Source organism: Halomonas sp. DP5Y7-2, assembly GCF_019802025.1.
GTDB lineage: Bacteria > Pseudomonadota > Gammaproteobacteria > Pseudomonadales > Halomonadaceae > Halomonas > Halomonas litopenaei_A.
The window spans coordinates 57,064-170,658 of record NZ_JAHVHY010000008.1 but is presented as its reverse complement, the minus strand read 5'-3'; the positions used below and the strand labels follow the sequence as shown (position 1 = coordinate 170,658).

General features: G+C 63.4%; 103 protein-coding genes and 1 tRNA gene (2 of these 104 cut by a window edge). 57 read left to right on the top strand and 47 right to left on the bottom strand.

The annotated features are described in order from the left end of the window. Both KUW18_RS16225 and KUW18_RS16220 read left to right on the top strand, forming a co-directional pair. Positions 1 to 1,618, top strand: partial view of a pilus assembly protein TadG-related protein gene (locus tag KUW18_RS16225; RefSeq protein WP_222561868.1) — the 3' portion only. It extends 50 nt beyond the left edge of the window; only the last 1,618 of its 1,668 coding nucleotides appear in the window; its start codon lies off the left edge, out of view; the stop codon is at positions 1,616 to 1,618. Between the two features lie 31 nt (positions 1,619 to 1,649). Next, positions 1,650 to 2,084 (top strand): TadE/TadG family type IV pilus assembly protein, encoded by a 435-nt coding sequence (locus tag KUW18_RS16220; RefSeq protein WP_206940611.1) that lies wholly within the window; start codon positions 1,650 to 1,652, stop codon positions 2,082 to 2,084. A 119-nt stretch (positions 2,085 to 2,203) separates the two neighbouring features. Here the strand turns inward: KUW18_RS16220 and KUW18_RS16215 are convergent, their stop codons facing one another. From KUW18_RS16215 to KUW18_RS16205, 3 genes are all read right to left on the bottom strand, one after another. Further along, positions 2,204 to 2,452, bottom strand: coding sequence for a YfhL family 4Fe-4S dicluster ferredoxin (locus KUW18_RS16215; RefSeq protein ID WP_206940609.1), 249 nt, complete (start codon positions 2,450 to 2,452; stop codon positions 2,204 to 2,206). Between the two features lie 185 nt (positions 2,453 to 2,637). Then, the gene (coaD, locus tag KUW18_RS16210) at positions 2,638 to 3,117 is read right to left on the bottom strand and encodes a pantetheine-phosphate adenylyltransferase (RefSeq protein ID WP_206940607.1); all 480 of its coding nucleotides are present in this window, start codon (positions 3,115 to 3,117) and stop codon (positions 2,638 to 2,640) included. Then, entirely contained in the window at positions 3,117 to 5,024 is a 1,908-nt protein-coding gene (locus KUW18_RS16205; protein WP_222561962.1) for a beta-ketoacyl synthase, read from the bottom strand. Before KUW18_RS16205 ends, coaD begins: the two co-directional genes overlap by 1 nt. A 547-nt stretch (positions 5,025 to 5,571) precedes the next feature. On the opposite strand from KUW18_RS16205, the gene KUW18_RS16200 reads away from it, so the two are divergent. Then, complete coding sequence (locus KUW18_RS16200) at positions 5,572 to 6,261, top strand: tRNA (guanine(46)-N(7))-methyltransferase TrmB (protein WP_206940605.1); 690 nt, start codon at positions 5,572 to 5,574, stop codon at positions 6,259 to 6,261. Between the two features lie 9 nt (positions 6,262 to 6,270). On the opposite strand, the gene KUW18_RS16195 is transcribed toward KUW18_RS16200, so the two are convergent. After that, positions 6,271 to 7,200 carry a LysR family transcriptional regulator gene (locus KUW18_RS16195; protein ID WP_206940603.1) on the bottom strand — a complete coding sequence of 310 codons (930 nt, stop codon included), beginning with the start codon at positions 7,198 to 7,200 and terminating at the stop codon, positions 6,271 to 6,273. 115 nt (positions 7,201 to 7,315) lie between these two features. On the opposite strand from KUW18_RS16195, the gene KUW18_RS16190 reads away from it, so the two are divergent. The 5 genes from KUW18_RS16190 (at position 7,316) to glnE (ending at position 13,242) form a co-directional block, all read left to right on the top strand. After that, on the top strand, positions 7,316 to 7,732 hold the full coding sequence (locus KUW18_RS16190; RefSeq protein ID WP_222163957.1) for a PACE efflux transporter: 417 nt from the start codon (positions 7,316 to 7,318) through the stop codon (positions 7,730 to 7,732). Beyond that, on the top strand, positions 7,729 to 8,058 hold the full coding sequence (locus KUW18_RS16185; protein WP_206940600.1) for a DMT family transporter: 330 nt from the start codon (positions 7,729 to 7,731) through the stop codon (positions 8,056 to 8,058). Before KUW18_RS16190 ends, KUW18_RS16185 begins: the two co-directional genes overlap by 4 nt. Before the next feature lie 200 nt (positions 8,059 to 8,258). Beyond that, positions 8,259 to 9,737 carry a D-alanyl-D-alanine carboxypeptidase/D-alanyl-D-alanine-endopeptidase gene (gene dacB, locus KUW18_RS16180; RefSeq protein WP_242520708.1) on the top strand — a complete coding sequence of 493 codons (1,479 nt, stop codon included), beginning with the start codon at positions 8,259 to 8,261 and terminating at the stop codon, positions 9,735 to 9,737. Between the two features lie 38 nt (positions 9,738 to 9,775). Next, entirely contained in the window at positions 9,776 to 10,150 is a 375-nt protein-coding gene (locus KUW18_RS16175) for a diacylglycerol kinase (RefSeq protein WP_206940597.1), read from the top strand. A gap of 122 nt (positions 10,151 to 10,272) precedes the next feature. Beyond that, positions 10,273 to 13,242 carry a bifunctional [glutamate--ammonia ligase]-adenylyl-L-tyrosine phosphorylase/[glutamate--ammonia-ligase] adenylyltransferase gene (glnE, locus tag KUW18_RS16170; RefSeq protein WP_222561867.1) on the top strand — a complete coding sequence of 990 codons (2,970 nt, stop codon included), beginning with the start codon at positions 10,273 to 10,275 and terminating at the stop codon, positions 13,240 to 13,242. Between the two features lie 41 nt (positions 13,243 to 13,283). Here the strand turns inward: glnE and KUW18_RS16165 are convergent, their stop codons facing one another. Then, a complete protein-coding gene (locus tag KUW18_RS16165; protein ID WP_222561866.1) occupies positions 13,284 to 14,258 on the bottom strand; it encodes a LysR family transcriptional regulator in 975 nt (324 codons plus the stop codon). Positions 14,259 to 14,541: 283 nt separating this feature from the next. Here KUW18_RS16165 and KUW18_RS16160 point away from each other — a divergent pair, with 283 nt between their 5' ends. The 3 genes from KUW18_RS16160 to KUW18_RS16150 all read left to right on the top strand — a co-directional run bounded on the left by KUW18_RS16160 (position 14,542) and on the right by KUW18_RS16150 (position 18,440). Further along, positions 14,542 to 15,444: a dihydrodipicolinate synthase family protein gene (locus KUW18_RS16160; RefSeq protein WP_222561865.1), complete on the top strand. Its 903-nt coding sequence runs from the start codon at positions 14,542 to 14,544 to the stop codon at positions 15,442 to 15,444. A 64-nt stretch (positions 15,445 to 15,508) separates the two neighbouring features. Continuing rightward, a complete protein-coding gene (locus KUW18_RS16155; protein WP_222561864.1) occupies positions 15,509 to 16,882 on the top strand; it encodes an NAD(P)/FAD-dependent oxidoreductase in 1,374 nt (457 codons plus the stop codon). A gap of 49 nt (positions 16,883 to 16,931) precedes the next feature. After that, positions 16,932 to 18,440 (top strand): aldehyde dehydrogenase, encoded by a 1,509-nt coding sequence (locus KUW18_RS16150; RefSeq protein WP_222561863.1) that lies wholly within the window; start codon positions 16,932 to 16,934, stop codon positions 18,438 to 18,440. Positions 18,441 to 18,968: 528 nt separating this feature from the next. Here KUW18_RS16150 and KUW18_RS16145 read toward each other — a convergent pair. From KUW18_RS16145 to KUW18_RS16115, 7 genes are all read right to left on the bottom strand, one after another. Then, positions 18,969 to 20,267, bottom strand: a complete 1,299-nt coding sequence (locus tag KUW18_RS16145) for a TRAP transporter large permease (RefSeq protein ID WP_222238830.1) — start codon at positions 20,265 to 20,267, stop codon at positions 18,969 to 18,971. Between the two features lie 27 nt (positions 20,268 to 20,294). After that, positions 20,295 to 20,879 carry a TRAP transporter small permease gene (locus KUW18_RS16140; RefSeq protein WP_222561862.1) on the bottom strand — a complete coding sequence of 195 codons (585 nt, stop codon included), beginning with the start codon at positions 20,877 to 20,879 and terminating at the stop codon, positions 20,295 to 20,297. Between the two features lie 34 nt (positions 20,880 to 20,913). After that, entirely contained in the window at positions 20,914 to 21,999 is a 1,086-nt protein-coding gene (gene dctP, locus KUW18_RS16135) for a TRAP transporter substrate-binding protein DctP (protein ID WP_261396740.1), read from the bottom strand. Between the two features lie 361 nt (positions 22,000 to 22,360). Then, on the bottom strand, positions 22,361 to 23,014 hold the full coding sequence (locus KUW18_RS16130) for an HAD family hydrolase (protein WP_222561861.1): 654 nt from the start codon (positions 23,012 to 23,014) through the stop codon (positions 22,361 to 22,363). A gap of 74 nt (positions 23,015 to 23,088) precedes the next feature. Continuing rightward, complete coding sequence (locus tag KUW18_RS16125) at positions 23,089 to 24,594, bottom strand: tripartite tricarboxylate transporter permease (RefSeq protein WP_222163961.1); 1,506 nt, start codon at positions 24,592 to 24,594, stop codon at positions 23,089 to 23,091. Between the two features lie 13 nt (positions 24,595 to 24,607). Next, positions 24,608 to 25,105 (bottom strand): tripartite tricarboxylate transporter TctB family protein, encoded by a 498-nt coding sequence (locus KUW18_RS16120; protein WP_222163962.1) that lies wholly within the window; start codon positions 25,103 to 25,105, stop codon positions 24,608 to 24,610. Positions 25,106 to 25,255: 150 nt separating this feature from the next. After that, a complete protein-coding gene (locus KUW18_RS16115) occupies positions 25,256 to 26,284 on the bottom strand; it encodes a tripartite tricarboxylate transporter substrate binding protein (RefSeq protein ID WP_222561860.1) in 1,029 nt (342 codons plus the stop codon). A 793-nt stretch (positions 26,285 to 27,077) separates the two neighbouring features. Here KUW18_RS16115 and KUW18_RS16110 point away from each other — a divergent pair. From KUW18_RS16110 to KUW18_RS16090, 5 genes are all read left to right on the top strand, one after another. Beyond that, positions 27,078 to 28,922 (top strand): bifunctional sugar phosphate isomerase/epimerase/4-hydroxyphenylpyruvate dioxygenase family protein, encoded by a 1,845-nt coding sequence (locus KUW18_RS16110; protein WP_222561859.1) that lies wholly within the window; start codon positions 27,078 to 27,080, stop codon positions 28,920 to 28,922. Between the two features lie 114 nt (positions 28,923 to 29,036). After that, on the top strand, positions 29,037 to 29,900 hold the full coding sequence (locus KUW18_RS16105; protein ID WP_222561858.1) for a shikimate dehydrogenase family protein: 864 nt from the start codon (positions 29,037 to 29,039) through the stop codon (positions 29,898 to 29,900). Next, positions 29,897 to 30,337 (top strand): type II 3-dehydroquinate dehydratase, encoded by a 441-nt coding sequence (gene aroQ, locus KUW18_RS16100; protein ID WP_206940858.1) that lies wholly within the window; start codon positions 29,897 to 29,899, stop codon positions 30,335 to 30,337. The genes KUW18_RS16105 and aroQ overlap by 4 nt, the downstream gene beginning before the upstream one ends. Before the next feature lie 178 nt (positions 30,338 to 30,515). Next, complete coding sequence (locus tag KUW18_RS16095; protein WP_222561857.1) at positions 30,516 to 31,301, top strand: IclR family transcriptional regulator; 786 nt, start codon at positions 30,516 to 30,518, stop codon at positions 31,299 to 31,301. A 228-nt stretch (positions 31,302 to 31,529) separates the two neighbouring features. After that, entirely contained in the window at positions 31,530 to 32,579 is a 1,050-nt protein-coding gene (locus tag KUW18_RS16090; RefSeq protein WP_222561856.1) for a Gfo/Idh/MocA family protein, read from the top strand. A gap of 47 nt (positions 32,580 to 32,626) precedes the next feature. Here the strand turns inward: KUW18_RS16090 and KUW18_RS16085 are convergent, their stop codons facing one another. The 6 genes from KUW18_RS16085 to KUW18_RS16060 form a co-directional block, all read right to left on the bottom strand. Further along, on the bottom strand, positions 32,627 to 33,517 hold the full coding sequence (locus KUW18_RS16085; RefSeq protein WP_315900681.1) for a DMT family transporter: 891 nt from the start codon (positions 33,515 to 33,517) through the stop codon (positions 32,627 to 32,629). A gap of 372 nt (positions 33,518 to 33,889) precedes the next feature. Beyond that, positions 33,890 to 34,759 (bottom strand): sugar phosphate isomerase/epimerase family protein, encoded by an 870-nt coding sequence (locus KUW18_RS16080; protein WP_222561854.1) that lies wholly within the window; start codon positions 34,757 to 34,759, stop codon positions 33,890 to 33,892. A gap of 115 nt (positions 34,760 to 34,874) precedes the next feature. Further along, positions 34,875 to 36,578, bottom strand: a complete 1,704-nt coding sequence (locus KUW18_RS16075; RefSeq protein ID WP_222561853.1) for an FAD-dependent oxidoreductase — start codon at positions 36,576 to 36,578, stop codon at positions 34,875 to 34,877. A 324-nt stretch (positions 36,579 to 36,902) separates the two neighbouring features. Beyond that, a complete protein-coding gene (locus KUW18_RS16070) occupies positions 36,903 to 37,868 on the bottom strand; it encodes an AEC family transporter (protein WP_222561852.1) in 966 nt (321 codons plus the stop codon). 51 nt (positions 37,869 to 37,919) lie between these two features. Next, entirely contained in the window at positions 37,920 to 38,711 is a 792-nt protein-coding gene (locus KUW18_RS16065) for an IclR family transcriptional regulator C-terminal domain-containing protein (RefSeq protein WP_222561851.1), read from the bottom strand. Between the two features lie 268 nt (positions 38,712 to 38,979). Next, on the bottom strand, positions 38,980 to 39,831 hold the full coding sequence (locus KUW18_RS16060) for a hypothetical protein (RefSeq protein ID WP_222561850.1): 852 nt from the start codon (positions 39,829 to 39,831) through the stop codon (positions 38,980 to 38,982). Between the two features lie 597 nt (positions 39,832 to 40,428). Between KUW18_RS16060 and KUW18_RS16055 the strand changes: the two genes are divergently transcribed. The 7 genes from KUW18_RS16055 (at position 40,429) to pcaQ (ending at position 47,891) form a co-directional block, all read left to right on the top strand. Beyond that, positions 40,429 to 41,838 carry an adenylosuccinate lyase family protein gene (locus KUW18_RS16055; protein WP_222561849.1) on the top strand — a complete coding sequence of 470 codons (1,410 nt, stop codon included), beginning with the start codon at positions 40,429 to 40,431 and terminating at the stop codon, positions 41,836 to 41,838. Between the two features lie 247 nt (positions 41,839 to 42,085). Then, a complete protein-coding gene (locus tag KUW18_RS16050; protein WP_206940583.1) occupies positions 42,086 to 42,904 on the top strand; it encodes a CoA transferase subunit A in 819 nt (272 codons plus the stop codon). Beyond that, positions 42,904 to 43,683 carry a CoA-transferase subunit beta gene (locus KUW18_RS16045; RefSeq protein WP_206940581.1) on the top strand — a complete coding sequence of 260 codons (780 nt, stop codon included), beginning with the start codon at positions 42,904 to 42,906 and terminating at the stop codon, positions 43,681 to 43,683. Before KUW18_RS16050 ends, KUW18_RS16045 begins: the two co-directional genes overlap by 1 nt. Before the next feature lie 67 nt (positions 43,684 to 43,750). Continuing rightward, positions 43,751 to 44,956 carry a 3-oxoadipyl-CoA thiolase gene (pcaF, locus tag KUW18_RS16040; RefSeq protein WP_222561848.1) on the top strand — a complete coding sequence of 402 codons (1,206 nt, stop codon included), beginning with the start codon at positions 43,751 to 43,753 and terminating at the stop codon, positions 44,954 to 44,956. Between the two features lie 20 nt (positions 44,957 to 44,976). Next, complete coding sequence (locus KUW18_RS16035) at positions 44,977 to 46,188, top strand: alpha/beta fold hydrolase (RefSeq protein WP_222561847.1); 1,212 nt, start codon at positions 44,977 to 44,979, stop codon at positions 46,186 to 46,188. A gap of 280 nt (positions 46,189 to 46,468) precedes the next feature. Continuing rightward, positions 46,469 to 46,906 (top strand): hypothetical protein, encoded by a 438-nt coding sequence (locus KUW18_RS16030; RefSeq protein ID WP_222163977.1) that lies wholly within the window; start codon positions 46,469 to 46,471, stop codon positions 46,904 to 46,906. A 61-nt stretch (positions 46,907 to 46,967) separates the two neighbouring features. Then, entirely contained in the window at positions 46,968 to 47,891 is a 924-nt protein-coding gene (gene pcaQ, locus KUW18_RS16025) for a pca operon transcription factor PcaQ (protein ID WP_222561846.1), read from the top strand. 43 nt (positions 47,892 to 47,934) lie between these two features. Here pcaQ and KUW18_RS16020 read toward each other — a convergent pair whose 3' ends face one another. From KUW18_RS16020 to KUW18_RS16005, 4 genes are all read right to left on the bottom strand, one after another. Next, positions 47,935 to 49,458 (bottom strand): sulfatase-like hydrolase/transferase, encoded by a 1,524-nt coding sequence (locus KUW18_RS16020; RefSeq protein WP_222561845.1) that lies wholly within the window; start codon positions 49,456 to 49,458, stop codon positions 47,935 to 47,937. Between the two features lie 104 nt (positions 49,459 to 49,562). After that, positions 49,563 to 50,588: a TRAP transporter substrate-binding protein gene (locus KUW18_RS16015; protein ID WP_222561844.1), complete on the bottom strand. Its 1,026-nt coding sequence runs from the start codon at positions 50,586 to 50,588 to the stop codon at positions 49,563 to 49,565. 109 nt (positions 50,589 to 50,697) lie between these two features. Continuing rightward, on the bottom strand, positions 50,698 to 51,984 hold the full coding sequence (locus KUW18_RS16010) for a TRAP transporter large permease (protein ID WP_222561843.1): 1,287 nt from the start codon (positions 51,982 to 51,984) through the stop codon (positions 50,698 to 50,700). Continuing rightward, on the bottom strand, positions 51,977 to 52,552 hold the full coding sequence (locus KUW18_RS16005; protein ID WP_222561842.1) for a TRAP transporter small permease: 576 nt from the start codon (positions 52,550 to 52,552) through the stop codon (positions 51,977 to 51,979). The genes KUW18_RS16010 and KUW18_RS16005 overlap by 8 nt, the downstream gene beginning before the upstream one ends. A 230-nt stretch (positions 52,553 to 52,782) precedes the next feature. Between KUW18_RS16005 and KUW18_RS16000 the strand changes: the two genes are divergently transcribed. From KUW18_RS16000 to KUW18_RS15985, 4 genes are all read left to right on the top strand, one after another. Further along, positions 52,783 to 53,718 carry a LysR substrate-binding domain-containing protein gene (locus KUW18_RS16000; RefSeq protein ID WP_222238852.1) on the top strand — a complete coding sequence of 312 codons (936 nt, stop codon included), beginning with the start codon at positions 52,783 to 52,785 and terminating at the stop codon, positions 53,716 to 53,718. Between the two features lie 133 nt (positions 53,719 to 53,851). Further along, positions 53,852 to 54,577, top strand: a complete 726-nt coding sequence (pcaH, locus tag KUW18_RS15995) for a protocatechuate 3,4-dioxygenase subunit beta (protein ID WP_206940569.1) — start codon at positions 53,852 to 53,854, stop codon at positions 54,575 to 54,577. Positions 54,578 to 54,662: 85 nt separating this feature from the next. After that, a complete protein-coding gene (gene pcaG, locus KUW18_RS15990) occupies positions 54,663 to 55,298 on the top strand; it encodes a protocatechuate 3,4-dioxygenase subunit alpha (protein ID WP_222561841.1) in 636 nt (211 codons plus the stop codon). 131 nt (positions 55,299 to 55,429) lie between these two features. Then, positions 55,430 to 55,792 carry a RidA family protein gene (locus KUW18_RS15985; protein WP_222561840.1) on the top strand — a complete coding sequence of 121 codons (363 nt, stop codon included), beginning with the start codon at positions 55,430 to 55,432 and terminating at the stop codon, positions 55,790 to 55,792. A gap of 61 nt (positions 55,793 to 55,853) precedes the next feature. Here KUW18_RS15985 and KUW18_RS15980 read toward each other — a convergent pair whose 3' ends face one another. Continuing rightward, complete coding sequence (locus KUW18_RS15980; RefSeq protein WP_222561839.1) at positions 55,854 to 56,756, bottom strand: LysR family transcriptional regulator; 903 nt, start codon at positions 56,754 to 56,756, stop codon at positions 55,854 to 55,856. Positions 56,757 to 56,964: 208 nt separating this feature from the next. On the opposite strand from KUW18_RS15980, the gene KUW18_RS15975 reads away from it, so the two are divergent. The 14 genes from KUW18_RS15975 to KUW18_RS15910 all read left to right on the top strand — a co-directional run bounded on the left by KUW18_RS15975 (position 56,965) and on the right by KUW18_RS15910 (position 70,313). After that, positions 56,965 to 58,083 carry a muconate cycloisomerase family protein gene (locus KUW18_RS15975; protein WP_206940561.1) on the top strand — a complete coding sequence of 373 codons (1,119 nt, stop codon included), beginning with the start codon at positions 56,965 to 56,967 and terminating at the stop codon, positions 58,081 to 58,083. A gap of 35 nt (positions 58,084 to 58,118) precedes the next feature. Then, positions 58,119 to 58,409, top strand: a complete 291-nt coding sequence (catC, locus tag KUW18_RS15970; protein WP_206940560.1) for a muconolactone Delta-isomerase — start codon at positions 58,119 to 58,121, stop codon at positions 58,407 to 58,409. A gap of 164 nt (positions 58,410 to 58,573) precedes the next feature. After that, complete coding sequence (gene catA, locus KUW18_RS15965; protein WP_206940558.1) at positions 58,574 to 59,530, top strand: catechol 1,2-dioxygenase; 957 nt, start codon at positions 58,574 to 58,576, stop codon at positions 59,528 to 59,530. A gap of 172 nt (positions 59,531 to 59,702) precedes the next feature. Then, entirely contained in the window at positions 59,703 to 61,076 is a 1,374-nt protein-coding gene (locus tag KUW18_RS15960) for a Rieske 2Fe-2S domain-containing protein (protein WP_206940556.1), read from the top strand. A gap of 23 nt (positions 61,077 to 61,099) precedes the next feature. Then, positions 61,100 to 61,588: a benzoate 1,2-dioxygenase small subunit gene (gene benB / locus KUW18_RS15955; protein ID WP_206940548.1), complete on the top strand. Its 489-nt coding sequence runs from the start codon at positions 61,100 to 61,102 to the stop codon at positions 61,586 to 61,588. 20 nt (positions 61,589 to 61,608) lie between these two features. After that, positions 61,609 to 62,628 (top strand): benzoate 1,2-dioxygenase electron transfer component BenC, encoded by a 1,020-nt coding sequence (benC, locus tag KUW18_RS15950; protein ID WP_222238858.1) that lies wholly within the window; start codon positions 61,609 to 61,611, stop codon positions 62,626 to 62,628. Between the two features lie 83 nt (positions 62,629 to 62,711). Then, positions 62,712 to 63,929, top strand: coding sequence for an ABC transporter substrate-binding protein (locus tag KUW18_RS15945; RefSeq protein ID WP_222561838.1), 1,218 nt, complete (start codon positions 62,712 to 62,714; stop codon positions 63,927 to 63,929). A 70-nt stretch (positions 63,930 to 63,999) separates the two neighbouring features. After that, positions 64,000 to 64,860, top strand: coding sequence for a branched-chain amino acid ABC transporter permease (locus tag KUW18_RS15940; RefSeq protein WP_222238860.1), 861 nt, complete (start codon positions 64,000 to 64,002; stop codon positions 64,858 to 64,860). 58 nt (positions 64,861 to 64,918) lie between these two features. After that, complete coding sequence (locus tag KUW18_RS15935; protein WP_222561837.1) at positions 64,919 to 66,001, top strand: branched-chain amino acid ABC transporter permease; 1,083 nt, start codon at positions 64,919 to 64,921, stop codon at positions 65,999 to 66,001. Next, on the top strand, positions 65,998 to 66,807 hold the full coding sequence (locus KUW18_RS15930; protein WP_222238862.1) for an ABC transporter ATP-binding protein: 810 nt from the start codon (positions 65,998 to 66,000) through the stop codon (positions 66,805 to 66,807). Before KUW18_RS15935 ends, KUW18_RS15930 begins: the two co-directional genes overlap by 4 nt. Then, complete coding sequence (locus KUW18_RS15925) at positions 66,804 to 67,586, top strand: ABC transporter ATP-binding protein (RefSeq protein WP_261317510.1); 783 nt, start codon at positions 66,804 to 66,806, stop codon at positions 67,584 to 67,586. Before KUW18_RS15930 ends, KUW18_RS15925 begins: the two co-directional genes overlap by 4 nt. An 81-nt stretch (positions 67,587 to 67,667) precedes the next feature. Next, positions 67,668 to 68,441: a benzoate diol dehydrogenase BenD gene (benD, locus tag KUW18_RS15920; protein ID WP_222561836.1), complete on the top strand. Its 774-nt coding sequence runs from the start codon at positions 67,668 to 67,670 to the stop codon at positions 68,439 to 68,441. 15 nt (positions 68,442 to 68,456) lie between these two features. Next, positions 68,457 to 69,683: a benzoate/H(+) symporter BenE family transporter gene (locus tag KUW18_RS15915; RefSeq protein ID WP_222561835.1), complete on the top strand. Its 1,227-nt coding sequence runs from the start codon at positions 68,457 to 68,459 to the stop codon at positions 69,681 to 69,683. Between the two features lie 168 nt (positions 69,684 to 69,851). Continuing rightward, the gene (locus KUW18_RS15910; protein ID WP_222561834.1) at positions 69,852 to 70,313 is read left to right on the top strand and encodes a hypothetical protein; all 462 of its coding nucleotides are present in this window, start codon (positions 69,852 to 69,854) and stop codon (positions 70,311 to 70,313) included. 11 nt (positions 70,314 to 70,324) lie between these two features. Here the strand turns inward: KUW18_RS15910 and KUW18_RS15905 are convergent, their stop codons facing one another. The 7 genes from KUW18_RS15905 to KUW18_RS15875 all read right to left on the bottom strand — a co-directional run bounded on the left by KUW18_RS15905 (position 70,325) and on the right by KUW18_RS15875 (position 78,546). Further along, positions 70,325 to 71,350, bottom strand: a complete 1,026-nt coding sequence (locus KUW18_RS15905; protein ID WP_222561833.1) for a LacI family DNA-binding transcriptional regulator — start codon at positions 71,348 to 71,350, stop codon at positions 70,325 to 70,327. 140 nt (positions 71,351 to 71,490) lie between these two features. Next, complete coding sequence (locus KUW18_RS15900) at positions 71,491 to 72,237, bottom strand: SDR family oxidoreductase (RefSeq protein WP_222561832.1); 747 nt, start codon at positions 72,235 to 72,237, stop codon at positions 71,491 to 71,493. Next, a complete protein-coding gene (locus KUW18_RS15895) occupies positions 72,234 to 73,778 on the bottom strand; it encodes an FGGY-family carbohydrate kinase (RefSeq protein WP_222561831.1) in 1,545 nt (514 codons plus the stop codon). The genes KUW18_RS15900 and KUW18_RS15895 overlap by 4 nt, the downstream gene beginning before the upstream one ends. A gap of 78 nt (positions 73,779 to 73,856) precedes the next feature. After that, positions 73,857 to 74,945 (bottom strand): zinc-binding dehydrogenase, encoded by a 1,089-nt coding sequence (locus tag KUW18_RS15890; protein WP_261396727.1) that lies wholly within the window; start codon positions 74,943 to 74,945, stop codon positions 73,857 to 73,859. A gap of 53 nt (positions 74,946 to 74,998) precedes the next feature. Beyond that, positions 74,999 to 75,979 carry an ABC transporter permease gene (locus KUW18_RS15885; RefSeq protein WP_222561830.1) on the bottom strand — a complete coding sequence of 327 codons (981 nt, stop codon included), beginning with the start codon at positions 75,977 to 75,979 and terminating at the stop codon, positions 74,999 to 75,001. After that, positions 75,976 to 77,478 (bottom strand): sugar ABC transporter ATP-binding protein, encoded by a 1,503-nt coding sequence (locus KUW18_RS15880; RefSeq protein ID WP_222561829.1) that lies wholly within the window; start codon positions 77,476 to 77,478, stop codon positions 75,976 to 75,978. Before KUW18_RS15880 ends, KUW18_RS15885 begins: the two co-directional genes overlap by 4 nt. A 141-nt stretch (positions 77,479 to 77,619) precedes the next feature. Further along, entirely contained in the window at positions 77,620 to 78,546 is a 927-nt protein-coding gene (locus KUW18_RS15875) for an ABC transporter substrate-binding protein (protein ID WP_222238873.1), read from the bottom strand. A gap of 730 nt (positions 78,547 to 79,276) precedes the next feature. Here KUW18_RS15875 and KUW18_RS15870 point away from each other — a divergent pair. Further along, positions 79,277 to 80,545: a glucarate dehydratase family protein gene (locus tag KUW18_RS15870; RefSeq protein WP_222561828.1), complete on the top strand. Its 1,269-nt coding sequence runs from the start codon at positions 79,277 to 79,279 to the stop codon at positions 80,543 to 80,545. 257 nt (positions 80,546 to 80,802) lie between these two features. Here KUW18_RS15870 and adhE read toward each other — a convergent pair whose 3' ends face one another. Continuing rightward, positions 80,803 to 83,547 (bottom strand): bifunctional acetaldehyde-CoA/alcohol dehydrogenase, encoded by a 2,745-nt coding sequence (adhE, locus tag KUW18_RS15865; RefSeq protein ID WP_222561827.1) that lies wholly within the window; start codon positions 83,545 to 83,547, stop codon positions 80,803 to 80,805. Positions 83,548 to 84,049: 502 nt separating this feature from the next. Between adhE and KUW18_RS15860 the strand changes: the two genes are divergently transcribed. The 4 genes from KUW18_RS15860 to KUW18_RS15845 all read left to right on the top strand — a co-directional run bounded on the left by KUW18_RS15860 (position 84,050) and on the right by KUW18_RS15845 (position 87,536). Then, a complete protein-coding gene (locus tag KUW18_RS15860; protein WP_222561826.1) occupies positions 84,050 to 85,513 on the top strand; it encodes an aldehyde dehydrogenase family protein in 1,464 nt (487 codons plus the stop codon). A gap of 149 nt (positions 85,514 to 85,662) precedes the next feature. Continuing rightward, positions 85,663 to 85,860: a hypothetical protein gene (locus tag KUW18_RS15855; RefSeq protein WP_206940522.1), complete on the top strand. Its 198-nt coding sequence runs from the start codon at positions 85,663 to 85,665 to the stop codon at positions 85,858 to 85,860. Positions 85,861 to 86,095: 235 nt separating this feature from the next. After that, a complete protein-coding gene (locus tag KUW18_RS15850) occupies positions 86,096 to 86,839 on the top strand; it encodes a carbonic anhydrase (RefSeq protein WP_222561825.1) in 744 nt (247 codons plus the stop codon). Between the two features lie 175 nt (positions 86,840 to 87,014). After that, positions 87,015 to 87,536, top strand: coding sequence for a hypothetical protein (locus KUW18_RS15845; RefSeq protein WP_222561824.1), 522 nt, complete (start codon positions 87,015 to 87,017; stop codon positions 87,534 to 87,536). 228 nt (positions 87,537 to 87,764) lie between these two features. Here KUW18_RS15845 and KUW18_RS15840 read toward each other — a convergent pair whose 3' ends face one another. Further along, positions 87,765 to 88,595, bottom strand: a complete 831-nt coding sequence (locus KUW18_RS15840) for a Tim44 domain-containing protein (protein ID WP_222164003.1) — start codon at positions 88,593 to 88,595, stop codon at positions 87,765 to 87,767. Between the two features lie 137 nt (positions 88,596 to 88,732). Between KUW18_RS15840 and KUW18_RS15835 the strand changes: the two genes are divergently transcribed. Beyond that, complete coding sequence (locus tag KUW18_RS15835) at positions 88,733 to 89,314, top strand: isochorismatase family protein (RefSeq protein WP_222561823.1); 582 nt, start codon at positions 88,733 to 88,735, stop codon at positions 89,312 to 89,314. A gap of 188 nt (positions 89,315 to 89,502) precedes the next feature. Here the strand turns inward: KUW18_RS15835 and yaaA are convergent, their stop codons facing one another. Together yaaA and KUW18_RS15825 are read right to left on the bottom strand one after the other, a co-directional pair. Next, complete coding sequence (gene yaaA / locus KUW18_RS15830; RefSeq protein ID WP_222561822.1) at positions 89,503 to 90,279, bottom strand: peroxide stress protein YaaA; 777 nt, start codon at positions 90,277 to 90,279, stop codon at positions 89,503 to 89,505. Between the two features lie 205 nt (positions 90,280 to 90,484). Beyond that, positions 90,485 to 91,516, bottom strand: coding sequence for an NADP(H)-dependent aldo-keto reductase (locus KUW18_RS15825; RefSeq protein WP_222561821.1), 1,032 nt, complete (start codon positions 91,514 to 91,516; stop codon positions 90,485 to 90,487). A gap of 248 nt (positions 91,517 to 91,764) precedes the next feature. Here KUW18_RS15825 and KUW18_RS15820 point away from each other — a divergent pair, with 248 nt between their 5' ends. Further along, positions 91,765 to 92,310, top strand: coding sequence for a tetratricopeptide repeat protein (locus tag KUW18_RS15820; protein ID WP_224852123.1), 546 nt, complete (start codon positions 91,765 to 91,767; stop codon positions 92,308 to 92,310). Between the two features lie 170 nt (positions 92,311 to 92,480). Further along, complete coding sequence (locus tag KUW18_RS15815; protein WP_206940507.1) at positions 92,481 to 92,981, top strand: hypothetical protein; 501 nt, start codon at positions 92,481 to 92,483, stop codon at positions 92,979 to 92,981. A 68-nt stretch (positions 92,982 to 93,049) separates the two neighbouring features. Here the strand turns inward: KUW18_RS15815 and KUW18_RS15810 are convergent, their stop codons facing one another. From KUW18_RS15810 to KUW18_RS15780, 7 genes are all read right to left on the bottom strand, one after another. Beyond that, the gene (locus tag KUW18_RS15810) at positions 93,050 to 94,018 is read right to left on the bottom strand and encodes an NAD(P)H-quinone oxidoreductase (protein WP_206940505.1); all 969 of its coding nucleotides are present in this window, start codon (positions 94,016 to 94,018) and stop codon (positions 93,050 to 93,052) included. A 61-nt stretch (positions 94,019 to 94,079) separates the two neighbouring features. Next, positions 94,080 to 94,637, bottom strand: a complete 558-nt coding sequence (locus KUW18_RS15805; RefSeq protein WP_206940503.1) for a TIGR00730 family Rossman fold protein — start codon at positions 94,635 to 94,637, stop codon at positions 94,080 to 94,082. Positions 94,638 to 94,703: 66 nt separating this feature from the next. Beyond that, positions 94,704 to 95,225: a DUF501 domain-containing protein gene (locus KUW18_RS15800; protein ID WP_206940501.1), complete on the bottom strand. Its 522-nt coding sequence runs from the start codon at positions 95,223 to 95,225 to the stop codon at positions 94,704 to 94,706. Continuing rightward, a complete protein-coding gene (locus tag KUW18_RS15795; RefSeq protein ID WP_222238883.1) occupies positions 95,209 to 95,523 on the bottom strand; it encodes a hypothetical protein in 315 nt (104 codons plus the stop codon). Before KUW18_RS15795 ends, KUW18_RS15800 begins: the two co-directional genes overlap by 17 nt. A 221-nt stretch (positions 95,524 to 95,744) precedes the next feature. Next, positions 95,745 to 96,212, bottom strand: coding sequence for a Cys-tRNA(Pro) deacylase (gene ybaK, locus KUW18_RS15790; RefSeq protein WP_222561820.1), 468 nt, complete (start codon positions 96,210 to 96,212; stop codon positions 95,745 to 95,747). 110 nt (positions 96,213 to 96,322) lie between these two features. Continuing rightward, positions 96,323 to 96,733: an acyl-CoA thioesterase gene (locus KUW18_RS15785; protein WP_206940486.1), complete on the bottom strand. Its 411-nt coding sequence runs from the start codon at positions 96,731 to 96,733 to the stop codon at positions 96,323 to 96,325. A 73-nt stretch (positions 96,734 to 96,806) separates the two neighbouring features. Continuing rightward, positions 96,807 to 97,628: a hypothetical protein gene (locus tag KUW18_RS15780; protein ID WP_222561819.1), complete on the bottom strand. Its 822-nt coding sequence runs from the start codon at positions 97,626 to 97,628 to the stop codon at positions 96,807 to 96,809. A gap of 58 nt (positions 97,629 to 97,686) precedes the next feature. Here KUW18_RS15780 and KUW18_RS15775 point away from each other — a divergent pair, with 58 nt between their 5' ends. Further along, positions 97,687 to 98,022 (top strand): hypothetical protein, encoded by a 336-nt coding sequence (locus KUW18_RS15775; RefSeq protein ID WP_206940481.1) that lies wholly within the window; start codon positions 97,687 to 97,689, stop codon positions 98,020 to 98,022. Between the two features lie 27 nt (positions 98,023 to 98,049). Here KUW18_RS15775 and KUW18_RS15770 read toward each other — a convergent pair whose 3' ends face one another. Beyond that, entirely contained in the window at positions 98,050 to 98,484 is a 435-nt protein-coding gene (locus KUW18_RS15770; protein ID WP_206940852.1) for a hypothetical protein, read from the bottom strand. An 83-nt stretch (positions 98,485 to 98,567) separates the two neighbouring features. On the opposite strand from KUW18_RS15770, the gene KUW18_RS15765 reads away from it, so the two are divergent. After that, positions 98,568 to 99,752, top strand: coding sequence for a MalY/PatB family protein (locus KUW18_RS15765; RefSeq protein WP_222561818.1), 1,185 nt, complete (start codon positions 98,568 to 98,570; stop codon positions 99,750 to 99,752). 105 nt (positions 99,753 to 99,857) lie between these two features. Here KUW18_RS15765 and KUW18_RS15760 read toward each other — a convergent pair whose 3' ends face one another. Beyond that, complete coding sequence (locus tag KUW18_RS15760; protein WP_222561817.1) at positions 99,858 to 100,802, bottom strand: thioredoxin family protein; 945 nt, start codon at positions 100,800 to 100,802, stop codon at positions 99,858 to 99,860. A 307-nt stretch (positions 100,803 to 101,109) separates the two neighbouring features. Then, positions 101,110 to 101,186, bottom strand: a tRNA-Met gene (locus KUW18_RS15755). Positions 101,187 to 101,565: 379 nt separating this feature from the next. On the opposite strand from KUW18_RS15755, the gene phbB reads away from it, so the two are divergent. Continuing rightward, on the top strand, positions 101,566 to 102,312 hold the full coding sequence (gene phbB, locus KUW18_RS15750) for an acetoacetyl-CoA reductase (protein WP_206940469.1): 747 nt from the start codon (positions 101,566 to 101,568) through the stop codon (positions 102,310 to 102,312). A 193-nt stretch (positions 102,313 to 102,505) separates the two neighbouring features. Here phbB and KUW18_RS15745 read toward each other — a convergent pair whose 3' ends face one another. Further along, positions 102,506 to 105,280, bottom strand: coding sequence for a DUF349 domain-containing protein (locus KUW18_RS15745; protein WP_222561816.1), 2,775 nt, complete (start codon positions 105,278 to 105,280; stop codon positions 102,506 to 102,508). A 275-nt stretch (positions 105,281 to 105,555) separates the two neighbouring features. On the opposite strand from KUW18_RS15745, the gene minC reads away from it, so the two are divergent. From minC to sbcB, 4 genes are all read left to right on the top strand, one after another. After that, a complete protein-coding gene (minC, locus tag KUW18_RS15740) occupies positions 105,556 to 106,320 on the top strand; it encodes a septum site-determining protein MinC (protein ID WP_222164011.1) in 765 nt (254 codons plus the stop codon). Between the two features lie 85 nt (positions 106,321 to 106,405). Then, entirely contained in the window at positions 106,406 to 107,227 is an 822-nt protein-coding gene (gene minD, locus KUW18_RS15735) for a septum site-determining protein MinD (protein ID WP_206940463.1), read from the top strand. After that, complete coding sequence (gene minE / locus KUW18_RS15730) at positions 107,224 to 107,475, top strand: cell division topological specificity factor MinE (RefSeq protein WP_206940461.1); 252 nt, start codon at positions 107,224 to 107,226, stop codon at positions 107,473 to 107,475. The genes minD and minE overlap by 4 nt, the downstream gene beginning before the upstream one ends. A 209-nt stretch (positions 107,476 to 107,684) precedes the next feature. After that, positions 107,685 to 109,175: an exodeoxyribonuclease I gene (gene sbcB / locus KUW18_RS15725; protein ID WP_222561815.1), complete on the top strand. Its 1,491-nt coding sequence runs from the start codon at positions 107,685 to 107,687 to the stop codon at positions 109,173 to 109,175. Between the two features lie 149 nt (positions 109,176 to 109,324). Here sbcB and KUW18_RS15720 read toward each other — a convergent pair whose 3' ends face one another. Then, on the bottom strand, positions 109,325 to 112,261 hold the full coding sequence (locus KUW18_RS15720; RefSeq protein ID WP_261396723.1) for an insulinase family protein: 2,937 nt from the start codon (positions 112,259 to 112,261) through the stop codon (positions 109,325 to 109,327). Positions 112,262 to 112,269: 8 nt separating this feature from the next. Continuing rightward, positions 112,270 to 112,944, bottom strand: a complete 675-nt coding sequence (locus KUW18_RS15715; RefSeq protein ID WP_206940457.1) for an SOS response-associated peptidase — start codon at positions 112,942 to 112,944, stop codon at positions 112,270 to 112,272. Between the two features lie 189 nt (positions 112,945 to 113,133). Here KUW18_RS15715 and KUW18_RS15710 point away from each other — a divergent pair, with 189 nt between their 5' ends. After that, on the top strand, positions 113,134 to 113,595 hold the 5' portion of the coding sequence (locus tag KUW18_RS15710; protein WP_206940455.1) for a TetR/AcrR family transcriptional regulator. It continues 159 nt past the right edge of the window; the window shows 462 of its 621 coding nt (coding positions 1-462); the start codon lies at positions 113,134 to 113,136; its stop codon lies beyond the right edge, outside the window.

Sequence of the window (113,595 nt, the reverse complement as noted above, 5' to 3'; positions counted from 1 at the left end):
GACCGCCTTCCTGCTGGTCTGGCTGGTCGCCCTGGTGACCCTGGCCCTGGATGCCGGGCGCCTGTATCTGGAGCAGCGTCGCCTGCAGCAGGCGGCGGACCTGGCGGCAGTATCCGCGGCGGCAAGTTGCCAGGCGCTGTTTCAGGGGGATGCCTGTGGCCATGCCAGCCTGCGCCTGTGGGCCATCGATGCCGTGCAGGAAAATGGCATCGATGTGGACGCGGGGGACGCCACCATGACCCTGACCCAGGGCGCGGTTGACGACGGTGGCAGGTTCCTCACGGAGTCAGGGCTCGCCAACAGCGTCGAGGTCAGACTTCAGCGCGAGGTGCCCAGCAGCCTGCTGGCCAACCTGGGTGAGCTGATCGGCGGCGAGGTGGACGACAACACCCGGCTGACCGCTACCGGGGTGGCAAGGCGCGCCTCGATGGTAACGCTGAGCGCCGGGACCAGCCTGCTTGAGGTCGATACCAGCGAATCGGCAGTACTGGCGCTGCTGCTCGATCGGCTGATCGGTGCTCGGCTCGACCTGACGGTGCTGGGGGCGTATGACGGCGTTGGGCTCGAGCTCAGCCTGGGCGAGCTGCTGGGGGTCGAGTCGCTGGACGTGGACCTTGAAGAGCAACTCGCCCAATCGCTGGATCTCGAGGCACTGGGCCAGCGTATCCGTGAGGCACTGGACTCAGTAAGCGCCAATCCGGTGCGTCCGGGGGCGCCTGGCGAGCGCTTCACCCTGGCCGAGCTGCTGGCGATCGACCCACAGGGAGAGGTCGCGGTGCGCGATATTCTCACCGCTCGAGTGCCGGTTCGCGAGCTGCTGGAAGGCGCGCTGTTGCTCGACGCCAGCAAGCAGGGCGGAGTCCGTCTCGGGCTGGCGGACCTTTCCTCGATCGCCGTCGGGCTGGGGTTGGCCGACCTGTCGCTGGCACTCGAGGTCATCTCTCCTCCGACCATCGCCGTGGGACCTCCGGGCCCCGCTGGTGCAAGTCTGGCCAGCGACTGTTCATCGTCCTGCTATCGCAGCGTCGCCCGCAATGCGCAGCTCGAGCTGTCGTTGGAGCTTGGGCTTGGGCTGGCCGGACTGCTGAATGTGGAGGTAAGCACCCGGGTGACCGGGGCTGAAGGGCGCGCGGCGGTCGACGCCATGGCGGCGCTGGATGACGGGCTCGAGCTTAGCGTCGTGGCCCAGCGTTCGCTAGTGCAGATCGAGCAGGAGGTCAGGTTGCTGGGGCTTTTCTCCAATGACGAAGGTGCCACCGCGGGCAGCGCCCAGGGCGCCAAGGAGCAACGACGACTGGTCTGGCCAGGCCAGTCCCGGGCGGTCTTTGATGGCCAAGGTGGGGCCCAGGTGACCCAGGTGCTGGACGGACTGGTCACGAGTGTGGTCAACCAGCTGGGCTTGCTTGGTGGGCTGGTATCCACTTTTGGTGTGCCCTCCCTGCTGTCGGCGACGCTGTCTGACGTCAACGCGACCTTGCTGGAGCCGGCACTCGAGGGCTTGGGCATCGGCGTCAACACCCTGGATGTACGGGTGCTGGCGGTGGATGCAGGGGGCGTTGAGTCGCTGACGGGGTGCGCCACCAGCTGGGCAGGCTGTCAGGACGGCGAGTCGCCCTGATACGACAACCGAATGACTCGGTGGAGGAGCGATGAACAGACACCGCAGGGGAGTGCAGGGCCAGCGAGGGGCGGTGGCCATCGAGTTCGCCGTCGTGCTGCCGATTTTCCTGCTGCTGCTGTACGCCTTGATCAGCTACTCGGTGGCCATGGTGCAGCAGCACCAGTTGACCCAGGTGGCCAGCGAAGCGGCGAGGTCTGCCGCGGTGGTCGCCAGTGCCCCGTGGCTCGCCGAGGAAGACGTCGAGTCTGACGCCGCGCAGCGGGTACTCGACAGTATCAGCGCCATGGGCTGGAGCGCCGAGCAGACTCCAGGATGCGCCGATGGTGCCAGAGTGCGTCTTGAGGGCGACAGCCTGATCGTGTGCCTTGAGCGCCGGCCCGCGATCACGCCGCTCACCCTGCTGGGGATCAGCGTGCCTGACCTACCGGAGGCCCTGAGTGGGCGTGCAGTGGTCAAGCTGTAAACGCCAGGAGCCGCCCTGGGGCGGCTCCTTCTAGCGTGAACGGTCAGCATGAACTATCAGCATAGACATGCCGGCCTCAGCACGTCAGCGTCAGCATGGTCGGCGATGGCCGGAGGTGATCAGGCCGCCGTGATGATGTGGTACTTCTCCATCAACGTCTCGTGGCTTTCGACACGCTCGGGGTCCAGCGGTATGCAGTCCACCGGACACACCTGCTGACACTGAGGCTCGTCGTAGTGACCGACGCACTCCGTGCACAGGTTGGGGTCGATGACGTAGATCTCCTCGCCGGGAGAAATGGCGCCATTGGGGCATTCCGGTTCGCAGACGTCGCAGTTGATGCACTCGTCGGTGATCATCAGTGACATTGAGGGTCCTCACGCAGAGTCGCGGCCCTGGGGCCGGGGCTTCCGGTCAGGCGCGTCGCACAGCGACGGGGGTTGGCCTGGCGGGCAGCCCGGGGAAACGGCATTGCCGGTCCCGGTGTTCGGGATCAACGGGATTGGTCCTGCAGCGCAAGAGGCATCCGCAGCGTCAAATCCCAGTGTGATGGTCAGGTATTGTAATGGCTACGCAGGGTTTGTGCGACCTTGGGGTGCACGTGCTTGCTGATGTCTCCACCGAGGCGAGAAATCTCTCGTACCAGGGTGGAAGAAATGTAGGAATTCTCGACCTCTGGCGTCAGAAAGACGGTTTCCAGATCAGGCATCTGCGCGCGATTCATGTTGGCGAGCTGAAGCTCGTACTCGAAGTCGGATACCGCCCGCAACCCTCGCAGCAGTACCCGCGCATTCTGGGCTTGCATGAAGTCGGTCATCAGCCCGCTGAAGCCGACAACCTCGACGTTGCCCAGGGGGGCGACCACGTCTCGGGTCAACTCGAGTCGGGTATCCAGGTCCAGCGCGGGCCCTTTGCCGGGGCTCGCCGCGATGGCGACCACGACTTTCTCGAACAGGCGTGACGCCCGTTCGATCAGGTCGTAGTGACCGTTGGTGATCGGATCGAAGGTGCCGGGATAGACGGCCGTCGTCATCACCTTTGCTCCTGTCTCTCGTCGTCGTTGTCGGCAAGCTGGCCAAAGGGGTTGTCCACCGCCAGCGATACCGGCTGGGCGTAGCCCGGGATATGGATGCTGTCGTGCTGCACCTCGAGCTCCGGTCCTTCGAGCACGCCTTCACCGAAACGATAGCGCACGGCGAAGTGCCCCGCATCCGCCTGCTGGTGATAGGCACGGGCCTGGGCCCGTGTGACCTCGCGGCGCTTACGCCAGGCATCCATCGCCTGGGCTCCGTGGCGCTGGGTCAGCAGCCGCTCGGTGGCATTCGGCGAAATCAGCACGCCGGTGGCATTGTTGCCGCCAAAGCCTTTGGCATTGATCAGGCTCGCATCTGCGACGAAGGATTGGGTCTCACGGAAGAACCGAAGGCGTTCGGCGTGGACATCGTCTGCAACCTTGTCCAGGGTGCAGATCCCCGGCAGCAGGCCATGGGCGAAGCTGCCCAGAGCGCTGGTGAGCTGATCACCGGCGGCGCTGCCCTGGGAATGTCCCAGGAAGGCCTTGATGGCCACCACTGGCCACTCGGTGATGCCGTTGGCCTTGGCCACCGCGTCAAAGACGTGGGACTCGGTGGTGCGGTTCTTCGGTGTCGAGGTACCGTGGGCATGCAGGAAGGAGCGCTCGCGCAGGCTCTTTTCTCCAAGCATGTCGCGGATCAAGGCGCAGGCCTTGCCCAGGGTCACGTAGTTGCCGATACCGGGCGCCGAGATCGAGCGCTTCCAGCCGTCGGCGTTGACGAAGACCTCCGGTGCAGCAGCCAGGATATCCGCGCCTGTTTCCAACGCCAGGGCGTCGTCCATCAGCATCACGAATTGGCTGGACTCGCCCATGGTAAAGCCGCAGTTGCGGGCGAAGGGGCGGCTGGCGCGCTGGTAGTCGGCGTCGGTCAGCAGCTCCAGGGCGTCCAAGGCCTTCAGGCTATCATCGTCGGCAAGGGCCCCCATGGTGCGGAAGCCCTCGATGATCTCGGGAGTGATGGGCGCATCGGCGGTGCCCACCATGACGATTCTGCGACGGCCGCTGCGGATGTCGTCGATCCCCAGGCGCAGGTTGTACAGAAAGCTGGCGCAGGCCCCCAGCGCCGCGCCCGTGGCGCCGACGCTGCCCAGTACATAGGCGTTGAGGAAGTCGGCAGGCATCTGCCCGTAGCCCAGCGGCATCTGCTTTGAGGTGGCGCGTTTGCCGGATACAAAGCTCTTGAGCAGGCCGCCCCAGCCTTCGTCATCCAGCTGGCCGATCGAGTTGCCGGCGTAGACGGCGATCGCATCCGGGTCGAGCCGGTCGCGCAGCGTGTCCCAGTCGAGGCCGCTGTCGCCCAGGCAATCGCTGGCAGCGAACACCGCCATGGACAGACCGCGGGGGTGGTGCACGCTGCGATACAGCTGGCTGGGATCAAAGCCGCTGGGTAGCTGGCCGGCGGCGCGCACCTGAGCAGGGCGTGTCTCGGGCAGCATGACGTCCATCTGCCCCGCTGGCACGGTAACTTCCAGGTGATGCCGGTCGACCTCACGCACCTGCCAGGTAGGCGGCAGGTCGTCGGGTAGCTGGCGTCGACGCAGGCGGAAGGTGATCGGCGATTCCAGTGCCAGGTTGGCGCGACGATTGGCCGGCAGGCCTTCGTCGTTGAAACGCGGATCTTCGATGCGACGAATCAGGGTATGGCTAAGTACCTGGTCACGGGTTTCGAGCGCCAGTTGGGCGGCATCGAGCTCCTGGCCCTGGGCATTGTGCCAGTGCTGGTCAGCATCGCAGTGGGCCAGGCGCATCATGGCGGCCAGACCGAGCAGGGTGGAGGTCTGCTCGTCGTCGGAAAGGGCGTCGAGCACGGTGCGACGGAAGGCCTGATGGCCCGAGGTACGGCCGGCCGGGTTGACGCCGCCCATGCCCACGATCACCGGTAAGTGTGACAAGCCGGAGTCCTCGTATTGAAGCGGGTGAAAGGCTCGCTCTGGGAGCGCAGAAAACGGCGCTGATGAAGACCCGGGCAGATCAGCACGTCAGTGCTGCCCTTGGTCGAGGTGACGCCAACAGGCCAGAAGCGGGAATCCGAGGATTCGGCGGTCTGGCTTCAGCGCTGCTGGTGTTTATGCCTCGATGCCAAGGTGGCGAGGAGTCGTGCCTCGCGCGATGCTGCCCGTGTCCCAAGCAAAACGCCGTTCGATATTGCCACGGGATAGGATTTCAGGCCAGCGATGTTAGCACCTGGTCGGTCCTTCGTCATGCGCGAGCAGGGCGACAGTGCTGCTGCGACAGCGTGCACCAGGTGTGTTGCAAGGTGTTGCACATGGTGAGAGTGGCGCCGTTGCCCTTGCGCTGGCGAGCATTGGGCTGAGGCGTCTGTACCTGCTCACTTACCGGGGCTTTGGTACACTGGCTGTGCTATTCACGGCAGCATGTCGCTGTTGCCGCTTTCCCCGCTCGAGACCGCATATGTCTGATGTTCCCCGTATCGTGACCTCCGCCCAGACCGGCCCTCACGAGGACCTGCTGCGCAGGGTCACTCGTGGCCTGTCCCATGTCTGGCGCAAGCCTTTGGCTCAGCACACCCGAGACGCCTTTGACGATGCCGAGGCCTGGCGTCGCTCCCAGGGTGAGCGAGGGCTTATTCTCGATGCCTGCTGTGGTGTCGGTCTGTCGACACGCAGGCTGGCCGAGCAGTTTCCCGAGCACAGCGTAATCGGCGTCGACCGCAGCGCCGACCGCCTGTCCAGGGACCATGGGCCGCTGCCGGACAATGCCTTGCTGGTGCGTGCTGACCTGGTGGATTTCTGGCGTCTGGCCCTGGCGACGGGCTGGCAGCCCGAGCGGCACTATCTGCTGTACCCCAATCCCTACCCGAAGTCGGTCCAGCTGAAGCATCGCTGGCACGGGCACCCGGTGTTCCCGGCCATTGTGGGGTTGGGCGGGAGGCTTGAGGTGCGCTCCAACTGGCGGGTCTACGTCGAGGAGTTTGCCGCCGCGGTGGCTCTGGCCACTGGAGTGTCGGCGCCGGTCGAGGCCCACGACCCCGGCGCAGCACCGATGACCCATTTCGAGCGCAAGTACCACGAGCACCACCAACCTCTGTGGCGCCTGGTCGCCACGCTCGATCATCGCCCCCAGCTGATGCCAACCCCCTAGCGGACGGGGTCAGCGGGCGCCGGGGGCGGTCAGGCTATGGCTGACGGCGCGGAAGTTCTCGCCCAGGGTGGCGACCAGCCAGCGGGCGATAGGGCCCTTGGCGGCATCGCGGCGAATGACCGTTTCGACCTCGATGCTCGGGGGCTCGCCAAGGCCCGGTCCTGTCAGCGTCTGCAGCTTGTCGCGAAAAGGCGGATAGTCTGCCACGTGCTCCGGTACCAGCGACCAGCCGAGTCCGCGGGCAGTCAGCTCCGCCATGGAGTAGAAGCTATTGAGGCGCCAGTGCATGGGACTCAGGCAAGGCTCGGTGTGGGGCGGTGCCGTCGCCTCGCTATGGCGTGACGCCATCATCAGCTGTCGATAGCTGGCCAAGGCCGACGGCGTTACCGCTGCCTGCTGGGCCAGGGGGTGAGTGCTTCCTACCACCCAGCGCTGCTTCAAATGGGCGATGCGACTGCCCTCAAGGGGGCCTGCCGCATGCACCTGACTGAGCAGAATGCCCAGGTGGGCGGTGCCCTGCTCAACCCATTCGGCGACGTCCCCCTGGGCGCCGTACAGCAGGGTCAGCGACAGTGCGGGGTAATGCTCGGCAAGGGCCTCCAGCGTCGCGTCCACCGGGGGCATCTCGATCAAGGCTTCATGCATGGCCACCACCAGCTGGGCCTCTTCGCCCTGTGCCAGGGTCGCCGCACGGGCGTTGAGTCGTTCGCACTGCGCTTGTACGGCTCTGGCTTCCGGCAGTAGCGCATGGCCCGCTGCGGTCAGGGTGGGGGAGCGCGAACGGCGATCGAACAGCTCGCAGTCAAGGTCCAGCTCAAGATGGGAAATGCCGGTACTTACCGCCGATTGCGCACGCCCAAGATGACGCGCGGCGGCCGAGAACGAGCCCTGCTCGGCGCAGGCGATGAACAGCTGAATCTGGTCCAGGGTCCAATGCATGGTGGAAGGCCTACCTATCTGTTTACCTGATAGTAGCTAGCTGGAATCCATCGGCCAAGGGCCTAGAATAGGCGGCATCGTCAAGCGACAACGCCCTCGGGCGGGAGTGAACGTGATGCGGTCCTTGAAGGAACGTCTGGTACATATGGTGTCATTTGAGCTGGGTGGGCTGGTGATCGTCACGCCGCTGGCCAGCATGCTCAGCGGTCACGGCCTCGCCGAAATGGGAGTGCTGGCGGCCGGGCTCGCCACCGCCGCCATGCTGTGGAACCTGGTGTGGAACTGGATGTTCGATCGCTGGGTCCCCAGTCGCCGGCGCACCTTGCAGCAGCGTCTGGCCCAGGCCTTTGGTTTCGAGCTCGGGCTACTGGTCATGACGCTTCCTGCGGTGGCCTGGTGGATGAACATCGGTCTGGTGGAAGCGTTCTGGCTGGACGCCGGCTTTATGCTGTTCTTCCTGATCTATGCCATGGTTTTCAATTCGCTGTTCGACCGGATCGTCGAACGTCGTCTTCAGGGAGCAAGCGGATGAGTTATCTGTATCTGGCACTGGCCATCGTCGCCGAGGTCATTGCCACCTCGGCGCTCAAAGCCTCCAACGAATTCACCCGGCTGTGGCCCAGCGTAGTGGTGGTGGTGGGCTACCTGGCGGCCTTCTACCTGCTGTCGCTGGTACTGCGCAGCGTACCGGTGGGGATCGCCTACGCCTTCTGGGCGGGGCTTGGCATCGTGCTGGTGACCCTGGTCGGCATCATCGTCTACGGCGAGAAGCCCGACCTGCCTGCCCTGGTGGGGCTCGCCATGATCATTGGCGGGGTCTGCGTGATCCAGCTGTTTTCTTCTACGGCGTCCCACTGACGGTTCTCGGCGTCCCTGTGACGGGTTCTCGGCGTCCCTGTGACGGTTTGTCGGCGTCCCTATGAGCGTGACGGGTAGCAATAAGCGCTGCGGCGTGGTCATGTCATCGACCCGCAGTCGAATCCTGTCGCGCCAGGCGGTAGACTCGGCCCTCGTTGCGTCGAAACGGCGTGACGTCCGTCCACCCCAGGGAAGTCTTCATGTCGTCGCGCTCTTCATCCGCCATATCCGCCTTGATGACCACAGCGTTGCTGACGCTGGCTACCGTCATGGTGCCTGCCGCCAGCGTGCAGGCGGCGGGCTTCTCGAATCTTGCCGAATTGACGAATCAGGGCTTCCAGGTCAGTGCCGAGGCACGCTTGCTCGAAATGGGCGCCGCGCCAGCAGAAACCCTGGGTAGCCTGGAACCGGGCCGCTTGTTGACGCCGGCATCGGTCACCAAGGTCTACACCGCCGCAGCGTCGTTGGATGCCTGGGGGCCACAGCATCGCTTTACCACCGATGTGGTCAGCACCGCTCGTCCGGATGCCGGCGGGACCGTGGCGGGCGACCTGGTGCTGGTGGGCGGCGGCGACCCCAGTTTGACCAGCGAAGACCTGTGGCGCCTGGGTCAGCGGCTGCACCAGGCGGGCGTACGGCGTGTCTCCGGCAGGCTGGTCGTCAGCCAGTGGCGCTTTGGTCCGGTGACCTGCCGTACCATCGACCGCTGCACCGCCCGTGAGCGTTCCGACAATGCCTACAGTGCGCTGCTGACCTCGGCCGGCGTCAACTACGGCAGCTGGTGCGTGCAGGTGGCCCCTGGCGCCGTGGGTGGCCCTGCGCGGATCACCGGCTGCAACAGCCAGGCGCCGCTGTTCGCGGTCAACAATCAGGTCACCACTCAGGGCGCCAATGCCGGTACCAGCCTGCAGGCCACCCGAGTCACTGGTAGCACCGGCGAGACCTTGACGGTCAGTGGACAGATTTCCTCCAACGCCTTGCCCCGTGAGGTCTACCGTGCCAGCGCTGATCCCGCGGCGCAGACGGCTGCCACCTTCCAGGCCATGCTGGCGAGCATGGGAATCACGGTGGAAGGGGGCGTGGCCACGACCAGCGAGCCGCCGCCGGCCTCCGCACGGCGCCTGGCAGCGGTGGATGGCAAGCCGCTGCAGGAAATTCTGCTGCGTATGCTCAACTACTCCAACAACTACATGGCCGACGTGCTGGCGCTGAATCTGGTCGATCAGCCGAGGGCGGAGCTCGACCAGGCCGGGACGGCACTGGAAACCTTTATTGCCCAGGTGCCAGGTCATGGCGCAGCGACCATGGAAAGCGGCAGTGGCCTGACCACGGGCAACAAGATATCCGCCATGGGGGGTAACGCCCTGCTGGAGTACATGTTCCAGCGAGCCGACCTGTTCCCGGTGTTCAACGCAGGACTGCAGGCGCCCACCAATGGCCCGATGCGCTTCATTCGACGGGGGTCGTCGACCTTCCAGAGCCACGTCACGGTGAAGACCGGCACGCTTAACCAGCCGGTGGCGGTGCGTGCCGTGACCGGTTACTTCCGTACCGCAAGCCATCGCTTCGGGGTATTCACGGTGCTGGTCAACGGCACCTCCTCCACGCCCTATATCAGCTGGTCCAGGGTGCTTGACCTGGTATCTCTCGATCTGGATCGCATGATTGCCAACCACTGAGGGACGCAGGAACGCGTCCCGCTGCACGAGGAAGTCTCATGAAGCCCGGACACACCGGCTGGCGCCACCTGATTCACTCGACGCGTTACTCATTGAAGGGATTGCGAGCGGCCTTTCGTCATGAATCGGCCTTCCGCCAGGAGCTGGGGCTGTGCATGGTGCTGGTACCGCTGGCCTGGTGGATTGGCGATACCCCGGTGGAGTGGATTCTGCTGGTGGGCAGCTGCTTCATGGTGCTGATCGTGGAGCTGGTCAACAGCGCCATCGAGAGCGTGGTCGATCGCATCGGGCCCGAGCGCCATGTGCTGTCCGGGCGAGCCAAGGATATTGGTTCCGCCGCAGTGATGCTGGCGCTGTTCATGGCGGGATTGACCTGGGCGTTGCTGGCCGCCGAGAAGTTCTTGATGGGCTGACGGCCATCTTGCACCTGCGGAGGGTGTCGGGACCGCCGCGCTTGTTTATGCTCAGGGTATGAACCGAGGCATAAACCGCCGGCTGAAGCGCACGGCGACGATGACGAACAAGGAGAGCCGCCATGGAACAGAGCCCGGACTTTCTTCCCCGCGATGATATTCCGGCTGCCTTGCACGGTGCTCTGGACAAGGCATGGGGACGCCTGGCCGCGCGTATCGATCAGGCGGACAACATCGCCGAGATGAGCGGCAGCGAGCCCCCCGGTGAGCTGTATCAGGCGCTCGAAACCCATCGACGGGTCGAACTTGCCCGAGTGCTGGCGATCTCCGAGTTTGCCGCCGAGACGCTGGTGCGCTATCCCCAATGGCTGGGCTGGTTGGACTCCAGCGGCGAGCTGGATCGTGCGCTGAGCCTTGCAGAGCTCCAGGAGCTGTTGGATGAGGTCCTGGCGTCGGCCGACGACGAGGCTGCCATGCAGGCAGCCGTACGCCGCTTTCGTGCCGCGCGCATGCTGGGGATCGTGTGGCGTGATATCAATCGCCCTGAGGGCATCGATGCCTGGGCCACTGGTGCCGCGGTGTCGCGCCTGGCCGAGGTCTGCCTGGAAGGTGCGCTTGGCTGGCTCGAGCGCTTTGTCGAGGCCCGCTGGGGACGCCCCGCGCCCCGCGGGGACGGCAGCGAGCAGCGCCTGGTGGTGCTCGGCATGGGCAAGCTGGGCGCCGGCGAGCTGAACCTGTCGTCGGATATCGACCTGATCTTAGCCTATCCCGAGAAGGGCGAGACCCAGGGCGGGCGCAAGGCGCTGGACCACGTCGAGTACTTCACCAAGCTCGGGCAGAAGCTCATTTCGGCCCTGGACCCGGTGACCGCCGACGGCTTCGTCTTTCGCGTCGACATGCGCCTGCGGCCGCTGGGGGACGGCGGGCCACTGGTCGGCAGCTTTGCCTCACTGGCAGGCTACTACCAGGATCAGGGCCGCGAGTGGGAGCGCTACGCCATGCTCAAGGCGCGCCCGGTGGCCGGCGATATCGATGCCGGCTACGAGCTGCTGTCGAGTATTCGCCCCTTCGTCTATCGCAAGTACCTGGACTTCGGTGCCATCGAGTCGCTGAGGGAGCTCAAGGCGATGATCAATCGCGAGGTCCGGCGCAAGGGCATGCAGGGCAACATCAAGCTGGGCCCCGGCGGCATCCGCGAGGTCGAGTTTATCGTTCAGGCCTTTCAGCTGATTCGCGGTGGGCGTGATACCGAGCTTCAGGTCACCTCGTTGAAGACCGCCATGCAGCGTCTGCCGGAGCTCGGCCTGTTGCCCCAGGGCGTGGTCGACGAGCTGCTGCCGGATTACGCCTTCCTGCGTGATCTGGAGCACGCCATCCAGGCGCTGGAGGATCGCCAGACCCAGGCCCTGCCCGATGACGAGCTCGACCGCGAGCGAGTGGCGCTGGCCATGGACGCCAAGGACTGGCCGGCGCTGATGGCGCAGCTGGATGAGGTGCGCGCACGGGTCCGCCAGCACTTCGATGCGGTGATCAGCGATCCCGAAGACGAGGTCGAAGAGGACCCGGAGGAGGGCGCCAACCTCGAAACCTGGCGCCAGCTGTGGCGCGGCGAGCCGGACGACGAGGAGGCCGAGGCCACGCTGGCGCGGGCTGGCTTCGAAGACGCCGCCACCGCGCTCAAGCGGATCAAGGGCCTGGCGGGATCGCGCCAGGTTCAGGCCATGCAGCGGGTGGGCTTTGAGCGCCTTGACGCGCTGATGCCGATGCTGCTGGACGCGCTGGCCGACAGCGAAGCACCCGATGCGTCACTCGAGCGAGTGCTGCCGCTGATCGAGGCGGTGCTCAGGCGCACCGCCTACCTGGCCCTGCTGCGGGAGAACCCGGACGCCCTGGGCCACCTGATGAAGCTGTGTGGCGCGAGTCCCTGGATCGCCGAGCAGATCGCCCGTTATCCGATCCTGTTGGATGAGCTGCTGACGCCTGACACCCTCTATACCCCGGCCGACAAGCAGCGTCTGGCCGATGAGCTGCGCCAGACCCTGGCGCGGATCCCCGAGGATGATGAAGAGGCCCAGCTGGAAGCCCTGCGGGTGTTCAAGCACGCCCAGGTGCTGCATGTGGCGGCCTCCGACATCGCCGGCACCCGTCACCTGATGAAGGTCAGCGATTATCTCACCTACATCGCCGAGGTGATTCTCGACGCGGTGCTGGTGATGGCCTGGAAGACCCTGACCCGCAAGCATGGCTTTCCGCTTGGCAAGGATGGCGAGCGGGTGGGCGAGTCCCCGGCGTTTCTGGTCGTCGGCTACGGCAAGCTCGGCGGCATTGAGCTGGGCTATGGCTCGGACCTCGACCTGGTGTTTCTGCATGACTGCGCGTCCCAGGGCGAGACCGACGGCAAGCGCCCGATCGACAACACCGTCTTTTTCACCCGCCTGGGACAGCGCATCATCCACCTGCTGTCGGCGGTGACGCCAGCCGGGTCGCTCTACGAGGTCGACATGCGACTGCGCCCCTCTGGCAATGCCGGTCTGCTGGTCAGTCCCCTGAGCGCCTTTGCCGACTATCAGCGCGAGCAGGCCTGGACCTGGGAGCACCAGGCGCTGGTGCGCTCCCGTGTGGTGGCCGGCAGTGCCGAGCTGACCGAGGCCTTCGAGCAGGTACGCCGCGATATTCTCGGCAGCGAGCGCGAGCAAGACGCCCTGCGCGATGAAGTGGTCAAGATGCGCCACAAGATGCGTGACCACCTGGGGTCAAAGGGCAGTGACGACACCTTTGACCTCAAGCACGACCCCGGAGGCATGGTCGATATCGAGTTCCTGTGTCAGTACGCGGTGCTGGCACTGTCCCATCAGACGCCGGAGCTCATGCGCTTCAGCGACAACATGCGGATTCTCGAGACCCTGGAAGAGACCGGTCACCTGGCCCCCGACGAGGCCCAGGCCCTGCGTGATGCCTACCTGGCCGCGCGCAGCGCCAACCACCGTGCAGCGCTGACCCGGGAGACCGCCCGCGGCGATGTGGTCGAGTTCAAGGCCCATCGGCAGGTGGTCATCGACGCCTGGCGGCGCTGGCTGGAGCCCGAGGCCTAGGGCCTTTATCAAGGCTCTCGGAGCGCTGGTGCCAGGCCGGATCAGGCCACCTGGCGCTCCGGGAACTGCGCGGTAAACCAGCGCTTGAATCTTTCGAATGCCTCGTCGTTCTCGCACTCTTCCCGGTAGAGCAGGTAGTGGTGAGTGTCGTTCAGCACGATCTGCTCGTTGACCGGGCGCACCAACCGCCCCTGGCGCAGCAGATGCTCCACCAGATGGCCCCAGCCCAGCGCCACCCCCTGGTCGCTCAACACCATCTCGATCAACAGGTTGTAGTCATTGGCATTGAACACGTGGGGAGCGTCTGCCGGGCGCTGGTCCAGCGACATGCCGTGCATCGACAGCCATACGCTCCAGTCCACGTGCTCGGCAACCTGGGAACGACCGTAGGGCGTCAGGTTCAGCAAAGTGCCGTCACGCATGGTGTCCAGCGACGCCACCTCCGGGTGGTCGCGTAGATAGCGCGGCGTGCAGATGGGGAAGATCTCATCGTGAAACAGCGCCACGCTCAGATAGCCCTCCCGCAACCGTGACATCTTGGTGATGAAGAGATCTGGCTTCAGCCCGGGGTCCAGTGACAGGAAGTTCTGGGTAGTGACCAAGTTGAGGTCGATGTCCGGATTGGCACTGAAGAAGCTGGGCAGGCGGCTGGCCATCCATAGCGCCGAAAATGCCGGCGAACAGCACACCGTCAACTGTCGTCGCGCCGGGCGTGCCTGCTCACGCCGAATGCGATCTGCCGCCTGGGCAATGTTCAGAAACGAGAGCTGTGCTGCGTCGAAGAAGATCGAGCCGGCCGGGGTTAATTCCACGGAGCGGCCAGTACGGGTGAACAGTGGTGTTCCAAGATGATCTTCGAGCTCGCGAATCTGGCGGCTGATGGCCGCCTGCGTCACACAGAGCGACTCGGCGGCTCGGGTGAAGTTCAAGTACTTGGCCGCTGCCACGAAGGATCTGACCGCGCGCAGGGAAGGCATCCTGATGAGCGTCTGGTCCGGGGCAGTGGGAATCGTCATGGGCACGGCTCGCTTTGGTATTGAGGGGGCGGCGACCCCTCCAGCATATGCGATCTGCCGGCCGCTGACATGTCACGCAAGCGCCGTTCTATTGCGCTTGCTCAACCATGACCTGAGGTCATGACTTCTCGGCAGTAAAGGTTGATTCCGCCCCGCCAGCACCCTTCATAAGCTGATCCGTGGCAGCGAACCATTCCCCGGCTCACTGTCGGCTCGTCTCCTGCTGGTGCTGGCCGAAGCGCCGTCGCAGGACACCGTAACCACACAACAACGAGGACCTGGCATGAATTTCGATGGTATCTGGGTGCCCATCGTCACCCCTTTCGATGACGCCAACCGTATCGATTATCCGGCGCTGACAGGGCTGGTCGACCTGCTGGTGGAGCAAGGGGTGCATGGCCTGATCGTGGGCGGCACCACCGGTGAATACTATGCGCTGGATCATGCCGAGCGGCTGGCCACTATCTCTGCCGTGGTCGACCATCTGGCCACCTTGGGGCAGCGTTCCATCCCGGTCATTGCCGGCATCAACAGCACGACCACCGACGAGAGCCTGGCGCTGGGCAAGGCCGCCAGGGACGCAGGCGTCGATGGCATTCTGGTGGCGGCACCCTTTTACAGTCACCCGACTCAGGATGAGTTGCGCGCCCACATCGAGCGCATCGATGACGCCGTCGACCTGCCGATCATGCTCTACAACTTTCCCGACCGCACCGGCGTGCCCATGAGCCTCGAGCTGCTCGACGCACTGCGCGCGCGTCCCAATGTCCAGGCGATCAAGGAGAGCACCGGTTCCATCGAGCGCCTGCACGCGTTGGCCACCGAGCATGCCGACCATCTGCAGCTGTGCTGCGGCATGGACGATCAGGTGCTGGAGTTCTTTGTCTGGGGCGCGCGCAGCTGGGTCTGCGGTGCCGGCAATTTTCTGGCTCCCGAGCACGTGGCGCTGTATCGCAGCTGCGTGGAGGAGAAGAACTTCATCGCCGGTCGTGAACTGGCGACCCGGCTGCTGCCGATGCTCAACCTGTTGGAGCAGGGCGGCAAGTTCTGTCAGTCCATCAAGGCGGGGTGTGAGCTGGTCGGACATCCGGTGGGCCCCACGCGGGCGCCGTTGCTCGCGCTTGCCGAGGACGAACGTCGTGAACTGGCGGCCATCATCGAAATGCTTAGGCGCCACGATCGCTAGGGCTCAGCCACTAAGGTGACGACTTCAACGACTTGCCAATGACGACTAGCCAATGACGACTGTGATGTCTTTTGAGCGTGACCCATTGAGTCACGCAGGTGCCGTCGGCAGGCGGCAGCTGGGTCTGCCGAGCCCGCACTCCGATGGATGCAATGCCTGGTACGAGATGCTGCCTTTACCCCCGGCAAGCACTGTCCTGATGGGACAGCAGTGTGCCGACTGGGTCGTGCTGGGCGCGGGGCTAGCTGGCCTGGCCGCCGCCCGGCGGCTGGCCGAGTTGCATCCGCAGTCTTCCATCGCCCTGGTCGAGGCCTCGCGGGTCGGCTTCGGGACGGCCGGCCGCAACTCTGGCTTCATGATCGACCTGCCCCATGACCTGAGGTCGCACAGCTATACCGGTGACTGCCAGGTGGATCGAGATCAGATTCGCCTGAATCGCGTCGCCATCGACTGGCTGCGCCAGATCGTCAGGAAGCATGACATCGCCTGCGATTGGCAGGAGCGAGGCAAGCTCCACGGTGCTGCCGAGCCACAGGGACTCGCGGATCTGGAGGATTTCGCCCTGGGGCTCGACGCCCTGGGCGAACCCTACACCGCCCTCGATGGTCGTGATATGGCTCGAATCACCGGCAGCCCCTTCTACTGCGGCGGCCTGCATGCGCCTGGTTGTGTGCTGGTGCAGCCCGCTGCGCTGGTACGCGGGCTGGGGGCGAGCCTGCCGGAGAACGTCAGGCTGTTCGAGGAAAGTCCGATCCAGACCCTGGAGATCGGATCGCCCCATCGATTGATCACACGCCAGGGGGCGCTGACCACGCCGCGCTTGATCCTGGCGACCAACGCCTACGCGTCCAGGCTGCCTGGGCTCGGGCTCAGTGGACGGATGCTGCCGATCTACACCTTCGCCAGCATGACGCGTCCACTGGACGCTGGCGAAGCCATCCGGCTAGGCGGTGATCCCTGCTGGGGGCTGGTCCCGGCGGACCCCATGGGTACCACCGTCAGGCGCCTGGGCAATGGCCGGATCTGCATTCGCAACTCTTTCCGCTATCGGCCCTCGCTCAAGGCCGATGCGGCGGTACTGAGGCGTGTCCGTGAGATCCACCAGCGATCGTTCCGACGACGCTTCCCGATGTTCGACAACGTCGAGATGACCCATACCTGGGGAGGCGCACTGTGTCTGTCGCGCAATGGCGGCGCGCCTTTCGGCGAGCTGGCACCGGGACTCTACAGCGCGCTGTGTCAGAACGGTCTTGGCCTGACCAGGGGCACCCTGGCCGGCAAGTCCATCGCCGAGTTTGCCAGTGGCGTCGACAGCGACGTGCTGGCGCTAATGTTGAAGCAGCCCAGGCCCTGCCGCAATCCGCCCGAGCCGTGGCTGGGTCTGGGCGTGCGCTCGACCTTGGCGTGGAAGGAGTGGCAGGCCGGCATCGAGCGCTGAGCCGAGCCTGCCTGCTGCCCATGATCGGGATACCAAGAGGATAATCACAATGACCGATAGTCTGGATCGCGGCGCCATTGAGGCCGCCATCGATACCTTGAAGCTTCCGCACCAGGCCTTTATCGACGGCCGCTTTGTCGATGCCTTGAGTGGTGAGACGTTCACCACCCTCAACCCCGCCACCGGCGAGGCGCTGACCCAGGTGGCCGCCTGTGACGAGGCCGACGTGGACGCTGCCGTGACGGCAGCGCGGCGGGTCTTCGATGCCGGTGACTGGTCGCGGCGCCCACCGGCGGAGCGCAAGGCGGTGCTCTTGCGGTTTGCCGACCTGATAGAAGACCACTGCCTGGAGCTTGCGCTGCTCGAGAGCCTGGAAGCAGGCAAGCCCATCGGCGAGTGCTACAACGTCGATATCCCCGACACCGCCAACACGCTGCGCTGGCACGCCGAGGCCATCGACAAGATCTACGATGCCCTGTCGCCGGCAGGGGATGACGTGGTGTCGATGATCACGCGGGAGCCGATTGGCGTGGTGGGTGCGGTATTGCCCTGGAACTTTCCGGCCATGATGGCTGGCTGGAAGCTGGGTCCGGCGCTGGCTGCGGGTAACAGCGTCGTGCTCAAGCCCGCGGAGCTGACCTCGCTGAGTACGCTGCGCCTGGCAGAGCTGGGGCGTGAGGCGGGCCTGCCCGATGGCGTGCTCAATGTCGTGACGGGGCTTGGTCATGTGACCGGCAAGGCCATTGGCCTGCATCCGGATATCGACCTGGCCGCCTTTACCGGCTCCACCGAGATCGGACGCCGCTTCCTCGAGTATTCGGCGGCCAGCAATCTCAAGCGTGTCGTGCTCGAATGTGGCGGCAAGAACCCGCAGATCGTGATGGACGATGCCGGTGACCTGGCCTCGGTGGCGAGCAACGTGCTGGCCTCGGCGTTCTGGAACATGGGGGAAAACTGCTCGGCGGGCTCGCGGCTGATCGTTCAGCGTGGCGTCAAGGACGCCCTGCTCAAGGAACTTACCACCCAGCTCGAGCGTGACTGGCGGCTCGGCGACCCCCTCGATCCTGAGGTGCAGTTGGGGGCGCTGATCGAGCGAGATCACCTGGACAAGGTGCTGTCTCACATCGAGGCGGGGCGCCGCGAGGGGCTCAAGCTGGTCACCGGAGGGGAGCGCCTCGGCGAGCGTGGCTACTTTGTCGCGCCCACCATCTTCGATGAGGTGCCGCCGACGTCGTCACTGGCGGTGGACGAGATCTTCGGGCCGGTACTGGCGATTATCGTGGTGGACAGTGAAGACGAGGCCGTGGCGGTGGCCAATGATACCTGCTACGGCCTGGCCGCCTCGCTGTATACCGAGAACCTGAGCCGAGCACACCGCATGGCGAGGGCGATCCGCGCAGGTACTGTCTCGGTCAACTGCTTCTCGGAAGGCGATATCACCACTCCCTTTGGTGGCTTCAAGCAGTCTGGCTTCGGCGGGCGTGACAAGTCGATCTATGCCCACGACCAGTACTGCGAAATGAAGACGACCTGGATTCAGCTTTCCGGACAGCAGTGATGCATCTTCGCGTCATCCGCTGGCGCTGATACCGCTGATGTTGATGCCGCTGGCGCTGAGATCGAGAGAGGGGCGAAGGCCCATGGCCCGTCCCTGTGGATGAGCCCCTCTCACCTTTCTCTCACCTTTCTCTCACCTCTCTCACACCTCTCTTCCGTCTGTATCCCTGCTGTCTTTCCGCCACGGCCCCGGTCCTGGCGGTTTTTTTGGCTGGTGTGGTCGCTGGCGGCCGTGCTTCTCGCCGCGCACCGCTCGGCCCTCCGTGTATCGGTAGTGCAATCCTCTCCAGGCAGGTCTCTTGCACAAGCGCAGACCCTGCGACGGTGGCGGAGCAAGATATGGGGGGATGTCCGCCGGGAGGCACGCAGGTCACGCTGAGAAGTGACCGCTGGGTCCTGGCCGATGTCGCCTGAAGAAGGTGAGTAAAGAAAGCGCTGGAGGGGGCGTCCAGAAAAACGCAGGCACCAGGCGATGAGGATATCGTCTGGCGCCTGCGTCAGGACTTGGCTGGTGTGTAGAGCTCGCCGATCAGTTGATGTAGCCCAGCAGGCGAGGCAGGAACAGCGACAGCGACGGCCAGTAGGTGGTGACCAGCATGACCGGCAGGGCGGCGGTGGCCATGAAGAACAGCGCCGGTCGCATCACCTGAGACATTCCGACCTCGCCGATTCGACAGCTCATGAACAATATCGGTGCCATGGGTGGGCTGTTGCAGCCAATGACCACGCTGGTGCCGACAATGGCAGCGAAGTGCACCGGATGGATGCCGATGCTTTCCATCACCGGCAGCAGCAGCGGGCTGAGAATCGCGACGACGCTGACGTCATCCATGATCATGCCCATCAGGATCAGGAAGACGTTGACCATCAGCAGGATCAGCAGCTTGTTCTCGAAGACTTCCAGCAACACCGTGGTCAGCTGCTGCGGCACTCTCTCATAGGTGAAGATACGGCTGGCGACGAAGGAGAAGACCAGGATGATCATGATGACGCCAGTGGTGGAGGCGGCCCTGATCAGGCAGCGCCCGAGCTCTTTCACATCCAGCTGACGATAGACGAAGAAGCCAACCGGAATCGCATACACCAGCGCCACCGCAGCGGCTTCTGTGGGCGTGAAGATGCCGCCATAGATGCCACCCAGGATGATCACCGGCAGCATCAGCGCGGGGAACGCCTGCCAGCCGGAACGGCCGATCTCGGCAAAGCGCTGACCCCATTCGGTCCGCGTCGATGTATAGCGAGGGTGCTTGTGGGTGCGCAGGGCATTGATGATGCACAGCAGGATCATCAGCAGGATGCCAGGGCCGATGGTGGCCAGAAATACCGCAGCGACCGACTGGCGCGTCACCACCGCGTACAGAATCATGGTGATACTGGGGGGGATCAACAGCCCGAGCAACGATGAGATACCCACCAGGGCGGTGGAGTACTGGCGACGATAGCCGTGCTTCTCCATGGGACCGATCATGATGGTGCCGATGGAGGCCACGGCGGCAGAGGCGGTGCCGGAAATCGCCCCGAAGATGCCGCAGGAGACCACCATGGCCGAGCCCATGCCGCTGCGAGACTTGCCCACCACCGACTCGGCGAAGGTGATAAGGCGGGCGGCGATGCCGCCGGATTGCATCAGGTAGCCGGTCATGATGAATAGCGGCAAGGCCAGCAGAATGATCGAATTGATGGACCAGTAACCGGTGGTCATGAGCGCCGAGATGTCGATGTCGTAGAGAAATGACAGGATCAAGGTCATGGCGGCGAAGGAAAAGACCACCGGAACGCCGATGATCATCAGGATGATGACGGCAATGATGGCAATGATGGCTCCCATGGCGAGCCCTCCTGTTGATAGGGTGTCTTATGGGTTGTTGTGAGACGGCTGTTCGGGGCGGGGACTGACCGGTTGACGGAAGGCGTCAATATCCAGCACCAGGTCGCGGACCAGGTACACCAGCATCAGCAGACTGGCGACCACAAAGCTGGCCTGTGGCACGTAGAGCGGGATGCCGAAGACCGGTGTGATCTGTCCCCGCTCAATGGCCCACAGCACCAGGCTCATGCTCCAGGTGAAGAAGCAGGCACAGATCCCGAGTGAGATGGCGGTGCTCAAGATCTTCACGCCGCGCCGAAAACGCCGATTCTTTGCAAATGCCTTCACGAAGTCGGCGCTGAGGTGAGAACGCTCGTGGGAGGCCAGGACCGCGCCCAGCATGTAGAACCACATGGCCGCCATCAGTACCAGCTCTTCCAGGCCGAACAGAGGAGCATCGAAGAGCACTCGAAAGGCAATGCCAAGGGCCATGCTGACGGCGAGAAAGAGCCCAAGAATGATGACCAGTACGTTGAGGCAGGACACCACCATCCGGTCGACGGCGTGTGCGGGTCGGGAGTTGGCCGCGGAGGAAGTGTCTTGAGGTGGTGTGGTGCTGCTGCTGTTGTTCATGTCCAATCTCCTGTCGCTGGAGGCCGCGAGGGCATCACAAGCGGGGCTCTTGGGTGGCAAGCCCCTGCCGGTGGGCGGTCATGGCCGCCTCATCGGAGGTGCCGACCGGCGTCACACGAGACCTGACTTCCTGCATGACCTGCTCGCCGAGAATGTCCTCGGCCTCATCCCAGACGCTGTCTCTGACGCGTTCGACCCAGTTGGCCAGCTCTTCATCGCTGGGCTGGATGTACTCCATGCCATCGGCCTGGGCCGCGGCAATCCACTTCTCATCCTCTGCCCTGGCGCTGGCAAACTGTTCTTCCACCACGGTATCGACGGCGCTGGAGATGATCTTGCGATCCTCGGCGTCCATCTCATCCCATTCCTGCTGATTGATCAGGAACGTATAGAAAGAAAAGTTGTGCCGGGTGTGGACGAAGTAGTCCAGAAGCTCGCCGAAGTAGACATAGTCCCAGTAGATGACGTTGCTGGAGTCGCCATCGACCACACCGGTCTGGATCGAGGTGTAGACCTCGGACCAGTCAATCGGCACCGCCTGGAAACCCAGCGCCTGTATGGTCTTCGGCAGCGGGAATATCGGCTGGGAGCGGACCTTGATCTTGCGTGCCTGCTCATAGGTGGTGGCATAGCTGCCGCGGGTGGCAACGCCGCCGAAACCCTCGGGGAAGGGGCCGAGGTAGTGCAGACCCATGTCGGAAAAGATGGGATCGGCGACCTGGGTCAGCCATCCATCACGGCCATAGGTGGAGAGCGCTTCTTCCCAGCTGGTGCTGAGGTAGGGCAGGTGCAGAACGCTGAGCCGCTCATCGTAGGAGGTGTGCGGCCAGGTCAGCATCATGTCGACATTGCCTCGCAGCAGCTGGTCAAACAGCTCCTGGGGCCCGCCAATCTCACCCTGGTAAAACTCGTTGACCCGGATTCTGCCGCCGCTGGCGTCTTCCACCAGTGCCGCCACCCGGTGTATGGCCTTGCCGTGGGGAGATTCTCGGTCACCTGATTCGGTGGCCAGGATGAGCCTGAAGGCCCTGTCACTGGCATCGGCACTATCAGATGCTGTCAGCAAGGGCACCGACAGGACCGCGGCCGCCATGACCATCGAAGATAGAGTTGGATTCATAGTGTGTTGCCATTTGTCCTTGTTATGACGTGCGTGATCGGCCCCTTATGGGCGATGTATCACGCCGTGTCTTGCCCAGGCATGGTGCTCTCGATGGTGCTCGAGATGATGCTCGCGATGAGCACAATGCCATGCATGACACGCTATGAAATGGCGGGGGAACGGGGAAATGACATTTACTGACCCTAAGCCCGTACTTTTCGTCATGGTTGACCGGTGGTGGACAATAACGTCTTTTGCATCAATAAGTTGCTGTGCATCTCGCGCTGACTCCCGAGACGTGTAGCGGACGTCTTCGGGCATGAGCGCTGTGCGGATGGGCGATTGGCGGTAGTGGGCGGGGCGAGAAAAAGTGAGCGCTCTACACCGCAAAGAGCGTTTGAAGGGCCTGGTCCAACCCGCGCAGATCGTCGATCAGCGGGGTGTCCGAGGGAAAGGGAGAGGGCTCGTCCCTGGTGCCCACTCCGATAAAGGCGGTGGCATTGGAGCGAGCGGCGCGATAGTCATTGTAGGAGTCACCGACCATCACGGTGGTGCCGGCTGACCAGCCGCGCCTCAGCAGCAGGCCAGCGAGGGCGGTGACCTTGTCCGGCGGTGCACCGATGACCTCGTCGAACTGGGCGGCCAGCCCTCGCCGCAGAACCACGTCCTCGAGCTCGCGCTGTGGCGTGGCGGACAGCAGGACCAGCGGGCAGCGGCCACGCCACTGGGTCAGGGCCTGCATGGCCCCGGCAATCATCGGCGCACTGTCCATCAAGGCCTGCATGCGCAGACGAAACTGCTCGCACAGCGCATCGATACGGGCCTGGCTGGGTGTGCGTCCCAGGATCTGTCCCTCGATGTGTCGGAACTTTACTTCCCGCGGCTGTCCGCCTCGTCGTCCCAGGTAGGCCGCCACCGCGGCGCGTACCGCCGCAGGATGATCGTCGTAGAGTGCGGCAAAGGCTCCGCGCTTGAGGCGGGCCGAGTCGAGAATTACACCGTCGCAGTCGAACACCAGGGCGGTCGGAATCATCCGGAAACTTCCTTGTGAATGGCGCTCGCGCGGCCTGCTGGCCGCGCGAGCGAATGCAGATCACCACTCACGGCTCAGGACTGACGCTTGAGCTTGCCGTGGACCCATGCCTTGGCCGGGGTCTGCCCCAGCAGCACCAGTGCGATGACCGTGGTCAGCACCAGCGACAGCGGGTTGGTCAAAAGCGCCAGCAGGAACTGACCGCCGCTGTCGCCCACCGAGGCCATGGCCTGGCGATAGGTTTCATCCAGCAGCGGCCCGAGGATGACGCCGAGAATGATCGGGCCCATCTGGAAGTTGAAGACCTTGAGCCAGTACCCGAGGATGCCGAAGCCGAGCATCCAGTACACCTCGGTCATATTGCTGTTGATGGAGTAGGTGCCGACCACGCAGAGCACCAGAATCAGCGGGATCAGAATGGCCTTGGGAACCTCGACCACCTTGGAGAAGATCTTGATGCCGGTGAGGCCGAAGATCAGCAGGAAGATATTGGCCAGGGCCAGATTGCCCACGGTGAACCAGAAGATGTGCGGCGTTTCGATCATCAGCATGGGACCGGGATTGAGGCCGTGGATCACCAGCGCACCGATGATCACCGCGGTGACCGCGTCGCCGGGCATGCCCAGAGTCAGCATTGGCACGTAGGCCCCACCGACTGCCGCGTTGTTGGCGGTCTCCGGCGCCACCAGGCCCTCGTAGGCGCCTTCGCCGAAGGGCACCTTGGGGTTCTTGACGGTGCGCTTGGCATGGTCGTAGGCAAACAGCGAGGCGATGTCGCCACCGGTGCCGGGCAGCGCGCCGACCACCACACCGATGATCGCGGTGCGCACCGAGAGCGGCAGAAACTTCAGCACCATGTTGAGGGGCGGAACGATCTTGTCGACCTTCTGCTTGATCGGCACCTTCTTCAGGTTGTGGAGCTGGTAGAACGCTTCGGCCACGCCGAACAGGCCGATCATCACCACCACGTAGTGAATGCCCCCCATCAGCTGCATATTGCCCATGGTCAGGCGTGGCGTGGCGGTGACCATGTCCAGGCCGACCAGGCCGATGGCGGCGCCGAGTGCGACCGAGAAGATGCCCCTGGCCAAGGACTTGCCCGACAGCGTGCTGACCAAGAGCAGGCCCAGCACGGCGATCAGAAAGTAATCCCTGGGGGCGAACTGCAGTGCCATATCTGCCAGGTAAGGGGCCGTGCCAGCCAGCACCAGGGTGCCGAGCAGGCCGCCGATCACCGACATGACGGTGCTCAGGCCGATGGCACGTCCTGCCTCGCCCTTCTGGGCCAGAGGATAGCCGTCGAAGGCGGTGGTGACCGCCGAGGGAGCGCCGGGGATGTTCAGCAGAATGGCCGTGCGTGAGCCGCCGTAGACGCCGCCGACATAGATGCCGACCATCAGCGCCAGGGCATTGTTGATGTCCCAGGTAAAGGTGAAGGAGATCAGGATGGACACGGCCATGGTCACCGACAGGCCGGGAATGGCGCCGATGTAGATGCCACCCAGGGTGCCGAGCGCGGTCAGCAGCAGCAGGGACGGGTCAAACCAGGCCATGGTGAAGTAGGCGAAGGTATCGTTCATGTGTCCTCCGGACTCACGGCAGGTAGACGCGGAACACCAGGGTGAACAGCGCATAGATGATGGCGATGGAAACGCCTGCGATGACCAGCGAGCTCACCACCTTGCCGCCGCGGTAATAGATGAACATCGCGGACAGGAACAGGAAGGTGCTGATATAGAAGTGGATACCGTCGATCGCTATCAGGTAGACGACCGAGATGACCGAGAAGACCACGATGTGAGGCTTGAAGTGCTCAGCGAGAAAGGCCTTGAACTCCTGGAGGCTGCTGGTCAGCTCAGGGGCGCGGCGCTTGCGTCGATGGCTAATCAGGATCACCACCGACGAGGCCAGCATGATCAGGCCCAGACCGATAGGGAAGGAGCCGGGTGAATTCAGCGACGGAATGCCGTCGATCTGGTAGGCCTCGTAGAGAAAGGCCAGGCTGAAGATCAGCAGCAGCCAGTCGAAGCATTTTTCGCCGGGCTTGACGATCTCGACGGGGGATTCGTCAGCAGAAGGCTTGTCATTCATGGCAGGACTCCATCAGACCTCCGCCACGACAGCAGCGTGGGGTCTGGACACCTGTATGGCAGTCGCCGTGCACCGGTCAGCGCACGGCAACGCAAGCGAGTTGAGGCGCCGCAGGTGCGGCGCCCGATGTCACCGAGGCGCAGCGCGCCACTATTGGGTGGCGGCCTGATCACCGGGACGGGCGATGCCCAGCTCCTCAGGCGAGGTCTCGACGCTGCCTGCCTCAAACATTGACCAGGCGGTGACTGACTGCCAGTTGCTCAGGTACTGTTCGGCCTCGTCGCCGGTGAGGTTCAGAGGTTCGGCACCGAAGTTCGCCAGAAAGGTCTGGAAATCGTCATTGGCCACGGCCTGCTGGTAAGCGTCCTCGAGGATGGCCTTCACATCGTCCGGGGTTTCTTCGCGCACGAATACCCCCCAGAACGGTCCCCAGGGCAGGAAGCTGTCGATCTCGGGGAGGGCATTGGTGATCGGCGGTACGCCAGGCAGCGAATCGATTTCCTCGCTGGTCACGACGGCCAGTCCCTTCAGCTTGCCACTGCGAATCTGTTCGCCAGCGGCGGCCAGACTCAGGGGCATGAAGTCGATATGGTCGCCGAGCATGGCGGTGATGCCAGGGCCGTCGCCACCGAAGGTCACGGTGCGCACATCCAGCTCATCCACCGCATTGATCATGGCGTAGACCGTGCTGGGCAGACCGCCGGCACCGGTACCGCCCATGCGCAGCTCGCCCGGATGCTCCTTGGCATGGGCCAGCAGGTCGGCGAAGGTATCGAAGGGACTGTCGGCCGGCGCTGCAATCACCACCAGTCCCTGACCGATGATGTTGACGGTATGCATATCGGCGTAGCTGAAGTCGGCCAGACCCATCAGCGGATAAAGCTGTGGATTCTCGGCGCCGTAGAGCAGGTTGTAGCCGTCCGGGCGCTGGGTCATGACGTAATTCATGCCAATGACTCCGGTACCGCCAGGACGATTGGTCAGCACCACGCTGGCGTCCAGCACTTCCTCTACATGGGGGGTCAGGCTGCGTGCCACGTTGTCGGTGGCGCCACCGGCTCCCCACTGGATGGTGCCGGTCAGGTTGCGCTCCGGGTAGTCCGCCTGGGCACCGCCGGCGGCGGCAAGGGTGCCAAGGGTGATGGCGAGTGTCAGGGTCTTCAGTGCAGGGGTAGGCATGGTGTCCTCCAGTCTTGTTTGTTGGCGGCGTGCTATCGCCCGAGCTATGGCATTCGGGCTATGACATCTGAGCGACGGCATTCCGCCTGGCCCTGTCGGCGCTTGCTGCTTCTGGTTGTCTTGCTTGGGCCTAGGGTAAATGTGAGTCATGGTGCTCGATGATGCGCGGCGTTTCGTACCGTGACTTTATACTGTTCGTTCGCATCACGAACCAAAGTCCTTTATGCGAACACTAGGAGCAGTCTTGAAGAGAGTCAATGCACCTGGCGCGCATCTACGACCATGGTGGAAGGAGTGGAACGGTGGAATGGTGTCTGAAGCAAGGGGAGGCCGACCAAAGCATAAGACGCCAGTACGTCGCTGAGGGCTGACCAAACGTTGGCAGAAACAGCTAGTGCGTCCCCAGGCGCAGGCGGCATGACGGAAATGGTGGGCCTCTCGACAGCGGCGGACGGGACTGGGTCTTGAAAGGGTAATGGGCGTTGCAACTTAGACCTTTGATGTAGTCGATAGGCTTGCCAAAGGGGAGTCGCCTTCGTGCATAATGCGAACACAAGATCGCTATGCGAACTTTTCGTGAGATAAGGCGTTGCTCATCACCTTGAATGTCAGGAAGGTAAACGTCGCTGTCAGGACAGCCATCCCAGGGTGTCAGATGTGTCGGACGTCTGGATAGCCCGTCATTAGGGAAAGCCAGCGTCTCGAGCAGGTCGGTCTCACGGAGGAGTTCCTGGTGAACCCCGAGATTTGTCAACGCGCCGTCTTTGTCTAAGGGGGCGCCCCGGAGGACAGCATGCGTGCCATTGCCACGGTATGTCTCAGCGGTGACCTTCGCTCCAAGCTGGAAGCCATTGCCCGCGCCGGTTTCGCCGGCGTCGAGATTTTCGAGAACGATCTGATTTCCTTCGATGGCTCGCCGGCCGAGGTGCGCCAGCTATGCCAGCGCCTGGGGCTTACCATCGTGGCGTTCCAGCCATTCCGTGACTTTGAGGGCATGCCGGAGCCCGCGCGCTCGCGCAATCTGCAGCGCGCTGAGCGCAAGTTTGATGTGATGGAGGAGCTGGGCACCGACTTCATGCTGGTGTGTTCCAACGTCTCGCCCCAGTCGCTGCCTGACCACGAGCGTATCGTCGCAGACCTGCGGGAGCTGGCGGATCGCGCCGAGGCGAGAGGGTTACGCATCGGCTACGAGGCGCTGGCCTGGGGCCGCCACGTGTCCGACTATCGCGACGCCTGGGAGCTGGTGCGTCAGGCCGACCATCCGGCGCTGGGCATCGTGCTGGACAGCTTTCATATTCTGTCGCGGGGCCATGATCCCGCCGGTATCGCCAATATTCCGCGGGACAAGATCTTCTTCGTGCAGGTAGCGGACGCCCCCTTGCTGGACATGGATGTGCTGCAGTGGAGCCGGCATTTTCGCTGCTTTCCGGGCCAAGGACGTCTACCCCTGGCGTCCTTTATGCAGGCGCTGGCCAAGACCGGCTACGACGGGCCGCTGTCCCACGAGATCTTCTCGGATGCCTTCCGTGCCGCGCCCACCGATGTCACCGCCATGGATGGCATGCGTTCGCTGATCTACCTGGAGAACCTGGTGCCAGAGGGCCCCTGGGCGAGCGATATTCCTGCGTCCAGCGGCTATCAGGGGGTGCATTTCATCGAATTTACCCTGGACGAGGATAGCGCCGCGCCATTGGGCGAGTTCATCGGTGCCCTGGGGTTTCGCCATGTGGGTCGCCACCGCTCCAAGAATGTCGAGCTGTGGAAGCAAGGTGACATCCATCTGGTGCTGAATTTCGAGACGGACAGCTTTGCTCATACGTTCCGCCTGCTGCATGGCACCTCGGTCTGCGCGGTGGGTTTTCGTGTGGCGGACGTGGGGCAGGCGCTGGATCGGGCCAAGGCGTTCAAGGCGCCGCTGTATCGCGGCCAGGTCGGAGAAGGGGAGATGGAAATACCGGCCCTGCGCGGCGTCGAGGGTAGCCTGATCTATCTGGTGGATGAGCAGGCCGCGCTGGACCGTCAGTGGCAGACGGACTTTGAGTTGTTCGACCAGGACAGCCGCGACGAGGCGGGGCTTGTGCGCATCGATCACCTCTCCTACGTCTTGCCAGCCCCGCAATTGCTGGGATGGCAGCTCTACTACCACACCGTGCTCGGGTTCGAGGCCGATACCGAGAACGAGATTGTCGATCCCCACGGCATGATGGTCTCTCAAGCCGTCAACAGCCCGGATGGCAGCATTCGTGTGCCACTGACGGTATCCCAGGCCCAGGGCACTCTGCCAGGGCGTTTTTTGAGCGAGTTTCGTGGTGGCGTGCAGCAGATCGCCTTCGCCAGTCACAACATTCTGGCAAGCGTCGATGAGCTAAAGGCGCGGGGCCTGCCGCTGTTGCGCATTCCCCCCAACTACTACGACGACTTGGAAACCCGCTTCGACCTGGAGCCTGAGTTTGTCGAGGCGCTGCGCAGCCGCAATATCCTGTTCGATCGCAACGACGGCGGCGACTTCCTCCACGCCTATACCGACACCTTTGCCGGCCGCTTCTTCTTCGAGATTGTCGAGCGTCGCGATGACTACCAGCGCTACGGTGAGGCCAACGCCGGAGTGCGGTTGGCGGCGCAGTCTGCCCAGGCATAAGCCAGGACGCACCGTCAGCAGCCCAGCTCAGCCCAAACCAGCTCATCGCGCTTGATGTGCTACCCACGTGTCACGTACCCGCTATCGGCTCTCCGCCCCTGAGGAGTGAATATCATGAAGTTAGGCCTTATCGGCAAGGGTATCGCCAACTCCAGTTCGCCGGACCTGCATGCCCGGCTGGGGTCGCTGGCCGGTATCGACGTAAGCTACGACCTGTTTGATGTTGATGCGCGGCCGATCGCCTCCCTGGAGGACAAGGTAAGGGCGCTGATCGACGAAGGCTATCGGGGCGTCAACGTGACCTACCCGTTCAAGGAACAGGCGTTGGCACTGGCCGATGACATAAGCGTTGGCGCCCGCCGCGTCGGGGCGACCAACACCCTGGTTTTCGAAGGTGGTCGCATCATTGCCGACAACACCGACTTTTCGGGTTTCATGAGCGGCTATCGGGCGACCCTGGGGGAGCGCCCACCTGGGCGGGTACTGCTGGTCGGTACCGGAGGCGTCGGCAAGGCCGCGGCCTTTGCGGTGGCCGAGCTCGGCGCAACGGACGTAAGGCTGGCTGACCTGGACGCCGCCCGGGCCGAGGCGTTGGCCAGCGAACTTCGCCATGCTGGCTTCACCGCGCAGGCGGTAGATGCCGCGACGCTAGGCGAGCAGGCGGCGCAGTGTGATGGCTTGATCAACTGCACCCCCATCGGCCACGAGAAGAGTCCGGGCTGTCCGCTGGACCCTTCAGTGCTGCGTCCCGACCACTGGATCTTTGATGCCGTCTACGTGCCGGCGGTCACCGAGTTCGTCGCCGCTGCCAGGCAGGCCGGTGCCGGAGTGATGAGTGGCGTCAGCCTGTTCGTGTTCCAGGGCGTGGACGCCTTCAAGCGGTTCTGTGAGGATGAGCATCAGCGTGCTGCCGCCGATGAGCAAGCCGCATCCCTGTTCGCCCACTACCGGCGAGAACTGTTGAAGGAGAATCTCTGATGAGTGGCAAGGTGCTGGTTCTGCATGGTCCCAATCTCAACCTGTTGGGCACCCGTGAGCCCGATATCTACGGTCACGAAACCCTGGCGGACATCGACAATGGGCTGCGCGAGCATGCGCTGCTCGCGGGATGGGAGCTGAGTAGCCGGCAGAGCAATCATGAAGGCGAGCTGATCGACGCCATTCATGCCGCTCGCGTGGACGGCACGGTGGCCATCATCATCAATCCTGCCGCCTTCACCCACACCTCGGTGGCCATCCTGGATGCACTGAACGCCTTCGATGGCAGCGTGATCGAGGTCCACCTGTCCAACGTGCATAAGCGCGAGAGCTTCCGTCACCACTCCTACGTGTCGTTGCGGGCCGACGGCGTTATCGCGGGGCTCGGCAGCCAAGGCTATCACGCCGCCCTGGAGGCGCTGATCAAGAAGGGCTGATCAAGAAGGGCTGACGTGTCTCCAGGTCATGGCGAATGACCACCCGTAAAAAACAGGAATGGCGTTCCAAAATTTCTGGCGTTTGACTATCCTCCTGGCGAATGGGCCTTTTACGCGGGTGTGCTGTCCCGTGGTCATGAAAGGCGTTGCAGATAACGTTGGCAGAGAGGAAACGGTGATGGCCGGTGTCATGGAACGCACCCTGGGAATACTGGAGTTGCTTGCCAAGGAGGCCGAAGGGCTTCCCCTGGCAGCCATAGCCGAACGCCTTGGTATGCCCAAGAGCGCAGCACACCGCCTGCTGCACGATCTCATGCGCTATGGCTATGTGCGTCAGGCCAAAGAGCAGGGTGACTATCTGCTGACCACTCGGCTGACCTCATTGGGCCTCGGTTTTCTCAGCGCGTCGGGTATTGTCGATGCCGCCCAGCCATTGCTCGATCGACTGGCACACAGCAGTGGCGAACTGGTGCGTCTTTCGGTGGTGGATGGCAACAGCTTGACCTGGGTCGCCAAGGCCCAGGGCGCGCGGGGAGGCCTGCGCTATGACCCGGACATGGGCGCGGTGGCTCGGCTGTCCTGCAGCGCCTCGGGGCTTGCCTGGCTCAGCACGCTGAGTGATGAGCAGGCGCTGGGCCTGGTGGAGGAACAGGGCTTCGGTCAGCCAGAGGACTACGGTCCCAATGCCGTGACCACCGCCCAGGGCCTGGTCGAGGCCCTGGCCCTGACCCGGCAGCAAGGCATCGCCATGGTCATGGAGACCTTTGCGCCCGGCATGCACGCCATGGCAGCCCCGATCCTGCGCAGTGGACATTGTGCCAGCGGCGTCATCAGTATCGCGGGTCCCGGCTTCCGCTTGACCCAGGAACACATGCACTCGCTCCGCGAGCCGCTGCTGGACGTGGCGGAGGAGCTGGCAGCGTCGACGGCGGCATCCGGAATGTTACGTCGAGCGCACTACTGAGCAAACGCTACCTACATGCCGGCGCCGTCGATTCGCTGCGTTAAGCGCTGCTCGAACCCCTCACCTATACCGCATAGGCTCCGGGTTCTGCGCTGCGGGCGCCTGGCGCCTCATGCCGCTCGGCTGATGACTTCAGCGCTTCCCTAATTCGTGCGCGCCTTTCGCAGCCATCGCTGTGGACAATGCCCTGACAACGACAAAGACAACGACAACGACAAGGAGAACAGCATGCGACCTCTACGCATCGGTGTGATGGGGGCCGGCATCATCGGCCGTGAACACGTGGCGTTGGTACAGGCGTCGGCAGACGCTACCTTGGCGGCTATCGCCGATGTGACGGACGCCGGTCGTGCCTTCGCCGACGGGTTGGGCGTGCCCTGCTATACCGACTACCTCCAGATGCTCGATCAGGTCGAGCTCGATGCGGTGATTGTGGCGCTGCCCAATGCCCTGCACGTGGAGGCCGGCCTAGCCTGTATCGAGCGGGGGCTGCCGACGCTGATGGAGAAGCCGATTGCCGACTCTCTGGCGGGAGGGCTGCGGCTGGCCGACGCCAGCGAGGCGGCGGGGGTACCCATGCTGGTGGGCCATCACCGTCGCCACAGTCCCGACATGGTCGAATCGTTGCGGGCCATCCAGGCGGGAGAACTGGGTCAGCTGGTCACCGTCAGCGGGATGTGGCTGTGTCGCAAGGACGAGCCCTATTTCAATCAGGCATGGCGGCGGGAAGCGGGTGGGGGTCCCATCCTGATCAACCTGATTCATGAGATCGACTGCCTGCGTTTTCTGTGCGGTGAGATCGAGAGCGTGCAGGCGGTGACCGCCAACAAGGCGCGGGGCTTCGAGGTGGAAGACAGCTTTGCGCTCATCCTGTCATTTGCCAACGGCATGATTGGCTCCTTTGTCGGCAGCGATGCGGTGCCCTCACCCTATATCTGGGACGTCGCTTCTGGTCAGTCCCCCAATTTTCTGCATGAGCCGGGAGATTGCTACGTGATTGGCGGCACCCGCGGTAGCCTCAGCGTGCCGGGTATGGCGCTGTGGCGTCATGCCGGCCAAGGTCACTGGCGTGAGCCGCTGATGCGAGAGCGTCTGCAGCCTCCGCGCAGCCACTGCTATCCCGAGCAGCTGCGTCACTTCATCGCCGTGGTGAGAAAAGAGGCCGAGCCGCGTGTCAGCGCAAGGGAAGGGGCGATGACCCTGGCCGCGACTCTGGCGGTGGACAAGGCTGCTCGCCAGGGCGGCCGGGTGCTGGTCAGCGAGATGCTGACGTCGTGACGCCGCTGTCGTGACGTGGATCGCGACATGAATGGCGGCGCACTGGCTCAGCTACTTTTCCTCCGACTGGTGGCCAGGACGATGCCGCCAACGGTAATCAGGGCAGCGCCGATCCAGGTTTCGGGGCGGGGAACATCGCCAAAGAAGACGAAGCCGAACAGCGCCGCCCAGATGATCTGCAGATAGAGAAAAGGCGACACCAGCGAGGCGGGCGCGTAGCGCATGGCCAGGATCAGACTGAGCTGGCTGGCCGCCCCCATCAGTCCGACAAACACAAACAGAGGCAGGTGGACAGGATCCACCGGTGACCAGAAGCCGGGGACCACCAGCGAGCTGACCACCGCCCCGGCCAGGCCCGCGTAGAACAGCGATGTCAGCGGATGATCGGCTCGCCCGAAGCGCCGAGTCGTCAGCTGGTACAGGGCGAAGCACAGCGTCATGCCGAAGGGCAGCATGATGGCGGGGTTGGCTCTCCAGTCCAGCGGCCCCACGCAGATCACTACCCCGATGAAACCGATGATGATGGCCAGCCACTGGGGAGCGCTGACGCGCTCCTTGAGCAGTGGAATCGCCATCAGCGTGACCAGCAGCGGAGAGCTGAAGTTCACCACATAGACCTGCAGCAGCGGCAGGCTGCGAAAGGCCAGGTAGGCGAAGGTGCTGGCGCCCAGCAGCAACAGCCCCCGCAGGCACTGACCGCGCAGCGAGGTGGTCTTGAGCATGGCCATGCCTGGCCCACGTCCCAGCCACAGGAAGTAGCCCACCAGTACCAGCACATGGCCAACGTAGCGCGCCCACACCACCTGCACCGGTGAATAGTCCTGAGCCAGGGTTTTCACTCCGGTATCCAGCATCGTGAACAGCAGGCCCGCCGCCAGCATGAAGCCTATCCCCTTCAACGGCCGGTCCCGGCTGAGCGCCTCTGGCGGTGTCAGCACGGCGGTGTCTAGGGCAGCAACGGCGTCCTGGCCGTCCGACCTCGGCGCAGCAGGTGAAGACGACGAAGGTGAAGAGGATGAGGGAGACGATGGAGAAGAAGGCGATGTCGGAGAGGGCGGCATAGGAATCCAAAAGAGTGTCGGTCAATAAAACGCTGGCCGCGTGGCCTCGGAAAGACACTGCATACATGCCTGCGCCGACGATTCGCTGCGTTGCGCGCTGTTCGAACTCTTCACCTCTACTGCATAGGCTCCGGGTTCTGTGCGGCGCGCGCCTTGCTCCTCATGCCGCTCGGCTGATGCCTTCAGCGCTTCCCTGATGGTGGATGAAATATAGCAGGCTAAGCGACCGCCTGCGTCGTCCAGCTCACATCATGTTTCCTCTGACTGTCCCTGTGTCCGTGCCAGGACCGCCATCGCCGTGTCATGAGCCCTGCGGGCGCGCTCGAGTGCTGGTACTCCCTGGCGCTGCAGGGCTGGCGTTGGCACTTCGATGCTAAGCGGAAGGTCATCTGCCAGCTGGCGTAACAGCCCCGACAGGTTGGCCTGGCCCTCGCCGGGAAAGGCGCGCTCCTTCCTGGCCTGGCGAAGGATGTCCTGCATGCACTCAGGGACTGGCCCTGGCACATCACAGAGTTGGGCATAGCGCATCCAGTCAGGTGGGACCGTGGCCAGCTCCTCAAGCGTGCTGCGGGATCGGTCGAAGTGAAAGGCATCCACCAACAGACAGGCATTGGCATGCTGTCGGCGGACCTGGGCAACGATATGGCGGGCTTCTGTCAGGTTCCTGACCGCCGTCCATGGCATGAACTCCAGGTGCGGGAACAGGCCTGCCGGAGCGGCCAGCTCGCACAGCTCGGCAAAGTTGTCGATCAGTCGATCCGGTGTATCGTCATTGCCGGCCACGAGAATATCGCTGGCACCGAGTTCGGCTGCCACCTCGATAAAGCGCTCGACGTCCTGTTTCACTCGTGTTGTCGGCGTCAGCCGCAGGATCTCGACATCGCCAACCTGAATACCGGTCTCCCGAAGTCGCTGCTTGGTGGCTCGCAGCAACCCTGGGTCCGTGAGAATGGGGTGGCTGAGCTCTTCCGGCGTGGCCGGAATCAAGCGCAGTCCTGCTCGGTCAAAGCCCGCACGAGCCGCTATTTCCACCATCTCGGGAGGCGACAGGTCGAGTACGGTCAACGCCGCCAGCGACAGCGGGCGGCGATGGTTCGGTGAAGAGATCTCTTTGTGCATGTGGGGCCTCAACATGTGGACTGGCAAGACGGGAAGGAAAGCGAGGGGCTGACGACAAAGAAGCGACCATAGACGGGGCGAAGGAAGGCGTGGCGACAACCGGTCAGCATCAGAGTCACTGACGCGCGGCGTGACGACCGGCGATATAGCCAAAGGTCATGGCCGGACCAAGGTTGATGCCTCCGGCCGGGTAGAAGCCTCCCATGATGCTGGCCATATCGGTGCCCGCCACGTACAGCCCCGGGATGGGCTGGTTTTCGCGATCAAGGACGCGAGCATGCGGGTCGGCCTTGAGCCCTGCGAAGGTGCCAAAGCAGCCGGGGAGCACCTTGACCGCGTAGTAGGGACCACGCTCGATGGGGGCAACGCAGGGGTTGGGGGTGACCGCAGGATCGCCCTGCTTGCGATTGTAGGGCGTGGTGCCGCGCTGGAAGTCTGGATCCTCGCCCCGTCGTGCGGCCGCGTTGTAGCGGGCCAAGGTGTCGACCAGGCCATCGCTGTCGATTCCGCAGGCCTGGGCCAGGGCCTGCGGGGTGTCGCCGCAGGCGAGATAGCCCCTGGATATCCAGTGGCGCATCGGCAGCGGGAAGGGGCGGCTGATACCCAGCCCGTAGCGTCGTTGAAAGCGATGATCGCAGATCAGCCACGAGCACACCTCTTCACCTTCCGGCACCGCCTTGAGCATGGCATCGACGTAGTCGTAATAGCCGCCCGCCTCATTGACGAAACGCTGGCCATTGGCCAGGACGCCGATGACGCCTGGCTTGCCGCGATCGATGATATGAGGGAAGTGGCCGGTACTGCCATCCGGCCAGGGCACCAGTGATACCGGAGCCCAGGCCACAGGGCTGTGCAGGCTGGTGTCCACCTGCCCGCCCATGGATTCACCCAGGGACAGGCCATCACCGCTGACACTTGTCGGAGGCAGCGGCCAGTGTTCCCTACCGCTGGGAGTGCGCGGAAACAGCGCCTTGCGCCGCTCGGTGTGCCAGGCAAATCCGCCTGCCGCCAACACAATGCCGCGGCGAGCCTGGAGCGTCACCAGGCCATCCGGTGTATCGATATCGACAGCGGCCACTCTGTCATTGTGTCGCAGCAGGCGGCGAGCCGCTGAAGACGTCCAGCACTCCACGCCCAGATCGTCGGCGGACTTGACCAGGCGTGCGATCAGGGCGACGCCGTTGACCAGTTGCATGGCCCGGCCATGGCGAGCGAGATCCACGCCGTGGCGCACCAGGCGTTTGGCCACGTGAACAAATGCCGTTAACGAGCGGGTGGCTGACAAGAACGCGGACAGGTCTGAGCCGGCCTGAATGGGCATACCGGCCAGGGCGGTTTCGCGCATGGTGGTGCGCAGCTTCGCCAGGGTGGCCGGCGCCAGCTGTCTGGCGTCGAAAGGGGCGGCGATGAGCGAGCGACCGCCGGTGCCCGCACCAGGTGACGCAGCGTGAATGTCGGGAATCGTGTTACCCGCCTCGAAGGTCAGCGCGGTCTGCTCGTGAAAGAACCTGGCCATCTCGGGGGCTGCGTCGAGAAAGGCGTCGATGCGGGTTCCGTCGAAGTGGTCACCCAGTTCGTGCTCCAGATAGCGTCTTACCGTCTCACGGGATTCGTTGATGCCCGCCGCCTGGGCCAGATGATGGCGGGGCACCCACATCCAGCCCCCTGACCAGGCGCTGGCTCCACCCATGACGGCGGATTTTTCCAGCACCACCACAGACAGGCCCTCGTGGGCTGCGGTGACGGCCGCGCTGAGTCCGGCGGCACCAGAGCCGATGACAACAAGATCCACCTGTCGTGTAAGGGAGGCGTTGGGCATAAGAGGACCTGTAGGGAAGAGATTCGGGCGTGAATACTGGCGTCGTCAGTAGCGAAGCCAGTGGTGAAGGTCAGTGGCGCAGGTAAGTGGCGAAGTAAGTGGTGAAGATAAGTGACGTAGAGAGGAAGTGTGAAAACCTGAACACCGTTCCACAAATAAAATAGAACGTCGTTCAAGTTTTTTCAATGGGTCGGTTGCCCGCTCGATAGGTGGCACTAGTCAGCGCATACGACGAGAGCAGGCAAGGACAGCAGGCAAGAGCAGCAGAAAGGCGGGACAGCACAGCAGCCGTGAGCCGGATAAGGTGGCGGCTCTCGGGCGACCCTAGAAGGTCATCATTCCGCTGTGCCCCAGTCCCCAGATCACCAGGCTCAGAGTAACGAAACTGGCCACGGTGCTGGCCATCAGGGCGGCCGCCCCGACCCCTTCCATGCCAAAGCGCTGGGCGATCAAGGGATAGATGCTGATCATCGGGCAGGCGGCGAAGATCATGGCGCCGGCAAACAGGTGGGGTGGCAGCGGTCCCGTCACCGTCTCCAGGGCCAGCAGCAGGCCCAGCACCAGCAGCGGGTGCAGCAACAGCTTGCCTGCCATGATCTGCCCCATGTCCTTGAGCATGCCGCGAATCTTCAAGCCATACAGGGTGCCGCCGATGACGAACAGCGCGGCGGGCCCGGCGGCGCCTGCCAGCAGCTCGATGGTCCGCGTGAGGGTATCGGGCAGGCGAAACCCGCTGGCCGCGATGGCAAGTCCTGCCGTCAGCGAGATCAGGATCGGATTGCGGGTAAGGCGCTGACAGGTCTGACGCAAGGCAGCGCCCGCCTTGGCATCCGCCTGCTGGCCGATTTCCGCCAGTACCAGCGCGCCGGGGATGACCAGCAGCACCTCGACCATCATGGTATGCACCAGGATGACACCCGCCGCCGCCTGGCCCAGCGCCAGAGCCGCGATGGGGTAAGCGATAAAGCCACTGTTGGAGGCCGACATGCCCAGCGCCTGGATGGCACGCTCCGTGGCGGTCTTGCGGCGGCGATTGCGCGGCAGCCACAGGCACGCCACAAAGGTGGCCACCGAGCCCAGTGCGTAGGCAAGCAGCAGCGGCAGGCTGATGACCTCTCCCAGGGAATTGCGTGTGAGCGCACCGACAATCAGCGCCGGCAGCGCGGCGTACAGCACGAAGTTGGCGACGCCGGACAGCTGGACCGGCGATACCAGGTTCCAGCGCCTAGCCACAAAGCCCACGCCAATCAGCAGAAAGATCGGCGTAGTGATGGAGAGTATGGCGAGCATTCAGGCCTCCCTGCCGGCGTCAGCTCAAGCGTGGTCGAACAGGTGGCGAGATCAGCTGACGTTGGCGCGGATCTGGCGTGCCTTCTCCTGCAGCAGCGGAAGGTAGCGCTCGAGCAGCGTGTCATGGTCGACCCGAGCGGCATTGGTGCTGATGTTGATGGCGCCGATCAGCTCACCGTGGGCATCGTAGGCAGGCACTGCCAGGGAGCGCAGGCCGGAATCGAGCTCCTGGTCCACGATCGCATAGCCCAGCTCGCGGGCGCTCAGGATGGCTGCCTTCAACGCGCTGCGGTCGGTGATGGTCGTGTCGGTGAAGGGTTCCAGGGTGACGCGCTCGAGAAAGGCGTCCAGCGCCTGGTCATCGAGTTGGGCCAGCAGCATGCGCCCCATCGAGGTGTAGGCGGCCGGCAGCCGAGTGCCCACGGCCAGCGTGATTGCCATCAGTCGCTGGCGCGAGGCCGAGCGGGCGACATAGGTGACCTCGTCGCCGTCCAGTACGCCAAGCGATGAGGATTCACCGCTCTCGGCGGTGATGCCCTCGAGCACCTGTTGAATCAGGTGACGATAATTGTTGGCGGACAGGAAGGCATAGCCAAGCTGCAGCACCCTGGGGGCCAATTCAAAATGGCGCTGGTCCTTGCGCACATAGCCGAGTGCATGCAACGTCAGCAGGAAGCGTCGGGCACGGGCGCGGTTCATGCTGGTACGTGCAGCCACCTCGCTCAGCGTCATGCGTGGGTGGGCCTCATCAAAGGCCAGAATGACATCGAGGCCGCTGGCGAGAGCGGTGACAAAGTCGCGATCGTCCGGGCTCAGGGCGGCGTCCGTCGGTGCCGTATCCATCGAGGTGTCCTTTCGGAAAGATAAAGCGTGGATGATACCAGTGCGGCAATGGTCTGAGGGCGTGTCGACACACTGCTTAGCGAGTGCCGTACCTCCCGTCCATGTGGTTAACCTAGCATATATGTTCGACTTGCGAACACTTGTACGACTATTGGCGACTGCTGCTATCGCTATCCCATCAAGATGCCGTTGTCCGAATGGTTGTGTTAGCGCCGAAGACGTCGGCTACCGGCGCCCGCCGGCCACAACGCCCCTCGACCGCACGATGTCATTCCCGCTCCGACGCCAAGATCGCATCGTAGGAATGTGCGATAAGACAGTCTCTGGCAAACACTGGGTTTGCACGGTCCCCGTCCTTGGTGACCATCAGGCTTCGTCGAAACGTCGGGTTGGCGCGCGCTCGATCTGGGCCAGATGGCAATAGCTTGCCATTTGTGTCGAATAAGTCGTAGCGGTAGGACGCGATGTAGCTGTAGGGGCCGCTGGTAAAGCGGATTTCACCAAATCGACTCTGTCCATTGTCATCCTCTGTCACCACTTGGACCTGTTCAAGCGGCTGCTCCAGAGCCAGCTCGACACTGTCAGTGCCGATTCTTCCATACTCGTATTTCATCCCACCTGGAACTCGAGAGATGGTGACAATATGAGTGTTATCGTCGAGGCGACAATAAAATAGGGTGTCTGTCGGTACCCTATCTGTTTCAACCGCTCGCTCCAGGAGCTCAATATTGCGGGGTTCGCGGTCTATTGGCGGTTCCAGGATGCAGTAGTCACTGAGCCATTCAACGTCTTCAGGTGTTGCGCCTTTTCTTTCGTTCTCACTGCCTACTTCGCTACTGACAGCACTGATGTCACAGGTAAACTCACGGCCTGGGGGAGGCGAGCCGGGGGCATAGGGATTGATCTCAAACTGAAACGTGAAGTCCTGGTTTTCAATAGTAAAGAAACGCAATATCTGGCCTGGGCCGTTACGAGATATGGCAATGACGTAGTCATCTATATCTCGTTCCAATGTATGGCCTGACAGTGGCTGAGCATGCGTAAATGTCCCATGGGATGGCTCATAGAAGAAGATATCGAAGACGCCATTGACCTGACCTACTGGCGTGAACGTCAGCATGTCGTGCCAGCCGTCCTGGTCGACATCAATGAGTTGGGGTAAATGGGAAGATGTCAGTACTGTTTTATTCAAGGTGTGTTGAAGCTTGGCAGACTCACCATCCCCTCTATTCTCGCGCCATGTGACAGTCCTTAGCTGATTGTGGTCGATCCAGCTGATTGTGCACTTATGATTGTTTAGGGGAGGGGGGACTCTTTTTAGCTCCGTCTCTGTGCAGTCATTTTGAGCATAAGTCGGCACGGCGAGGGCTGATAGGATCAATGCTATCAGCATTCGAAGCAAGTGCTGTGGAGGGAATATCATGGGGCTGTCGACCTTGAATCGTTGACTGGAACGCCAACCTGCCCATCAGCGTAGCATGTCGACGAATGTGCCCGGCGCACTCCTGTGCAGCGGCATATCATCGGTGGCGGGGGAGTTTGCTGCCCAGTATTGAGTCATCTAGCATAGTCGTTCGATTCGCGAACATCTGTGCGATAAGCAGTGTTGGCGCGCCAGCTTGATGGAGCGCTTCCACTGTCTGCCCCGTCCCTGCGTTCTCCAAGCCAGGCACAGCCGATGTGCCAAGCCTCACGCCCCTTTCACGAGGAACATGCCATGACTGCCGCCCTGCTGAGCCACCCCTGCATGAGCCAAGATGCGCTCAAGGACTGCCGTGATGCGGACTTTATCGCCTCAATGCTGGCCTTCGAGCTGGCCCTGGTGCGCGCGCAGGAGCGTATCGGGGCGGTGCCGCCCGGTACCGCCGCAGACATGGCCGAGCGGCTGGAGCATCACGCGTTCGATGTGGCCGAACTGGCCCGTGGTGTTGCCAGTGGCGGTAATCCGGCCATTCCCTTCGTCAAGGCAGGCCGTGGCGCGCTGCCGGATCATCTCAAGCGCTACTGGCACCAGGGGGCCACCAGTCAGGATGTGGTGGACTCGGCCTTGATGCATCTGCTGACACCTCGGCTGGGGGCCATCGATGGACTGCTTGAGCGGTGCCGGACCGCAGGCATGGCGTTGATGCAGGCACATGCCGATACGCCCATGGTCGGTCGTACGCTGATGCAGCAAGCCTTGCCGATCACCTTCGGCGCCAAGGTCGCCCAGTGGACGGTGGGGCTCGAACAAGCCAGGCGACGGCTGGGTGAGGTGGCGGATCAAGGGCTGCCGGTACAGTTTGGCGGTGCGGTAGGCGTGCACTCGGGATGGGGCGATGAGGGCATGGCCCTGATGCAGGCGATAGCCCAGGAGCTGGGGCTGAGCTGCCCGGTATTGCCCTGGCACACCAATCGCCAGCCGATCCATACCCTGCAGACGGCCCTGGATGCCGTGGCCGGGGCGGTGGAGAACCTGGCGCTCGACGTCTCCCTGCTGACCCAGACCGAAGTTGGTGAAGTCAGTGAACCCAGCGCCCCCGGCATGGGCGAGTCTTCGTCGATGCCGCACAAGCGCAACCCGGTGCGCTGTGCGCTGATACGCTCGGCGGCTCGTCGGCTGCATGGACACACCAGCGTGGTGCTGGGCGCCGTGGCGCAGCCGCTGGAGCGCGGACTGGGGGAATGGCATGCCGAGTGGGTGCCCCTGACGGAATCGGTGCTGTTGGTGGAGGGCGCCCTGGAGCAGGCGGCGGTGTTGCTCGAAGGCCTGGAGGTCCACCCCGAGCGCATGGCGGCCAACCTTGCGGTGACCGGGGGCGCCATCATGGCCGAGCCGGTGGCGCGTCTGCTGACCCCGTCCCTGGGGCACGAGCGCGCCAAGGCGCTGGCGGCAGACGCCGCCGAACAGGCCAGGCAGCAGGGGCGCCGTTACGCTGACGTGCTGGTGTCGCTGGTGCTGGAAGGTGGTGACGCGGTAAACAGCGACGCCGGCGCCGGCGTCAGCACCGCTGCCAGCAGCCAAGCCAGCCCTCATGACAGCACACTGCCCAGTGCCGAAGCGATACGAGCGGCCACCGATCCCGCCTTATACATTGGTAGCAGCAAACACCAGGTCCGTGCCGCGCTTGAGTGGCTGCAGCGCTGATAACCCTCTGAAGCAAAAGACAACCCCCAGTAAAGGCGAGCGCAGAGTCGATCTGCGCTCGCCTTTTTTGCATTTGACGATCGAGGGATTCGACAGTAGGTTTGTTCGTATAACAAACCTACGTTCACATAGCGAACAAAAGGGATGCATGGTCCAGGCAACAGCGTCCTGGGCTATTCATCAAGAGCTCAACATCAAGAGCACAGCATTCAGCACACCCCTCCAGAACACACATGAGGCAATCCACATGGCCGAGATCCTGAGCCTGAGTGATGCGGTGAAGCGCTACGTCGAGGATGGCGCCACCGTTGCCATGGAAGGCTTTACCCATCTGATCCCGTTTGCCGCCGGGCATGAAGTCATTCGCCAGCGCAAGCGTGATCTCACCTTGATCCGCATGACTCCGGACCTGGTCTACGATCAGCTGATCGGTGCGGGTTGCGTCAAGAAGGTGATCTTTTCCTGGGGGGGCAACCCCGGCGTGGGGTCGCTGCACCGACTGCGCGATGCGGTGGAGAAGGGCTGGCCCCATCAGATCGAGATTCTCGAGCATAGCCATGCGGCCATGGCCTGCGCCTTCGAAGCAGGGGCCGCAGGGCTACCGCTGGCGGTGTTGCGAGGCTATGTGGGCAGCGAGCTGCCCAACGTCAACGAGCAGATCAAGTTCATCGAGTGTCCCTTTACCGGTGAGCGCCTGGCCGCCGTTCCATCGGTACGCCCGGATGTGTCCATCGTGCATGCCCAGAAGGCGGATCGGGCCGGCAATGTGCTGGTCGAGGGCATCATCGGCGTGCAGAAGGAAGCGGTGCTGGCGGCCAAGCACGCCATCGTCACCGTCGAGGAAATCGTCGACGACCTGGGAGCCCACCCCAATGCCTGCGTGATTCCAGGCTGGGCCATCGACGCCATCGCCGTGGCGGAAAAGGGCTCGCTGCCGTCCTACGCCCACGGTTACTACCCCCGGGACAACCGCTTCTACAAGGAGTGGGACGCCATTGCACGGGACCGGGATGCCTTTACCCGGTGGATCGACGACAACATCATCCAGACAGGGGGGCACGCCTGATGAACACCGCTACCGACTACACCTCCGCCGAGATGATGACGGTGACCGCCGCCCGCGCGCTGGAGAACGGCATGACCTGCTTTGTCGGCATTGGTCTGCCCTCCGAGGCCGCCAACCTGGCACGCCTGACCCACGCTCCCGAGGTAGTGCTGATCTACGAATCCGGCACCCTGCAGACCAAGCCCGATGTGCTGCCGCTGTCGATTGGCGACGGTGAGCTGTGTGAGTCGGCGCTGACCACCGTGTCCGTGCCCGAGATGTTTCGCTACTGGCTGCAGGGCGGCAAGGTCAGCGTCGGCTTTCTGGGCACGGCGCAGATCGATCGCTACGCCAACCTCAATACCACGCTGATCGGTGACTACACCGCGCCCAAGGTACGCCTGCCGGGCGGTGGCGGGGCGCCGGAAATCGCCACCAACGCCGGCGAGGTGTTCATCACCTTGAAGCATTCGCCACGCGCCTTCGTGCGCGACGTGGACTTCATCACCACCCTGGGCTTCGGCCGCGACGGCAAGGGACGCGATGGCGTGCCCAACATCGGCAAGGGGCCGACCCGGGTGATTACCGATCTGTGCGTGATGAAGCCCGATCCCGTCGATCGCGAGCTCACCGTCGTCTCGCTGCACCCTGGGGTGAGCCGCGAGCAGGTGCAGGAAGCGACGGGCTGGGATATCCGCTTTGCCCCCGAGCTTGCCGCGACGCCCGAGCCCAGCGACCACGAACTGGCGGTGCTGCGCGAACTGAAGGCCCGCACCGAGCGCGCCCATAGCGGCCAGTAAGAGCCCCGGTTTTCCCCTGTTTACGACACGCCCCGCGCCGATGCGCGGGGACAGCAAGGAGTCCGCCATGAGCGACGTCTATCTCTGCCATCCTCGCCGCAGTGCCATTGGCCGCTTCGGGGGTACCCTGTCCAGCGTGCGCCCTGATGATCTGGCGGCCGATATCTTCAAGGCAGTGCTGGCTCAGGCGCCCGATCTTGACCCTGCGGCCATCGAAGAAGTCTTCATGGGCTGCGCCAATCAGGCCGGTGAGGACAATCGCAACGTGGCGCGCATGTCGTCGCTGCTGGCGGGGCTTCCTACCTCGGTACCGGGCACTACCATGAACCGGCTGTGTGGTTCCGGCATGGATGCGGTGGGGACCGCCATGCGTGCGATCAAGGCCGGCGAGATGGATCTGGCCCTGGCCGGTGGCGTCGAGTCCATGTCGCGGGCGCCTTACGTCATGGGCAAGGCGGAGGGGGCGTTCTCCCGCGGACAGACGATCGAGGACACCACCATCGGCTGGCGCTTCGTCAATCCATTGATGAAGAAGGTCTACGAGACCCACTCGATGCCGGAAACCGCCGAGAACGTGGCCGAGCAGTTCGCTATCTCGCGGGCGGACCAGGATGCCTTTGCCGTGCGCTCCCAGGAGAAGACCGCACGGGCCCAGCAGCAAGGGCGTTTTGCCTTGGAAATCACGCCTATCGAGATCCCCCGGCGCAAGCAGCCGCCGCTGGTCTTCGACAGCGATGAGCATCCGCGCTCCGGCACCACCCTGGACAAGCTGGCGAGCTTGCCGACACCCTTCAAGCAGGATGGCAGCGTCACCGCCGGCAATGCGTCGGGGGTCAACGATGGCGCCTGTGCGATGCTGGTGGCCAGTCAGGCCGCAGTGGAGCGCCACGGCCTGACGCCGATGGCGCGCATCCTAGGGATGGCCACCGGCGGGGTCGAGCCGCGTATCATGGGCTACGGCCCGGTGCCCGCGGTACGCCGCCTGCTGGCGCGCACCGGGGTAAGTATCGATGAGATCGACGTGATCGAGCTCAATGAAGCCTTCGCCGCTCAGGCGCTGGCCTGCATGCGGGACCTGGGCATTGCCGACGATGACCCCCGGATCAATCCCAATGGCGGCGCCATCGCCCTGGGGCACCCCCTGGGGATGTCCGGTGCGCGGCTATTGATGACCGCCGCCCACGAACTGCATCAGCAGCAAAAGCGCTATGCCCTGTGCACCATGTGTGTGGGTGTGGGGCAGGGGATTGCCACCCTGATCGAGCGCGTTTGATCCCGCCAACGGAGACCGCCATGAGCTTTGCCAAGATCCACCACCGCACCCTGAGCTATCGCCTGCTGGGCAGTGAGGCGCTGCCATTACTGGTGTTGGCCCATCCGCTGGGCATGAATCAGTCGGTCTGGGATGAGCTGCTGCCGCGCCTGATCTCACGCTATCGGGTGCTGACCTGGGACCTGCCGGGGCACGGGGCCAGTGGGCCATTGGAGCCCGGCGGCGCGATCACCCCGCAGGACCTGGCGGATGAGCTGCTGGCGCTGCTGGCCGAGGTGGGGATTGCTGACACCACGCGCCTGCATTTCGTCGGCACCTCCATCGGTGGTGTCATTGGCCAGGCGTTGATCGCGCATCATCCCGAGCGACTGGCCTCGGCCAGCCTGACCAATACCGGGGCGCAGATCGGCAATCTCGAACTGTGGTCGGCCCGCGCCGGGCGCGTGCGCGCTGAGGGGCTCGCCGCCATGTCCGGCGAGATCGTACCGCGCTGGTTCGCCGCCAGGGCGTTTGAGGCCAACTCGGCGCTGGCGCCAGGCTGGCAGCTGGCCATGGGCCGTGGCGACGATGAGTCCTACGCCCAGCTGTGCGAGATGCTGGGGCAGGCGGATTTCCGGGGCCGCCTCGGCGATGCGGGTCATCACCCTCCAGCGTTCAGGGTCAACCTGTTGGCGGGCAGTGAGGATCTGGCGACGCCTCCCGCCTCGCTGGCGGCCTTGGCCGAGCACATCCCCGGTGCTGAGCTGACGGTATTCGATGGCGTCGGCCATGTGCCCTCGGTGGAGGCACCCCAGCGCTTGTGCGACTGGCTGCTCGATGCGCTGGCGCCGGAGCTGGGCGATGTGGCCGAGCACGGTGTTGCCTATTCGGTCGGGATAGAGACACGCAAGCAGGTGCTGGGGGAGGCGCATGTGGCGCGCTCCACCGCCAAGGCCACGTCGCTGGACGCGCCGTTCCAGCAGATGATCACCCGGCTGGCCTGGGGCGAGCTGTGGTCCAATGACGACCTGACGAGACGCGAGCGCAGCATGATCACCACCGGCATTCTCGCCGCCCTGGGGCGCGAGGAGCTGACCCTGCACTTGAACACCGCCCAGCGCATCGGGCTGAGTGAGGCGGAACTGCGTCAGGTGTTGATGCATGTCGCCATCTACGCTGGCGTACCGGCGGCCAACCACGCCTTTGCCCTGGCCAAGGAACTGGGATGGGGCGCCTGTGAAGGTGAGGGCTAGGCAGGGTAGGGCAGGGTTAATCTGCATCTGGGGCACGGTTGTCGCCGCAGGGGAAGAGTGATACATAGCTGTCACACAATGGCAGCGCTGAATGTTCCAGTAGGGAGTGCCGAGTCCTTTCTGTCTGCTTCCCTCTATTCCGTCGTTCACTACATGGCCGAGTGCCCGTGATAGTGGCCTAACGTTTCGGGCCGTTGCTAGACTGGAACGGGGACGGATGCTGGGCAGGAGGGCGCGGCCCGGTGCATGCCCTTATTTGGCGGCAAGAGGTAACTCCTAGATGCGGTTCATGACGTGTGTGGCAGCGTTGCTCGGTGGGCTGATGGCCCACTCGGCGGCGGCCGATTGGCGTTTCACCCAGGCCCACCAGATGTTTGGCGATGCGCCAGCGGCCAAGGTAGAAGATGGCGACGGTCATTCGTTGGCGCTGGTGTGCTTCAATGGGGTGCCCATGGTGTCGGTAGCGGGTTACGCCTCCGGCATGGGTGCAGACCGGCGCAAGCCTCTGGATGTGCTGGTGGATGGCATCGGCTATCGTCTGGAGTCCCGTCATTCGCCCAAGGATGGCGTCTGGTTCGCGCCTTCGCCGGCTCGCCTGACGCGCACTCTGCAGTCAGGCAACGTCGCCGTGATCACTCCCCAGGACACGCTTCCAGCGCGCTTTTCGCTGATGGGGTCTGGCGAGCCCATCGAACGCGTGCTCGCCGCTTGCCAGTGAGTCCTGTCATCCCTCGTCGTTGAGATGGCCAGCGCCCTGATGCCCAAAGTCCTGACGTTTTATGCTCAATCACCGTATCAAACTGCGTCATCTCAACGCCTTTCTTGAGGTCTCTCGGCGCCGCAGCTTTGCGCGGGCTGCCGACTCCCTGGCGATCACCCAGCCGGGCATTTCCAAGGCCATTCGTGAACTCGAGGACATCGTCGGTGCCACGCTGTTCGAGCGTGGCGCCCAGGGCGTCAGTCTGACCCAGGCCGGGCTCACCCTGTTAAGGCACGCCGGCCCTGCGCTGAAGGCCCTCGAGGAGGGTGTGGGTGCCCTGGCGGATGCCCATGGTGGCCATGCCTGGTTGAGGATCGGTGCGCTATCCACGGTGGAGTCACGGCTGATGCCCGCGGCTCTCGGCCGTTTCCAGACATCGCCTCACGGCCCCACTACCAGCGTCACGGTGGTCACGGGCGCCAGCGCCTATCTGCTGTCTCGATTGTCACTTGGCGAGCTGGACATGGTGGTCGGACGGATGACAGAAGCCCGCGAGATCCGTGATCTGGCCTTTGAGCACCTCTACTACGAGTCACTGCGGCTGGTGGTTCGTCCCGGCCATGGGCTGGCCGGGCACGTGCTTGAGGATACCGCCCCCCTCGGGGAGTGCCGCTGGGTACTGCCGCCCCAGCAGACGACCCTGCGACAGCAGGTCGACAGCTTCTGTGTGCGTCACGCCATCAGCCTGTCGTCGCCCTGTCTCGAGACCCTGTCGCTGACGCTCAGCCGTCGCTACACCCTGGAGAATGACGCCATCTGGGTGGCGCCCTTCGATGCCGTGGATGACGACCTGCAGGCAGGCCGTCTGGTGGAGCTGTCGCTGGCCTTCGAGCACCAGGGTGGATCGGTGGGGCTCTGTACCAACGCGTCAGTGGACACCAGCCTGGCGCTGGATGATTTCGCCGAGTCACTGCGCCAGGCCGCCGCCGAGCGCCAGCACTGAACGATGTGGTCGCCAGGTCCTGAGGGCGGTGACTGCACCGCGATCACTGGCCTGATGGCGCCAGCCCGAAGCGCTGATAGAGCTCCTGAGGGGCTTCATGTCGATGCATCTCCGCGATCATCAGCTGGCGCAGGTGTGACTCGATGGTCGGGTCACGAAAGGGCGTGGTCTGACCGGGATCGCCGGCCAGGTCGTACAGGCAGGTATAGGTCTGGGCAAAGCCTCCGCCCTGCAGCGGTGGGCGCTTGGCATCATCCTTGGCCGTCATCCGCAGCACGGGGGCGCCCTTGGTGAAGTCGAAGCCTCGATACAGCTCGGCGTCGGCCACCTCTGACGGAGTGAACAGGCTAGCGGTGTGCATCGGCATCAAGGTGTATTCGTAAAGAGGCCAGCGTTCCATGTCCCGCGGATACAGGAAGTAGCTGTAGTGGCCATCGGTGGCGTTAAGCGCTCCGCCAAAGATGCCGTACAGGGCCAGCTCGCGCACCTGGTCGGCGCTACCGTCGATCAGTGGCAGCAGTGATTGACCACAGCCATGGGCCGGCGCAGGTAGTTCGAACAGGTCCAGTAGCGTGGCCGACAGGTCAGTGGTCTGGGTCAGCGAGGTGCAATGTGTGCCCCAGCTGTCGGGATGACGGGGATCGTGGATCAGCAAGGGAATGTTGGCGATCTCATTGAAGAAGGGCATCCGGTTCTTGCCCCACCAGCCATGCTCGCCGAGCATGAATCCGTGGTCGGTCGTCAGCACCACGGCGGTGTCCTGCCACATCTCCTGGGCGTCCAGAACATCCAGCAGGCGACCCAGCTCATCGTCGCAAAAGCTCACCAGAGCGCCATAGTTGGCGCGTATTTCCTCGATTTCCTCAGTGGTGGCCTGCTCGGTCGTGCGGTACTGCGGCCAGGTATAGATCGGTCCCTGATAGCGCGTGGGAAAGTGCTCGCGATAGCTGGCTGGCGCGCTGAACGGCTCATGGGGGTCAAAGCATTCCAGGTGAAGAAACCAGTGGTCTTCAGCGCCGTTGGTGGCCAGAAAGGAGAGCGCCGAGTCGACGCACTTGACCACCGGATAATCCTCGCGGGAGCGCAGGGCGGTCTCATTAAGCATGCCCTGGACGCGATGACGGATGCGCTCACCGCCAAACTGTTCGGGGTGGTACTGCTCGCGGAAGCGCTCCAGCGGTGGCTTGACCATGGCGACCCAGGGGTCGCTTTCCTGCCCGCGAATGAAGTCGAAGCTGGAATAGCGATTGTGGTAGGTCGAGCCACCATCTTCGAAGTAGTGATTGTGATCGGTGACCAGGTGGCTATAGACCCCAGCCTGGCCCATGCTGACCGCAAAGGAGTCGTCGAAGATCTCCAGCGGGCCCCAGCTGCGATGCAGGAAGTTCAGCCGGCCGGTGTGCATGTCGCGTCGAGCAGGCATGCACGGCATGCTGCCGATGTAGTGGCGATCAAACCGCATGGATCGTGCTGCCAGACGGTCAAAGTTGGGGGTGGCGATGGCGCCCCCGTAGCAGCCGAGGGCGGAGCGATTGAGAGAGTCAAACAGGACATAGATGACGCGCATGCACGTTTCCTTTGCGGAGACCGGAGTGGGCCCTTGGCCGCTGACGGCTCCAGGCCCGTCCGGTGTCGAGGTAGGTCGTCAAGGTCGGTCGTCAGGCTCAGTCGTCAAGGTCGGTCGGCAAAGTCGAGAACGCTCTGGGCAAAGCCTTCGGGCCAGTCGCGGCCGTCGAAATCCTCGAGCACCTGGGTACGCACGCTGGCAGCAAAGGCGTCTCGTTCAGCGTCGCTCAGCTCGACGACGGTCAGCCCCTCGTCACGTAGGGCTTCGACGATCTGGGCTTCCTGCTCCTGTGCCAGTTGCGTGGCGTACGCCATGGCCTCCTGGGCAGCTTGCTCCATGGCTTGCTGATCTGCTGGTGACAAGGCCTGGAAGCTGTCGTCATTGATCACCAGGGCCTGCCCGACCAGCTGGTGGTGGGTCAGGATGACGCTGTCCTGCACCTCGTAGAGGCGATTGGCATAGATGGTGGGCAGCGGGTTTTCCTGGCCGTCGGCGACCCCCTGATTGAGCGCCTGGAAAAGCTCCGGAAACGGGATGGGCGTGGGGCTGGCACCCAGTCCACGGATCACCGACAGCGACATCGGGTTGGTCACGGCACGCAGTTTTACACCCTGAAACTCCTCCGGAGTGCGGGGTATCTGGTCGGCCATGGTCACTTCGCGTGTGCCGAAGTAGTAGTAGGCCAGAATGCGCAGGCCGGCGTCCTCCAGCAGCCGTTGTCGCCACTGCTGGCCGAACTCGGGGGCGTTGAGCAGGGCCTCGAGTCTTTTCCAGTCGTCAAAGAAGTAGCCCGCCATGGTCACCGAGTATTCGGGCACCACATCGGCAAGGATCGGAAACGATGGTTTGCCCAGGTCGATGGCACCGCTGTAGAGCTGGTTGAACAGCTCACGATCATTGCCGAGGTGGCCGCCATCGCTGACCTGGATGGTGACGTTTCCCTCTGAATACTGTTCGGTGAGCTCGGCAAACCGGTGCATTGCCTGGGTCACGGGTTCATCGGGCATGTTGACCAGGGCCAGGCGAAGCTCGCTGCTGGCGCCGGCCGACAGGCTGGCGATGAGACAGCTGGCAGCGACAGTGGCGGCCAGGCGGTGTGTCCATAGATGGCGACGAGGCGAAGATGTCATGGTGAAGCGCTCCGGGTGTCGTTGTTGTCTGGGTGTTGGCGACTCGATGATGACGCTCTGGCAATGGCGTGTTGCTGATGGCATTGCTCTGGCGGTGCCGCGCCACGGCTCACATGCCCAGGGCCCTGGGGATGGCCAGCACCAGCGAAGGCACCGCGGCCATGATGGCGAGGCTCAGAATCAGCGGGATAAGGAAGGGCGCCACCGCCAGGGAGACTCTGGCCAGGCTGAAGCGAGTGATGCCCCGCATCACGAACAGCGACAGCCCGATGGGCGGAGTGAATTGCCCCAGCATAATGGCGAACACCGAGCAGACGCCGAAGTGAATCGGATCGATGCCGAACTGCTGGGCGGCGATGGGCGTCAGCATGGGCGCCAGGATCAGCATCAGAATGGCATTTTCGATGACCGCCCCCAGAATCAGGAAGGTCAGCATGGCGGCGAACATGAAGCCACCCGCGCTGTCGATGTGGCCACTGGCGATGCCAGCGATGGCCTGAGGCAGCTCCGCATCGGTCAGCACCCAGCCCAGCAGCAGGGCGGTGGCGATCAGGAAGAGCAGCCGCGACGACTCGATGACGGTGTCGTAGAGCACGTTGTAGAGCGTCCGCCAGGTGAGGTCGCGATAGACCAGGGTGGTGATCAACAGGACGTAGATGACCGCGGCAGCGGCTGCCTCGGTGGCACTGAAGACCCCCAGAGTCATGCCGCCAACGATGATCACTGGCGTCGCCAGCGCCGGCAGGGCACCGATGAAGGCGCTGGCAAGCCTGAGCCAGCCATCCCAGCTGTGGTCCACGTAGCCGTTGCGCCAACCGACCAGGAACACGTAGATCATCAATGCCAGGGCAATCAGAAAGGCAGGCAGGATGCCGCCGAGAAACAGACCGGTGATGGAGACGCCCGAGGCCGCGCCGAACAGCACCATGGGCAGGCTCGGGGGCAGAATCGGGCCAAGTGCCGATGAGGCCAGGGTGATCCCCGCAGAAAAGTCCGGGTCGTAGCCCTTGCGGGTCATCGCCTTGTATTCGATCTCGCCCAGGCCCGCCACATCGGCCAGGGCCGAGCCCGACATGCCGGAGAAGATCAGGCTTGAGCCCACATTGACGTGGCCCAGGCCGCCGGGAATACGGCCAACCAGACGCACGGCAAAGTCGAAGATGCGATCGGAGATCCCCGAGGCCGTGGTGATCTTGCCGGCGAACATGAATAGCGGAATCGCCAGCAGAGTGAAGCTGGCCAGCGAGAACGATACCTTCTGTGCCACCAGCGACAGCGGCAGTCCCTCGATCAGAATGTAGGCCACGGAGACCAGAATCGCCGAGAACGCGATGGGGAAGCCGGCGAGCAGCAGCACCATCTTGAGCAGCAGCAGGTAAAGGATGAGATCAGTCATGGTGGCTGCCCTCTGAAGGCTCAGGCTGCCCGTGTCGGGCCAGCAGATGCAGTCGGCGGCGGATATGGCCAAGGGTGAACACCGCCATCAATAGACTGGCGATGGGGACGATGACCATGACATCACGCAAGCGCCAGCGCAGCGCCGGTAGCTTGTCGAACACCAGGCTCTGGTAGAGCAGGTAGCCGCCCCAGGTCAGGGCCAGCAGGGTGAGCAGGGCCAGCACATCAAAGCCCAGGCGCAACAAGTTAGTGAGGCGTGGCGACAGCCATTCATCGAGCATTTCGACGCGCAGGTGGGAGTCTTCGCGCTGCACGCCGATGGCCCCGATGAACACCAGCCACACCAGCAGATGTGCGGCCAGCTCTTCGCTCCAGTCCAGCGGACTGTTGAAGACGTAGCGCGTCACCACCTGGAGAGCGGCCAGCGCGATAAAGGCCACCAAGGCCAGGCTGCCGATGATGTACTCGGGAGCGCGGCGGGGTGTGGTGTCGGCTGGACGCGCGTGATGGCCAGCGGGCTGTGTCGTGTCCGTGCCAGGTGCCGGCGGGTGTGGGTGGTCGGCCATGGGCTGTCCTCGTCGGGTTCTTGTTGTCGCCACAGGTCATCAAGCGAGACGCTGGGGCGCAGGGACATGCTGAGAGCCTAGGAGAACCAAATGGCCACGAAAAGCGACACTTCTTCCCGCTTTGGTGAACTATATGGTTAAGTTATAGACCTTGGTCGTGGCATTTCTCCACGCCACGGCTCACCGAGTGCCCTTGCGGCATCTCGACGTGCTCATCGTCAGGAGGCGCCATGGCCACCAGCGGACGTAACGTCACCCTGCGACATCTGCGGGTACTGATGGAAATCGTGCGTCAGGGCTCCTTGTTGCGTGCCGCCGAGGCGCTGCACATCACGCAATCGGCGGTGTCCAAGTCGCTGCGCGAAATGGAGGAGGAGCTTGGCGTCAGCCTGCTCGAACGGGGGCGCAAGGGGGTAAGACTGACGCCAGCGGGTGAGGCCTTTCACCAGCACGCAGGCGATAGCCTGGCGAGCTTTTCGCGCGCGATTCGTGCCGCCCGGGAGCCCGGAGAAGAGCGTCAGGCCCTGCGTATCGGCGCCTTGCCGACGGTAGCGGGTTCCATCGTGCCGGCTGCGGTGGTCGCGCTCAAGGCGCGCCGGCGGGATGCCGCGGTGAGTGTCATGACAGGCCCCTATGAGTTTCTCGCGGAGCGCCTGCGCGGCGGTGAGCAGGACTTCATCGTCGGCGGGATGATCAAGCGCGACAACGTTGGCCTGTCGTTCGAGCCTCTATACGAGGAAGAAATCGTCGCGGTCGTGCATGCCAGCCACCCACTCGTGCAGGACAGTGTAGTGACGGCCCTGGCCCTGTCGCGCTATTCCATCCTGGTCCCACCACAGGGGACCACCGTGCGCGGCCTGGTCGATGACTTCTTCCTGGCCTCTGGCGTGGGCGGCGGACTCGACCTGACCGAGGCACTGAGCGATCTGTTCGGGCGCGTCTACACCCGTGATGCCGACGCTGTCTGGCTGGTACCCCGGGGCACGGTCGCGTACGACCTCGCTCAAGGCACGCTGGTTCGCCTGCCGCTGTATAGTCGACTGCTACGGGTGCCGGTGGGCATTACCTCGCGAACGGATCTTGCCTTTTCGAGCCTTGGGCTGACGTTCCTTGAGTTGTTGCGTGCCGAAGTCAGCCGCCGGAAGGGGGCGGACGACCCACCATAACCTCTGGGTTATGGACGCTCGTCAAGGTCTCAATTGGCAGTCCGCGAGGGCCTGGTCACACTGGCGTCATCGCCTTGCCGGCGAGACGTGTCTGAACAACCAATAATCATCCCTTACGTCAGGACCTGGCCCTATGACTCTTCGTCGTCGTTTTGTCGAACGCGATCGCCAATCGCATCCGCCCGCCTATGCGCCCGGTTACAAGACCACGGTGCCGCGCTCTCCTTCCCAGGCCTTGGTCAGCCTGCAGACTCCCAGCGTGTCTGAATTGACCGGCCCGGACTTTCAAAAGCTGCGCATGGGACCCCATGACAACGACCTGTTGCTCAACTTCCGCGATGGCACCGCCCCCGGCCTGCCAGTGGGAGAGCGGGTCATCATGTTCGGGCGGGTCATCGACCAGTTCGGCAAGCCCGTGCCCCACACCCTGGTTGAAATGTGGCAGGCCAACGCGGGCGGCCGTTACCGCCACAAGAAAGATAGCTACCTAGCCCCGCTGGACCCCAACTTCGGCGGGGTGGGGCGCTGCCTGACCGATGAGGACGGCTGGTATCACTTCCGCACCATCAAGCCAGGCCCTTACCCCTGGCCCAACGGCATCAACACCTGGCGTCCGGCGCATATCCACGTCAGCGTCATGGGGCCAGCCATCTCCACTCGCTTGATCACCCAGATGTACTTCGAGGGCGATCCACTGATTCCGATCTGTCCGATCGTGCAGACGCTCAACGACAAGGAAGCCGTCGGCACCATGATCGGACGTCTCGACATGGCGCGCTCGCGTCCGATGGACGCGCTGGCCTATCGCTTTGACCTGGTCGTACGCGGCGAGCTGCAGACCTATTTCGAGAATCAGTGACACGCTCGGCAGCAATGCTTCCGGCAACCAACAGTGATATGCCCTGCGGACGTGTGGCTATGGCGTCCGACGGCAAGGAGATTCCATGCAACAGCCCAATTTCACCCCCACCGCGAACCTGATGCTGCGCGAGACGGCGTCCCAGACAGCGGGCCCCTACGTGCATATCGGTCTGGCACTGGCCGTCGCCGGCCTGCCCGAGCGCGACGAAGAAATCTGGAACGAACTGGCCAAGGACAGTGCCAGCGGCCAGCGCATCGAAGTGGTAGGACGGGTCATCGACGGCAACGGCGACCTGGTCCGCGATGCCCTGCTGGAGGCCTGGCAGGCCGACAGCAGCGGCCACTATCAACCCGCCTTTGACCTCAAGGCGCCATTCAACAGTTTCGGGCGCACCGCGACCACCGCCGAAGGTGACAGCGAATGGCGTTTTGTGACCGTCAAGCCCGGTGCCATCGCCCGTCCCGACGGCCGCACCATGGCCCCTCACATCAACCTGGCGATCTTTGCCCGGGGCGTGAATATCCATCTGCAGACCCGCCTGTACTTTGACGACGAGAGCGAGGCCAATGCCGACTGCCCCGTGCTGGGCGCGATTGAGTCACCCAACCGTCGTCAGACCCTGATCGCTCGTCGTGAAGACAGTGAAGGCGGACTGCCGCGCTATCGCCTGGATATCGTGCTGCAGGGGGAGGGGGAAACGGTGTTCTTCGACTTCTGATCGTGTTCGCTTGACCACACGGACGTCGCGGCCTGAACCGCGACGTCCGTGTCGCTATTTGCCCGCGTTTGCAGCGACGCTTCCATGGCCTATGCTAGCGATCCTTTCCTCCCAGGCATCGAGGCTTCTCCATGGATATCCATCGCATCAACCCCACTCCCCGCTGGTCCGACATCACCGTCTACAACGGCATGGCCCACTTCGTTGAAGTCGCCGAAGCGGATACCAGCGCCGACATCACCGGTCAGGTCGAGCAGATCTTCGCGCAGGCCGAGGAGTCGCTGGCTAAGGTGGCCAGTGACAAGACTCGGATTATTTCGGTGACCATCTACCTGACCGACTTCGCCAACTTCGATGCGCTGAATATCGCCTGGGAGCGCTGGTTCGAGCCCGGCACCGCCCCCAGTCGTGCCTGCGTCAAGGCCGAGCTGGCCAACCCCGAGCTGCTGGTCGAAATGGCCTTCGTGGCAGCGGCGGGGGATGATTTTCGATAACACGTAAGCGTTAGCCACCCGCCACAGGCAGGGCCTTGGCCCTGCCGTCCCGCCACGTTTTTCACGGATACTTCCCGCTGCGACGATTCTCCACCAGCACCTCGAGGATGGCGTTGGCCGCCTTCATCGTTTCGCTGGGCGCTTCACCACGTCGGCGGCTGCACACGATCGGTGAAGTGATGTGCTTTTCGGCCAGGTAGAGGTAGCGGATACCGTCGCGGTTCTGTCGCTTGACCTGTTCCGGTACCAGGGTGATACCGAAGTCCGATACCACCAGGCCCAGCGCCGTCTGCATCTCGTTGGCCTCCTGGGCCACCGTGACCTTGAGGCCGCGCCGGCGAAACAGCCCCAGCACGATATCGGCAAGGCTGGGGCGTGGGCTTGCCGGGTACAGCACCAGCGGATAACTCGCCAGCTCGGCCATGGTCGGGGTGGTGCCCACCAGCGGGTGTCCTTCCGGCACCGCCGCCATCATCGGCTCCTCGAACAGGACTTCCTGTTCCACATCCGGGTCGTCGAGACGCAGACGCCCAAAGCCGATGTCGATCCTGCCTGCCTTCAGCGCCTGCACCTGTTCCACCGTGGTCAGTTCGGCCAGGGTCAGCTCTACCTCGTCCTTTTGTCGCAACTCCCTCACCAGCAGCGGCAGCTGTCCATAGAACAGCGATGGCACGAAGCCGATACCGAATAACTCCTTGTGGCTGCGGGACATGCGGCGCACGGCGGCCACGGTGGTGTCCAGCTTCTCAAGCATCTGCAGGGCATGCTCATGGAAGAACTTGCCGGTGGGCGTCAGGGCCAGACCACGGGGTCCACGGATAAACAGCTGGGCCCCCAGCTCTTCTTCCAACTGATTGATCTGCCGCGTCAAAGGTGGCTGCGCCATATGCAGTCGAGCGGCGGCCCGGGTGATGTTCAGCTCTTCTGCTGCAGCGCAGAAATAGCGTAGGTGTCGAAGCTCCATGATACCTCCAGGGTATGCCTGATTACCCAGACCATATTGGTTCCGCGGTCCGTAGACAACCAGAATTCGTGAAGACGCCGTAAACAGGGGGTTTCGCATCATGGGCCACAAGAGATGGCGTGTGAGAGAAGTCGCCTCTAAGTAAGAGAAAACTTACTCAGGTATGGCTTGTTCACCAGTTTCCGTTCTGTCACGTGCCGGAGTTCCTATGAGCATCACCATTGCATCCATCGAGACGTTGCTGGTCGATCTTCCGACCATCCGGCCGCACAAGCTGTCGATGGCCACCATGGCCACCCAGACCCTGGTGATTGTGCGACTGCGATGCTCCGACGGTATCGAGGGGCTGGGTGAAGCCACCACCATTGGTGGTCTGGCCTATGGCCCGGAAAGCCCCGAGAGCATGAAGGTCAACATCGATACCTATCTGGCGCCGGCGCTCGAGGGCCTGCCAGCAGACAACATCAATCTGGCCATGGCGCGACTGGACAAGCTGGCCAAGGGCAACGTCATCGCCAAGTCGGCGCTGGAGACCGCGCTGCTGGACGCCAAGGGCAAGCGCCTCGGGGTGTCGCTGGCATCGCTGCTGGGTGGCCCTCGCCATGACCACCTGCCGGTGCTGTGGACGCTGGCCAGCGGTGACACCGATAAGGACATCGAGGAGGCCGAGCGGCGCCTGGAGCAGCGTCGCCATCGCGACTTCAAGCTCAAGATCGGCGCCAACCCGGTAGCGCGTGACGTCAAGCACGTGGCCGCGATCAAGGCCGCGCTGGGGGATCGCGCCAGTGTCAGGGTCGACGTCAACCAGGCCTGGGATGAAGCCACCGCGGTGCGGGCGATTGCCGAGCTCGAGGCCGCCGGCGTCGAGCTGATCGAGCAACCCATTCCCGCCCATGAACGGGCCGGACTGGCGCGCCTGTCCAGCCGTTTCGAGGTGACCATGCTGGCCGATGAAGGCGTTCAGGACCTGCGCTGCGGCCTGGCGCTGATCGACTCCGGCTTCAGCGGCGCCTTTGCCCTGAAGATTGCCAAGAGTGCCGGGCCCCGGGGGGCGCTGCGCCTGGCCCACCTGGCCGAAGCGGGCGGCATCGGGCTCTACGGCGGCACCATGCTCGAAGGCACCATCGGCACCGCCGCCTCGCTGCATGCCTGGGCCACCCTGCCCGAGATGGCCTGGGGCACCGAGATGTTCGGCCCCTTGCTGCTGACCGACGACATCGTCACCCGACCGCTGCACTACACCGACTTCGGCGTTGCCTTGCCGGATGGCCCCGGCCTTGGCCTTGAGCTGGACGAAGACAAGCTGCGCGAGTACGCCCGCCGTTAAGGGCGCCTTACCCCACGATCACCAGGAGACACGCCGTGCTATTTCACGTCGAAATGACCGTCAAGCTGCCGCCGGACATGGACCCCAGCCGGGCCGCCGAGATCAAGGCCACCGAGAAGGCCTATTCCCAGGAACTGCAGCGCGCCGGCAAGTGGCGCCACCTGTGGCGAGTGGCGGGCAGCTACTCCAACGTCAGCATCTTCGATGTGGAGGACAACGCCGAACTGCAGGAGCTGGTCGCGAATCTGCCGCTGTTTCCCTACATGGAGATCCGCGTCAAACCGCTGTGCCGCCACCCGTCCTCGGTACGCGAGGACGATCGCTGAATCACGTCGGGAAGGGCGTAACGCTCCCTTCCTGGTCATCCCCGAGCCCGGCCGGCCCCCTGACGAGCCTACGGCAGATGCCGTCCCGGCCAGCTCACCCCGCGCCAATGTCAACGAAGACGTCAATAACAACGATAACAGCGCCATCCCGTGAGGAGTGTGAGATGAACAAGCTAACCACCACCACGCCAGTCCGTATCTTTGACACCCCGGAGGTCCAGGACTTCCTTAACACCGTTGCCGGCTTCGACAAGAACGGCGGCGACGAGCGCGCCAAGGAGATTCTGCATCGCCTGCTGTCGGACCTGTACAAACTGATCGACGACTATGACGTCACCCCGGAGGAGTTCTGGGCGGGTATCAGCGTGCTCAACGCACTGGGTGCCGGCACCCAGTTCGGCCTGCTGGCGCCGGGTCTTGGCTTCGATCATTACCTGGATATGCGTATGGACGCCGAGGACGCGGCCCGCGGCCTTCAGGGCGGCACCCCGCGCACCATCGAAGGGCCGCTGTATGTGGCTGGCGCACCTGAGTCCGAGGGCCTGGCGCGCATGGACGATGGTTCCGACACTCAGGCCGAAGTGATGTGGCTGACCGGTCAGGTCCGTGACACCAGCGGCCAGCCCATCGCCGGGGCCAAGGTCGAGATCTGGCACGCCGACAGCAAGGGCAACTACAGCTTCTTCGACCCTTCCCAGTCGGACTATCACCTGAGGCGCAGCATCTTCACCGACGCCGATGGCCGCTATCGTGCCCGCAGCATCATTCCCTCCGGTTACGGCTGCCCCCCCGACAGCCCGACCCAGCAGGTGCTCGACCTGCTCGGCCGCCACGGCCAGCGCCCGGCGCATATCCACTTCTTTATCTCGGCGCCAGGCCACAAGCACCTGACCACCCAGATCAACCTGGCCGGTGACCCCTACACCTTCGACGACTTCGCCTTCGCCACCCGCGAGGAGCTGGTGGTGGACGCCAGTCGCATCGACGACCAGGCCGAGGCCAGTGCCCGTGGCATTGAAGGACCCTTCACCGAGGTGGTGTTCGACATCGAGCTTGCCGCCACCAGTGATGAGGCCCTGCAGGCGCGCCACAGGCGCCCGCGTGCCCTCGAAGACGTCTGAGGCGCGCACACCCGCTGCCCGATCGCCGGACCCGTGCCGGCCCCTGACTCACACAGGAGCGTCTCGTTCGCGGACTGTGCCTTGCCCCTGACCGGCCCGACAGGCCGACAAGCGACGGGCGAGGCGAGGACGAGATAAAGGACGAGATAGAGGACGAGAGAGGAGAACAACGATGAGCAATAAACTCGATCAGATCGAAGCCCGCGTGCGCGGTGCCGTCGAAGACAACCCAGAGAAGGGCGTCTTTCGCTGCCATCGCAGCATGTTCACCGACCCCGAGTTCTTCGAACTCGAAATGAAACACATCTTCGAGGGCAACTGGCTGTTCATGGCCCACGAGAGTCAGGTCGCCGAGCCCGGCGACTACTTTACCCTGAACATGGGGCGCCAGCCGGTGGTCATCACCCGCGACAAGGACGGGGAGCTGCACGCGCTGATCAACGCCTGCGCCCACCGTGGCGCCACCATCTGCCGCCGCAAGCAGGGCAACAAGGGCACCTTTACCTGTCCGTTCCACGGCTGGACCTTCAAGAACGATGGTCGCCTGCTCAAGGCCAAGAACGAGAAGGTCGGCGCCTACCCGGATGCGTTCAAGCAGGACGGCTCCCATGATCTCAAGCGACTGCCGAAGTTTGCGAACTACAAGGGCTTTCTGTTCGGCAGCCTGAGCGCCGACGTCATGCCCATCGAGGACTACCTGGGCGAGACCAAGAAGGTCATCGACAACATCGTCGACCAGGCTCCCGAAGGCCTCGAGATCCTGCGGGGAACTTCCTCCTACACCTACACCGGCAACTGGAAGCTGCAGGCGGAGAACGGGGCCGACGGCTACCACGTCAGTACCGTGCACTGGAACTACGCCTCCACCATGGACCGCCGCAACTATGACGAGGGCGGCACCAAGGCGGTGGACGCTGACGGCTGGTCCAAGTCGAAGGGCGGTTTCTACTCCTACGAGAACGGCCACATGATGCTGTGGACCCGGCTGCTCAACCCTGAGGTGCGCCCGGTCTACGAGCACAAGGAGCGCATCGAGCAGGAGCTGGGCGAGGCCCGCGCCGACAACATCGTCAACCAGACCCGCAACCTGTGCCTGTACCCCAACGTCTACCTGATGGACCAGTTCTCGACCCAGATTCGGGTGCTGCGGCCGCTGGCGGTGGACCGCACCGAGGTCACCATCTACTGCTTTGCGCCCAAGGGCGAGTCGGCGGAGAACCGCCGGGTGCGCATTCGCCAGTACGAGGACTTCTTCAACGTCAGCGGTATGGGGACGCCGGACGACCTGGAGGAATTCCGCGGCTGCCAGAACGGCTACAACGGCGCCCTGGCCGAGTGGAATGACCTGTCTCGCGGCGCCAAGCAGTGGATCGATGGTCCGGATGAAGACGCCGCCGCCATCGACATGAAGCCGCTCAAGAGTGGTGCCTCGCCAGAGGATGAAGGGCTCTACGTGCTGCATCACCAGCACTGGGTCGAGGAAATGCTGCGCGCCATCGACAAGGAACGCAGCCAGTTCATCGCGACCACCACGGCCACCGCCTGAGCGCCACACAGAGGAGCATGATCATGAGCATCAGCTATCACGATATCCAGGCCTTTGTGTACCGCGAGGCGCGGCTGCTGGACGACCGCCAGTGGGACGAATGGCTGACCCTGTATGCCAAGAAGGCCGAGTTCTGGATGCCCTGCTGGGACGATGACGACACCTTGACCCAAGATCCCCACAGCGAGATCTCGCTGATCTACTACCCCAACCGGGAGGGGCTTGAGGATCGCGTCTATCGGATCAAGACCGAGCGCAGCGGCGCCAGTACCCCTGAGCCGCGTACCACCCATCAGATCACCAACATCGAGGTGCTGAAGGACGAGGGCGATGTGGTCGAGGTGCGCTTCAACTGGCATACCCTGAGTCACCGCTACAAGCAGACCGACAGCTACTTCGGGGTGTCCTACTACACCCTGGACGTGTCCGGCGAGAGTCCGCTTATCACCCGCAAGAAGGTGCAGCTCAACAACGATTACATCCACCAGGTGATTGACGTGTACCACGTCTAGCGCGTCGCAGGAGAACGGCCATGAGCTACACCATTGCGCTCAACTTCGAAGATGGAGTGTCGCGCTTCATTGACTGCAACGAGGGCGAGACCGTCCTCGATGCCGCCTACCGCAACAAAGTCAACCTGCCGATGGACTGCTCCGATGGCGTCTGCGGCACCTGCAAGTGCCACTGCGACCAGGGCGAGTTCGAGCTGGGTGACGAGTACATCGACGAGGCATTGTCCGACGAGGAGCTGCACGAAGGCCAGGTGCTGACCTGCCAGATGGTGCCGTCATCGGACTGCGTGCTGTCGGTGCCGGTGGCCTCGACCCTGTGCAAGACCGCGGTGGACACCCGCAGCGCCTCGGTGGTGCACGTCGAGTCGCTGTCCGAGGACTCCATTGAGCTTGCCATCGACATCGAGGGCGAACCGCTGCAGTTCCTGCCCGGTCAGTACGTGCACCTGGAAGTGCCGGGAGCCGAGCAGCATCGCAGCTACTCGTTCAGCTCACTGCCAGGGGAGAGCCGTGCCAGCTTTCTGATTCGCAATGTGCCTGACGGCCTGATGAGCGGCTATCTCAGCGAGCGCGCCAAGGGCGGTGACGCCATGGCGGTGACCGGCCCCATGGGCAGCTTCTATTTGCGCGCCATCCAGCGCCCGATCCTGATGCTGGCGGGCGGTACCGGACTTGCGCCCTTCCTGTCGATGCTCAAGCAGCTGGCGTTGCTGGAAGCACGGGGCGAGGGCGCCGGACAGCCGATCCACATGATCTACGGGGTGACCAAGGACGATCACCTGGTCAAGTGCGAGGAGCTGGATGCCGCCGTCGAGGCGCTGCCCGACTTTGACTATCTGACGGTGGTCGCCGACGAGGGCAGCAGCCACGAGCGCAAGGGCTACGTCACCCATCACATGGACGAGAGCAAGCTGCATGGTGGTGATGTCGATGTCTACCTGTGCGGCCCGCCGCCGATGGTGGACGCGGTGCTCAAGCATTTCGACCAGCAGGGCATCAAGCCCGCCAGCTTCCACTACGAGAAGTTCACCCCCAACTGAGTGAATCGCCAGCCAGGCCAGGGACCTACGCCGATGGTGTCCCTGGAGACATAACGACAATCACAACCTGACGAGAATCGACCATGACAACCATTAAAAAGCGCTCCGGCGCACGTTCTCTCTTCGGTCGTCGAGCCGCGCTCGGCGCTCTGATCCTGACGCCGGCCCTGGGCTTCACCCTGGGGGCCTCCAGCCCGGCCCAGGCCGACCATGACGTCAAGCTGGGCCTGATGCTGCCGTACTCCGGTACCTACGCGGCCCTTGGTGAATCCATCACCAATGGGCTCAAGCTTGCCATCGAGCAGGAGGGCGGAAGCCTCGGTGGCCACGGCGTTGAATACGTGGCCCTGGATTCCGAAGCCAACCCCTCCAAGGCGCCCCAGAACATGAGTCGCCTGGTCAAGGGCGACGGTGTCGATGTGGTCATCGGTCCGGTCCACTCAGGCGTTGCCATGGGCATGCTGCGGGTGGCCAAGCAGACCGGCGCGATCACCATCATTCCCAACGCCGGGCTCGAGGCCGCCACCAACCAGCTGTGCATGCCCAACGTCTTTCGTACCTCGTTCAGCATGTGGCAGAACAGCTACCCCATGGGCCAGGTGGCCTATGACCAGGGCCATCGCAGGATCGTCACCATCACCTGGGACTATGCCGGTGGCAAGGAGGACCTGGCCGGTTTCGAGCAGGCCTTCACCGAGGCCGGCGGCGAGATCGTCGAGCAGATTCTGGTGCCTTTCCCGAGCACCGAGTTCCAGACCTACCTGGCCCAGATCGCCAGCATCGCCCCGGATGCGGTCTACACCTTCTTTGCCGGTGGCGGAGGAGTCGGCTTCGTGCGCGACTACGCCGCGGCCGGGCTCAACGACAGCATTCCGCTGTACGGTTCGGGCTTCTTGACCGACGGCAACCTGGTGGCCCTGGGCGATGCCGCCGACGGCGTGCAGACCACCATGCACTACGCCGAGACCCTCGACACTCCGCAGAACCAGGCCTTTGTCGCCGCCTATCAGGAGGCCTACGGCGAGATCCCGGACACCTACGCGGTGCAGGGCTATGACGCCGGCAAGATGCTGGCCCAGGCCTACGGCGCGATCGACGGCGAGCCGACCCGGGAGGCGCTGATCGCCGCGCTCGGCTCGGTGCAGCTCGACAGCCCGCGCGGACCGGTGAGCTTCTCCGAGTCCCACCACCCGATCCAGAACGTCTACCTGCGCGAGGTCAAGGACGGTGAGCACCACGTCACCGCCATCGCAAGCCCGCAGCTGGAAGTTCCCGACAGCGCCTGCCCGATGAAGAGCTGAGCCCAGCAGGCGGCCGCGCGAGCTTGCGTACTGCCGCCTGCTTGCCCTCATCCAGACGAGGAGAACGACGATGGATCTTGCCTTCTTCGGGGTACAGCTGCTCAACGGCCTGCAATACGGCCTGCTGCTGTTCCTTATTGCCAGTGGCCTGACGCTGATCTTCGGCATCATGGGCATCATCAACCTGGCCCATGGCGCCATGTACATGATCGGCGCCTACCTGGCCTTCGACCTGACCCAGCGGCTCGGCAATTTCTGGCTGGCCATCCTGATCGCGGTACCCATCGCGGTGCTGCTTGGCCTGGTCATCGAGCGACTGTTTCTGGACACCCTGTACAAGCGTGACCACCTCTACCAGGTGCTGCTGACCTTCGGCCTGATCCTGGTGCTCAACGAGGCCCAGCGCATCATCTGGGGCGGTGACGTGCACTCGGTGGCGCTGCCGGCGCCGTTCGACGGCTCCATCGCGCTGACCGACAACCTGCAGTACCCGGTCTATCGGCTGTTCGTCGCGGCGGTATGCCTGGCGCTGGCCGGCGCCATCTACTGGGTCATTCGCCACACTCGGCTGGGCATTGTCATCCGCGCCGGTGCCGTCAACCGCGAGATGGTCGAGGGCCTTGGCATCAATATCCGCACCCTGTTCACCCTGATCTTCAGCGTCGGCGTGGCGCTGTCGGCCTTCGCCGGGATGATGGCGGCGCCGCTGTCGTCGATCACCCCGGGGATGGGGGATTCCATCCTGATCACCTGCTTTGTGGTGGTGGTCATCGGCGGCATCGGCTCGATCAAGGGGGCCTTCTTCGGTGCCCTGTTGATCGGCATGGCCGAGACCTTCGGTCCGGTGCTGATTCCGAGCCTCGCCAGCATGCTGATCTACCTGATCATGGCGCTGGTGCTGTTGATCAAGCCGCGTGGGCTGTTCGCCTGACGCCGGCACACCCTGACACGACCTTGACGGGCGAGTATCCGCCCGGAGGAGAGGGACCATGTTGCACCGTTATCCCAAGCGCGTGACGTTTCTGCTGCTGGCGGGACTTGCGCTGTTGATCGCCTATCCGGCCTGGGGGTCGGCCCTGTTCGGGGAGTCCAGCGCCTTCTTCATGGAGAAGCTGACTCTGATGCTGATCTTTGCCCTGTTCGCCGTCAGCCTCGATCTGCTGGTGGGTATTCTTGGCCTGGTGAGCCTGGGCCATGCGCTGTTCTTTGGCCTTGGCGCCTATACCCTGGCCATGGCCAGCCCTGACTTCAGTCCGGCCTCGCTGTGGTGGATGCTGCCGCTGGTGATGCTGGTCACCGGAGCGGTGGCGGCCATCGTCGGCGTGCTGGTGCTGCGCACCAAGGGCATCTTCTTCATCATGACCACCCTGGCCTTTGGCCAGATGCTCTTCTACACCGTCAGCACATCCAGCATGACCGGCGGTACCGATGGGGTCTTCATCATGTTCAGGCCGAGCCTCGCCATGGGCGAGACGCCCCTTGTCGATCTCGACAATCCGCTGACCTTCTTCTACTTCTGCCTGGCGCTATTGGTGGCGGTCTATCTTATCCTGCGCGCCCTGACCCGTTCCCACTTTGGCCAGGTGCTCGATGGCATCCACGACAACGAGCACCGCATGCAGGCGCTGGGCTACGCCACCACCGGCTACAAGCTGATCGCCTTCGTGGTGTCGGCGATGATCGCCGGTGTCGCCGGCATGCTGGCGGCGATGCAGTACGGCTTCGCCAATCCCGCGCAACTTGGCTGGCACCACTCCGGCGAGGTGCTGATGATGGTGATCCTTGGTGGCATGGGCACCATCTTTGGGCCGATCCTCGGCGCTTTCGCCTATGAACTGCTGCTGTACTTCTATGAGCACCTGACCAACCACTGGCCGATCCTGATGGGGATGACCATCATCGTCGCGGTGCTGGTGCTGCCCCGAGGCATCGCCGGGCTACTGCTCGATCCGCCAGGACGCAAGACGTCGCTGTTCGGGCGCTGGAGCGCGGCCAGAGATGCCCAGCAGGCAGAACGTGTCGCCTCGGCGCAGGCGTCGGCGGGCAAGTCCGCCGGGGAGGTGTCGTCATGAGCAGCATGCTGTCGACCCGCGGCCTGACCCGCAGCTTCGGAGGCCTGCTGGCGGTCAATGACGTGGACTTTCAGGTCGAGCGTGGCGAGATTCACGCCATCCTGGGACCCAATGGCGCCGGCAAGAGCACCCTGATCAATCTGCTATCCGGGGAGATTCCCCCCACTCGTGGCGAGATCGTCTATCGCGGCAGCGCCATCCAGGGCAAGAAAGCCCACCAGGTCGCGCGACTGGGTATCGGGCGCAGTCACCAGAAGACCAATATCTTTCCGCGCCTGACCTGCCTGCAGAACTGCCAGCTGGCGGCGCGCATTCACCATGGTGGGGTCATCGGCAGCTGGCGCTCGCGCAAGCGCGCCAAGGAAGTGGACGAGCGGGCGCTGGCAGCGCTGGACACCTGTGGCTTGGTGCCCCGCGCCCACACGCTGTCCTCCGGCATGAGCTACGGCGAGCAGCGTCAGCTGCAGATCGCCATGGTGTTGGCCACCCAGCCGCAGCTGATGCTGCTGGATGAACCCATGGCCGGGATGGGCCGCGAGGAAACCGACCAGGTCGCCGATCTGCTCAAGCGGTTGTCCAGCGACTACACCATCGTGCTGATCGAGCACGACATGGACTCGGTGTTCCGCCTGGCCGATCGCATTACCGTGATGGTCGACGGCTGCGTGCTGGAAAGCGGCAGCACCGACAGCATTCGTGCAAGCGACAGCGTGCGCGACGTCTACCTGGGTCGCCATGACTCGGGCCAGGACGACGCCTCTGACGATATCGATGACCGCCCCCACCGCCGCGAGGTAGCGCCATGAACGCCCGTCTTGATCGCACCATGAATGACGCTGGCAGCGGAAGTGGCGCGGACACGATCGACACCAGCGCGCCGTTGATCGATGCCCGTGGCCTGCACACCTTCTATGGCGAAAGTCACGTGCTGCACGGCGTGGACCTCAGCCTGAAGGCCGGCGAGACGCTGAGCCTGCTCGGCCGCAACGGCATGGGCAAGACCACCACCCTGAAGTCGATCCTGGGCTTTGTGCCGCCGCGCCATGGGGAGGTCAGGATCATGGGCGTGGACACCCGTAAGCGGCGGCCTTGGCAGGTGATTCGCCAGGGGATCGGCTATGTGCCGGAGGGGCGGGGCATCTTCCCTGGCCTCAGCGTGCGAGAACACCTGGTAATGGCCGCCCGCACCGGCGTCGATGGCCGCAGCGACTGGGACATCGAGCGGGTGCTGGACACCTTTCCCCGGCTCAAGGAGCGGATCAGCCACGATGGCTCGCTGCTGTCCGGCGGCGAGCAGCAGATGCTGTCGATCGGTCGGGCGCTGATGCTCAATCCCCGGCTGGTGATCCTGGACGAGGCCACCGAAGGGCTGGCGCCGCTGATCCGTGACGAGATCTGGTCGATCATCCGCACCATCAAGGCCTCGGGCATCGCCAGCATCATCGTCGACAAGAACATCGACAACCTGCTTGAGGTGGGCGACCGCCACCTGCTGATCGTCAAGGGCAAGGTGGTGTTCGACGGCAGCAGTCAGGCGCTCAGGGACGACCCCTCGATTCTTGATACCCACCTTGGCGTGGGGTGAGTCGTGCCCATCGCTGGACCATAGGCATAGGACTGTAAGTACAGGACCGTAAGCACAGGACCGTAAAAACAGGATCGTGAGATGAAACGATTTGAACAGAAAGTGATGCTGATCACCGGCGCCGCCCAGGGCATTGGGCGGCGGCTGGCGGAAAGGGCCGCACAAGAGGGCGCCCGCCTGGTGCTGGTGGACCGCGCCGAGCACGTGCATGACGTGGCGGGTGCGCTGGCCGACCAGGGCGCCGAGGCGCTGGCGCTGACGGCCGATCTGGAAACCTGGGACGGTGCCGAGGCCGCCATGGGGGGGGCCATCGAGCGCTTTGGGCGCATCGACGTGCTGGTCAACAACGTCGGTGGCACCATCTGGGCCAAGCCCTACACCCACTACGCGCCGGAGCAGATCGAGGCCGAGGTGCGCCGCTCGCTGTTCCCGACCCTGTGGTGCTGCCGTGCGGCCTTGCCTCATCTGATCGAGAGTGGCGGTAACATCGTCAACGTATCGTCGGTGGCGACGCGGGGCGTCAACCGAGTGCCTTACGCCTCGGCCAAGGGTGGGGTGAACGCCCTGACCGTGGCGCTGGCCATCGACATGGCCGAGCACGGAGTACGGGTCAATGCCACCGCCCCCGGTGGCACCGAGGCGCCACCGCGGCTGACGCCGCGCAACGCCGAGCCCCAGAGCGAACAGGACGCGCTGTGGTACCAGCAGCTGATCGACCAGACCAAGGCATCCAGCCTGATGCATCGCTACGGCACCCTGGATGAACAGGTGGGGCCGATCCTGTTTCTGGCATCCGATGACGCCAGCTACATTACCGGCAGCGTGCTGCCGGTGGCTGGCGGCGACCCAGGCTGATCAAGGAGCCCAACCATGCGCCATCCCTCTGCTGATACCGGAAACGACCGGGCCAGCACTTCCTGGCTAGGTTCCCTGGCGCGGGATCTGTCGCTGTCGGCGGTGACGGCGGGCTTTGTGGCGGTACTGATTTCCTATTCAGGGCCGCTGGCGATCTTCTTTCAGGCCGGGGCAGCGGCGGACATTTCCCCCGCCATGATGACCTCCTGGGTGTGGGCCATCTCGCTGGGGGCGGCGGTCTCCGGCATCGTACTGAGCCTGTGGCTCAGGGTGCCGGTGGTGACCGCCTGGTCGGCGCCGGGCACGGCGTTGCTGGTCAGCCTGTTTCCCGAATTGTCCCTGGGCGAGGCGGTGGGGGCCTACCTGAGCGCGGCGGTACTGATGCTGGCCATCGGCATCAGCGGCAGCTTCGACCGGCTGATGGCGCTGATTCCCAAGGGCGTGGCCGCCGGAATGATGGCCGGCATCCTGTTCCAGTTCGGGCTGGACGCCTTTGCGGCCATCGAGACGTCGCCGTCGCTTGCCCTCGGCATGCTGGTGGCCTATCTGCTGTTCAAGCGCGTGGCGCCGCGCTACTGCCTGATCCTGTTGCTGGTCACCGGTATTGTGCTGGCCGTGCTGCTGGAAGGTGCCAGCCTGGCTGGCGTCGGCCTGCACCTGGCGGTGCCGGTGTGGATCACCCCGGAATGGAGCCTCGCCAGCACCCTGAGCCTGGCGCTGCCGCTGGTGGTGGTCAGCCTGACCGGCCAGTTTTTGCCAGGCATGGCGATTCTGCAGGGGGCGGGCTATGACACCGAGGCCAGACCAATACTGACGGTGGCGGGCGTGACGTCTCTGGCGACCGCATGCTTTGGCGGTATTTCCACCGTGGTCGCCGCCATCACCGCCGCGCTGTGCACCGGCAAGGAGGCCCACGAGGACCCGGGACGGCGCTATGTGGCGGGGGTCGCCAATGGTGTCTTCTACCTGGTCGGCGGGCTGTTCGCCGGTACCATCGTGGCGCTGTTCAGCTCGCTGCCGGGGGCCTTCGTGGCGGTGCTGGCAGGGCTTGCGCTGATTGCTGCGATCGTCAGCAACCTGGCTGCCATGATCGCCGCCGATGATCACCGCGAGGCCTCTGTGATCGCCTTTATGGTCACCGCCTCAGGCATGAGCCTGTTCGGACTGGGCGCGGCCTTCTGGGGCGTGGTGATCGGCGGCGTTGCGGTGAAGCTGTTGCATGGCGCAGGTAGCAAGAGCTGAGACCTGCCCGCAAAGATCAGCGTCACATGTCTGGTACCTCTGGCCGGGGGTGCCGGCCCCCGCATGCAGCTAGGGTTGTTGTACGGGGCAGCCAAGTGGCCGACTCTCACCGGTGTGGCGGGCAACGATTCCCCGCTGCGTTTGTGTTCGCAGCACCAGGATGACGTCATGCAGCGCTATTCACGATGTTCCCTTGCCTGCCATTCTCTGGCGGCGTTGATCCTTGTCGCATTCGGCGTCGTCTATCTTTCGCGCAGTGAATTTATGCCTTACCACGCGGCGGCCATGGGGTCGGATTGGGTGTCGGTGGACGGCGGGACCCAGCAGGTGCTGCTGGCGTTGATGCGCGCCCTTGGCGGTGCTTGCCTTGGCGTGGCGGTATTGGTGGGCACCCTGTTGTGGGGGCCCTTCCGCCGGGGAGAACGCTGGGCAACCCTGGCGATACCCATGGCAGGGCTGCTGCTGTGCGCCACTTCGCTGTATGCCCAGCTTGGGGTGGCTCTGAAGACCGCCGCCTCTCCGCCGATGTTGCCGGTGCTGGTCGCCGGGGCGCTTCTGTTGGTGGGGCTGCTGATGTCACTGCGACATGGCGGAACCCAACTTGCACCCAAACCCAGACCCGATGAATAGCGCCAGATGCTCTAGCGGTGAAGGAGACCGCCTGCTCGAGCAGGGCGAATGTGGCTGGCGATGACGTCCTCGCGTACCGCTGCCTGAGGGTCCTCGATGGCCGCGAACAGCAGTTCCATCGCGCGGCGCCCGGCCAGGGATGGGTCGGTGGCGGTGGTGGTGATCTCGATGTCGAAGATCTCGCTATAGGGGAGGGTATCGATGCCGAGGACCTTGGTGTCACGGTACGACCAACCGGCGTCGTGGAGGGCGCTGAGCGCCCCCAGGGTCATCAATTGGTTGAGCCCTATCAATGCCTCCGGGAGGCCGTGGTTGGCCAGGTGTTCGGCGACCGCACGATAGGCGGGTTCGGCGGTGTAGTCTCCCTCACGGGGATCCAGTGACAGCGGCCGCCCGGCCTGACGGTAGGCCTGCTGGATGCCGTCCAGACGCTGCTGGGTGATACGCGAATTGAACGGTCCGGTCACCACCAGCGCCCGCTGGATATCGAGGTCCAGCATGGCCGATCCGATCAGTCGCCCTGAGGTGGGGTTGTCGAGCACCACCCGGGAAAAATCCTCCACCGGCAGCACGCGATCCAGCATGACCACGGGCAGACCGGTGTCACGCAGGCTATCGATGTAGACGGGCCGGTAGTCGATGGCGTCCGATACCGGAGACAGAATGATGCCGGCCACCTGATAGCTCAGCAGGGTCGCGATGGCGGAGGCTTCTACCTCGGCGGAGCCGTCGGTATCCATCAGCAGGATGTCATAGCCCTGGCGCTTGGCATCGCGAGAGATGGCCTTGATCGCCTCACTGTAGAAGGGATTGTCGATACTGGCCGCGACAACGCCGATCAGCCGGCTCTGACTGCTCCTGAGCTGGCTGGCGAAGGCGTTGGGCACATAGCCCAGTTGACGAGCCGCCTGCAGGATGCGCTCGCGAGTTTCGGGCTTGACCTTGTCAGGCTGGTTGAAGGCCCGGGACACGGTGATGTGGGTCAACCCGACCTGCCGAGCGATGTCGGTGATGGTGATATTGCCTTTACGCTTCATGATGGCGCCAATGGTCTCCAGGCACAGGGTGGGCTACATGAGCCGGTGTCGTCAGGGACAGGGCTGGCTAACGGTACCACACCCCTGTCCTGGGCCCTGCCTGTCGGGCGAAGGCGTCTCGCCTGACACGTCGCTCGAGGTTAATGGCAGGTGTAGCCTCCGTCGATGGGCAGACTGATGCCAGAGATCATTGCGGCTGCGTCAGACAGCAGAAAGGCCACCGGCAAGGCGACCTCGCGCGGAGTGGCGAAACGCCGAAGTGGAATGGCAGCGAGCATCGGGTCGCGCTTCTCCGGGGCCGACCAGGCCATCTCCGCCATGGGGGTCAGGGTCACTGTGGGGTTGACGCTGTTGACGCGAATGCCCTGGGGTCCCCATTCGAGGCAGAGCACGCGGGTCATCGCGTCCATGGCGGCCTTGGACGCGCAGTATCCCAGGTGTTCACTGAGAGCGACGCTGGCCGCCTGGCTCGAGACATTGACAATGCTGCCCGCGGTGGCGTCGGCGATCATGCGCTTGGCGCACTCTCTGGTTACCACAGCGCAGGCGGTGACATTGGTGGCGAGGATGCGCTGGATGTCGTCGGCCTTGGCCTCCAGCGCCGTGTCCAGTATCGATATTCCCGCACAGTTGACCAGGCCATCGAGTGGCGGCAGCTCCGCTATCGCTGCGCTGACGGCGTCTTCGTCGGTGATGTCCACGGGCACGGCGGTGGCATTGAGCTCGCAGGCCAGTGCCGTCAGGCGTGTCTGGTCGCGGCCGATCAATATCGGCTGGCCACCCAACTCGTGAATGACGCGAGCGATATCGACACCAATGCCACTGCTGGCGCCGGTCACGACGATACGACGATGATCCAGACGAAAGGGCAGGCGATCAGCTGTCATCGAGAGGGCTCCTCCAGAGATGAAGAACGTAGGGCATCGAGTCGGTGCATCAAGGGGGCGAGGCTCGGATAGAGGTCGCGGTAGATACCGTAGAGGACGTCGTAGCGTGACATGGCCTGGGCGTCGGGCTGCGCGCGGGGGACAAGCGTCGGTCGGTGGCAGGATGGCTCCAATGACAGGAGGTCCACGTGCTGTCCCGCCAGCAGGGCGGCCCCGAACGCGGCTTCAACATCGTCACGATAGGTGAAGACCTCGCGTCCGGTGACGTCGGCGATTATCTGCATCCATAGATCGGAGTGCGTGACACCCCCCACCACGATCAGTCCGGGGGCCAGCGACGCATCCATGGTCGCGGCGGCTTCCATATTGTGGCGCAGGGCATAGGCCACCCCCTCGAGTACCGCGCGGTAGAGGTGCTGGCGGCGGTGGGTCAAGTTGAGCCCGAAAAAGGCGGCGCTGGCCCGCGCATCCCACAGCGGACTGCGCTCCCCCATGAGGTAGGGCAGAAAGACCAGACCATCCGCGCCTGGAGATAGCGCAGCGGCGGCCGGTTCCAGCATGGCATAGGCGGCGTCCGGGTCGTGATCCTCGCCAAACAGGACGTCCAGGCACCAGCTGAGCGAAGCGCCAGCGGTCAGCGCGCCACCGAAGGTGTAGATGTCGCGACTGCCATTGTGCACGTGGGGCATGCTGACCAGCCCCCGCGTCGGCTCGAGCTGCTGGCGGATGAAGCCCCAGCACATGCTGGTGCCGATCATCGCCACATGGTGGCCGGTGCTGGTGGCGCCCGCGGCCAGTGTGGCCATGGCGGCATCGACGCCGCCTGCCACCACGGGGATGCCCGGCGGCAGTCCAAGCCAGCGGGCGGCGGCCTCTGTCAGTGTTCCGATCGAGGCATCCGAGTCCACCAGCCGCTCAGGCAACTTGTCCAGCTCGATACCCAGGGCCGTGGTCATCTCCTCTGACCAGCAGCGGTTCGCCAGGTCGTAGATGCCGCCAATGTTGCCGGCAGAGCTATGGTCAACGGCGACTTCCCCCGTCAGCAGGTACGCCATGTAGCTATTGGGCGGCAGCAGGTGGCGGGTGTTCGCCCATACCTCGGGGCGATGGCGTTTCAGCCACAGCATCTTGGTAAAGCCGTAGTAGCTGTCGACACCATTGCCGGTGATGGCTTCCAGTCGTTCAAGGTCGATATGCTGCTTGACCCATTGCACCTCGGCCTCGGCGCGTCGGTCCATCCAGATCAGGCAAGGGTGGAGCGGCGTCATGTCGGCGTTGACGGCAATACCGGAGCCCCCGTACAGGCTGCTGATGCACAGCGCCTTGACCGAGTCTGGATCAATGCCCGGCGCCTTCAGACAATCCCGGATGCCGTCGACGATGGCCTGCCACCAGACCTCAGGCCATTGTTCCGCCCAGCGCGGGTAGGGCGTGTCCACGCGATAGCCGTGCTGGCGGGAAGCAAGAATTCGCCCACCTGCATCGATGATCAGTACCTTGGCGCTCTGGGTACCGATATCGATGCCGATCACTGTCTCCATGTCAGCTCCTTGAGAATCTCGAACGTTGTCCCTGGGCCTTGCCGATAAATGGCTGCCACGAGAGCTCAGCGGCAGGGTTCAGGGAGCAAGTAGGACCTTGATCGAGTCGGTGGAGTCAGCGAGCTCAAAGCCCTGTTCAAAGTCATCGAGGGAAAGTCGGTGGGTGACGATGCCCTTTGAGGTGATCCGCCCACGGGCGAACAGGTCGATGGCGATGGGATAGGTGTAGGGCGCCAGGTGTGCACCGCGCACGTCCAGCTCCTTGCGGTCGCCGATGATCGACCAGTCGACGCTGGTTTCCTTGCCGAACACGCTGAATTCGACAAAGCGGCCGAGCTTGCGAATGAGGCTGAGGCCCTGGGTAACGCCGGCGGGGACGCCGGTCGCCTCGATGTAGACATCGCAGCCGTAGCCGTCGGTGGCGGCCTTGACCGTGGCCTCGACATCGTCTCGAGCAGGGTTGAGCACGATGTCGGCACCGAACTGCCTGGCCAGTTCAAGCCGCTCATCGACCATGTCGATCACGATCAGCTTGCGCGGCGTCTTCAGGTGGGCGATCTGGACCATGCCCAGGCCAATGGCGCCGGCGCCGGCAATGACCACCACGTCGTCGAGCTGAATGTCACCGCGGTTGACCGCATGGATGGCGCAGGACATCGGTTCGATAAAGGCGGCATCATCGTCATCCACCTCATCGGGAATACGGTGGACTCGACCAGTGGTGCCGATCTTCAGGTACTCCGCCATGCCACCCTCGGCCACGACACGCTGAAAACCGTGAATGTTGTGGACCTCGCACATCCAGTAGTGCCCTGTTTGGCAGTAGCGGCAGCTGTTGCAGGGCACGATCTGTTCAGCGATGGCGCGGTCGCCCAAGGTCAGTCCAAAGTGCTCCGCAGCGCCCTCGCCCAGCTTCACGACTTCGCCGAAGAACTCATGGCCGGCGGCTACCGGTGCCTTGACCCAGGGATCATCGCCCTCCCAGAACATGGCGGCGCCGGAGCGGCACTTGCAGTCGCTGGCACAGATGCCACAGGCCACGATTTTCAGGATCAATTCGTTGGGGCCCGCCCTTGGCGTATCGCGGGTTTCCAGGCGGTAGTCGTAAGGGGCGTGGCAGACCACCGCCTGCATGGTGGCTTTCATTGGCGTGTCATTGGTGGACATGGGCACTCTCCGAGACAGATGAACGGGGTAGACCGTAGCGGCGCTGGGCAGCGTCAGGGCGTTCGCTTGCGGCTGATGTAGATGGCGAGCAGGATGATCCCGCCCTTGATGACGTTCTGCAGGTAGGGGGATACCCCCATCAGATTGAGGCCGTTGTTGAGGACCCCCAGCAGCATGGCGCCGACCAGGGTGCCGAGGATCATGCCCCGCCCTCCGGTGATGGCCGCACCCCCAAGTACCACCGCGGCGATGGCGTCCAGTTCGAAGCCGACGCCGGCATTGGGCTGCCCGCTCATCAGGCGCGAGGTAAGAATCAGTCCGGCGATGGCGGCGGTGGTACCGCTCAGGGTGTACACCAGCAGCTTGTAGCGCGAGACGCGGATACCGGACAGGCGGGCGGCTTCCTCGTTACCACCGATGGCATAGAGGTAGCGCCCGGTGGCGGTGTGGGACAGCAGCACATAGCCGATGGCGAAGACGACGAGCATGACCAGAATGGGCATCTCCAGTCCTGCGATGGCGCCCCGGCCGAAGAAGGCAAACTCCTGGGGCAGCCCGGAGATCGGGTAGCCCCCGGTGTAGATCAGGGCCAGACCCCGGGCGATGCCCATGGTGGCCAGGGTGACGATGATCGGCGGCATGCCGGCAAAGGCCACGAACAGTCCGTTGATGGCACCAAAGGCGGCACCGATCAGCAGGCCGAGAAGAATGGCCAGACCGGGCGGTACGCCTGCCACCATCAGACCCGCCATGAGGGTACCGGACAGCGCCATCACCGGGCCCACCGACAGGTCGATGCCGCCGGTCAGGATGGCGAGGCTCATGCCGGCCGCCAGAATGGCAATGATCGAGGCCTGACGCGCCAGGTTGAACAGGTTGTTGGAGGTCAGAAAGTTGTCATTGATGACGGCCATGGCGATGAAGACCACGGCAAAGCCAATCAAGGGGTAGAACACGGGAGTACGACGTAGACGGGAGTACCAGCTGGGCGTTGCTGCCGTCGGCATGTCGTGAGAGGAGACGGGCTGGCTCATGCGCTGAGTCCTCCGGTGGCATGGTGCATTATGGTGGGCGCATCGAGCTGCGCTCCGCTCAGGACGGTGGAAATGGCGCCCTGGTAAAACACGGCAGCGCGGTCGCACAAGCCGAGAATTTCGGGCAGTTCAGAGGAAATCATGATGATCGAGACCCCCTCGGCGGTGAGCGCCTTCATCAGGGCGTAGATCTCGGACTTGGCGCCCACATCGATGCCGCGGGTGGGCTCGTCGAAGATCAGCACCTTGCACTGATGGCCCAGCCAGCGGGCGATGACCACCTTCTGCTGGTTGCCGCCACTAAGGTGGCCGGTCTCGGTCTCGATGCTGGGCGCCTTGACCTTGACGCTTTGCATCAGTCGGGAGGCTGCACTGGCCTCATCGCGGTGGCGCAGCAGGCGGGTAGCGCCGCGAAACCGCGCCAGGTTGTTGAGGCTGATGTTGTCGCGACAGGAGAAGGGCAGAATGAGTCCCTGGGTCTTGCGGCTCTCCGGCAACAGCCCGATACCATGTTCCAGTGCCGTGGCCGGATGATCGAAGGTGACCTGTCGTCCCTCCAGCATGATGGCGGCATGGGCTGGGCGGGTTGCTCCCAGCAAGCCCAGGGCGAACTCCGTGCGACCAGAGCCAACGAGACCGGCGAAGCCCAGGATTTCGCCGCGGTGAAGCTGGAGTCGGTGGTCGGGGCCGTCCGGCGTCAGCTTCAGCGACTGCACATCCAGCACGACCTGCGCAAAATCCGCATCGCAGCGTGGGGCGGGAAAAATGTTCTCGACCCGACGGCCGACCATCAATTCGATCAGGTCGTCCACGCTAGTGTCGGCCACCGTCACATCGTCGATCTTCTGCCCATCCCGGAGCACGGTGACCCGGTCGCAGATGGCGAAGATTTCCTCCATGTGGTGGGAAATAAAGGCCATTCCCACCCCCTGGGAGCGAAGCTCTCGCATGATGTCGAAGAGGTGGTCTGCCTCGCTGGGGGTCAGGGTGGCGGTGGGCTCGTCGAGGACCAGTATTCGCGCATCCAGCGACAGTGCCTTGGCAATTTCGATAAATTGCTGATCGGCAATGCTGAGCTCGGAAATCGGGCAGTCCAGGGGGATGGAGACCTTGAGGCGACGAAACAACGCGCCAGCCTTCTCCACCATGGCACGGCGATCGCGCAGACCAAGGCGATTCTTGAGTTCGCGGCCGAGAAAGATGTTGTCGACAGCGTCGAGGTCCGGAATCAGGCTGAATTCCTGGAAGATGATCCCGACCCCTGCGTTTAGCGCATCCTGATAGCCTGAAAAGTGTCGCACGCTGCCGTCGATGACGATGTCACCCTGATCCGGCTGGTGAATGCCACACAGGATCTTCATCAAGGTCGACTTTCCCGCACCGTTTTCGCCAAGCAAGGCCAGAACTTCACCGGCATGGATGTCGAGTGACACGTCGTCCAGGGCACGGACCCCGGGAAAGGATTTCGAAATATGTCGCAGTGACAGGAGTGACGTCATGAGGCGTTCCCGGTGATGCCGAGGGCGGACGCCCTGGCATGCACCTGTGCTCGATGAGAAGACGATGGGAGCAGGAGCGAGCGGCTTGGGTCGATCCTGCACGCCAGTTACGGCAGCGCCGCCGGGGCGCTGCGCCGGGGGTTACCAGTGGAAGTCGCCCGCCAGGCTGCGGTCGATCAGCTCGACATCGATCGGGATTTCTTCGGGGGCGGTGCTGGCTCCCCAGTGCTTGGCGAGACCCAGTCCAAGGCCGAGGCGGACCATGTCACGGGGATACTGGGCAGAGGTGGCGATGAAGGAGGAATCCGCTTTCTGGATTTCGGCAACCGCTTCGGGATGGCCGTCGACGCTGACGAGCTTGATATCGTTGCCGCTCGAGTCAATGGCGATCAGCGCGCCCAGTGCTCCGATATCATTGACGCTGAAGATACCGTCGAGGTCGGGGTGGGCCTGGATCAGGTTTTCGGTGACCGTCATGGCATGGGTGCGCTCCTGACGGCCATTCTGCTTGTCGATGATCTCGATCCCCGGGTGTTCACCCAAGGCTGCGGTGCACCCTTCGATGCGCTGCAGGATGGGGACCACGGGAATGCCGTCCAGCAGCGCCACCTGGCCTTCACCGCCCAGTTCTGTTGCCAGGTAGTCACACGCCTTGTAACCCGCGTCGTAGTTCTTGGAGCCGACAAAACCGTCGATAGGGCCATTGGCCTGGGCATCAATGGCGACGACGGTGACGCCCGCCTGCTGTGCGGAAATCACCGCGGTTTCGACGCCCACGGAGTCGGTGGGGTTGAGCAGCAGAATATCGATCCCTCGCTGCACCATATCCTCGACGTCGTTCACCTGCTTGGCCACATCATGGCGGGCATCGGTGATGATCAGTTCCGCGCCCATGCTCGAGGCAGCCTGCTCCAGGGATTCCTGCATCGTCACAAAGTACTGATTGTTCAATTCTTGAAAGGACATGCCGATCTTCAGCGGCTCCTGCGCCAGGGCAGAGCCCGAAACAACAAGGGTCGTGAGTGCAGCTGACAGCGTGAGGCAGCGGGTGTGGAGAGTGGCGGCCATGGTGAGATCCTGTGTTGTTATTTGCGTGGCTAGGTGCACGAATCATCACGACGTTTCCCATGCTGTGAGGTCATGATGAGGCGGTCATTAGTGCTGGTCGGTGATTCATTGCGATCTTTGATGTTCACGTGAACATAATCGCAAGCTAGTAGAGGCTGTGTAGGCGGTCAATGGGGGTTCGACTAAGGTTTATACGCTGTCGATTCAGCCATTGATCATGGGCTAAAGGGCGCTAATTCAAGGGGATATACAAGAGTGGTTGACGATATCCGAGGCGGAGTCAGGCGTGTGTAGATGCTGATTTGGCACATAATTAGGAAAGTACTGCCGTCATGTCTGCGCGCAAGATTCGTTGCGTTGCGCGCTTTCCGAATGCCTCACCTATACCGCTTAGGCACCGGCTTCCACGCTTCGCTCGCCTGGCGTCTCATTGCGCTCTGCTGATGTCTTCAGCGCTTGCTCAGATCATCAATGACATCGAGAAAGCGGGGCATGGAACCTTCGCGCAGCCGCCGATGGCGCGCTTGACTGCTGTGTCATTCTTTAGTTGACGAGGGCGAAGAGGGTGTTGCCCGGCTTGATGACACCGACTAGTTTTATAATATGTATGATGTATTGCGACGGTGGTCTTAGCGTCCTTCAATGTGGGCATCGCCGATGCATCGTGGCACTCCCCTGCGGTGACCGCTGTGCTCCTGCCGCAGGGCTCTTTTCGTGCAGGAGGCACAAGATGTCTGTTATTACGTCGGTGGTCGTGACTCCTATCGCCTTTCGCGATCCACCCTTGCTGAATGCCAGCGGTATTCATGAACCCTGGGCGCTCAGGTCCATCATCGAGGTGGTGACGGAGAGTGGTGTGTGTGGCATCTCCGAGTCGTATGGGGACGAGCAGACGCTGTCACAGCTCAACAAGGTCGCCCCGCTGTTGGTGGGGCTCGATGTCTTTCACTGCAACAGACTGCTGGAGACGGTCCGCCAGACCGTCGGTGAGACGGTGACGGAAGGAGGGATCGAGCTGGCGCCAGGGACTAACCAGTCCACCACTGTGCCACGGGTCTTTGCTGCCTTTGAGGTGGCCTTTCTGGATGCTGTCGGCAAGCTGACGGGACGCAGTGTCTGTGACCTGCTCGGCGGTAAGGTGCGCGATGCGGTGCCCTTCAGTGCGTATCTTTTCTACAAGTACGAACGGCATGGCTTCACCGAGGACCCCTGGCAAGACCGCTGGGGAGAGGTGCTGACGCCGGCAGATGTGGTCCGCTGCGCGCGGCAGATGATCGACCAGTACGGCTTTCAGTCGATCAAGCTGAAGGCTGGCGTCTTTGAACCTCAGCAGGAACTTGAGGCGATGAGGGCTCTGGCTGAGGCGTTCCCCGGCTATCCGCTGCGCATCGACCCTAATGGTAACTGGTCAGCAGAGACCACAAAGCGTTGGCTTCCAGAAATGACAGGGCTACTTCAGTATCTGGAAGACCCCGCACCGGGCAAGGATGCCATGGCGGAGGTCAACCAGGTGTCGGACATTCCGCTGGCCACCAACATGTGCGTTATCGGTTTCTTTGATCTGCCCGAGGCGCTGCGCAAGGGATCGGTGGATGTGGTTCTCTCGGATCATCACTACTGGGGTGGGCTGCAGGCCACTCGAGATCTGGCCAGGATCTGCGAGACCTGGGGGTTGGGCCTGTCGATGCATTCGAATTCGCATCTTGGCATCAGCCTGATGGCCATGGCCCATGCCGCTGCCGCGATCGATAACCTTTCCTATGCCTGTGATACCCACTACCCGTGGCAGGAAGAAGAAGTGATCGTCGGAGGCAAGATCGCCTTTGATCGCGGTAGTGTGGCGATACCAGATGCTCCTGGGCTGGGGGTGGAGCTGGACCGCGAGGCATTGGCGCGACTGGCGGATAACTATCGTCATTGCGGCATTCGTTCACGCAACGACGTGGCGGAGATGCAGAAGTACGATCCTCGATGGACGGGCGCCACCCCCCGCTTTTGATGCGGCCCTGGGGGGCCACACGACATGAGCGCGCCCCGCGAGACGGCTCTCGCGGGGCGCGCTGGTAGCCGGCGCTCGACGACGCCTGCCGTCGAGCGTGGTTGCCGTCCTCAGGGAAACACTGCATAAATTACTGCGCTCGACATCTCGGCTGCTGGCGGTACTCAAGATCCTCATTTAACCACTTGTAAACTCCGGTCTTTCCGTTCCGGCAGTCGCCGATCTGCCATCGCTCGCTACGTTTACTCAGCGCTTCCTCAGGCGTCGGCCTTGGCCTTTCTCGCCTTGCGTGCCGGTGCCTTGTCTGCCTGATTCTTGGAGGCAGGTGCACTGGGGACCGCTGCGTCGGCCTTGGGCTCCTCGCGCTTCTTGATCACGGTGGTGCCGGCGAAGGTCTCACCCTCCACGTAGACCTCACCGTAGTAGGAGGCCCGCAGCACTTCCTTGAGTTCGCTGATCAAGGGGTAGCGCGGGTTGGCGCCGGTGCACTGATCATCGAAGGCTTCTTCCGCGACTTCATCGAGCTTGGCCAGGAAATCCGCTTCGGCTATCCCTGCGTCCTTGATCGAGGCGGGGATATTCAGGTCGCGCTTGAGCTCGTCGAGCCAGTTGATCAGCCGCTCGACCTTCTGGGCGGTGCGGTCTCCGGCCTGTGACAGTCCCAGGTGATCGGCGACCTCGGCATAGCGACAGCGCGCCTTGGGCCGGTCGTACTGTGAGAAGGCGGTCTGCTTGGTCGGGTTGTCGTTGGCGTTGAAGCGCACCACGTTGGTGATCAGCAGCGCATTGGCCAGACCATGGGGCAGGTGGAACACCGCGCCGAGCTTGTGGGCCATGGAGTGACACACGCCCAGGAAGGCGTTGGCGAAGGCCATGCCGGCGATGCTGGCGGCGCTATGCACCTTCTCGCGAGCGACGGCGTTGCGCTCGCCTTCACGGTAGCTGACCGGCAGGTACTGCTTGAGCAGCTTCAGCGCCTGCAGGGCCTGGCCATCGGAGAATTCATTGGCCAGCACCGAGACGTAGGCTTCTAGCGCGTGGGTCACCGCGTCGTAGCCGCCGAAGGCGGTCAGCGACTTCGGCATCTTCATCACCAGGTTGGCGTCGACAATGGCCATGTTCGGGGTCAGCTGATAGTCCGCCAGCGGGTACTTGATCCCTGTCTTGTCGTCGGTGACCACGGCGAAAGGCGTCACCTCGGAGCCGGTGCCCGAGGTGGTGGGAATGCACACCAGGCTGGCCTTTTCGCCCATGGTGGGGAACTGGTAGATGCGCTTTCTGATGTCCATGAAGCGCATGGCCAGTTCCTCAAAGTGCACCTCCGGGTGCTCGTACTTGACCCACATGATCTTGGCGGCGTCCATCGGTGAGCCGCCACCGAGGGCCAGGATCACGTCCGGTTGGAAGCTGGCCATGGCCTCGGCGCCCTTGTCTACGATGGACAGGGTGGGGTCGGCCTCGACGTCACAGAAGGTGTGGACCTCCATGCCCTGGGCCTTGAGCAGCGCGGTCAGTTCATCGACGTAGCCGTTGTTGAACAGGAAACGGTCGGTGACGATGAAAGCTCGCTGCTTGTCCTTGAGGTCGGTCAGGGCCACCGACAGGCTGCCGCGACGGAAGTAGATCGACTCGGGGAGCTTGTGCCACAGCATGTTTTCCGCCCGGTTGGCCACCGTCTTGGTGTTGATCAGGTGCTTGGGACCGACGTTCTCCGAGATGGAGTTGCCACCCCAGGAGCCGCAGCCCAGCGTCAGCGACGGTGCCATGTCGAAGTTGTACATGTCACCGATGCCACCGTGGGAGGTGGGGATGTTGATCAGGATGCGTGCGGTCTTGAGGCGGTCGCCAAAGTAGCGAATGCGCTCCTTCTGGGTGTCCTGATCGGTGTACAGGCCCGAGGTATGGCCGATGCCGCCGAACTCGACCATGGTGCAGGCCTGGTCCACGGCGTCCTCGAAGGAGCTGGCACGGTACATGCCAAGGGTCGGCGATAGCTTCTCGTGGGCGAAGGCGTCGTCGATATCGACCCGTGGGCCCTCACCGATCAGAATCTTGGTATCGGCGGGCACCTGGATGCCGGCAAGCCCGGCGATGGTGACCGCCGACTGGCCGACGATGGCAGCGTTGAGGTGGCCATTCTTCAACAGGATCTGGCGCACCTGGTTCGCTTCGGTAGGTGACAGCAGGTAGGCGTTGTGGGAAGCAAAGCGCTCGCGCACCTCGCTGTAGACCTCGTCCAGCACGATCACCGCCTGCTCCGAGGCACACACCACGCCATTGTCGAAGGTCTTCGACATCAGCACCGAGGCCACCGCCCGCTTGATGTCGGCGGTCTCATCGATGATCACCGGCACGTTGCCGGCGCCCACGCCAATGGCCGGCTTGCCGGAGGAGTAGGCCGCCTTGACCATGCCGGGTCCACCGGTGGCCAGGATCAGGTTGATGCCTTCGTGCTGCATCAGGGCTTCCGAGAGTTCCACCGAAGGCTGGTCGATCCAGCCGATGATGTCCTTGGGCGCCCCTGCCGCCACCGCTGCCTCCAGCACCAGCCTGGCCGCTGCATTGGTGCAGTGACGGGCCCTGGGGTGGGGCGAGAAGATGATGCCGTTGCGGGTCTTCAGCGAAATCAGCGCCTTGAAGATGGCAGTGGAGGTCGGGTTGGTGGTAGGCACGATGCCGCAGATCAGGCCCACCGGCTCGGCGATGGTCATGGTGCCGGCCTCGTCGTGGGTGGCGATCACACCGCAGGTCTTGTCGTCCTTGTACTTGTTGTAGATGAACTCCGAGGCAAAGTGGTTCTTGATCACCTTGTCTTCGAGCACGCCCATGGCGGTTTCTTCCACCGCCTGGCGGGCCAGCGGAATTCGAGCGTGGTTGGCAGCAAGCGACGCCGCTCGAAAGATCGTGTCGACCTGCTCCTGGGAGAAGCTGGCAAAGACGCGCTGCGCGGCCTTGACCCGTTCCACCAGGGCATCGAGTTCAGCAAGATTGGTAACCGCCATCAGAGGCCTCCAGACAAGAGATAGAAAGACAAAAAGCAACCTGCGAAACCTCCTCCAGCTCCCTGGTTAGGCGTGCCACGGAGGAGGCTTGAAAAGCGGCTTTGTACGTACCTGTCCCCGTCAGTCTATGGCTGTCACGATTCAGCGCTGCTGATAGAGGTCAGCTTTTTCGCCGCTTATATACCGTTTCGAACATCATGATGATCGCAAGCATGGGGTCGGCCTATCCGTGGACCGGGTTATGAGACGTGCGTTTGGCGAGATTTAGTGGTGGCCGCGAGAGGTAGTCATCGAGGCTGGCATGACCCACCTGCGGCACTGAAGAGACGGCGGAGCGGTACAAAATGTCACTGTTCGCCCCCTTGCGAGGGATCGGCGAGCTGTCTAGGATTCTGTGACGATAGTTATACGAAAGTTGTTCGCAACGAAAGCTTTGCGACATAAAGCTGTGCGACGCAAGAGCTGCGCGAAACGGACGTTGTGCAAAACGGAGGGAGTCGGTATGTGGAGCCTCAAGGATTTGCAGTTGCAGCCCATCGCCGGGGAATGGCGAGACGGGGGATCTGGAAAAACACTGGAAGTGTACGATCCCTATCATCAGACGTCGTTGATCAAGATCGTCCAGGCGGATCGTCATGATGTGGATCGGGCATTCGAAGCCGCGCAACAGGCCCAGCAGCAGTGGTCTGCCACCAGTGCCATCGAGCGGGCAGCCGTACTGAGAAAGGTGGCCGAGCGTCTCGAGGCGCGTAAGGACGAGTTGATCGAATGGTTGGTTCGCGAGTCCGGGAGTACCCGCATCAAGGCGGAACTTGAATGGAACAATGCCCGGGAAATGTCGCTGGAAGCTGCCGCCATGGCGACCCGCGTGCAAGGATCGATGGCCGCGTCCAGCGTGCCGGGCAAGGAACATCGCGTTTATCGCAAGCCACTGGGCGTCATCGGCGTTATCAGTCCCTGGAACTTTCCCTTTCACTTGACCCAGCGCACCATCGGACCGGCGTTGGCCTTGGGTAATGCCGTGGTGCTGAAGCCTGCCAGCGACACGCCGTTGACCGGCGGACTGTTATTGGCTCGGCTGTATGAAGAGGCGGGCCTGCCGGCCGGGCTGCTCAGTGTTGTGGTGGGCTCTGGCAGTGAGTTGGGGACGCCCATCGTCGAGCATCGGTTGGCCAAGCTCATTTCCTTTACGGGTTCAACGGAAGTCGGACGGCAGATTGCCAAGGGCGCTGTGGGCGGTCGCTTCATCAAGCCGGTGGCGCTGGAGCTGGGCGGTAATAGCCCCTTTGTTGTGCTCGATGATGCAGACATTGACCAGGCGGTCAGAGCCGCCGTGGTGGGCAAGTTCATGCACCAGGGGCAGATCTGCATTGCGATCAATCGGCTGATTGTCGATGCCACCATCTACGATGAGTTCGTGGAGCGCTTTGTCGAGCGGGTCAAGGGGCTCAAGGTCGGAGACCCCGCCGAGGCCGACACGGTCATTGGTCCTATCATCAATGAGCAACAGCTCGAGGGCTTGAAAGAGGTCGTGCACAAGGCTCGGCAGTCGGGAGCCAAGGTTGCCCTTGAGGGGTCTTTGGAAGGGCCCTGTCTACGGCCTTGGGTATTTCGCGACGTCAGTGAACAGATGGATATGGCCTGCAATGAGATCTTCGGGCCGGTCGCCGGGATCATCAAGGCCCATGGTGAAGATGACGCCATACGTATCGCCAATGCGACCGAGTACGGCCTTTCCGCAGCCGTCTTCAGCGGTTCCCTGGAGCGCGGCGAACGCGTCGCTCGGCAGATCGACTCCGGCATGGTGCATGTCAATGACATGCCGGTGAATGACGAGCCTCATATGCCCTTCGGTGGCGAGAAGAACTCGGGCATCGGCCGCTTCAATGGTGACTGGGTGCTGGAGGAGATGACCACCGTGCAATGGGTCAGCGTTCAGCGTGAGCCCCGACAGTATCCGTTCTGATGTGGCTGACGAAATGAAGCCACGCAGTGTCAGTTTTACTTAGCTCTCGAGCAACTGCTCCGCTGGTGGGCCGCTCGCCCCCTAGCCAGTGTCACATTGGCGCGCTAGGGTGGTAGTGAACTTCGACCAATGTTGTACAAGGAGATGTTATGAAGAACAGCATGATGCGTCGTTTTGGTATGGCTTTCGTGATTGCCATGATGGCCGGTGGCCTTGCAGCCTGCGAAGAGGAAGGACCCGCGGAGCAGGCTGGTGAAGAGATGGATCAGGCGGTGGAAGATGCCGGTGAATCCATGGAAGAGATGGGCGAGGAGATGGAAGAGTCTGCCGAGGACGCGACCAACTAAGCCTGTCGATACATCGTTTTAGGTAAGGATCTTGTCTCAGGCGAGCCGGCATTGATGCCAGTGTTCGCCGACCAGCCGGACGATCTGGTGATCGATTGAGCAGTCTTTGCTTTAGCGATATACAGCTAACGCTGATATGCCAATCGGTCGCGTGAGACCTTCAACGATCAGTAGGATAAAGAGCCTGCCCTATGGGGCAGGCTCTTTTCTTTTTTGTTGGACAAGGATGACGAAAATGACTCTGTTGAAGGTCACCAGCTTTCTTAGCTGCGCACTTTTCACCTGCAGCGCGCTGGCAGCCACCGAAGCGCCTCACTGGTCCTACCAGGGTGAGACCGGACCGGCTCATTGGGCGGAACTTAGTAACAGTTACGAGATGTGCGGGCTGGGCCATAACCAATCGCCGGTGGATATCGCCTATGGTGTTGATGCGGCGCTGGCACCGCTTGAGCTCTCCTATGGCCAGCCTGGGGCTGCGGTGGTCAACAATGGCCACACGGTTCAGGTGGCCTCTTCTCAGGACAATACCCTGACGCTGGATGGTGACGTCTATACCTTGTTGCAGATGCATTTCCATGCTCCGTCTGAGCACACGGTGGATGGACGCCAGTTCCCGCTGGAGGCGCACCTGGTACATGCCAACCAGGAGGGAGATCTGGCAGTCGTGTCCGTGATGTTCGAAGAAGGTGAGCAAAATGCCGTGTTTGACGGGCTTGTGGCGAGTTTGCCCAGTAGTGCCGGAGGTACGGCGGAAATAGATGGCGGCATTGACTTCGCCCAGGTGCTACCGGAAGACCAGGAATATTTTCGTCTGAATGGTTCGCTGACCACCCCTCCTTGTACCGAAGGTGTTCGCTGGTTGGTGATGAAAGCGCCGCAGTCGCTGTCCTCTGACCAGATGACTGCCTTTGCTCAGGCCATCGGCGATGACAACAATCGCCCGATTCAGCCACGTAATGCGCGAGTGGTGATCGAGTAACCTGAGGGTTGGCGGGTGCATGCTGGCATGTGCCCGCCTGTCGCTGCAGTGGCGTCGTTTCCTTGGAAACTGCACGGTCTTTGCGGAATACGCGCAAGGAGAGGGCTAGCCAAGACGCGCCCAGGCTTCTAATGTAAATGGGGAGTTCATACTCATCATTCCCTGGAGGTGTTACATGAAGCAAGGAACGTTTCGTCGCCTGGCCCTGGCTGCTGCTATTTCGTCGTTGATGTTGGTCATGGCCGGTTGCGAGGATGATGCAGCCGAGGAAGCCGGCGCCAAGGTGGATGACACTCGCGAAGCCGTCGAGGAGCAGGCTCAGGAGCTTGCAGCGGATGCCGAGCAGGCCATGGATGAGGCCGCAGAGGGCATGGCGGAAACCGCTGACGACGCGGAACAGGCCATGGATAACGCCGCCGCCGAAGCCGAGCAGGAAGCCGACGAGGCCGCCGCCAGCATGGCGGAAACCGCTGACGACGCGGAACAGGCCATGGATAGCGCCGCCGCCGAGGCCGAGCAGGAAGCCGACGAGGCCGCTGCCAGCATGGCTGACGCTGCTGACGATGCGGATCAGGCCATGGATGAGGCTGCCGCCGAGGCCGAGCAAGAGGCCGACCAGATGGCGGACAGCGCCGGTGAGGCGGTCGAAGAGGCCGGCGATGAAGTTGAGCAGGCCACCGACAAGGCTGCGCAGTAATCTGTCTGACGCCGCTGCGCTGTTGCCTGGGGGCCCTGTCACGGCTAGGCACCAAGTGCCGACTCACGCCGCCATCCTCCAGCTGAATAGTGCGGGGTTGCTCGAACCGCTCTATCGTTCACGCGGCAAATGAAGAAAAGGGGCCGAGATCCTAGGATCTCGGCCCCTTTTGCGTTCGCTGCCGATAAGCGTCGACCGCTTGCCGGCAGCGGGTAGCACAGACTGCCGTCAGGCGTTTTGTTCGATGCCCTGCACGTACCAGGGGGCATCGTCACGCATTTCGCGCACCAGGTGCCAGGTTTCGTTGAACTCTGTTTCGGTGCCGTTTTCGTTGAGCACTCCATGGAACAGCACGCGGGCTTCGGCCTGGGTGCCCAGTTCCTGCACCCCACCGAGTTCCGCAAACAGACGCACGATCTCGGTCTGGTTGTTGGCTGGCTCGCTGGCGCGCTGCTCGCGCAGCAGGTTGTAGAGCTCCGGTGTCACGTACTCCTGGATGCGCGGGAGGTCATTGTTGTCCCAGGCCCGCTGCAGGGTCATGAAGTGCTCCTTGGCACCACCGAGGAAGCGCTCACGGTCGAACCACTCTGGGTCGCCCTGAGGACCACCGAAGGCGGCACCGGAAGTACCGGAGCTGCCGGGCATCTGGAACGGAGAAGAGGGGGCCTGCTCGCGCTGCATGCCATGTCCGCCACCTCCGGCCGATGCCGTTGCCGAACGACGCCGGGCCAGCAACTTGAACGCCAGGAAGGCGAGGCCCGCCATCAGCAGGATATCGACCATGCCAAGCCCATCGAAGGCACCGCCGAAGAACAGTGCGCCGAGCAGGCTGCCGGCCAGCAGGCCGCCTAGCATGCCTCCCATCAGGCCGCTCTTCTTGCCCGCGGTGGGTGCCGCGTTCGGACGCGCCGTGTTTTGCGTCTGGGTGGCGCTGGGGCTGGCCTGACGCGAGAAGGAGCCGACACTCTTGCCGCCGCCCAGGCGACGGGCATCGGCGCTGTCGACGGCGAGGCCGAAGCCCATCACGCCGACAAGAATCATCACGAGAAGGTGACGCATCTAGACATCTCCATAATTCGGCCTGCGTTGGCCTGTCTTTACCGGTGTCCCTGGTGGTCACCGGTGAGTCGCTCGTCCATTCTAGCGATAACGAGCGTCGCGGGAAGCCGTGTACAACGAAAAGGCGAGGAGAGAGTATGCTGATCGAGCGTAGCGACAGTCTACTACTGGTGGTCGACGTACAGACGGCCTTGATGCCGGTGGTGGCGAGGGGGGACCAGGCGATCACCGAAATTGGCTGGCTGGCAGCCGTGGCGGAGCGCCTGGAGGTTCCGGTGTGGGTGACCGAGCAATACCCCCAGGGGCTGGGGACGACGGAGCCGCGCCTGACGTGCGCCCTGCCACAGAGCGCGCGCTGGTTTACCAAGAGCCACTTCAACGCCTGTCGAGAACGCGAGGTGGCGCAAGCCCTTGAGGCGGCAACGCCGCGTCAGGTGGTGATCGCCGGAGCCGAGGCCCATATCTGTGTGCTGCAAACGGCGCTCGGACTGTTGAAGCAGGAGGTCGAGGTATTCTGGCTGGTCGAGGGTTGCGTCAGCCGACGCGGGGAGGAGGCCAGACTTGCCGGCGAGCGGGCCCGTCAGGCCGGCGCCCAGTTGGTCAGCGCTGACATGGTCGCCTACGAATGGCTCGAGCGCTGCGATGACCAGGCCTTTCGTGAGGTGCATCGTGAATTGCTGCGACCCAGGGCGTCGCGGCCGCTGCGACTCGGGACCTGAGGATCCGGAACTAAGGACCTTGAACCGAGGATGGTGACTAGAGTCTCTTGAAGACAGGGCTTTAAAGACAGTGCCTTGGTAGAGAGGGGGCGGAAAACAGGCCCTGAAACTGGGCCCCTGAAAAAAGATCCGGGAAGCCCTCCCGTAAGAGGGCTTGTCATGCCGGGCCCGGCGCTTCTGCCGCTGCCTCAGGCGGGGGTGTCGCGGGTGAACACCAGGGTGTTGCCCTCGGATTCGGCGGCGCTGAAACGGTAGCCGGCCACGTTGAAGTCCTTGAGGCCTTCCTTGTCATCCAGGCGCTGCTGAATCATCCAGGCGGCCATCAGGCCACGTGCCTTCTTGGCATAGAAGCTGATGATCTTGTACCGATCGTTTTTCCAGTCCTTGAACACAGGTGTGACCACGTCTGCGTTGAGGCTCTTGGCGTCGATGGCCTTGAAGTACTCGTTGGAGGCCAGGTTGACCAGCACCGGGGAGCCACTGCGAGTGACTGCGGCATCCAGCTCGGCGGTCAGCAGCGGCTTCCAGAACGCATAGAGGTCCTTGCCCCGCTCGTTGGCAAGCCGAGTGCCCATTTCCAGTCGATAGGGTTGGATCAGGTCGAGTGGGCGCAACAGGCCATAGAGACCAGACAGAATCCGCAGATGCTCCTGAGCGAAGGCATTGTCGTCATCGCTGAAGGTGTCTGCCTGCAAGCCGACATACACGTCGCCCTGAAAGGCTTGGGCCGCGACCTTGGCGTTGTCCGGCGTGAAGGGTGTCTGCCACTGACCAAAGCGCGCTGCATTGAGGCCAGCGATCTTGTCACTGACTCCCATCAGCTCCGAGATCCTGGCCGGGCTGTAGTCCCGCAGGATGTCGATCAATTCGCGAGAATGCTCGAGATAGTCGGGCTCCGTCCAGGTGGCGGTGGTGGCCGGGGTCTCGAAATCCAGCGTTTTGGCAGGTGAGATCACGCTCAGCATGGGCGGGCTCCTGGGGTCGTTATAGGCCGTCAATCAAAGAGGGGTAGTGTATCAAGCCCCGGCGAAGGCCGGGGCTATGATGCAGATAAGGCCAGAGTATCAGGCTAGCTGGCTCACGCCCTTATGCCTGGGACGTCATGGCAAGGGCGTGCGCCAATGGTGTGTCGAAGGAAAGTCGCAGCTCACGACAAAGCCTAGGCCTTTATCAGGGGCTAGGGTTCGGGATCCGCTGGTGGATCGCCTCGATGCCCTCCAGCACTTCTTCCGACAGCGTCAGTGCCTCTGAAGCCAGGTTGCTCTCCAGCTGATCCATGGTGGTGGCGCCGATGATGTTGCTGGTCAGGAAGGAGCGGGAGTTGACGTAGGCGAGTGCCATCTGGCCCGGGTCGAGGCCGTGCTCGCGTGCCAGCGCCACGTAGCCTTCGGTGGCGGCCGTGGCCTGTTCGGAGCTGTAGCGGCTGAAACGGTCCCACAGCGTCAGGCGTGCGCCCTCTGGGCGAGCGCCGTTCAAGTACTTGCCCGTCAGCACGCCGAAGGCCAAGGGAGAGTAGGCCAGCAGGCCCACCTGCTCGCGCTGGGCAATCTCCGCCAGCCCGACTTCGAAGGTGCGGTTGAGCAGGCTGTAGGGGTTCTGGATCGATGCCACCCTGGGTACGCCGAGAGTGTCAGCCAGTTGAAGACAGCGCATCACCCCCCAGGGCGTCTCGTTGGACACGCCAATGGCACGTACCTTGCCCGCGTCGACCAGTTCTTTCAGGGCCGACAGCGTTTCCTCTAAAGCGGTGGCCTGCTCGTCCTCGTCGTGGGTGTATCCCAGGCGGCCGAAGAAGTTGGTGGAGCGATCAGGCCAGTGCAGCTGGTAGAGATCGACGTAGTCCGTGTTCAGCCGCGACAGGCTGCCATCGATCGCCTCGTGCAGGTGCTGGCGGTCCAGGCGAGGGCCGCCGCGGATATGGCTGATACCGGGGCCTGCGGCCTTGGTGGCAATCACCACGTCATCGCGGCTCTGGCGGCCCTTCAACCAGGAACCGATGTAGGACTCGGTCAGCCCCTGGGTCTCGGCCTTGGGTGGCACCGGGTACATCTCGGCGGCGTCGATGAAATTGACCCCAAAGGCCACGGCTCGGTCGAGCTGGGCGTGGGCTTCTGCTTCCGTGTTCTGTTCGCCGAAGGTCATGGTGCCAAGACAAATGCGGCTGACGTCAATACCGGTAGTGCCGAGAGGGCGGGTCTGCATGGGAGCTCCTTGTGTCGGTGCGTGCACAATGGCACGACCGAACGGTGAATGCTGCATAGCACCGAAATGTTACCTTTGCCCGATATACGTCGCCACCCTCAGGGGTTGAGTCCTCTTCGGGCCAGGCGTATGCTTGCCAACCCGTTGCCCCGGAGGAGTCCGTGGCACCGCAGATTGAACCAGAAGAGCGCCCGTGACACAGGAGGTGTCCGGTCCGACTTCCACGCTTTGGATTCAAGGTTGTTGCCATGCAGCAGGCATCGTCACTGAAGACGCGGCTCGAGTATCGTCTGGCCCAGCAGTTGTTTCATACCCGCTGGCTGCCCCGCTCGCCGCGAACCCAGAGGCTGACCATGCGTCTGTTTCAGCGTTGTGCGGACGCCGGCCATCCGGCGGCTCTATCCCTTTATGGGCACATGCTGTTTCACCGGTCACGGGCTCCCCAAGACAAGGCACGTGGCGCCCGCTACGTGCTTCAGGCCGCTCACGGCGGAGACGCTCGCGCCCAGTATCAGGCCGGGCAAATCCATGAGAATGGGTGCGCCCTGTATCCCGCCCGTCACGACCATGCCGTCACCTGGTACGCCAGAGCCGGCGAGGCCGGTCATGCGCTGGCCGCCGCGCGTCTTGAGCGGGCCTACCGCCATGGAGAGCTGTCGCTGCCCGTTGATCGGGAGCGCGCTGACTACTGGGCATCCTTGGCCCGTCCCGGCCAGGCGCCGGCGACAAGCGACGGTGGAGACGATGTCGCTACCGCTTCGCTGGACAAAGCAGAAGGCCAGCAGCGACACTAGGGTGATCTAGCGCGACCACGGGTTGCGCGCGGGTCCCGGTAAGGCCGATGCGAGCGGCGGTTCAGGCTACCCTGACCGCCGCTGACAGTTTGGGCGTCGGGAAGGGTTTTCGTTGTCGGATAACGTCGAGTCGGCGTTTCGGCCGGCAGTCACTTCGAGGTTCTCAGCCTGTGGCGTTACCGACTCTGCTCGATATCGAGGCGTCTGGTTTCGGGCGCGGTAGTTATCCCATCGAGGTTGGGCTGGCCCGCCCTGATGGCAGTTGCTGTGCCTTTCTCATTCAGCCGCTTGATGAGTGGACCCATTGGGATCCCAAGGCCGAGCTGTTGCATGGCATCTCCCGCGCACGCTTGCAGCGGGAAGGCTACCCCGTGCGGCACGTGGCGCGCTGGCTGAATGATGAGTTGCATCAGGTGGGTATCGCCTATAGCGACAGCTGGGGCTATGACAACACCTGGCTGTCACTCCTCTTTCATCATGCCGGAATGATCCCCGCTTTCCGTCTGGAAGCCTTGAGGCGTTTGCTGGACGAGGCCCAGATGGCCATGTGGAGCGACGTCAAGGAAGCGATGATTGCCGAGCAGGGCATTCAGCGTCACCGAGCCGGTGACGACGCCAAGCTGCTGCAGATGACCTTTGCACGGACCCAGGCGCTCAGTGCGCGACGCTGAGCGCTGGCGTCAGTCAGACAACTTGTCCACAGTGGCCAGTCAGTGACTGTCTGTGGACAAGTCGTGGTTCAGAGCTCGGCCACCTGGAGCAGCACCTTGCCGGTGTTGGCGTTGGCGTCGACGTGGCGATGGGCGGCCTCGACTTCCTGAATGGGCCATTGGGCATCAATCTGCGGTGTCAGATCCCCGCGCTCTATCCTGGGCCATACGTGGCGTGCCAGCTGATCCAGTATCTTGCCTTTGGCCTGGGGGGATTTGGCGCGCAGGGTGGAGCCGATCAGGCGCTGGCGTTTCATCAGCATTCGCCCTAGATCCAGCTCGGCGTGGCGCCCTCCCATCAGGCCGATGAGCACCAGTCGGCCATCGGCGGCGAGCACGCGCTGGTTGTCTGCCAGATAGCTCGCGCCTACTGGGTCGAGAATCACATTGATCTCGCCAAACGCCTTCACCGCTTCGACAAAACTTCCGTGATGACGATTGACCCCGGACTTGGCGCCCAACGCGAGGCAGTGCGCCAGCTTGTCGTCGCTGCCCACGGTGACAAAGCAGGGGTGGTCGAACTCTCGGCATAGCTGAATGGCGGCAGTACCGACGCCGCTGGCGGCCGCGTGGATCAGCACGCGCTCTCCCGGCTCCAGCGCCCCCTCCATGAACAGGTTCAGCCAGGCGGTGGCATAGACCTCCGGCAAGGCAGCGGCCTCGCGCAGGTCCACACCGGCCGGAACGGGCAGGACCTGGCGCTCGTCGACGCACACGCGCTCGGCATAGCCACCGCCGGCCAGCAGGGCACATACGGGCTGTCCACGTCTGAGCTGCTCGACGTCGGGACCGACGGCTGCCACGCGGCCACTGACCTCCAGCCCCAGCACGCTGGAGGCCCCCTCAGGGGGAGGATAGTGCCCGGCGCGCTGCATCAGGTCGGCGCGGTTGACGCCGGCCCAGGCCACCTCGATATGCACCTCTCGACCTTGCGGTGGAGCGAGATCCTGGCTGCGTTGCCACCGTAGCTGGTCGCCGTCTGGTTGAATGGCGTACATGTGACATCCTCCTTGTCGGTGTTCAGTGGTGGCGCAAGGCGCCGAGCCGACGGCTCCGCGCTCAGCCCGGCAGATGGGCCAGCCGTTGCTCCAGTCGGTCCAGTAACTCGTCCGGGGTAGCGGCCGTGACCAGCGTCTGCAAGGTACGGGCGTCCAGGAAGCCCTGGGCAACGCCGGCTTCCAGAAAGTCCAGCAGCGGACGGTAGAACTGGCAGCTATCCAGGATGCCGATAGGCTTCGCGTGCAGTCCCAGGTAGTGCCAGGTCCAGGTCTCGAAGAATTCTTCCAGCGTGCCGATGCCACCAGGCAGCATGACGAAGGCGTCGGCACTGGCTGCCATCTGGGCCTTGCGCTCGTGCATGTCGGCGACCCTGATCAGCTCGCTGAGACCCGTGTGGGCCAACTCCCGATCCACCAGGTGATGGGGCATGACGCCAACGACCTGGCCACCGGCGTCCAGCGCTGCATTCGCCAGCGCCCCCATCAGGCCGACGCTGGCGCCCCCGTAGACGAGTCCATGTCCGCGCTCGGCCAGGCGACGGCCAAACACGCGTGTGTCGTCGATAAAGCGTGGATCCTCTCCCTGGCGTGAGCCGAGATAGACGCAGATCTGGGCCATTTGAGGCCTCCCTGAGGTAATGATGGGGTCGCGAGGAAGGCCCGAGATGAGGCACGGGCCAGGGGATTACGGCAGCAGGTCGATGATGCCGTAGTGCTCGTCGACCCATTGTCCGATCACATTGTGGCCGCACAGGTGGTGGGCGTACTGCGTGTGCAGGCAGCGAACCTGGTCGTGGTTGGCGATGCCGCCGATTCCTCGCTCGCGCAGCACCCGGTCATAGCCTAGGCGCTCGACCTCGGCGCGCTGGGCGTCGCTCATCAGCGCCCAGCGGGTGTCGATGTAGTCCTGGTGGCTGGCGTGATAGGCCGCGCGAAATTCCTCGTCTTCCTGCAGGCGCGCTTCCAGCGACTTGATCACGCCGGCGGCTTCGATTCTCGACAGCTCGACCTTGAGCAGGTCGGAGCTCAGCCAGAACAGGGTCGGGAAGGGCTTGCCATCGACGATGGGAGCCATGCGCAGGACCAGAGGAGTGCCTTTGCCGTCGGTAGCCGCCAGGGCCTCGATGCCGCGAGGCTCGCGTCCCAGCTGCTCGGCGATGATGGCCATCTGGGCAGCGTCGGGGGTCGTGTCAGGATGGATCACCATCGGGGTTGTCTCTTACAAATTTGGTGGAGCGGCCCACGGCACGGAAGAACGCGCGATTGAGCTGTTCCGGGGTGGGTACATAGGCATGTTCGCGCTCGAGGTACTCGCTGCCTCGTGCGATCAGAACGTCGTAGAGTCGATTGAAGGGCGCATCATAGTCGTAGGGATCAGCACCGAACAAGCGGATGTGCGGGTAGTCCGCGAAGCGCTCGAGAAAGAAGGTCTCGAGGCTGGCCTCAGCCGCGCGGTGGCGCACCTTATCGTCCGGATCGAGCCAGAGGGTATAGCGGATCGCCATGCAGTGCATCCTTGTTGACGTTGCGCCAACCTAGCATTTTTTGCGCCTTAGACCCAGCGTATCAGGACCGCCGCCATCGCCTGGCCGTCGCGCTAGACCCCGTGGCTGCGGGTAGCGCACTAGTGGCTGCGGACTAGCGCACCAGTGGCTGCGGACTAGCGCACTAGTGGCTGCGGACTAGCGCACTAGTGGCAACGGACTAGCGCACTAGTGGCAACGGACTAGCGCAAGAGCGGAGCCACGGTTGCCCGCGTCAACACGACCAAGTCCTCCGGGGCCAGGCAGATTTCAAGGCCCCTACGTCCTCCGCTGACGTGCATCTGGGACAGCCTCTGGCAGCTGTCGTCGATGAAGGTAGCCAGGCGCTTCTTCTGCCCAAGGGGACTGATTCCCCCGACGATATAGCCCGTGGCGCGCTCGGCGTCGGCGGGGTCAGCCATGCTGGCCTTGCGGGCGCCCGCCGCGCGGGCCAGCGCCTTGAGGTCGAGCTTGGCAGAGACCGGGACGATGGCCACTACCAGTCGATGGCCGTCCAGATTCGCCAGCAAGGTCTTGAACACACTCTCGGCGTCTAGCCCAAGCTGTTCGGCGGCCTCTTCGCCGTAAGCCGCCGAGCGGGCATCGTGTTCATAGCTCAGTACGCTGAAGTTGACCTTGGCCCTTTCCAGGGCCTTGATGGCGGGGGTCATGGCGATGAAGGTTCCTTGGGGTGGGGCAGGCAGGCCATTATCGGCGAGGCCAGGCGAACGGCCAACCGTACCCTTAACGGACGATCTGGCCTGCCATCGGGGCAACGTGCTCAGGCTTCGGTCATTTCCGCCTCGTGCAGGTGTTCCATCAGCGCCTCACGCAGCGCGCCGGTAATCGGTACCGACGCCTTGGTGTGATGGTCGAAATGCACCAGCACGGTATGGCCGATGTTGGTCATGACCCCTTGCTGGTGCGCTTCCTGGGTCACGGTAAAGGAACTCTTGCCGAGTCGCGACAGATAGGTGCGGATCTCGATGTCGTGACCGTAATGAAGCTCAGCCCGGTAGTCGATCTCCATGCGCGCCATGATCAGCCGCCATTTGGCGGGATCCAGGTCTGGAGTGAACAGCCGGAACAGCTCGTTGCGGGCCAGCTCGAACCAGGCCGGCAGGCGTGTGTTGTTAATATGGCCGAGGGCATCAGTGTCGTAGAAAGCGGGCTCGATCGTGCGGGTCAGCATGGACATTCTCACGTGCAGGAAGGTGTGCTTCAGGATTGACCCAAGCAAGCGCTAGGTCAAGCCCGCTTCCAGGTCACAACGTGCGCTGCTGGCGCCGGCGGCGAGCTGCCCACCACTGTTGCAGTCGCATCCAGCCCAGCAGCCACAGCGTGGCGGCGACGAAGCCCAGCAGCGTGCCCTGCCAAAGTCCCATCGTCGCGTAGGTCAGCGATACCACCAGGGCATAGCACAGCAATGAGCCAAGACCGGCAGGGTAGTGCTTGATGACCGTGGCCACTGGAGCGGTACCCTGGGTCAGGTGCAGAATCACCAGAAAGGGGTACATGGTCACCGGGAAGGCGGCCATGACCCCGGCCCAGGCGCTGGGAACGGCGTGGGCAAGGCCGGTGATCAGGAAAATGATGGCGGCAGCGAGCCCAGCCCTTAGTGCCAAGGCAGGCCAGGAAAAGCCACCCTTGGGGCTGGCCTTGATGTCCGGGACCCCGCGATAGAGCCAAGTGAATAGCGCAATGGCGACGAGGGTGATCAGGGTTCCGCTGATGCGATTGAGGTCGAGCTGGGTCAACAGACTGCTGGCGGCCAGCCAGGCAACGAGCCCTCCCGCAGTGCCCGTCAGGACTCCTTTGAGGCCATCCCCACGGGCCGCGAGCAGGTAGCCGCCGCCCAGCGCCAGGGTGGCCGTGAAGCCTGCCAGGGTATGCACGGCGCTATCAGCGGCAAACTGGGGGGAAAGCTCCAGCCCGATAAAGAACAGGGCGATGGCCGTGCCCAGGGGATAGCCGGAGAGCAGTCCAGCGACGCGAGTGCTGACTCTTTCGGCGATGACTGACAGGCCGAGCACGACGCCGATGGAAATGAGCAGCTTGGCCAGCTGCCAATGGAAGGGAACGTCCATAAGAAAAATGCGATCCTTAAGCTATCGTTAAAGCATGATGCCGATCCGGGAGGTCGACATGACAGAGCTGTCGCCGCCGCCGCGCCCCGAATGTTGCGAGCTGTGTGAGCGAGCCGCGCCCTTGACCAAGCACCATTTGATCCCGAGGTCACTACACGGCAAGGCGCGCTATCGACGGCGGCACGACCGCGTCGAGCGACTGACGGCCATCCTGTGGGTATGTCATGGTTGCCATCGCCACTTGCATGCGGTGCTCAGCGAGAGGGAACTGGCGGACCATTATCGCAGTCGAGACGCGCTGCTGGCACACCCTGATATTCGTTCCTTCGTTGAATGGCTGGCGACCAAGCCCGCTGGATTTCGGCCGAAGCGACCGACCCGGCGGCGGCAATGATCTGGTCGCCACGGCGACGCGGCGGGGTTATACCAGGCGCAATCCCTGACGGTCCGTCCAGGCTGCTGTCAGGGCTGGTGCCAGGGATTCCCGGAGGTGCTCCGGCAACGCATCCAGGGCCTGGTCGCGGCTGGTGAATTCACGATTGCGCAGCCAGCAGTAAGCCCATGCGCAGGCCTCGTCTTCATCTCCTGGCGTCGGGCGAGCGGGCATCTGGACCAGCAGGAACAGCGCGGTGCGCACCGCCCAGTGAGGCGGAAGGTCCTCGTCCTGGCGGTCTGCCCACAGAGCAAGCGTCGCGCCGTCGGGAGTCTCGCCCGGCTCGCCGAGTCCCGCCACCCTGGCCGTTTCGGCCAGGATCAATGCCAGTCGATCGGGATCACCGCGACCCAAGGCCAGCCATTGGCCAATCAGCGCCGGCATTCCGCGACACACCTTGGCGAAGAATCCGTGATGCGGCATGGTGCTTGTCATGGAAAATGCGTCCTTCAAATACTTGGCCAGGGTAACCTGGTAATCGAACAGCCATCGTCAGGGAGATGACCATGAACTTCGATTTTGCCACGCCGATTGATCGACGGCAGCCCCGGGATGCCGATCAGTGCCCGCCGTGGCCGTCACAGAAGTGGCATCGCTACGCCGATGACGTGCTGCCGCTGTGGGTGGCCGATATGGACTTTCGTTCACCCCCTGCGGTGATTGATGCCCTGTCAGAGCGCGTCGGTCACGGGGTCTACGGCTACGGCAAGGTGCCAGAAAGCCTCGAGCAGGCGCTGGTCGACTGGAGTCGCGAGCACTACGGCTGGGAAATCTCCCCCCGCTGGCAGCACTGGTTGCCGGGGGTGGTGCCTGCCCTTCATCTGGCGAGCTTGGCATTTACCAAGCCAGGCGATGGGGTGCTGACGATTACCCCGATCTATCCTCCTTTCCTGCAGGTGGCCGAACGAACCGGTCGCCTGGCGCAGCAGGCCGAGATGACGCCGCCGGCGTCACCAGGAGAGTCCTGGACGCTGGACCTGGATGCCATCGAGGAGGCCATCACCGAGCGCACACGACTGCTGTTATGGTGCCATCCCCATAACCCCACCGGGCGCCAGTGGCGACGGGACGAGCTCGAAGGCCTGGCGGCGCTGGTCGAGCGCCACCAACTGATCGTGGTGTCCGACGAGCTGCATTGCGATCTGCTGCTTGAAGACGGGGAGCGACACGAGCCACTGGCGGCCGCACTGCCGCAGCTTGCCGAGCGCACCGTGACGCTGTGGGCACCGTCCAAGACCTTCAATCTGGCGGGACTCACCGCTGCCTGCGCGGTGATACCGGATGGGCGATTGAGGCAGCGTTTTCGTGACCGGGCAAAAGGGCTGATGCCGGACGCCAATGTGTTGGGACTGGTGGCGGCAGAGGCCGCCTATCGTCATGGCGAGCCCTGGCGCCAGGCGCTGCTGGAAGTGCTTCGAGAAAATCGCCAGCGATTGGCCGAATATGTGGCCGGCTGGCCGGGCGTGGTCTGGGCGGCTCCGGAATCTACCTATCTGGCGTGGCTGGACCTGCGGCAGTCGGCGCTGTCGGGCCAGGAGTCACCCGCCAAGGTGCTGCTCGAACGCGCTGGCGTGGCGTTGTCTGACGGGGCCGACTTTGGCTGGCCGGGCTTTGTCAGGCTCAACTTTGGTACCACCGCCGCCCAGCTGGGTGAAGCCTTGGCGCGGATGGATCGTGTGCTCGCTGGCTGACCATGTCGGCAGCCGTGCACCCGCTAAATGCCAGCAGGGCCCATCAAGGGCCCTGCTGGTGGTTGCTGGCAGACGCTGCCGGGTGAGGGGGGCGGTATTCAGCCTTCAGTACAGCAGGGCGAACAGCTTGCGCCGGTAGCTGACGGTCAGCGGATGGTCTGCCCCCAGGGCGTCAAACACCCGTAGCAGGGTCTTGCGAGCCAGGTCATCGCCGTATCCACGATCACGCTTCATGACCGTGAGCAGTCCTTCCAGGCCGTTCTCATAGTCACCGTCGGCGACCTGGCGCAGGGCCCTCTGGTAGTGGGCTTCACTGTCATCGCGCCCTTCCAGAGACGCGAGTGTGGCCGCATCGGGGGCTTCCTCGCTGAACTCGATGCTGGCACGAACGCCTCGGGCCTCGGGGCCGTCGCGATCCTCTGGCGCTAGGGCGTCGAGCAGCTGGCGTGCCTGGTCATTGCTGCCCTCTGCGACCAGAACCTTGGCCAGCTGGATACGATAGGCCACGTGGTCAGGATATTGCTCGCTCAGCTCCTGGTAGATGCTGCGCGCCGTCGCGGTATCGCCGGACGCCAGGGCCTGCTCTGCCTGTTCCTCGGGACTTGCGGGGGCATCTTCAGGAGCCGGAAAGTAGCGTGCGAGCCACTCGCGGATGTCCTTTTCAGGCAGCGCACCCTGGAAGTGGTCGACCAGGCCGCCCTGGCTGATCAACTTGACGTCGGGTACCGAGCGCACGCCCAGCTGGCCTGCGATGTCCTGGTTGTCGTCGATGTTGAGCTTGGCCAACAGAAAGGTGCCGCGATACTCGCGCGTCAGCTTTTCCAGCACCGGCATCAGGTTCTTGCAGGGTTCGCACCAGGGGGCCCAGCAGTCGAGGAGGATCGGCACGCGCATGGACAGTTCCAGCACCTGCTGAATATTGCTGCGATCAACGTCGAAGATCAGATCGCTGTCGGCCGGCCCCTGGGTAGCGGCCTCTGCTTGGCCAGCGCTGTGCTGGGCGGGTTCGGTGCTCAACGGCTCGCCGGTGCGCGGGTCGACGATTGGCATGGGGACGCAACCTTGTCTGATAAGTGGATAGAGCTAAGAGATGCGGTCGCTGGTCGCCGACTTCAAGGCCTGTCGCAAGGCCGTTGATGAGCGCTATGCGACTAAAGATGGAGGTCAAATGGGACTTAGTCTTCTGCTAAATAGGCCCATGTTTCGCGTGGGGCGGCATAACACTCGCAGCCGAGTGAACGTGCGTGTCGAAGGATGGGGCTGTGCCGGCCCGGGGTCCGATCAGCAAGGCGTCGAGATAGCAGTGGCGCACAAGAAAACGGGGCAATCTCAAGAGATTGCCCCGTTTCATGATGTTTGGTAGCGGGGACCGGATTTGAACCGATGACCTTCGGGTTATGAGCCCGACGAGCTACCAGACTGCTCCACCCCGCATCAACGAGGACGAAGTATACGGATTTTTTGGCCCACGTCAACCCTGTGCGAATTCGCGTGAGATGGCTCGTACCGGTTGAGCGCAGTGGTCCATACTGGGGGGGCTGTCATGGAAATGTCAGTGGCGGACGCTAGCCTGAACATGACCGTCGGCTTGCCCCGAAGCGTGTGACGTCCACGACGTGTTGCGCGTCATCCGTGACAGGGCTGTCGTCAGGTGTCAGGTTGGTGGCAGGCGGGCGCAACGTGGCAGGAGGCCACGCGCGATGCCTCGACACACTGTGATGAGGATCGTCTCCCGCCGATCCGTCCCAACGTGCTTGTTACAACAAGGTCCGTCGGCAAACGGCGGAAGCATAGACAATCAGGGAGGTCGTCAATGACTCAGCAAAAGCCCGTCGCATGGGTCACCGGTGGCACAGGTGGTATTGGAAGTGCCATCTGCCGCGAACTGGCGGATGCCGGTTATCAGGTGCTGGCCGGTTACAACAACCCCGAGAAGGCCAAGTCCTGGTTGGAGGCTCAGAAGTCTGATGGTTACGACAATATCGACGTTGCCGGTATTGATCTGACCGATTTCGAGGCGTGCCAGAACGGTGTAAAGAAGATCGAGGAGCAGTATGGTCCGATCGCGGTGCTGGTGAACTGCGCTGGCATCACCAAGGACGGCACCATGAAGAAGATGTCGCCCGATCAGTGGAACCTGGTCATCGACACCAATCTGAATAGCGTCTTCAACACCTGCCGTAGCGTCATCGAGAGCATGCTCGAGCAGAATTACGGCCGCATCATCAATATTTCGTCCATCAATGGGCGCAAGGGGCAGTTTGGACAGGTCAACTACTCCGCCGCCAAGGCGGGTATGCACGGTCTGACCATGGCGCTGGCCCAGGAAACCGCCACCAAGGGGATTACCGTCAACACCGTCTCTCCTGGCTATATCGCCACCGACATGATCATGAAGATTCCGGAGAAGGTGCGTGAGGCGATTCGCGAGACGATCCCGATGAAGCGCTACGGCACGCCGGAAGAGATCGGGCGCCTGGTCAGCTTCCTCGCCAGCAAGGACAACGGCTTTATCACGGGTGCCAACATCGACATCAATGGTGGCCAGTTCATGGGCTGAACCCTCTCGTGTCGGAGCCTGGCAGGCTCCGACGTCATTTGGGCGGTCGGCCATGTCGTCGACGACAACCCGCGAACGCCAATGACAGAGCGGCAACAACAGAAAAGCGAGGCGCAAGCCTCGCTTTCCTGTTGTTGGGCGCTGGAGGGGGGCTGCGACGTCGCCTTGTCTCCCCGAACTTACCGCAGCGCTATCACGGCGGCGGCAGCTGGCGCAGCCCATCAAGCAGCGCGTCCAACTCCTGAACCTCCTTGTCCCACAGCTGGCGGGATACCGGCCCGGTGGCCAGCAACCCACACAGTACCGACAACAGTTCTTCCTCCCGTGTGGGCATCTGGCCAAGACTGTCGTTGAGACGGTCTACCTGGATGGCCAGGCGCAGGGGTTCGTCATGCTGGCCTATAGGTTGGCCCGCCAACAGCGCCAGGTGCACGCGCAACCGCGCCAGCCGCTCGGCGACGCTGTCCAGAGAGTCCGGGGAGCGGCGTGCGGCATTGCGTTCGGCGTGTGCGGTGGCCAGTTCATTGGGGAGCGTCAGCGTGTCGGGAATCAACACATCCCCGCACTGCTGTCCGGCGAGACAGGCATCGTCGGCTTTCAGGTGCTCCAGGATAAGCGGCTTGAGCTGGTGCCAGCGGCTGACCGTTTCTGCTACCGCGATGCGTTCAAGCCGCTCGCGGCGAGCGCGGACGATGCCCGTCCAACGTTTACGCATCCCCTCGCTGCGTCGTCCCGAGGGCAGCGGTTCCAGAGCGTTGGCTTCGTCGACGGCCTTGTCGAGCCAGTCCGCCTCCTCACTGGTGGTCGGTTGCCAGGCGTCGATGCGATCGATCAGCGCCTGCATGCGATCCAGTCGGTCCTTTGCTCGCTGAGCCCGGTCGTCTCGTTCCGCATCGCGCTGGGCAAAGATCTGATCACACAGCTGGCGGAATTCGCGCCACAGGGTCTGCTCTTCACCCTTGGGTGCGCGCCCGAGTTCGCGCCAGCGCTGTTGCAATGCCTTGGCCTGTTCGCCCCGTTGGCGGGCGGCCAGTGACGTCTCCAGCAGCGACCTGGCCTGGTCGATAAGCGCGCGCTTGGATTCGGCAATCTCGTTGGCACGACGATCGATCAGCGCCTGCAGCTGATGACGGATGCGGCCAAACCGCCGGCCGATAGCCTCGGCTTGATCCCGGGGCACCGGGGCAGTGCGTCGCCATTGATCGCGGGCGTGTTCGCGAATGTCCCGGAGGGCATCTGGGTCGGCGTGGTGAGAGGGCTGCGCCAGCAATGCTTCGAGCTGTTCGCACAGGGCGACGCGCTCAGCCAGGTTGGCCTCCCTCAACTGCTGCTGCTGTTGGCGCCAGCCAGCCAGGGACTCGCGAATGCGGTCAGAGGCGGCACGAAAGCGCTCTGACTGCTCCTTGTTGGCTGCGGCATCGGCCAGGGCTTTCCATTCCTTGACCAGCTGGCGGTGTCGGCGGTCCCGATCCCGATCGCTCAGGGTGCTGTCCTGCTCCAGAGCCTCGATGGCCTGGCACAGTTGCTCACGTTTGGGGCCTGCGACGAAACCGCGCCAGTCGCGTAGTTCTGCCAGCCTGGCACCCAGGCGCTTGAGCCGGCTTCGTTCCGACTCGGCTGAGGCGGGCAGGGCCTCGGCCAGATGACGCAGGCGTTGATGCAGTCGGCTGGCCCCCTTGAAGGAGCCCTCATCCAGCAGCGCGTCAAGGCGGTCGAGTTCTTCAGCGAAACGTGCCAGCTGCTCTGCCGACGGCGCCGGGGCGGCCAGGTCGCGCTCCAGCCGCAGGTAGTGACGAGCCCGTGCGAGCCGCGGCTCTGGCGGCAGGTTATCAGGCCAGCGGCAGGCCTCCACGAGCTGTCTGAGAGTGGCTTCGTCGCCGCTCTTGATGGCCTCTTCCATCGCCGGAGAGCGCTCCACCAGGCGCTGATACGCCTGGTTGATGTTGTCAAAGGTCTTCAGGGCGGCGTCGTAGCGCTGGCGCAGCGCGTCGTCGGCCAGGTGAATCTCCGATAGCGCCTGCCAGCGGCTGGCTAACAGCTGCTTCTGTGCTCGCAGGCTGGCCAGATCCTGCTCGCCCACATGGTCGCCCTGATACAGCGCGGACAAACTCTCTTCCAGCGCCATGACCAGCGCTTCGCGATCGTGGTCGGCCTGCTCGCGGCGCTGTCGATCGGCACGCAGCGCATGCTCCTGGGCTTCGTGATCGTGGATGACCTTGCGACAGCGTAGACAGGCTTCCTGATAGCGCCTTTCCTGCTGGTCCTCGGGCAGATCGGGCAATTTGAGCCACTCGCGCTCCAGATGGCGGAAGCGACCGGCATATAGCGGCTCCCAGGCGGCCCGAGCATGCTGTTCCAGACTCTGCAGTAGCTGCTCGCGTCGCTCCTTCGCCTCGGCCACGGCGTCAGCGTCGGCGCGCAGGCGTCCTAGCCGTTCCTTGGCATTGCGGGCGACATGGCGATCACGGCGAGCTGCCTGCACCAGCTGCTTGAGACCCTCTTCGGACGTCACTCGCTCGGCGGCAGCGTGGCGCACGGCGGCGATGCCGTTGTCGCAGGCCTGGCGGATCAAGGCCTGTTCGTCATCGAGTCGAGCCAGGGCACTGAGCCGAAGCTGCTGGTTATCACCCTGGAGGGCAATTTGCTCAAGCAGCTGGGGATCGTCCAGGCCGTCTACCAGGCGCTGGCGCTGGCTGAGTTCGATACCGCCCTGGCGACCGATCAGCAGGCTGATCAGCTGGCGGTCGAGTTCGCGGGAGCCATGACGCGCTCTCAGTGCCAGCAGCTGCTGCGGGTCTTCCAGGCGTGCCACGGCTGCCTGCCGAACCTCGGGTTCCGGGTCCTGCACAAGGGTTTCGAGCGCATCGCGCTGGCCATGGGGGTCGAGCCGCTCGGCAGCATCGCGTCTTACCTTGGGATCGGGGTGTCGCCAGCGAGGCGAAAAGAGTCGGCGGAGGAGTCCAGACATGGGGCTTCCTGAAGAAAAATAGACGGTGACGAGACTGCCTCATCATCTTGTTGTAGCGACCGGCTTGTCATGGCAGCCCTGGGTGCCAGGCGTGGAAGACGGTAGAGATCAATCTAAGCATGCGCGCCAGCATCAGAAAAGGTCTCTGCCGAGGCGTGTGGCTGATTGGAGACACTGACAAGGACCCGTTAGAGGCTTATGATCGGTTGCAGGACCGGGTGCTCTGGCATAGCTTGAGAGCAATCCCCGACCAACACCCGACGTGGAGTTCGGCAATGAGCCTCAAAGTGGACAGGGACAGCATGGCGTTTACGTTCAAGGGCGGGATGCTGCCCATGACGGTGATGGAGCTTTCCAGCGCCGATCCCGAGGAAATTCGTGATCAGCTGGCGGGCAAGTTATCGCAGTCGCCTGCTTTCTTTCAGCATACGCCGGTAGTGCTCAGTGTCGAGAAGCTCGACGAGCCGCACCTGGCACTGGAGCGTATCTGCGCAGTGTGTCGCGCGCACAAGCTGCTGCCGGTGGCGGTACGCGGGGGCACTGACCCGGTCAAGCAGTCGGCATGGGCACTAGGCCTTGGCTGGTTTCCTCCCCAGGACGCGGCGCGGGCACGCACGCTGGAAAGCGTGCCCACCCAGGATGACGAGCCCGAGGTGGCGGACAGCGAGGTCGCTGACATCGCGGCCGAGGACGTCACGACGGCGTTGCCCCGTGGCGGACGCGTGTTTCGTGGCACCGTGCGTTCCGGCCAGCAGATCACTGCTCCCGATGGCGACCTGACCGTGATTGGCGCCGTCAACGCCGGTGCCGAAGTACTGGCGGCGGGCAATGTTCACGTCTATGGCGCGCTGCGAGGACGGGCGCTGGCGGGCATCCATGGGGATCATCAGGCAGGCATCTTCTGCCGTGAACTGCACGCTGAATTATTGTCCGTCGCGGGCAACTACAAGCGTCTTGAGGACATTGATCCTCAGCTGCTGGGGTCATCGGTGCAGGTAGTGCTGAGTGACGACCAGCTAGGGATTACCGCGCTCAAGTAGGCCCACGATGGCATGAACCGTTAATGGCCTGGCCACCCGAGTGGCCACACAGGACCAACAACATTACGACGACAGGATGCGACACTTGGCCAAGATCATCGTTGTGACCTCCGGAAAAGGTGGGGTCGGCAAGACAACCAGTGCGGCAGCCATAGCGACTGGCTTGGCGCTGCGAGGCAACAAGACCGTGGTGATCGACTTCGATGTCGGTCTCCGAAATCTGGACCTGATCATGGGCTGCGAGCGCCGTGTGGTCTATGACCTGGTCAACGTCATTCAGGGCGAGGCAGGTCTCAATCAGGCGCTGATCCGCGACAAGCGGGTCGACAACCTGCATATCCTGCCGGCCTCACAGACCCGGGACAAGGACGCTCTGACCCAGGAAGGGGTCGAGAAGGTGCTCGAGACCCTGACCAAGGATTTCGATTACATCCTGTGCGATTCGCCTGCCGGGATCGAGCGGGGTGCTCAGCTGGCCATGTACTTCGCCGATGAGGCGATCGTGGTCACCAACCCGGAAGTCTCGTCGGTACGGGACTCCGATCGTATTCTCGGCCTGCTGTCGTCGAAGACGCGGCGCGCGGAGCAGGGCAAGGACCCGATCAAGGAACACCTGCTGATCACCCGCTACAACCCGGGTCGTGTCGATCAGGGGGACATGCTCAATCTTGATGATATTCGCGAGATCCTTGCCATCGATCTGGTCGGGCTGATTCCCGAGTCCGAGGCCGTGCTGCGGGCGTCTAACCAGGGTGTTCCTGTGACCCATGACGATAGCAGCGATGCTGGCCAGGCCTACATGGACACGGTCAGCCGCTTGATTGGCGAAGACGTGCCGCTGCGCTTCCACGAATACCAGAAGAAGGGGCTGCTGAGCCGTATGTTCGGAGGGGGAGGTCGCCGGTGAAACTACTCGATTTCCTGAAGCGAGAACGCAAGAAGTCCGCGTCTGTCGCCAAGGAGCGGCTGCAAATCATCGTCGCCCACCAGCGTAGCCAACGGGGCCAGCCCGATTTCCTGCCGATGCTGGAAAAAGAGCTGCTGGAAGTCATCCGGCGCTACGTTGAAGTGGATGACGATGCGATCAATATGTCGCTGGACAGCGAAGACAACTGCTCTGTGCTTGAGCTTAACGTGACGCTGCCCCGCAGCTGAGCCTGCGGAGCCCGCCATCGGCGGGCAAGCGGTTGCGGCGAGTCGCTCTGGCGAGCGGCTCGCCGTTTGCGTTTGATGGTGCCGACAACCGCCCCGAGCTTGGGCGACTCTGTGGCGACGCGTGGTGATGGGTGGTTATCTGGCTGAGTCAGGCGCCTGCCTGTGCTAGGCTGGCGGGCTCAAGCAGCCCGCGTGGAGACACTATCGCCATGGCGCAGCCGAAAGCCGCTCCGCTCACTTTTCTGTGGCACGACTACGAGACCTTTGGTGCCGATCCTCGGCGTGATCGCCCCTCGCAGTTCGCTGCTATCCGTACCGATGCCGAGTTCAATGAAATAGGTGAACCGGTGGAGCTGTTCTGCAAGCCTGCCGATGACGCTCTTCCCCATCCGATGGCGTGCCTGATTACCGGAATCACGCCTCAGCAGGCCCGGCGCCAGGGCCTGCCGGAGGCCGAGTTCGCGGGTGCCATTCAAGATGAGATGAGCGTGGCTGGCACCTGCGCGGTGGGCTACAACAGCCTGCGCTTCGATGATGAAGTCAGTCGGCATCTGTTCTACCGCAACCTGCTGGACCCCTATGCCCGAGAGTGGCAGAACGGTAACTCACGCTGGGATCTGATCGATGTCGTGAGGGCGTTTCACGCGTTGAGACCTGAAGGTATCGAATGGCCGACCCGGGAAGATGGCAGTCCCAGCTTTCGCCTCGAGGACTTGACCGCCGCCAATGGTATCGAGCATGTGGGCGCCCATGATGCTCTGGCCGATGTGCGCGCCACCATTGCCCTGGCGAGACTGCTGCGCAACGCCAATGCCAACCTGTTCGACTACCTGCTGTCATTGCGGGCCAAGCGCGAAGTGCGCAAGCGCCTGGATGCGACCCAGCGCAAGCCGATCGTGCACATTTCACGTCGCTACCCGGCCAGCCGCGCCTGCGGGGCTCTGGTGCTGCCTCTGGCTGAACATCCGACCAACCCCAACGGGATCATCGTCTACGATCTGTCGTTGGATCCAGAGGATCTTCTGCGGCTATCACCCCAGGAGATTCGTGCCAGAGTGTTTGTCAGCAACGACGACCTGGCGGAAGGAGAAAGCCGTATCCCGCTGAAGGTGGTGCACATCAACAAGTGTCCGGTGATCTTTCCGCCCAGCGCGCTCAAGGACGTGTCGGGCCCTCAGCAGGGAGAATACGGCGATATCGTGGCACGTATGGGCTTGGACATGGAGGCCTGTCGTGGTCACTATCAGCGCCTTTCCCGCGATCCGGATATCGCCGCCAAGGTCCAGGAGGTGTTTGCCGAAGGGCCGCCGGAGCCGCCGCGCGATCCTGATCTGATGTTGTATTCCGGTGGGTTTTTCTCACCGGCAGATCGGCAGCAGATGGAGCGAGTGAGGGCAGCTGACCCTTGGGATCTGGTCGATGCCCATTTTGCCTTCCAGGATCCACGTCTGGAGGAAATGCTGTTTCGCTACCGCGCGCGCAGCTACCCCGACACCCTGACGGGGGAGGAGCAGGCACGCTGGGAGAGTTTCCGCTGGGAGCGCATGAACGATGCCGCGCTGTCGAGCCTGACCCTGAAGGACTTTGCGCGGGAGATCGAGCGTCTCAATCAGACCTCGCTGAGTGATCGTGAGCGTCAGGTCCTGGAGGAAATGGTGATGTTTGTGGAGTCCATTATGCCGGCTCAAGCGTTCGGATAACGGCGGCGTCGCAACCAGCGACATCACGCGACCGGTGGAGCTATCTGTGCCATCAAAACGCCCGGCCTGGAGGTCATCGTCCGAGCCGGGCGTTGTCGTGTCTGACGGTGACGCTGGGCGCGTCACCGCCATGTCAGCGGCCTGTCAGATCAGGGGGTGTCGACCTTGACCGCCTGGGCGGACTCCTCTTCGCCGCGCGGCGATAGCGGTGCCTCTTCGTTCCCCGGCAGCACCTCCAGCTCGCCTTTGAGCGCCATGATATCGCTGGGAGTGGCGCCCGGATCGAAGGCGACGTCCACCACCGCGTTGTCGCGCAGTGCCTGCCAGCTAGGCAGCAGGTCGGCAAGCGTCACGTCCAGCACCGCTGCTGCCAGGCGCTCACGGCGGTCGAAGTGGGTATCGCCGAAGGATAGTGCACGCCACAGCCGATTGGTGCGCTCTTCCAGCCCGGCATCGCGCTGGGTAATTTCGTCATGGACCGCTTGACGGTAGGTGGCCAGGGTCGCTTCGTCGAGTCCCTCAAGCTGGGTGGGGACCTGGTCAAGGAAGTCATCGACGTGGGTTTTCAGCTCCTCGCTGGGGGTCGAGGGTGACTGCACCAGCAAGCTGATGCCGGGTGCATGCAGAAGCGGGGAATAGCCCGCATTGACGATATAGCCGAGCTGCTGCTCGGTGCGCAGTCGCTGGTAGAACGGAGTTTCCAAGAGCTTGCCGAGCACCGCAATGCGAGCCTGGGTAGGCAGGCTTTGATCGGGTCCTTGCAGGTAGCGCAGCAGCAACGACTCTTCGCGCTCCGAGTCGGGCGTCAGGCTAGGCAGGTCGGTGGCCTTGAGCACTTCTAGATCGGCGATGGCGTCAGCACCAAGGCTGGGTTCGAGGGCTTCGATGGCGAGTGAGGCTTCTTCTTCTGCGAGGCTGCGAGAGAGGTTGCCGACAGCGAGAAGCTGCAGGTGGAGCTCGCTCAAGAAGAGATCGCGATAGTCGCGCAGGTCCTGTGGTGTGACCTCGGCCAGCGATTCGAGCAATACCTGGGGCGACCACTGCGGGCGGATCAGCGCCTCGGACAGGGTGCGTTGTCCCTGGTGGTAGAGGGGATCGCGAGGGGCGTTGCGCCATTCACGCTCCAGCCCGAAGCGGACCCGCGCGACGCTGTCATCTTCGATGCTGCCTTGCTTGAGCTGGTCGATGACCTCTGCCATGACCCGATCCTGCCGGTCGCGCCAGCCGGTAAAGGACAGGGTCATGCCGCGAGAGTGGGCGTAGGCTTCATACTTCTGCCCGGCCAGCCGCGCCGCGTAGAGGCGTTCATTGAGGCTGTCATTCAGCCAGCCCGCCAGCAGTTGCGTCAGCACCGCCTGGCGTGGCGTCTGGCTGGCGCCGGGATGCTGAAGGCTAAAGCGCCAGGACGCCTTTGGCGTGTCGAACTCGGCGTCCGCCTTGTACCACGCATCCGCCTGATCGGTGTCGGTGATGAGAGTGGGTCGTTCGGCGTGATCTTCCAACAGGGCAAGATCTTCGGCGATGAACGGGTTAGGAGCGGGCAGCGCCAGGCCGTCGAGCGGCTCCGCCGTCGACGTCGGCAGCGCTACCTGCTGCCAGCGGGTGTTGTAGTAGGTGGTGCGTTGCTCGCCCTCCACCTCTGGGCCGCTGTACAGCCGAATCATGTTGTCAGGACGCAGCGCGCCAAGCCATTGTCGAACCTCTTCGACGTCCAGCCCATCCATGCGGTAGCCGGCGCGATTGACGTCTTCCAGCGGGTAGTGCGTCAAGCTGATGGACAGGCGCATGGCCTCATCCAGCGCATCGCCGTGCTGCTGGAACTGGAACGCTTGTTCCGAAAGACTGGCCTGTTCGTCATAGCGATCATCGCTGACGCCCTCTTCGCGAATGCGCTCGATGGCGGCAAACAGGCTGGCCTGAATGCGCTCGAGCTGCTGGCGGCCTTCCGGTGTCAGGCTGATATCCACCGCCAGCAATGCATGCTGGCCATCACCGCGGGTCACTCCCGCTGACAGGCCATCGGCCCAGCCAGCATCACGCAGTCGACTCAGCAGGCTGCCGGGCCCCTCGTGGCCGATCAGGTTGGCAATATAGCTGGCGGGCTTGCGCTGGTAGCTGAGGACCGGGTCGGGTACCGGAAACAAGAAGCTGACGCGACGGGCGTCACGCAACGAGTGGACCTCTGCCGCCAGCGGCAGTTTGGCCGTATCCACCAGCGGTGTGGTGATCTCGGGCGCCGTCAGGCCGCGATTTGGCACCTCAGCGAAGCGCTCTGCCACCATCCCCTGCAATTGATCGAGGGGCATCGGGGCGACCACCGCCAAATGCATGACGTTGGCGCCGTAGTGGTTCTGGTAGAAGCTCATGACCCGCTCTCGCAGGCTTGGCTCGCCCTCGGGGCGCTCTGCCAAGGTGTCCTTGCTGCCGACGGAGAAGCCAACGGTCGGGTTTGCCGGGTTAAGCAAGCCGTCGAGTACCTCGTTTTCACGACGGGCATCGTCGCGCAGCCGTGCCTGGTACTCGGAGTGGACGACATTGCGCTCACTGCCTAGCTGGTCTGCATTGAACAGCGGGTCGACGAAGAATCGGCTGAAGCGGTCGAGGGCACCCTCGAAGGCGTCCGCTTCCACATCAAAGAAGTAGTTGGTGTTGAGCGACGCAGTGAAGGCGTTATGACGGCCACCGTGGCGACTGATGTAGCCCTGGTAGGCGTCTGCTTCAGGATAGGCCTCGGTGCCGAGAAACAGCATGTGCTCCAGCAGGTGAGCCAGTCCCTGCAGGTCGTCTGGATCCTGGGCACTGCCGACGGAGACGTTCAGCGACGCGGCGGCCTTGTCGGCCTCCGGGTCACTGACCAGCAGCACTTCGAGTCCGTTGTCGAGGGTCAGGACGCGATAATCCCGGTCGTCGTGAGGGCTGATGATGGGCGAGGTGGCCGCCGCAATGGACGTGGTGGCGGTAGCTGTCTCGGCGCTGCTGGACGGGGAAGCCTGATCCCCCGGAGCAGCCTGTGCCATGGGTAGCCAAATGCACGCCAGGGCGGTGGCGAGGCAGGGGGCGCCTCGCCTGATACGGATCGAAGCCATCACGTCTCCTAAAGTGTCTGTCGCCACATCTGCCCGATGGGGTGGGCGCAGGACGGATCCTGTTCCAATGGATTGTTCACTCGTCTTGATACCGGAAAAGCGCCCAACAGTTCCCCGGGAGGCGTGCGCAGCATCTGTTCCAGCGGCTCGCTGTCGCTGGCCGGGTCGAGCCAGGCCCGCGCCTGGTGCCGTTCGATGATGGCCGGCACGCGGTCGGTCAGCGGAGTCAACAGCTCGGGGCTGGGAACGGTGATCAAGGCGAACGAATCTGTATAGTCGGTCAAGGTAGTGTGAAACCTACACCAAAGCCCCGCCAACAGCAGTGGTCCCCGGTCCGCCCGGGTGATCAGAAAAGGCTGCTTGTAGTGGGGGCGGGGTTGCCAGGCATAGGCGCCGGACGCGGGCACCAGACAGCGCCGTGCCCGGAAGGCGTCGCGAAACATCGGCCGGGACTCGAGGCTTTCGGCGCGGGCGCAGTGCGGCGCGTGGTCGAGGACCTTGAGCCATGGCGGTGTCAGGCCCCAGAAGCCGGTGCCCAAGGTAAAGCGCCCTGCCTCCAGGCGGATGATCGACAAGGGGCGCCTTGGTGCCATGTTGACGCCGCTGATGGCCTGCACCGGTGCATCGAGGTCATCGAGCGCATGTTCGATGGCGCGAGCGGGGATATAGAGGCGGCCGGTCATGAGGACTCCTGCGATCTGGACGGTCAGCCTACCCAAGAGCTAGACGCCGCGAAAGTCTCGTTGACTGTGGTGAGCCGTGCATACCTCAACGTTCTGTCGAAAACAGTGTTCGATTAATGTATGCTCAGGAAAACGCCGCTTACCCAAGGTCGCCGATGCTCGGCGCGAGTGATACAGCGAGGAAGAGCAATGGCTCGTCCCAGACAGCACGCCCCCGAGGAGCTCCATGCCCAGGTGATGGCCGCCTGTGATGCCTGGCTGGCAGATCAGCCCGTGCATGCGCTGTCGCTGCGCTCGCTGGCACGCGAGGTAGGCTGTGCACCAAGCACCTTGCTCAAGCTTTACGGCAGCTTCAACAACCTGTTGCAACACGTCAATGTCGAGAGTCTTGCTCGACTGCGCACGGTGATGGAGCCGCTGCTGGTCGATACCACCGAGCCGGAGGCGCGCCTGCGCGCCCTCGCCCAGGGGTATTGGACTTTCGCCCGGGAGGACGCGCATCGCTGGCAGCTGATGTTCGACTATCCCCTGGCCCAGGAAGGTGAGCTGGATCAGCGTCAGACGGACATGATCGGCGCGCTCTTTGCGCGGGTCGAGGACACCTTGACCGAGTATCAGCCGGGTCTTCAGACCATCGAGGCCCAGCGCCTG

Bases quoted from the DNA above. Each gene is read 5' to 3' on its own strand.
- KUW18_RS16220 (WP_206940611.1), top strand. From the start codon at position 1,650: ATGAACAGACACCGCAGGGGAGTGCAGGGCCAGCGAGGGGCGGTGGCC.
- KUW18_RS16215 (WP_206940609.1), bottom strand. From the start codon at position 2,452: ATGTCACTGATGATCACCGACGAGTGCATCAACTGCGACGTCTGCGAA.
- coaD (WP_206940607.1), bottom strand. From the start codon at position 3,117: ATGACGACGGCCGTCTATCCCGGCACCTTCGATCCGATCACCAACGGT.
- KUW18_RS16205 (WP_222561962.1), bottom strand. From the start codon at position 5,024: ATGGGCGGCGTCAACCCGGCCGGCCGTACCTCGGGCCATCAGGCCTTC.
- KUW18_RS16200 (WP_206940605.1), top strand. From the start codon at position 5,572: ATGTCTGATGTTCCCCGTATCGTGACCTCCGCCCAGACCGGCCCTCAC.
- KUW18_RS16195 (WP_206940603.1), bottom strand. From the start codon at position 7,200: ATGCATTGGACCCTGGACCAGATTCAGCTGTTCATCGCCTGCGCCGAG.
- KUW18_RS16190 (WP_222163957.1), top strand. From the start codon at position 7,316: ATGCGGTCCTTGAAGGAACGTCTGGTACATATGGTGTCATTTGAGCTG.
- KUW18_RS16185 (WP_206940600.1), top strand. From the start codon at position 7,729: ATGAGTTATCTGTATCTGGCACTGGCCATCGTCGCCGAGGTCATTGCC.
- dacB (WP_242520708.1), top strand. From the start codon at position 8,259: ATGTCGTCGCGCTCTTCATCCGCCATATCCGCCTTGATGACCACAGCG.
- KUW18_RS16175 (WP_206940597.1), top strand. From the start codon at position 9,776: ATGAAGCCCGGACACACCGGCTGGCGCCACCTGATTCACTCGACGCGT.
- glnE (WP_222561867.1), top strand. From the start codon at position 10,273: ATGGAACAGAGCCCGGACTTTCTTCCCCGCGATGATATTCCGGCTGCC.
- KUW18_RS16165 (WP_222561866.1), bottom strand. From the start codon at position 14,258: ATGACGATTCCCACTGCCCCGGACCAGACGCTCATCAGGATGCCTTCC.
- KUW18_RS16160 (WP_222561865.1), top strand. From the start codon at position 14,542: ATGAATTTCGATGGTATCTGGGTGCCCATCGTCACCCCTTTCGATGAC.
- KUW18_RS16155 (WP_222561864.1), top strand. From the start codon at position 15,509: ATGTCTTTTGAGCGTGACCCATTGAGTCACGCAGGTGCCGTCGGCAGG.
- KUW18_RS16150 (WP_222561863.1), top strand. From the start codon at position 16,932: ATGACCGATAGTCTGGATCGCGGCGCCATTGAGGCCGCCATCGATACC.
- KUW18_RS16145 (WP_222238830.1), bottom strand. From the start codon at position 20,267: ATGGGAGCCATCATTGCCATCATTGCCGTCATCATCCTGATGATCATC.
- KUW18_RS16140 (WP_222561862.1), bottom strand. From the start codon at position 20,879: ATGAACAACAGCAGCAGCACCACACCACCTCAAGACACTTCCTCCGCG.
- dctP (WP_261396740.1), bottom strand. From the start codon at position 21,999: ATGAATCCAACTCTATCTTCGATGGTCATGGCGGCCGCGGTCCTGTCG.
- KUW18_RS16130 (WP_222561861.1), bottom strand. From the start codon at position 23,014: ATGATTCCGACCGCCCTGGTGTTCGACTGCGACGGTGTAATTCTCGAC.
- KUW18_RS16125 (WP_222163961.1), bottom strand. From the start codon at position 24,594: ATGAACGATACCTTCGCCTACTTCACCATGGCCTGGTTTGACCCGTCC.
- KUW18_RS16120 (WP_222163962.1), bottom strand. From the start codon at position 25,105: ATGAATGACAAGCCTTCTGCTGACGAATCCCCCGTCGAGATCGTCAAG.
- KUW18_RS16115 (WP_222561860.1), bottom strand. From the start codon at position 26,284: ATGCCTACCCCTGCACTGAAGACCCTGACACTCGCCATCACCCTTGGC.
- KUW18_RS16110 (WP_222561859.1), top strand. From the start codon at position 27,078: ATGCGTGCCATTGCCACGGTATGTCTCAGCGGTGACCTTCGCTCCAAG.
- KUW18_RS16105 (WP_222561858.1), top strand. From the start codon at position 29,037: ATGAAGTTAGGCCTTATCGGCAAGGGTATCGCCAACTCCAGTTCGCCG.
- KUW18_RS16095 (WP_222561857.1), top strand. From the start codon at position 30,516: ATGGCCGGTGTCATGGAACGCACCCTGGGAATACTGGAGTTGCTTGCC.
- KUW18_RS16090 (WP_222561856.1), top strand. From the start codon at position 31,530: ATGCGACCTCTACGCATCGGTGTGATGGGGGCCGGCATCATCGGCCGT.
- KUW18_RS16080 (WP_222561854.1), bottom strand. From the start codon at position 34,759: ATGCACAAAGAGATCTCTTCACCGAACCATCGCCGCCCGCTGTCGCTG.
- KUW18_RS16075 (WP_222561853.1), bottom strand. From the start codon at position 36,578: ATGCCCAACGCCTCCCTTACACGACAGGTGGATCTTGTTGTCATCGGC.
- KUW18_RS16070 (WP_222561852.1), bottom strand. From the start codon at position 37,868: ATGCTCGCCATACTCTCCATCACTACGCCGATCTTTCTGCTGATTGGC.
- KUW18_RS16065 (WP_222561851.1), bottom strand. From the start codon at position 38,711: ATGGATACGGCACCGACGGACGCCGCCCTGAGCCCGGACGATCGCGAC.
- KUW18_RS16060 (WP_222561850.1), bottom strand. From the start codon at position 39,831: ATGCTGACGTTCACGCCAGTAGGTCAGGTCAATGGCGTCTTCGATATC.
- KUW18_RS16055 (WP_222561849.1), top strand. From the start codon at position 40,429: ATGACTGCCGCCCTGCTGAGCCACCCCTGCATGAGCCAAGATGCGCTC.
- KUW18_RS16050 (WP_206940583.1), top strand. From the start codon at position 42,086: ATGGCCGAGATCCTGAGCCTGAGTGATGCGGTGAAGCGCTACGTCGAG.
- KUW18_RS16045 (WP_206940581.1), top strand. From the start codon at position 42,904: ATGAACACCGCTACCGACTACACCTCCGCCGAGATGATGACGGTGACC.
- pcaF (WP_222561848.1), top strand. From the start codon at position 43,751: ATGAGCGACGTCTATCTCTGCCATCCTCGCCGCAGTGCCATTGGCCGC.
- KUW18_RS16035 (WP_222561847.1), top strand. From the start codon at position 44,977: ATGAGCTTTGCCAAGATCCACCACCGCACCCTGAGCTATCGCCTGCTG.
- KUW18_RS16030 (WP_222163977.1), top strand. From the start codon at position 46,469: ATGCGGTTCATGACGTGTGTGGCAGCGTTGCTCGGTGGGCTGATGGCC.
- pcaQ (WP_222561846.1), top strand. From the start codon at position 46,968: ATGCTCAATCACCGTATCAAACTGCGTCATCTCAACGCCTTTCTTGAG.
- KUW18_RS16020 (WP_222561845.1), bottom strand. From the start codon at position 49,458: ATGCGCGTCATCTATGTCCTGTTTGACTCTCTCAATCGCTCCGCCCTC.
- KUW18_RS16015 (WP_222561844.1), bottom strand. From the start codon at position 50,588: ATGACATCTTCGCCTCGTCGCCATCTATGGACACACCGCCTGGCCGCC.
- KUW18_RS16010 (WP_222561843.1), bottom strand. From the start codon at position 51,984: ATGACTGATCTCATCCTTTACCTGCTGCTGCTCAAGATGGTGCTGCTG.
- KUW18_RS16005 (WP_222561842.1), bottom strand. From the start codon at position 52,552: ATGGCCGACCACCCACACCCGCCGGCACCTGGCACGGACACGACACAG.
- KUW18_RS16000 (WP_222238852.1), top strand. From the start codon at position 52,783: ATGGCCACCAGCGGACGTAACGTCACCCTGCGACATCTGCGGGTACTG.
- pcaH (WP_206940569.1), top strand. From the start codon at position 53,852: ATGACTCTTCGTCGTCGTTTTGTCGAACGCGATCGCCAATCGCATCCG.
- pcaG (WP_222561841.1), top strand. From the start codon at position 54,663: ATGCAACAGCCCAATTTCACCCCCACCGCGAACCTGATGCTGCGCGAG.
- KUW18_RS15985 (WP_222561840.1), top strand. From the start codon at position 55,430: ATGGATATCCATCGCATCAACCCCACTCCCCGCTGGTCCGACATCACC.
- KUW18_RS15980 (WP_222561839.1), bottom strand. From the start codon at position 56,756: ATGGAGCTTCGACACCTACGCTATTTCTGCGCTGCAGCAGAAGAGCTG.
- KUW18_RS15975 (WP_206940561.1), top strand. From the start codon at position 56,965: ATGAGCATCACCATTGCATCCATCGAGACGTTGCTGGTCGATCTTCCG.
- catA (WP_206940558.1), top strand. From the start codon at position 58,574: ATGAACAAGCTAACCACCACCACGCCAGTCCGTATCTTTGACACCCCG.
- KUW18_RS15960 (WP_206940556.1), top strand. From the start codon at position 59,703: ATGAGCAATAAACTCGATCAGATCGAAGCCCGCGTGCGCGGTGCCGTC.
- benB (WP_206940548.1), top strand. From the start codon at position 61,100: ATGAGCATCAGCTATCACGATATCCAGGCCTTTGTGTACCGCGAGGCG.
- benC (WP_222238858.1), top strand. From the start codon at position 61,609: ATGAGCTACACCATTGCGCTCAACTTCGAAGATGGAGTGTCGCGCTTC.
- KUW18_RS15945 (WP_222561838.1), top strand. From the start codon at position 62,712: ATGACAACCATTAAAAAGCGCTCCGGCGCACGTTCTCTCTTCGGTCGT.
- KUW18_RS15940 (WP_222238860.1), top strand. From the start codon at position 64,000: ATGGATCTTGCCTTCTTCGGGGTACAGCTGCTCAACGGCCTGCAATAC.
- KUW18_RS15935 (WP_222561837.1), top strand. From the start codon at position 64,919: ATGTTGCACCGTTATCCCAAGCGCGTGACGTTTCTGCTGCTGGCGGGA.
- KUW18_RS15930 (WP_222238862.1), top strand. From the start codon at position 65,998: ATGAGCAGCATGCTGTCGACCCGCGGCCTGACCCGCAGCTTCGGAGGC.
- KUW18_RS15925 (WP_261317510.1), top strand. From the start codon at position 66,804: ATGAACGCCCGTCTTGATCGCACCATGAATGACGCTGGCAGCGGAAGT.
- benD (WP_222561836.1), top strand. From the start codon at position 67,668: ATGAAACGATTTGAACAGAAAGTGATGCTGATCACCGGCGCCGCCCAG.
- KUW18_RS15915 (WP_222561835.1), top strand. From the start codon at position 68,457: ATGCGCCATCCCTCTGCTGATACCGGAAACGACCGGGCCAGCACTTCC.
- KUW18_RS15910 (WP_222561834.1), top strand. From the start codon at position 69,852: ATGCAGCGCTATTCACGATGTTCCCTTGCCTGCCATTCTCTGGCGGCG.
- KUW18_RS15905 (WP_222561833.1), bottom strand. From the start codon at position 71,350: ATGAAGCGTAAAGGCAATATCACCATCACCGACATCGCTCGGCAGGTC.
- KUW18_RS15900 (WP_222561832.1), bottom strand. From the start codon at position 72,237: ATGACAGCTGATCGCCTGCCCTTTCGTCTGGATCATCGTCGTATCGTC.
- KUW18_RS15895 (WP_222561831.1), bottom strand. From the start codon at position 73,778: ATGGAGACAGTGATCGGCATCGATATCGGTACCCAGAGCGCCAAGGTA.
- KUW18_RS15890 (WP_261396727.1), bottom strand. From the start codon at position 74,945: ATGTCCACCAATGACACGCCAATGAAAGCCACCATGCAGGCGGTGGTC.
- KUW18_RS15885 (WP_222561830.1), bottom strand. From the start codon at position 75,979: ATGAGCCAGCCCGTCTCCTCTCACGACATGCCGACGGCAGCAACGCCC.
- KUW18_RS15880 (WP_222561829.1), bottom strand. From the start codon at position 77,478: ATGACGTCACTCCTGTCACTGCGACATATTTCGAAATCCTTTCCCGGG.
- KUW18_RS15875 (WP_222238873.1), bottom strand. From the start codon at position 78,546: ATGGCCGCCACTCTCCACACCCGCTGCCTCACGCTGTCAGCTGCACTC.
- KUW18_RS15870 (WP_222561828.1), top strand. From the start codon at position 79,277: ATGTCTGTTATTACGTCGGTGGTCGTGACTCCTATCGCCTTTCGCGAT.
- adhE (WP_222561827.1), bottom strand. From the start codon at position 83,547: ATGGCGGTTACCAATCTTGCTGAACTCGATGCCCTGGTGGAACGGGTC.
- KUW18_RS15860 (WP_222561826.1), top strand. From the start codon at position 84,050: ATGTGGAGCCTCAAGGATTTGCAGTTGCAGCCCATCGCCGGGGAATGG.
- KUW18_RS15855 (WP_206940522.1), top strand. From the start codon at position 85,663: ATGAAGAACAGCATGATGCGTCGTTTTGGTATGGCTTTCGTGATTGCC.
- KUW18_RS15850 (WP_222561825.1), top strand. From the start codon at position 86,096: ATGACTCTGTTGAAGGTCACCAGCTTTCTTAGCTGCGCACTTTTCACC.
- KUW18_RS15845 (WP_222561824.1), top strand. From the start codon at position 87,015: ATGAAGCAAGGAACGTTTCGTCGCCTGGCCCTGGCTGCTGCTATTTCG.
- KUW18_RS15840 (WP_222164003.1), bottom strand. From the start codon at position 88,595: ATGCGTCACCTTCTCGTGATGATTCTTGTCGGCGTGATGGGCTTCGGC.
- KUW18_RS15835 (WP_222561823.1), top strand. From the start codon at position 88,733: ATGCTGATCGAGCGTAGCGACAGTCTACTACTGGTGGTCGACGTACAG.
- yaaA (WP_222561822.1), bottom strand. From the start codon at position 90,279: ATGCTGAGCGTGATCTCACCTGCCAAAACGCTGGATTTCGAGACCCCG.
- KUW18_RS15825 (WP_222561821.1), bottom strand. From the start codon at position 91,516: ATGCAGACCCGCCCTCTCGGCACTACCGGTATTGACGTCAGCCGCATT.
- KUW18_RS15820 (WP_224852123.1), top strand. From the start codon at position 91,765: ATGCAGCAGGCATCGTCACTGAAGACGCGGCTCGAGTATCGTCTGGCC.
- KUW18_RS15810 (WP_206940505.1), bottom strand. From the start codon at position 94,018: ATGTACGCCATTCAACCAGACGGCGACCAGCTACGGTGGCAACGCAGC.
- KUW18_RS15805 (WP_206940503.1), bottom strand. From the start codon at position 94,637: ATGGCCCAGATCTGCGTCTATCTCGGCTCACGCCAGGGAGAGGATCCA.
- KUW18_RS15800 (WP_206940501.1), bottom strand. From the start codon at position 95,225: ATGGTGATCCATCCTGACACGACCCCCGACGCTGCCCAGATGGCCATC.
- KUW18_RS15795 (WP_222238883.1), bottom strand. From the start codon at position 95,523: ATGGCGATCCGCTATACCCTCTGGCTCGATCCGGACGATAAGGTGCGC.
- ybaK (WP_222561820.1), bottom strand. From the start codon at position 96,212: ATGACCCCCGCCATCAAGGCCCTGGAAAGGGCCAAGGTCAACTTCAGC.
- KUW18_RS15785 (WP_206940486.1), bottom strand. From the start codon at position 96,733: ATGCTGACCCGCACGATCGAGCCCGCTTTCTACGACACTGATGCCCTC.
- KUW18_RS15780 (WP_222561819.1), bottom strand. From the start codon at position 97,628: ATGGACGTTCCCTTCCATTGGCAGCTGGCCAAGCTGCTCATTTCCATC.
- KUW18_RS15775 (WP_206940481.1), top strand. From the start codon at position 97,687: ATGACAGAGCTGTCGCCGCCGCCGCGCCCCGAATGTTGCGAGCTGTGT.
- KUW18_RS15770 (WP_206940852.1), bottom strand. From the start codon at position 98,484: ATGCCGCATCACGGATTCTTCGCCAAGGTGTGTCGCGGAATGCCGGCG.
- KUW18_RS15765 (WP_222561818.1), top strand. From the start codon at position 98,568: ATGAACTTCGATTTTGCCACGCCGATTGATCGACGGCAGCCCCGGGAT.
- KUW18_RS15760 (WP_222561817.1), bottom strand. From the start codon at position 100,802: ATGCCAATCGTCGACCCGCGCACCGGCGAGCCGTTGAGCACCGAACCC.
- phbB (WP_206940469.1), top strand. From the start codon at position 101,566: ATGACTCAGCAAAAGCCCGTCGCATGGGTCACCGGTGGCACAGGTGGT.
- KUW18_RS15745 (WP_222561816.1), bottom strand. From the start codon at position 105,280: ATGTCTGGACTCCTCCGCCGACTCTTTTCGCCTCGCTGGCGACACCCC.
- minC (WP_222164011.1), top strand. From the start codon at position 105,556: ATGAGCCTCAAAGTGGACAGGGACAGCATGGCGTTTACGTTCAAGGGC.
- sbcB (WP_222561815.1), top strand. From the start codon at position 107,685: ATGGCGCAGCCGAAAGCCGCTCCGCTCACTTTTCTGTGGCACGACTAC.
- KUW18_RS15720 (WP_261396723.1), bottom strand. From the start codon at position 112,261: ATGGCTTCGATCCGTATCAGGCGAGGCGCCCCCTGCCTCGCCACCGCC.
- KUW18_RS15715 (WP_206940457.1), bottom strand. From the start codon at position 112,944: ATGACCGGCCGCCTCTATATCCCCGCTCGCGCCATCGAACATGCGCTC.